Genomic DNA, 95237 nt, shown 5'->3' with positions numbered 1-95237 from the left:
TGGTCCAGGTGTAGCTCAGATCGAACCCGGCTTTGCGCAGCTCCTCGTGGAAGTGCTTCACCGTGAAATCGTGGTAGCGGGTCACGAACTGATCGATCACCCACTCCACCTTGTCCACAGGCGCCCGCCGACCCGAAACCCGGCCGCGCCGCCGGTCGACAAGCCCAGCTGCACCGTCCGCCTCATAGCGGTCCCGCAAGCGGCGAAAATGCCGCTCGCTCATCCCGAGGAGATCCGCCGCCTCCACACAACTCAGCCTGCCCGACCGATAACGACCGAGCACCTCGCCAATCCGCGCCATGCGTACCTCCGCCAGCATCCGACCTCTCCAGCCGCAACCGGACAGATCGTCTGCTACGAAACCCGGACATGTCGTGTGCTACCAACAGGGGAGAGGCAGCGGCATTGACGAATGCCAATGTTCGTGTTATGTTCCAGACGTCAGCATCAGACACGAACCCGCGGGCCATCGTGCCTGGAAGAGCGACTCCCCTTCCGGCGCGGCGTGAAGGCGCCTCATTGAAGGCAGGGGACCGGCACCCAACCACAGGTCCGATTGGCGCGGCTCGGCGCCCACCATTGGGATCTCCGGCCGGAACTCAAGCGACGCGCCGGACGCGGGAGCGAAGCCGCAACGGAAGCGGCCCTGTTTTCACCGGCGCCGAAGCGCACCGCGGCGAAGGCTCCGTGGGTAGCCGCTGGGCAGCGTCGCTGCACTGCACAAGAAAATGGCGGGTCCGACCGTAAACAACGGTCGATTTACGGTGGTGCACTGCGGCATCGGTGGCGCGGCGGCGCACCGTCGCCCTGCAAAGCCCCCCATTCCCGGCCGGCAGGGCGCCTCTCGATCTGGCCGACGCGGAATTCGCGCTGGGATGGAGCTTGATGACGGGAGATGGTTCCAACTGCGGTTGCGGGCAGAGAAGCCGGGATCTACCCTCGTCGAACGTCCCGGGCCGTCGGCATGCTCGATCCACCTCGCATCTTCGGCAGACGTCCCGGAATTGCGAACCACCCAGGGAGGTCGACATGGGCAAGGAGACCGACGCCACCAAGCTTCAGATGACGAACCACGCCGTGTCCCTCAACCAAAGCATGAACAGCTCGATGACCGCCGCGATCGCGCTGTTCGACGAGAAGCATAATCGATACAGCGAGTATCAGAAGAACTACAAGGAAGACGCCGTTCACGACCATGTCGAGGCCCGACTGTTCGAAGCCCTGCTCAAGGATTATGGCGGCGGCGCCAATCTTCCCAACAACTGCGTCATCGTCCTGACCTGCAACTGGAGCCCGTGCAAGCAGTGCACGACCAGCACCATCAAGGCCTTCATGGACACGGTCGCGGGCCTGCAGCGCGAGATCAGAGTGAAGATGCGCTACCGGATGGTGTGGTGCACGCAGAATACCCAGGGCAAGGGCGGTAATCTCTACGCATCCTCCAGCGAGGCAACCGACGCCTACCGGAACCTGTGCAGCCGGTACGGAGCCCGTGTCATCCAGAAGTGGGCCGAGGATTTCGATCACGAGACGAGCGCGACCTTCAAGACCACGCGGACGCTGCAGCAGAATTATCTCGTTATCGAAAATTTCCTGACGAACAAGACCAGCACCCTTCTCAACACCGAGACTGACTACGAGATGGTCTAGACGCGGCGACCAGCGAGTCGGCAGGCCTTCCCGGCCGTCGTGCAAGGCTTCCGGTACGACACCGTCGTCGGCCGACCCCGAACGTCAACCCGCGCACGCGGGGATCCAGAACGGCCTCGGGACGAACGACCGGGGCCGATCTGCATTCCTCGGGAACGACGGCAGGAGAGCCGAATGGGCCCCGCGCCTGTAATTTCCCTGTTCTTTGCAGGCCCCGCACCTCTGCCGCTTCGGGCAAGCGCGGCGATCAGGCCGGCCGCGCGACCTCGCCATCGGCGTCGCGAGCGAGCGGCGCGGCGGCGAGGACATGCTCCGGCCCGAGCGTGCCGTAAACGTGCGGGACCAGGGCGCCGCCTCGCGAGGGCTCCCAGCGCACCGCCTCGCCGAGTGCCGCGACGTGGATCGCGGCGACGACCAGGTCGCTGCGGCCGGCGAACCATTTGTCGACCGTCTCGGTGAGCTGGGCCGCGGCGGAGAGGTGGATGAAGCCGTCGGCGACGTCGAGCGCCGAACCGCGCCAGCCGCCGCGGTTCAGCGCGTCCAGCTCTTCGGCGGTGAGGACCTTGTAGGCGACGGAGTCAGCCATGGATCCGGCTCCGCGCTTCACGGCAGCACTCCGTGCTGCCGTTCGCGTGAGTTCGTTCGCTCGTCACTCCGTGCCGAGCGTCCAAACTCATTCCTCGCCCATCCTGAGCGCCGCGATGAAGGCCTCCTGGGGGATCGAGACGCTGCCGTACTCGCGCATCTTCTTCTTGCCCTCCTTCTGCTTCTCGAGGAGCTTGCGCTTGCGGCTGATGTCGCCGCCATAGCATTTCGCCGTCACGTCCTTCCTGAGCGCCGCGATCGTCTCGCGGGCGATGACCTTGCCGCCGATCGCCGCCTGGATCGGGATCTTGAACAGGTGGCGCGGGATCAGGTCCTTGAGGCGCTCGCACATGTGGCGGCCGCGGGCCTCGGCGGCGCCGCGGTGGACGATCATCGACAGCGCATCGACCGGCTCGTTGTTGACCAGGATGCTCATCTTGACGAGGTCGCCCTCGCGGTGGCCGATCTGGTGATAGTCGAAGCTCGCATAGCCGCGGCTGATCGACTTCAGCCGGTCGTAGAAATCGAACACCACCTCGTTGAGCGGCAGCTCGTAGGTGAGCTGGGCGCGCCCGGCGACGTAGGTGAGGTTCTTCTGGATGCCGCGCCGGTCCTGGCAGAGCTTGAGGATCGAGCCGAGATATTCGTCGGGCACGTAGATCGTCGCCTCGATCCACGGCTCCTCGATCGTGTCGATCCGGTTCGGATCGGGCATGTCGGCCGGATTGTGCAGCTCGATCGTCCGCGCCGCCGCCTCGCCCGCCGCCTTGGTGAGATGGATCCTGTAGACCACGCTCGGCGCGGTGGTGATCAGGTCGAGATCGTATTCGCGGGTCAGCCGCTCCTGGATGATCTCGAGGTGGAGCAGGCCGAGGAAGCCGCAGCGGAAGCCGAAGCCGAGCGCCGCCGAGGTCTCCATCTCGAAGCTGAAGCTGGCGTCGTTGAGCCTGAGCTTGGAGATCGATTCCCGCAATTTCTCGAACTCGGCGGCATCGACCGGGAACAGGCCGCAGAACACCACCGGCTGAACTTCCTTGAAGCCGGCCAGCGCCTCGGCGGCGGGGCGTCGGACGTCGGTGATCGTGTCGCCGACCCGCGTCTCGCTGATGTCCTTGATCTGCGCGGTGATGAAGCCGACCTCGCCCGGGCCGAGCTCCGGCAATTGCTCGATCTTCGGGCGGAAGGCGCCGACGCGGTCGACAAGATGGGTCGTGCCGCCGGCCATGAACTTGACGTTCTGGCCCTTCTTGATGACCCCGTCGATGACCCGGATCAGGATGACGACGCCGAGATAGGGATCGTACCAGCTGTCGACCAGCATCGCCTTCAGCGGCGCCTCGCGGTCGCCCTTGGGCGGCGGGATGCGGGTGACGATCGCCTCGAGCACCTCGTCGATGCCGATGCCGGTCTTGGCCGAGGTCAGCACGGCGTCGTCGGCGGGCAGGCCGACGATGTCCTCGATCTCCTTCTTCACCTTGTCGACGTCTGCCGACGGGAGATCGACCTTGTTGATCACCGGCACGATCTCGTGATCGTGCTCGATCGACTGGTAGACGTTGGCCAGGGTCTGCGCCTCGACGCCCTGGGCGGCGTCGACGACCAGAAGCGCGCCTTCGCAGGCGGCGAGGCTGCGGCTCACCTCATAAGCGAAGTCGACATGACCCGGCGTGTCCATCAGGTTGAGGACATAGGTCTCGCCGTCCTTCGCCTTGTAGTCGAGGCGCACGGTCTGCGCCTTGATCGTGATCCCCCGCTCCTTCTCGATGTCCATGTTGTCGAGCACCTGGCTCGACATCTCGCGCTCGGTGAGGCCGCCGGTGCGCTGGATCAGGCGATCGGCCAGGGTCGACTTGCCGTGGTCGATATGGGCGATGATGGAGAAGTTGCGGAGCTTGGAAAGGTCGGTCATCGGTCTTTTCGGGAAGAGTTTCGGCGCCACTAGCAGGGGAAGCCAAAGAATCCAAAGCCGGCGTGCGGCCGATCGGTCCGGCCCGGTGCGGACTTGCGCGCGGACTTGAGAAATGATGGCGCGCCGGCCGCCGCCGCGGGTGTAAGCTCTGCTTTCGACTCGAACTCTGTGGGGAGGTTGCGATGATCGTGGTGGACCTGGAGACGCTGCAGGCGGTGATGCCGAGGGTGGCCGGCGCCAAGGGACTGAAGCAGGCGAAGATCGTCGCCGGAATCGCCGGCTCGCTGCACGATACGCTGGGCCGCTACCAGATCACCACCCCGCTCAGGATCGCGCATTTCCTCGCCCAGATCGCCCATGAATCGGACGGCTTCTGCACCTGCGAGGAATATGCCTCGGGCGCCGCCTATGAGGGCCGCGCCGATCTCGGCAACGACCAGCCGGGCGACGGCGTGCGCTTCAAGGGCCGCGGCCTGATCCAGCTCACCGGCCGGCGCAACTACCGGGTCTACGGCCAGCGCATCGGAATCGACCTGGTCGCCGATCCGCCGCGCGCCGAGGAGGCGATGACGGCGCTGGTCCTCGCCTGCGAATATTGGACGCAGACCGCGGGCGGCCTCAACCGCTTCGCCGACCGGGACGACATCATCTCGATCACCCGCGCGATCAACGGCGGCCTGAACGGCCTTGACGATCGCCGGCGCTACCTCGCCCGCGCCAAGCAGGCGCTCGCCCGCACCCTCGCCGCCGGGATCGCGCTCGGCCAGCCGGACGGGGCGCTGCAGGTGCTCCGCCGCGGCATGTCCGCGCCCGGGGTCGAGGGGCTGCAGCGCGCCCTCGCCAAGGCTGGCTTCCCGGTCGCGATCGACGGCGAGTTCGGGCCCGGCACGGAGGCGATGGTCCGGGCCTTCCAGCGCGCCAGGGGGCTGGGCGACGACGGCGTCGTCGGTCCGGCGACCTGGGCCGCGCTCGGCGGCCCCGCCGCCGCGGAAGAGGTGATCACCCTGGTGCCGCAGGGCGGCTGAGGGGGGAGCGCAGCGCCTCGACTGACCTGCTCCCCCTCCCTGGAAGGGAGGGGCTAGGGGTGGGTGGCGGCTGAGCCCCCTCGATGGGGGCGAAGACGCTTCTGGCGTTGAAAACGAAACGGCGGACTTAGAGCCCGCCGTTTCGCACCCACCCCTCAATCCCCTCCCTTGCAGGGAGGGGAGGATCGCGCCGGTCAGACGTAATTCCCCGTGACGCAGGGGCTGGTGGCGCCCTTGCCGTCGGCGCCCCATTTGCGGAAGCCCTTCGAATCGACGTGGAAGCGCATGCCGGTGTAGAAGCCGAGGCCGACGTCGTACTGGCGGCCGCGGAATTCGTGGATCGCGCAGATGCTGCGGATCATGCCGGCGCGGCTGAGGTCCTCGTTGGCGGGGGTGAGGTCGAGCGCATAGAAATGCCGGTGGGCGCTCGCCTTGGCGCCGCCGGCGCAGCGGTTGAGCTCCTCGTTGCGGAAGCCCGAAAGCGCCTCGACCTTGCCGATCACCGGCTCGACGTGCGCCTTCACGAACTCGAGCGTCTCGGCAATGTGGGTCCACTCGGTCATCGGCGCGACCTCGAAGCGCGGCCCGGCGCATTCGCGCCAGTCGCTCGCGGTGCGGACCAGCTGCCAGGTCGGCACGACGTCCTCGACGCCGGCCGCCTCGAGATAGGATTTGAACGAGAGGACCTCGGCGCGCACGCCGGGATCGCGGGCCATCCAGGCCAGATAATCCGCCTTGCTCTGCCCCTCGGGCAGACCCGCGGCGAGCGAAGGGGTTGCGAAAAGCGCGGTGAGCGCCAGCGCGGCAAGCCGGATTAGTTTTTGCATATCAATAAGATAGGCCGTTTTTGCTGGATTTTCAAGGCGCCCCCGGCGCCGCTCGCGGCCCTTATAGCCGGACCGGCGGGGCAAATTCAAAGAAGGTTGCATCCGATTCGACCGGCCGTGCGTTGCGCGGGACGAGAGCGAGAAAGCGGGGAATGGACACACTCAAGAGGATCGCGCTGGTCGCGCACGACCGGCGCAAGGACGATCTGATCGACTGGGTGCGCGCCAACGCCCGGGCGCTCGCGGCGCATCGCCTGTGGTCGACCGGCACCACCGGCCGGCGGATCCTGGAGCAATGCCCCGGCCTCGCGCTGACCCCGGTGAAATCGGGCCCGCTCGGCGGAGACCAGCAGATCGGGGCGAAGATCGCCGAGGGCGAGATCGACATGCTGATCTTCTTCGTCGATCCGCTGTCGCCGCACCCGCACGAGGCCGACGTCCAGGCGCTCACCCGCCTCTCCGCCCTCTACAACGTCGCGCTGGCGCTGAACCGCACGACCGCCGATTTCCTGGTCAGCTCCCCCTTCTTCGCCGCCCGCTACGCGGCGCCGACCGGCGGCGGTGACGGCGAGCCGGGGGAGTGAACGACGGCCGTCGCCTGTCCCCGCGCGATCCCGGCCGTCCGGCGCCGGGACGGACGGCGGCCGCACGGCGCCGGGCACTGGCGCGCCGGCGCGAAGACGGTTAACAGCAGGCTCCTCCCGAAAACATGACAGCGCCGATGCCCGATACGACGGACACTCCATCCCGCCTGCTCGACCCTTCGCGTCAGCTCGATGCGATCATCGACAATACGCAGATGGCGCTGTTCGTCATGGACGCGCGGCAGCAATGCGTGTTCATGAACCGCGCCGCCGAGCTGCTCACCGGCTACGGCCTCGGCGAGATGGCCGGCCGGACGCTGCACGAGGTCATCCACCACACGCACCCCGACGGACGGCCCTATCCGCTCGAGGACTGTCCGATCGATCGCGCCTTCCCCGAACGCAACCGCGTGCAGGGCACCGAATGCTTCGTCCACAGGGACGGCCATTTCTATCCGGTCGCCTTCACAGCCTCGCCGATCCGGGACGCGGACGGGCAGCCCGTCGGCACGATCATCGAGGCGCGCGACATCTCCGCCGAGCGCGCCCGCGAGGCGGCGCTGCGCGAGGCGGAGGAGCGCTACCGGCTGGTCGCCCACGCGACCAACGACGCGATCTGGGACTGGGACCTGGAGGCCGATCGGATCCGCTGGAACGAGGCCGTCCAGACCCTGTTCGGCTATGCGCCCGAGGAGGTCGGCAGTGCGGGCGCATGGTGGAAGGCCTGCATCCATCCCGACGACCGCGACCGCATCGTCGGGGGGATCCACCAGGTGATCGACGGCGGCGCCGACAGTTGGAGCGGCGAATACAGGTTCCGGCGGGCCGATGGCAGCTACGCGACCGTGTTCGATCGCGGCGCGGTCCTGCGCGGGGAGGACGGCCGCGCCCGGCGCATGATCGGCGCGATGCTCGATCTCAGCGAGCGCCACGCGGCCGAGACCGCGCTGCGCGAGAGCCAGGCGCGGCTGCAGGCGATCGCCGATTCGATCGACCAGATGATCTGGTCGACCAGGCCGGACGGCTATCACGATTATTTCAACCGCCGCTGGTATGATTATACCGGCATGCCGGACGGCTCGACCGAGGGCGAGGCGTGGAACGATCTCTTCCACCCTGAGGACCGCGACCGGGCCTGGGAGATCTGGCGCCGCTCGCTCGAGACCGGCGAAACCTATCACATCGAATATCGGCTGCGGCACCATAGCGGCGTCTATCGCTGGGTGCTCGGCCGCGCCCAGCCGGTGCGCGACCAGAGCGGCACGATCCTGCGCTGGTACGGCACCTGCACCGACATTCACGACCTGCGCGAAGCCCAGGACGCGCTGCGGGCAATGGCCGCAACGCTCGAGGAAAGGGTGACGGAGCGGACCGCCGACCGCGACCGGATGTGGCGCCTGTCCACCGATCTGATGCTCGTGGCGCGCTTCGATGCGACGATCTCGGCGGTCAATCCGGCCTGGACGACCCTGCTCGGCTGGTCCGAAGCGGAGCTGATCGGCCGTCCGTTCCTCGACCTCGTCCATCCCGACGACCGCGCCGCGACCGAGGCGGAGGCCGGGCGTCTCTCCGACGGGCTGACCACCCTGCGCTTCGAGAATCGCTACCGCCGCAAGGACGGCTCTTATGCCTGGCTGTCCTGGACCGCGGTTCCGGACGACGATTTCATCCATGCGGTCGCGCGCGATATCGACGCGGAGAAGCTCGCGGCCGAGGAGCTCGCCCGCGCCCAGGAGGCGCTGCGCCAGAGCCAGAAGATGGAGAGCGTCGGCCAGCTCACCGGCGGCATCGCCCACGATTTCAACAATCTGCTCACCGTCGTCACCGGCAATATCGACATGGCGCGGCGCGCGCTCGAAGCGGCGGGAAGCAGCGATCCGCGGGCCCGCCGCGCGCTCGACAATGCGATGAAGGGCGCCGAGCGCGCCGCCGCCCTCACCCAGCGGCTGCTCGCCTTCTCGCGCCGCCAGCCGCTCGCGCCCAAGCCGCTCGACGTGGACAGGCTGGTCGTCGGCATGTCGGACCTGCTCAACCGCGCGCTCGGCGAGACGGTGCGGCTCGAGATCGTCACCTCGCCGGGCCTGTGGCGGGTCGAGGCCGATCCGAACCAGCTGGAGAGCGCGGTTCTCAATCTTGCGGTCAATGCTCGCGACGCGATGCCAGGCGGCGGCCAGCTCACCATCGAGACGACCAACACCCGGCTCGACGAGGAGTATAGCGCCCAGCATGCGGAGGTCGCGCCCGGCCAATATGTCGTGATCGCGGTCACCGACACCGGCGAGGGCATGTCGAAGGAGACGATCGCCCGCGTCTTCGAGCCGTTCTTCACCACCAAGGAGGTCGGCAAGGGCACCGGCCTCGGCCTCTCCATGGTCTACGGCTTCGTCAAGCAATCGGGCGGGCACGTGAAGATCTATTCGGAGATCGGCCACGGCACGACCGTGAAGATCTATCTGCCGCGGCTGATGAACGAGGCGGGCGGCGACGAGGAGACGCACCTGACCAGCGGCCTCGAGGTCAGCCGCGAGGCGGAGACGATCCTGGTCGTCGAGGATGACGACGACGTCCGCGCCTATACGGTCGAATGCCTGCGCGAGCTCGGCTACCGGGTGCTCGAGGCGCACGAGGGCCCGACCGCGCTGCGCCTGCTCGAGCGTCAGGAACGGCCGGTGCAATTGCTGTTCACCGACGTGGTGATGCCGGCGATGTCGGGCCGCGAGCTCGCCGAGCTCGCCCGCGAGCGCTGGCCCGATCTCAAGGTCCTCTACACCTCCGGCTATACGCGCGACGCCATCGTTCACGGCGGCCGGCTCGAGCCCGGCGTCGAGATGATCGCCAAGCCGTTCACCTATGCCGCGCTGTCGCAGAAGGTGCGCGACGTGCTCGACAAGGGGCGCACCGGCCGCGTCCTCGTCGTCGAGAGCGAGCCGACCGTGCGGGCGCTGGCGATGGAGGCGCTCGCCGCCTCCGGCTATGCGACCGAGGAAGCGGCCAACGCCGGCGAGGCGCTCGGCAAGGTCCGGTCGGCACAGGGGCGCTACGACGTCATCCTGATCGACGACGATCTCGGCGACCGCAGCGGCGGCGCCCTCGCCGCCGAGATCCGCGCCCTGCACCAGGACCTGCCGCTGTTGCTGACCAGCGCCGCCGACGAGGCCGGACTTTCCCAGCGTTTCGCCGGCGACCGCTGCACCGCCGTGATCGGCAAGCCCTACACCGTCGCCCGCCTGACCGAGGCGCTGCGGCGGGTGGGGGTGCGCTGCAAGGAAGGGTGAGCACAATCGGCCACCCACTTTCAGGTTTCCCCTCCCTGCAAGGGAGGGGCTAGGGGTGGGTGACGCCTGAGCCGGCTCGATGCCGGCGAAGGCGTTCTATCGCCGCAGCCCGGAAGCGCGTGCTCGGGCCCGCGCTTCCGGACCCACCCCCGTCCCCTCCCTTGCAGGGAGGGGTGGAAGGCTACCTTCTCCGCGCCACCCGCGCCTGGGGCTTCTCGTGTTCCGCCTCGGACGGCGCCGTCGTCCAGCCGAGCGCCGGGAGCGAGACCGAGCGCTTGCCCGAGAGATCGATGCGGGTGACGATGAAATTCTGCTCTTCCATGAAGGTCAGCACCCGCCGCAGCCGGCCGGTCGAGGTCGTGCCGTAGATGTGCGCCAGCTCCTCGTCGGTCGGGCAGGGCGCGCCTTCTCGGGCGGCGCGGGCGAGGCGGAGGAGGACGGGAAGCATGTCCTCGGGCACGCCGTCGCCGAGCGCGAGCGCCGGCTCCCAGACGTCCTCCAGCCCGATGCCGGCCTTGGCCATCGCCAGGCGGCGGCGGAAGCCGGGCAGGTCGAGCGGCTGGCCGGCGAGGCCGAGCATCCGGCAGCGCAGGCCGAAATCCTGGTAGAGCACGGGGAGCGGCTGGGCGCCGGCCTCGGCGACCACGCCGGCGAGCGCCGTCTCGACGATCCGGCCCCTGGTCTCCTCGTCCAGCTCCGGCAGGTCGACCCGCGCGGAATGGCTCGCCCGTGGCGCGTCGGCAGCCGCCTCGAGCGCGCGCAGCACGTCCTCGGCGGGGGTCGGCCGCGGCGCCGGCGGCGGCGGGGGCGGCGGCGGCGCGTCGGCGAGGCCGCTGAACAGGTCGCCGAAATCGGTGTCGGCGGACGGGAGCGGCACCAGCTTCGGGCTCGAGCTGCGCGCCGAGGTGCGCACCGAGCCGATGCGGACGTTCACCGGCCGCCGCGACAGCGCCGGTCCGAGCGCCAGGAACTCGCCGCGCTGGAGGTCGCGAATCGCCTCGGCCTGGCGGCGCTCCATTCCGAGCAGGTCGGCGGCGCGAGCCATGTCGATGTCGAGGAAGGTGCGGCCCATCAGGAAGTTCGAGGCTTCGGCGGCGACGTTCTTGGCGAGCTTGGCGAGGCGCTGGGTGGCGATGATCCCGGCGAGGCCGCGCTTGCGGCCGCGGCACATCAGATTGGTCATCGCGCCGAGCGACAGCCGCCGCGCCTCGTCGCTGACCTCGCCCGCCGCCGCCGGGGCGAAGACCTGCGCCTCGTCGACCACGACCAGCGCCGGATACCATTGGTCGCGCGGCGCATCGAACAGGGCATTGAGAAAGGTCGCGGCGCAGCGCATCTGCGCGTCCATTTCCAGCCCCTCGAGGCTGAGCACGCAGGAGGCGCGATGCTCGCGCACCCGCGCCGCCATCTTGGCGATCTCGTTGTGGCTGTAGTCGGCGGCGTCGATCGGCAAATGGCCGAACTCGTCCAGCGAGACGAAATCGCCTTCCGGATCGATGACGATCTGCTGGACGACTCCGGCGCTCTCCTCGAGCAGGCGGCGCAGCAGGTGCGACTTGCCCGAGCCGCTGTTGCCCTGGACGAGCAGGCGGGTGGCGAGCAGCTCCTCGAGGTCCATCGTCACCGCCGCCCCGCCGGCCCCCGCCCCCATTTCGATCATCACCGACATGGTGCGCTCTTGGACGAGCCGCGCGCGCCCGACAAGCTCGGGAGTCTGCTTGCACTTCAGTCGCTTGGCCGCTGATGCAGGCCGGCCACGGGAACCCGACGATTCGTCGCCGCGTTGCTTCTGCGTAACGACGTACCAGGAGTGACGACATGTCCGACGACAAGAACAATCGTGGCGGCCAGGACCGTGCCCGGGTTTCGGGCGGCGAGACCTACGAGGTCGATTATTTCGCCCGCAAGCATGGCCTCAGCCGCGAGCAGGCCGAGCAACTGATCCGGGAGCACGGCAACAGCCGCGAGGTGCTGGATCGCGAGGCGGAGAAGATGAAGACGAGCGCATGAGTCGGAGGCTCCCCTCTCCCCTTGAGGGGAGAGGGCTAGGAGAGGGGAAGTGCGGCGTAGGGCGCAGCCTCATCGCAAAGGCACTCCCTGCGACTCCCCCTCTCCCGGCCTCTCCCCTGAAGGGGAGAGGGGGCGTTGCCTATCCCGCCTGCCAGACCCGCACCGCATCGACCGGCGCGACCAGCATCAGCACGTTGAGCGTCAGATTGTCGCGCACCATCAGCAGCGCCAGCAGCTCGAACGCGAGGGCGAGGACGATCGTCGCCCAGACCGGCAGCCGCCGCGCCACCGCCCAGCCGAGGGTCATCCAGCCGATGTCGGCGACCGAGTTGAGCACGCTGTCGCCATTGTAGCCGAGCGCCATCGTCGCCTGGCGGTAGCGGTCGATGATCCACTGGCTGTTCTCGAGCAGCTCCCAGCCGGCCTCGATCGACACGGCGGCGAGCAGCCGGTCGCCGGGCGGGTTGCGGCGCAGGAAGGCCCAGCCGAGCGCGTAGAACAGGAAGCCGTGAATGATGTGGCTGAACGTATACCAGTCGGCGAGATGCTGGCTGTTGTCGGGACCCTGGACCGCGCCGACCCACATTTTCACCGTGCCGCAGGTACAGATCGGCGGCCGGCCCATCCACAGCAGGATCGCGGCGGTCGCCGCCACCATCGCCAGCGCGAGGAACCAGTAGCGACGCGGGACCACGGGGATCACGCGGCGAGCATCCCGCGCAGCGTCTCGACGGTGCGCCAGTTGCGCGCCGTCCAAACGCCCTTGGCGGGCGCGGCGCCGAGCTTCGAGCGGCCGGCGCCGCTGCCGAACCAGATCCACAATGCCTCGCCGCGCCGCTCGACCTTTTCGTCCGCCGCCGCCTTGGCGCGCAAGGCATCGACCGCGGCGTCGCTCGCCGGCTGCTTGCCGATCGTCATCATCACGAAGTTCGGAGTCTCCGCGCTTTCCTTCGGGAACGGATTGGCCGCGGCGAGCGCCGCCCAGTCCGCGGCGCTGCGCACGATCACGTCGACCGGAAAGCCGAACTCGGCCGCGATCGCCTCTTCGAGCCGCGCCTCGAGCGCCTCCGTCGTCGCGTCGGCGGAAAAGACCAGGTTGCCGCTGGCGACGTAGGTGGCCACGTCGGCGAGGCCGATCCGCGCCGCCACCGCCTTCAGCTGCGCCATCGGCAGCTTGCGATGGCCGCCGACATTGATCCCTCGAAGCAGCGCTACGTATTTTCTCATAGCCCATCGTGCTTGACGTATCCGCGTCTGCCAAGCCATTGGCGGCCATGGCGACGGTCAATCCCCTCAAGAGGCGCGGGCTCCTCTTCGTACTTTCCAGCCCGAGCGGTGCCGGCAAATCGACGATCGCGCGGATGATCCTCGAGAGCGACGACGGCATCGGCCTCTCGGTCTCGGCAACCACGCGGCCGATCCGGCCCGGCGAGGTGGACGGCGTCGACTATCATTTCGTCTCGAACGAAGAGTTCGACCAGCTTGTCGCCGATGGCCGCTTCCTCGAATGGGCGAACGTCTTCGGGCACCGCTACGGCACGCTGAAGAGCGAGGTGGTGAAGCAGATCGAGAACGGGCGCGACGTGCTGCTCGACATCGACTGGCAGGGCACCCAGCAATTGAAGCAGGTCGATCCCGATATCGTCCGCGTCTTCATCCTGCCGCCCTCCATGCAGGAGCTCGACCGGCGGCTGCGCACCCGCAACACCGACAGCGACGAGGTGATCGAGCGGCGCATGTCGCGCGCCGCGGTCGAGATCAGCCACTGGGCCGAATATGACTATGTCTTCATCAACGACGATGCCGAGCATTGCCGCAAGCTCGTCCACACCGTGCTGAAGGCCGAGCGGCTGAAGGCGACGCGCCGCATCTTCCTCCACGATTTCGTGCGCACGCTGATCGGCTGACGATCACGCGGACGGTACCCGCTCCGCTTCATCTGCGTTATCGTCCGCTCGACAGGGAGGACGAACCTCCCGGGACAGGGAGGACAACATGATCCGGGTGATCATCGGGGCGGTGCCGGCGGCGCTCGCCATGTTCGTGATCGGCTTCATCTTCTTCGCGAGCGGGCTGCAGAACATCGCCAGCCGCAACCTCGACGACATGCAGGCGGCGGCGGTCCAGCAATCGCTGGCGGCGAACCTGCACGGCACCGGCACCTATGTCATCCCCAATCCGGAAGGCTCGTCGGCCCAGACGGTGATGTACGGCAAGGGCCCGGTCGCCACCGTCCACTACAACAGCCACGGCTATCCGGCGATGGACGCCGGCGCGCTGCTCGGCGGACTGTTCCTCGACTTCATCGTCGCCCTGCTGATCGGCGCGGCGCTGATCGGCATCGACCGACGCGTCCCCGATTTCGGCTCGCGGGCGCGGGTGGTGGCGATCATCGCCGTCGCCGCCTCCGCCTTCATGCACCTCGGCGAGCCGATCTATTATCATCACGACTGGCCGCACTTCATCTATCTGTTCATCGCCGACGCAGCCGCGCTGATCGCCGCCGGGCTGATCATCGCCCGCTGGTTCCTGCCCACCCCGGCACGCGAGCACAGCGCCGCGCTGCATGCGGAGACGCGGGACGCGGCGTAAGGGAAGTAGTCCTCCCCCCAATCACAGAACCTCCCCTCCCCTTGGGGAGGGGCTAGGGGTGGGGCAGCACCGAGGCCCCCCTCGATGGGGGCCGAGGGGCTCATTGGCGTCTTCGCGGGCATCGAGCCCGCTCAGCCGCCACCCACCCCTCTATCCCCTCCCTCCAGGGAGGGGAGGCTTCTTGGAGCTCGTCCCTACAGCAGCGTCAAAAACCGGTACGCCGCCTCGAAGTCCTTGCGCCGCGCCTCGAGCGCCGCGGCGGCGAGCGCGTCCTCGCCCCATTGCTCGGCCTGCCAGGCCTCGTCGAGCGACGCGGCGGCCCAGGCCCGGTCGAGCCCGATCTCGCCTTCGGCCAAGGCAAGCGCGATCACCAGCGAGCCGGAGATGGTGACCAGCGGCGAGAGGGCGGCGAGGCGGAACGGGTCGCGCGAGGAGACGGCGTGGGCGAGGCGCTCGACCGTCTCGCTCGGCTGCGGCCGGTGGATGATCCCGGTCGCAACCTGGAAATCGACGTCGTATCGCCGCCGCGCCCAGCCGAGCAAAGGCTCCCATTGCTCCGCTTGGCGGGTGACCAGCGGCTGGGGCGTGTCGGCGCGGTAGCAGAGCAGGTCGGTCTCGCCATAAGCGGCGAGGCCGGCGGCAAAGGCGGCCGGATCGGGGGCGACGCGATCGATCGCGGCATTGGCGAGGCCGGTGAGCGGCATGGCTCGCGGATCGATCTCCTCGCCCTGCCCATTCCATTCGCCGGCGATCGCCTCGGCCAGCTCCTCGGTCGGCACCGCGAGCGGCGCCCGCGCCGGCGTCTTCACCGCGCGGCCGTCGAGCAGGATGGCGACCCCGCCGACGGCGGGGACGGCGGCGGCCTGCTTGTAGAAGCGCTTCATTGCTCGGGCGGCGTGCGCCAGCGGCGGGCGAGATATTTGGGCGCGAGGAAGCTCGCCACCACCCCGGCCAGCGCGATCGGCATGCCGATCGCGATCGAGCCGCCGTCCACCACCAGGTCCGAATAGGCGATCGCCAGGCCGAGCAGGGCGACGGCGGTTCCGGCGATGCCGGCAAGGTTGATCAGGATGAAGCGGTTGCGCCAGAGGGAGTCCGGATCTCGGGTGGTCATGCGTCTGCCTTCATCAGCGTGGCGATATCCGCGGGCGTGACGGCGATGAAATCCGCCCCGGCGGCGAGAAGTTCCTGCGGATCATGGTAGCCCCAGGCGACGCCGACCGCGGTGACTCCGGCCGCCTTGGCCATGATCATGTCGTAGGTCGTGTCGCCGATCATCATGCTCGCCGCGGCATCGGCGCCGGCGTCGCCGAGCGCGGCCTCGATCATCGACGGGTGCGGCTTGGACGGATGGCGATCGGCCGTCTGCAGGGTGCAGAAATGGGCGGACAGGCCGTGATGGGCGAGGCAGAGGCCGAGGCCGCGATCCGACTTGCCGGTGGCGACGCCGAGCAGCCAGCCGTCCGCCTCCAGCGTCCCGAGCAGCTCAGGGATGCCGTCGTAGAGCGGCTCCTCGACCAGGCCGCGGCCGCGAAGGCCGTGGAAAGCCTTTTTGTAGCGCTCGGCGAGGCTGCGATGGATCGCCTCCTCGGCTTCGGGGAGCAGGGTCGCCATCGCTTCCGCGAGGCTGAGCCCGACCACGCGCCGGGTCCGCTCGCGCGGCGGCGCGGCAAGGCCCGCCTCGACGAAGCATTGCTCCATGGCCAGGCAGATGCTGGCCTGCCCGTCGACCAAAGTGCCGTCGCAGTCGAAGATCGCGAGCCGGTTCACGCCGCCTGCCCGGGAGTCGCAGCGGCGACCTCGATCCCGCCCTGCCGCACCATCGCTGCGATCGCGTGCTCGCCGGCACCGGCGAGCGCATCGGCGAGGCGGGCGCGCACCTCGGCCGGCTTGTCCTGGTCGAGCTTGGCCGTACCGCGCCAGGCGGTCACGTCCATCTCGAAACCGGTGATGCCCTTCAACAGTCCCGCGATCAGCGCCGGCTCCGCCTGCGCCGTCGTCCAGGGCGCCTTGGGCGCGAGCCGCGCCTCGAACTCGGCGGAGAGATCGTCGAGCATGCGCACCAGCGCCTCGGTGTCGAGCGGCCGGACCGTCCCGTTTAGTTCGACCGCGACATAGGACCAGGTCGGTACCCGCCCGGCCAGGCCGTACCAGTCGGGGCTGACGTAGGCGTGCGGCCCCTCGATCACGACCAAGGCCTCGGTGCCGGCGAGAAGACTGTCGTGCACCGCATTGCCGCGCGAGACGTGGAAGCGCAGCCGCTCCCCCTCCAGCAGCAGCGGGACGTGGACGGCGCGCAGCCCCGCCTCGGTCTGCACGACGAGCGTGCCGAAGCCGATCTGCCGCACGAGCGCCGCCATCGCCGCACGATCGCCGATGTGGAACTTGCGGTTGGGGTGCATCAGCCGCGACCCCTGCCCCGGCCGCCGCCGGCGCGATCGCCGCCGCTCCCGCCGCCACGGCTGCGGCGTTCGCCCTTGCGCTCCTTGCGCCGCGACTTGGCGGCGGCGGTGGCCGCCTTGCGCTTGCCTTCCGCGGTGTCGGCGAACTTGATCTCGTCCAGAGGCAGATCGCCGTCGGCGGGATCGAAGCCGAGATAGGCCATGCTCTCGGCAAAATGCTCGGGCAGCTCGGCGGTGACGTCGATCTGGCCGCCGTCCGGATGATCGATCCGGAGCCGCCGGGCGTGAAGATGGAGCTTGCGGCTGATCGATCCGGTCAGGAAGGCGTCCTGCCCGCCATATTTGCCGTCGCCGACGATCGGATGGCCGATCGCCGCCATGTGGACGCGGAGCTGGTGGGTGCGGCCGGTCAGCGGCTGCAGCTCGACCCAGGCGGCGCTGTTGCCGGCCCGCTCGATCACCCGGTAACGGGTGCGGGCGGCGAGGCCTTCTTCCTCGTCGACATACATCTTCTCGCCGCCGGTGCCCGGCTGCTTGCCGATCGGCAGATCGATATAGCCGTCCTTGATGTCGGGCATGCCGACGACCAGCGCCCAATAGACCTTGCGCGCCGTGCGGCCGGAGAAGGACTTGGAGAAGAAGCCCGCCGCCCGGGCGGTCCGCGCCAGCAGCAGCACGCCCGACGTGTCCTTGTCGAGGCGATGGACCAGCTTCGGCCGGTTCCCCGCCTCGTCGGCGAGGCCGTCGAGCAGACCGTCGAGATGAATGTGGGTCTTGGTCCCCCCTTGAGTCGCGAGACCCGGGGGCTTGTTGACGACGAAGGCGGCGGGGTCGCGATGGATGACGATCTCGTTGACGAAGGCGATCTCGTCCTCGCTGAGCGCCGGACGGATGACCTTCGGCCTCGGCGCAGAGGCGGCGACCGGCGTCGCCTCGGGGGGCGGGACGCGGATCACCTGCCCGGCCTCGATCCGGTCCCCGGGGGTCGCGCGCTTGCCGTCGACGCGCAGCTGCCCGGTCCGGGCCCAGCGCGAGACGAGATTGAAGCTCGCGTCGGGCAGGTTGCGCTTGAACCAGCGATCGAGGCGGATGCCGTCGTCGTCGGGCGAGACGGTGAATTGGCGAATGGCCTTGTCGCTCATGCCGCGGCCCTCGTCAGCGCGAAGCCGCCGGCGGCGAGCGCCAGGCCGGCCAGGACGGACCCGGCGGCATAGGCAAATGCCGGGCCGACCAGCCCGCGCTCGAGCATCACCACCAGCTCGAGGCTGAAGGCGGAGAAGGTGGTGAAACCGCCGAGCCCGCCGACCGCGAGCAGAAGCCAGAGCGGCCGGTCGGCGCCGGCATGGGGCATTCCCTCGCGCAGCAGCAGGCCGGCGAGCAGGCCGATGGCGAGGCTGCCGACAAGGTTCACGATCAGCGTTCCCCAGGGAAAGCCGGGGCCGAACGCCTGCGCCGTCCAGCGTCCCACGCCGAAGCGCAGGCCGGCACCGGCCGCGCCGCCGATCATGACGAGAAAGAGATTGGGCATGGCGCGCGATGTAGCGATGGAGGGGCGCGAGCGCCAGTGCAGAGGCGGGAGACAAGGCAATGCACTCCCGGATATTGCCGGGGCTCGCAGGCCTGAAGCCCCTCCCCTCGATGGGGAGGGGTTGGGGAGGGGTGGCCTCTCCGCAGACGCACCGCAGTTCATCGACTCCACCCCCACCCCACCATCGGCCCGGATCCAAAGGACGATACGGGGCATCGTCCGCCGGGCCGATCCCATCCAGGGGGAGGGCTCTTGGCCGCGATCGCCAATGGCTCCGAGCGGCTTCACCCTGTGATCGGCCATCCGCCTTGCTCCTGCCGCATTCCGCCCGGACCTTCCCGCACGGGCAGAGGGAGACGCGTGGATGCAGGCAGCCTTGCTGATGATGCTTCAGGCGAGCGCGACCCCGCCCTTGCCGTCCGACTTCGATCTTGCGAGGCTGCCCGAGCCGCGCCCCGACCTCTCCGCCGCCTTGCGCTGCCCGCCCGACAGGGGAGACGAGATCGTCGTCTGCGGCCGCCGGCCGAAGGGCGAGGATTATCCGATCGATCGGAAAGCGGATTATGCCGCCAAGCCAATCCGCGCGGAGAAGGATCTCGGCGGCGGCGCGACCGGCGGCATCTATGTCGACTCCGTCGCCATGCCGGGCGGCCAGATCAGCAAGCGGATCACCGTGGGCGTGAAGGTGGCGTTCTGAGCCGCTTCCCGCGCAGCACGGCGTGGATTAACCTGCCGTCGAACCGGGGAGGACAGAGGATGAAATATGCAGCCGCAGCCCTGATGCTCGCGATCGCCGGCACGGCCCAAGCGGAGGTCGTCTCCTCGGCGCCGGGCGGCTTCGAGGTGCGCAGCGTCAAGGTGGTGAAGGGTACGCCCGAGCAGGTGTGGACCACGATCGCAAAGATCGGCGACTGGTGGGATCCGGCGCACAGCTATTCCGGCAAGGCCGCCAATCTGAGCCTGTCGCTCGAAACCGGCGCCTGCTTCTGCGAAGCCATTCCCGCCGGCACGCAGGCCGGCAATGGCGGCGCCACGGCGGCGGCCGGCATGGTGATCCACGGCCGCGTGCTGATGGCGATGCCCTATCAGACGGTCACGCTCGATTCCGCCCTCGGCCCGATCCTCGACGAAGGCGCGACCGGACGCCTGAAATGGACGCTGAAGCCGGTCGCCGGCGGCACCGAGGTCACCCAGAGCTATGTGGTCGGCGGCTACATCCGCGGCGGCGGCGATAAGCTCGCGCCGATCGTCGACATGGTGCTCGGGCAGGCGCTGACACGGCTGCAGGCCCATCTCGCTCGATGAGAGCGCTACCATAGCCCCTTGCGCCGAAGGGGCTGTTCCGCCCACCATCGCCGAAACCAGCAAGAGGGGAAGAATGGCTAGCACCGCCGCCGACGAGCACGACCTGCGCCAGAGCGAGAGACTGGTGATCACGGCCTCCTCGCTGGGGACCGTGTTCGAATGGTATGATTTCTACCTCTACGGCCTGCTCGCCACGATCATCTCCGCCCAGTTCTTCTCGGGCGTCAACGAGACCACCGCCTTCATCTTCGCTCTCGCCGCCTTCGCGGCGGGCTTCGCGGTGCGGCCGTTCGGCGCGATCCTGTTCGGCCGAATCGGCGACCTCGTCGGGCGCAAGAACACCTTCCTCGTCACCATGGGTATCATGGGCCTGTCGACCTTCGCGGTCGGCCTGCTTCCGAGCTACGCCTCGATCGGCGTCGCCGCGCCGGTCGCGCTCGTCCTGCTCCGCCTGCTCCAGGGCCTGGCGCTGGGCGGCGAATATGGCGGCGCGGCGACCTATGTCGCCGAGCACGCACCGGACGGGAAGCGCGGCCTCTACACCAGCTTCATCCAGACGACGGCGACGCTCGGCCTGTTCGCGGCCTTGCTCGTCGTGATCGGCTTCCGCTCGGCGCTGGGAGAGGCGGCGTTCGCCGACTGGGGCTGGCGCCTGCCGTTCATCGTCTCGATCGTGCTGCTCGGAGTCTCGATGTGGATCCGGATGAAGCTCAACGAGAGCCCGGTGTTCCGCAAGATGAAGGAGGAGGGTAAGACCTCGAAGGCGCCGCTGACCGAGGCGTTCGCGCGCTGGGGCAACCTCAAGATCGTGCTGATCGCCCTCTTCGGCGCCGTCGCCGGCCAGGCGGTGGTCTGGTACACCGGCCAGTTCTACGCCCTGTTCTTCCTCGAGAAGTCGCTGCGCGTCGACGGCGCCACCGCCAACATCATGATCGCGATTGCGCTCGCCATCGCCACCCCCGCCTTCGTCTTCTTCGGCTGGCTGTCCGACCGGATCGGCCGCAAGAAGATCATTCTCGTCGGCTGCGCGCTCGCCGCCCTCACCTATTTCCCTCTGTTTCAGGGCCTGTCGCGCGCGGCCAATCCGGCTCTCTATCAGGCGCAGGCGACCTCGCCGGTCACGGTGACGGCCGATCCGGACGAATGCTCGGTCCAGTTCGATCCGATCGGCCGCAACAAGTTCGATCGCACCGGCTGCGACATCGCCAAGTCGTTCCTGGCCAAGTCCGGCATCTCCTATACGAATGTCGAGGCGGCTGCGGGCGCACCCGCCGCGGTCCGGATCGGGGACATCCCCATTCCGCCGGTCGACGTGCGCAGTCTCGACGAGGCGGGTCGTGCCGCCGCGATCAAGACGTTCCAGGACCAGGCAAAGATCGCCCTCGCCGCCGCCGGCTATCCGGACAAGGCCGATCCGGCGGCGATCAACAAGCCGCTCGCCATCCTGATCCTCACCGTGCTCGTCCTCTACGTGACGATGGTCTACGGCCCGATCGCCGCTTTGCTCGTCGAGCTCTTCCCGACCCGGATCCGCTACACCTCGATGTCGCTGCCCTACCATATCGGCAACGGCTGGTTCGGCGGCTTCCTTCCGACCACCGCCTTCGCGATGGTCGCCGCCACCGGGGACATCTATTACGGTCTCTGGTACCCGATCGTCGTGGCCGCCCTCACCGTGGTGATCGGGCTGGTGCTGCTGCCGGAAACCTTCAGGAGAAGGCTGGAGGATTGAGACACCCCTCTCCTCCCCTGCGAGGGGAGGGACCGCGCGTAGCGCGGTGGTGGGGTGTCAGCGTCATCATCGAGGCCGCGTCCGTGGCGGCGCTGATACCCCTCCGTCAGGCTTCGCCTGCCACCTCCCCTTCCAGGGGAGGAGCTCTCACCGACCCCGGGGTGCGCCCTTGGGTTTGTACGGCTTGGCCTTGTGCCGCGCGGGCGGCGGGCCCTGGCGCTTGTTCTGGCGGGCCATGTCGCGCGGCGTGCCCTGCATCGGCTCGATCAGGATCGCGCCCTCGCCGTCCGGGTCGCCGCCCGCGGTGCGCTTGACCGCGGCCATGAAGCGGCCGGCGGCGGCGCGCGGGATCTCGAAGGCGGTCTCGTTCGGGGCGATGCGGATCGCACCGATCTCGTTGCGGGTGATGTGGCCGCGGCGGCAGAGCAGGGGCAGCAACCAGCGCGGATCGGCATTGTGGCGGCGGCCGACGTCCATGTGGAACCACACGGTGTCCTCGAAGCCCTGCCGGTGGCCTTGCTGCCGCTGGTCGCCTCCGTCCTGCTGGTCGGCGAGCTCCTCGGGCGCCGGCATGCGCGCGCGATGGGCGCGGACCAGAGCGACGGCGATGTCCTCGGCGCTCTTCTCGGCGAGCAATTTGCGCGCGACCTCGAGATCCTCCTCGTCGGCCTCGACCGGCTGCAGCAGGGCCTCGAGCAGGCGGGCGCGATCGTTCTTGCGGATGTCCTCCGGCGTCGGCGGCTGGATCCACTCGGCGGCGATCTTTGCCCCGCGCAGCATCATGTCGACCCGTTTGCGGCGCTGGTAGGGAACGAGCAGCACCGCCGTCCCCTTCTTGCCGGCGCGGCCGGTGCGACCCGAGCGGTGCTGGAGCGTCTCGGCGTCGCGCGGCAGCTCGACGTGGATGACCAGGCTCAGCGTCGGCAGATCGATGCCGCGGGCGGCGACGTCGGTCGCGACGCAGACGCGGGCGCGGCGGTCGCGCAGCGCCTGCAGCGCGTGGTTGCGCTCGCTCTGGCTGTGCTCGCCGGACAGAGCGACCGCATCGAAGCCGCGCTCGATCAGGCTGGCGTGGAGGCGGCGGACGTTGTCGCGGGTCGCGCAGAACAGCATCGCCGATTCCGCCTCGTGGAAGCGGAGCAGGTTGACGACGGCGTTCTCGATGTCGTTCGGCGCGACGGTCACCGCCTGATAGGCGATGTCGCCATGGCCGCGATCCTCGCCGACCGTGGAGATGCGCAGAGCATCCTTCTGGTAGCGCTTGGCCAGCGCGACGATCGGCTTGGGCATCGTCGCCGAGAACAGCAAGGTGCGCCGGCCTTCGGGAGTCGCGTCGAGGATCTCCTCGAGGTCCTCGCGGAAGCCCATGTCGAGCATCTCGTCCGCCTCGTCGAGGACGGCGACGCGAAGCTGGGAGAGATCGAGCGCGCCGCGCTCGAGATGGTCGCGCAGGCGCCCCGGCGTGCCGACGACGATGTGCGCGCCCTGCTGCAGGTTGCGGCGTTCCTTGGACGGATCCATGCCGCCGACGCAGGTCGCGATCCGCGCGCCGGCCTTGCCGTAGAGCCAGATCAGCTCGCGGCTGACCTGGAGGGCGAGCTCGCGGGTGGGCGCGATGACCAGGGCGAGCGGCTCCCGCAGGAAGGGGAGCGCGCCGCTCGCCTCGAGCAATTGAGTCGCCATGGCGAGGCCGAAGGCGACCGTCTTGCCGGAGCCGGTCTGGGCGGAGACGATGAGGTCGCGACCCTCAGCATCGGCTTCGAGGACGGCGGCCTGGACGGGCGTGGGGGCGGAATAACCGCGCGCGGAAAGGGCTTCCGCGAGAAGCGGGGGCAATTGGCTGAAGGGCATGGGAATCCAGATGGGGGGCCGGCCCGGTACGGGCAAGGCTTTGCCGGGCCCCTTAGCCGCTCGCGCGGCAGGCGTCCACCCAGCGCGCCGAGACGATCGCGGCGAGCCGCTCCGGAGACACTTCCACCGAGCTGTTGAGCGAGCCGGCGGCCGGATAGACGGTCTCGAAGTCTCGCAGCGAGACGTCGCAATAGATCGGCAGCGGCGTCGACAGGCCGAACGGACAGACGCCGCCCACCGGATGGCTGGTGAGGTCCAGCGTCTCCTCAGCGCCGAGCATCCGCGGACGCCCGCCGAAGGCCGCCTTCGCCTTCTGGTTGTCGAGCCGCGCATCGCCCCGCGCGACGAGAAGGAAGGTCTCGCCTCCGGCTCGGACCGCCAGGGTCTTGGCGATTCGCCCGGGCTCGACGCCGAGCGCATCGGCCGCCTCCAGCACGGTGGCGGTGCTCGCCTCGGTTTCGATGATCGGCAGATCGGGCGCGTAGGCGGAGAGCCACGCGCGAACGGATTCGAGGCTCAACTCAGTCCCCCAGAAGATGCAAGGCGATGGTCCGGCGGTGCGGCCGGCGGCGGTGCTCGAACAGATAGATGCCCTGCCAGGTGCCGAGCGCCAGCCGGCCGTCGATCAGCGGGATTGCGAGCTGAACGGCCGTCAGCGCGGCGCGAAGGTGCGCGGGCATGTCGTCCGGCCCTTCGTCGTCATGGGCATAGTCGCCGCCTTCGGGCGCGATCCGCGCGAAGTAACGCTCGAGATCGGCGCGCGCGTCGGGAGCCGCATTCTCCTGGACCAGCAGCGACGCCGAGGTGTGGCGGCAGAACAGGGTGAGGAGCCCCTCGCGCATCCCCTGCCCGCCTGCCCAGCCCGCCACCTCGCGGGTGATCTCCCGGAGGCCCTGGCGCTCGGTCGGGACCTCGAGAAGGGTGGTTGCCTGGCGCATCGCGCGGGCTTAGAGCGTCGCGTGCGAATGCGCCACCGCGAACCCACCTTTTCGCCTGTCACCAGCGTTGACAGAGGCGCGTGCGCATCCTATCTGCGGCCCATCCCGATAACCGGTCATCCGGCGGCGCTTCTGCGCGCGTCGGCTTTCCTCGTTTCGGGAGACGTAACGAAGCGCTGAGATGGGGCGGTCAGCCAGCCGCCCTGTGGAGCAGGAGAAACTATCACATGGCACGTATTGCGGGTGTCAACATCCCGACCAACAAGCGCGTCGAGATCGCGCTGACCTACATCCACGGCATTGGTCGCACCAAGGCCAAGGAGATCACCACCAAGCTCGGCATCGCGCCAGAGCGCCGCGTGCAGGACCTTTCCGACCAGGAAGTGCTCCAGATCCGCGAGACGATCGACGCCGACTTCACCGTCGAGGGCGATCTTCGCCGCGAGGTGGCGATGAACATCAAGCGGCTGATGGACCTCGCGTCCTATCGCGGCCTGCGCCATCGCAAGGGTCTGCCGGTCCGCGGCCAGCGCACGCACACCAATGCGCGCACCCGCAAGGGCAAGGCCAAGCCGATCGCCGGCAAGAAGAAGTAATTCGTCCGGGGGACGAATTGCTCCGCCGGAGGCACCTTCGGGGCCCGATCGGCGCAACAGATTTGGTAGGATAAAGAGATCATGGCACGCGAACCTCAGCGCCTTCGTCGGCGCGAGCGCAAGAACATCACCGCCGGCGTCGCCCACGTGAACGCCAGCTTCAACAACACGATGATCACGATCACCGATGCGCAGGGCAATGCGATTGCCTGGTCGTCGGCGGGCATGATGGGCTTCAAGGGCAGCCGCAAGTCGACCCCGTACGCCGCCCAGGTCGCCGCCGAGGACGCCGGCAAGAAGGCCGCCGAGCATGGCGTGCGCACCCTCGAAGTCGAGGTGAAGGGTCCGGGCTCGGGCCGCGAGAGCGCGCTGCGCGCGCTCCAGGCGGTCGGCTTCACCATCACCTCGATCCGTGACGTGACCCCGATCCCGCACAACGGCGTGCGCCCGTCCAAGCGCCGCCGCGTGTAACGATTTGAGTCGGGGCGCTTCCGGGCGCCCCGCCTTTTCTATCCCGGGCCCGTCCCCCACGGTCCCGTTGCATCCAAGGGAAGATCATGGCCGTCAACGCTAAGAACTGGCAGGAAATGAAGAAGCCCAACGCTCTCGAGAAGCGCGCCGCCGGCGACGCGCGCCGCAAGGCGACGTTCGTCGCCGAGCCGCTCGAGCGCGGTTTCGGCCTGACGCTCGGCAACTCGCTGCGCCGCGTCCTCCTCTCCTCGCTCCAGGGTGCGGCCGTCACCTCGATCCGCATCGAGGGCGTGCTGCATGAATTTTCGAGCCTCACCGGCGTGCGCGAGGACATCACCGACCTCGTGCTCAACGTGAAGCAGGTCGCGCTCCGCATGGAGGGCGATCAGCCGCGCCGCCTGCAGCTCTCCGCCACCGGCCCGGGCGAAGTCACCGCCGGCCAGATCGCGACCAGCGGCGACATCGAGGTGATGAACAAGGACCTCGTCCTCTGCCACCTCGACGAGGGCGCGACGCTCAACATGGAGCTGACCGCCGAAGCCGGAAAGGGCTATGTCCCGGCCGCGTCGAACCGCCCGGTCGACGCGCCGATCGGCCTGATCCCGATCGACGCGCTGTACAGCCCGGTCCGCCAGGTCAGCTACAAGGTCGAGAACACCCGCGTCGGGCAGGAGCTCGATTATGACAAGCTGACGATCACCGTCGAGACCGACGGCACGATCACCCCGGACGACGCGCTCGCCTACGCCGCGCGCATCCTCCAGGACCAGCTGCAGCTCTTCGTCCACTTCGACGAGGGCCTGACCATGACCAGCGTGCCGACCGGCGTCGCTGCCGTCGCGGCGGGCGAGAGCGAGGCGGACGCCAACCAGCTCAACCGCTACCTGCTCAAGAAGGTGGACGAGCTCGAGCTGTCGGTCCGTTCGGCCAACTGCCTGAAGAACGACAACATCATCTACATCGGCGACCTCGTCCAGAAGACCGAGGCCGAGATGCTCCGCACGCCGAATTTCGGCCGCAAGAGCCTCAACGAGATCAAGGAAGTCCTGTCTTCCATGGGTCTCCGCCTCGGCATGGACATCCCCGGCTGGCCGCCGGAGAACATCGAAGAGATGGCCAAGAAGCTGGAACAAGAGCTCATGGGTTGAGCCAGCGGCTCAAGCCATTCGATCTTCCGAAAGGGTCGCCGAAAGGCGGCCCTTTTTCTTGGCCATCCGAGAAGATCGAAGGCAGCCAGCCGGAGGCTGGACGTCGGAGAGCGAGCGTCCGCGCAGGCGTGCGGGGCACGGCTGCGCAGCGAGCCGCCGCAGGCGGGAAGAGATGGCCAAGAAGCTCTAGCAGGAGCTGATGGGCTGAACCCTCGGGTCGACGATCGATCTTTCCGGAAAGGCCGCCGCGAGGCGGCCCTTCTTTTTGGGCCCGACGCCGGGATGTCCGCGCGCCGGCGATGCTCTTCCCTTGACTCCAGCCTCGGTTTCGGGTTGAGGAGCGCACGACAGGCGGGGCCGTGGCTCCGCCTTTTCGCTTGCGCCGCAGGCCTTGCGACAAGGGGTCTGGGCAGTCCCCCATGCGACTGCCCGGCCGGGATTACCTGATACGGACCCCGGACGAACGAAGAAGGAAGTCACCATGCGCCATCGCGTTGCCGGACGTAAGCTCCAGCGCACCTCCAGCCACCGCGCCGCCCTGTTCCGGAACATGGCCGCCGCGCTGATCAAGCACGAGCAGATCACCACCACCGTCGCCAAGGCGAAGGAGCTTCGTCCCTATGTCGAGAAGCTGATCACGCTCGCCAAGAAGGGCGGCCTTTCCAACCGCCGCCTGGCTCATGCCCGCCTCCTCGACGACGCCCAGCTGGTCAAGCTGTTCGACACGCTCGCGCCGCGCTACGCCGAGCGCAACGGCGGCTACACCCGCGTGATCAAGGCCGGCATCCGCGCCTCCGACGCGGCGCCGATGGCGATCATCGAGCTGGTCGATCGCGACGTCTCGGCCAAGGGTCAGGATTCGGGCCCGGTCGCCGGCGCCGACGAGTTCGACGAAGCCGCCTGATCGATATCGGGCCGAGGCGACGCTTCGGCTGGCAGGTAGAAAGAAGGGGCTCCGCATCGCGGGGCCCCTTCTCTTTTGGGCAGAATGCAGCGCCCGAAGCGCTCAGCTGCCGCCGCCCAGGCGGCGGACCTGCTGGCGCAGATAGACTTCGTCGAAATTCGCGCCGGACGCACCGCGCAGCTCATCCATCATCTGCTGCTGCATCGGCATCAGATCGGGGGTCGGCGGGGTGCCGGCCGCGATCGCGGCGGCGGCGAGCTGCGCCGTCGTCTGCTGATGGTGCTGGACCAGCATCTGGGCGAACTGACGGACGTCCGCGCGCTGCGCCTGGCTTTGCGCGAGCTGCGAGGACTGGATCTCGAACAGGTCGCTCGCGGCAGCCATCTCGACATAGGCGCCGCGCTGGGTGGGAGTCATGTCACCCGAGGCCATTGCGGCGTCGGCTTGCATGTCGGCTTCCGTCGAGGCGCAGGCGGCCAGGGCGAGCGAGCCGGCGGCAGCGAGCAACAGGGTGCGGATCATAGAGTGGTCTCCTGGGGCAGTCATCTGGCGACGCATTGGCAACAGGGGCCGGCGGGCCGAGTTCCTTGGCCAGGCAAACCTTTGATCTACATCATGAAGATTCCGCCCGGAGGTGCAGGGGGACGGGAAACGTGAGGCAGCCGCCGGATCGATCGACGGGCCGAGAGTAGGGCAGGTGACATGTCACCGACGGGTGACAGAAGCTCGCCGGATGATCGGTGCCGCGACATCGGGCTCAGGCCCCGCCGATGCCCTCGATCACCTTGCCGGTGCCGTTGCACACCGGACACGGGGTGCCGTCATGCTCACCGGTTCCGTTGCAATGCCGGCAGAGATTCTCGCCTGTGCCGGGCGTTCCGGGCGCGGCTTCGTCGCCGGGTGCGGGTGGTTCGCTGCTCATGCGCGAGGACCGGTGCGAGTGCGGCGCGGTTCCGTCCCGGAACCGTCTCCGGCATGGACGGGTTACCGAGTGATGATCCGCATTCCGGCTGCCCTCGCGGCGCTTCCCCTCGCCTTCGCCGCCGCCCCTGCTTCCGCACAAGAGGTTTTCGGCGGCCTCTATGTTCACGATGTCGAGACTCCGTTGAACCTCAGCGGCAACGTCGAGCGCGGCGCCGATCTCGAGCTCGGCTGGCGCGGGAGGCGGATTCGCGCGCTGAGCGCGATCGGATCGCCGTCGCCGCACGCATTCGTATCGCTGAACAGCGCAGGCGATACGCATTTCGCTGCGGCCGGGATCAGCTGGAAGATCGGCCGAACGATCTATGTGCGCCCGGGCGTCGGCCTGGCCATCCATACCGGCCCCAGCCGAGTCGATCCGGGCGAGCGTCGGATCGACTTCGGGTCCAGGATCCTTTTCGAGCCTGAACTGGGCGTCGGCGCCGCTCTCTCCGATCGCCTGTCGCTGGAGGCGAGCTGGGTGCACCTCAGCCATGCCCGGCTGTTCGGCGCCCAGAACCCCGGGATCGACACGATCGGTCTGCGGCTCAACTATCGCTTTCGCTGACGCTGGACGGCGCTGCGGCGGTAGCGCTACCATGATCCCATGAGGGTCTTTCCCGCGGCCGCGGCCGCCAGCTTACTGCCGCTCCTCCTGCTCGCGGCGCCTGCGGAGGCACGGCCGGCGCGCTGCGCGGTGCAGGATGCGACGGGGCATGATTACCGCGGACCCTGCGACTTCCTGGTCGAGCGCGGCGGGTCGTTCACCGTCACGACGGTCAAGGGCCGCTTCCTCGTCCCCGGCGTGACCAGCCTCTCCCTCACCATCGTGAAGCCCGGCCTCGGCGAGGTGCGCGGCATGACGGCGCTCGGCGTCAACTCCCGCTGGGGTGAAGCCCGCCGCTCGCGCAAGGACCGCGCCTGCTGGGACGGGGCCGACTTCCGCCTCTGCGTCTATTGATCGAAAAGGAACTGACATGCTCGACCGTCGCACGGCCCTGATCTCCGGTGCCGCCCTCCTTGCCGGCTGCGCCGCCGGAACCGGGCCCGGACAGACCGGGCGCGCGGGAACTTCCCGCTTCGTTCGCACGGAAGGTACGCGCTTCCGGATCGACGACGAGACCTACCGCTACGCGGGAGCGAACATCTGGTATGCCGCCTATCTCGGCGCCGACGCGCCCTACGGCAATCGCGACCGGCTGCGCCGCGAGCTCGACGCGATGGCGGGGCTCGGCCTCGACAACCTGCGCATCCTCGGCTCGTCCGAGCTCTCGCCGCTCAAGAACTCGATCACCCCGGCGTTCCGCACCCAGGGACCGGACTATAACGAGACCCTGCTCGCCGGCCTCGACTACACGCTCGCCGAAATGGGCAAGAGGGACATGCGCGCCGTCATCTATCTGACCAACTTCTGGGAATGGTCCGGCGGCATGATGACCTATCTCTACTGGACCAACGGCGGCCGCTACATCAACATGAACGACCCGGCCCACCCGTGGCCCGAGTTCGCCGACTTCAACGCCCAATTCTACAACAGCCCCGAGGCGATGGGGCTCTACCACGATTATGTTCGTGCCGTCGTCGGACGCACCAACACGATCACCGGCGTCCGCTATGCCGATGATCCGACGATCATGGCGTGGCAGCTCGCCAACGAGCCGCGGCCGGCCGGAAGCGAGAAGATCGGCAAGCCGAACCTCCCGGCCTTCTATGTCTGGGTGGCCAAGACCGCGAACCTCATCAAGTCGCTCGACCCGAACCATCTCGTCTCCACCGGCAGCGAGGGCCTGCAGGGCTGCTTCAATGACGCGGCGTGCGTCGCCGCCGAGCATGAGATCCCGTCGATCGACTATCTCACCGCGCACATCTGGCCGCTCAACTGGAGCTGGGTGAACGCAGCCGACCTTCCCGGCACCTTTGAGGGCGGTGCGGCCAAGGTGCGCAAGTATATCGATGATCACGTGGCGATCGCGAACCGCATCGGCAAGCCGCTGGTCATCGAGGAGTTCGGCTTCCCGCGCGACAAGGGCCTGTACGATCCGAACGTGTCGACCGTTTACAAGGACCGCTTCTACGGCCTGATCTACGACGCGGTGCTCGCCGACGCGCGCCGCGGCGGACCGCTCGCGGGCTCGAACTTCTGGGCCTGGGGCGGAGAAGGCCGCGCCTCGAGCCCCGATCACCGCTTCCAACCGGGCGACACGTCCTATCTCGGCGACCCGCCGCATGAGCCGCAGGGCTGGTACAGCGTCTTTGCGGGCGACGAGAGCACGAAGGCGGTGATCCGCGCCCACGCCGCGGCGCTGAAGACGGCCCGCTGAGCCGGCAAGGGGAGAACAGCCATGATCCGACGCTTCGCTTTTCTCCTCCTGCTGCTCGCGTTCGGGGGATCGGCGCCGGCGCAGCTCCTTCCCGAGCGGGTGCTGGTCAATGCCGGAGCGCGCAGCGGCATCGATCTCTCCGGGCCGTGGAACTGGTCGGTCGATCCCTATCGCGACGGGCTTGCCGGCTTCCACGGCGAGGAGGCGGGGCTCACCCACCGTCGCTATGCCGACGTCGATGTCGACGCCGTGACGCGCAAGGACCCCTACGCCTTGTGGGAGCTCGACATGCAGCGCGCTCCGGTGACGACGCTCCCCTCGTCGTGGATCACCCACGATGCGACGATGCGCCATTATGACGGCCTCGTCTGGTACCAGCGTCGCTTCGAGGCGACGCCAAAGGCCGGCGAGCGCCAGTTCCTCCACTTCGGCGCCGTCGACTATCTGGCGCGAGTCTATCTCAACGGAAAGCTGGTCGGGACGCACGAGGGCGGCTTCACGCCCTTCGCCTTCGAAGTGACCGGCCTGCTGCGGCCTGGCGAGAACCAGATCACGATCGGGGTGGATTCCGAGCGATCGGCCGACACCGTCCCGCCGACGGTGACCGACTGGGAGACCTATGGCGGCATCATCCGCCCAATCCGCCTGGTGACGACGCCTGCCGTTTATATCGACGACGCCTGGATTCGGCTCACCGACGCCGGACGCATCCGCGCCAGCATGCGCCTGGACGGGCCGGCGGCCGCCGGCCGACCGGTGCGGGTGCGGATTCCTTCGCTCGGCGTCACTCTTTCCGGCACCGCCGGCGCCGACGGCCGCTGGACCGGCGAGGCGGCGGCGCCGCGCAGCCTCAAACGCTGGTCCCCGGAGAGCCCCACGCTCTACGACGTAGGCTTCGAGAGCGGCGACGATACGCTCGCGGACCGGGTCGGCTTCCGCACCTTGGCAGTCCGGGGCACCCAGATCCTGTTGAACGGACGCCCGATCTTTCTGCGCGGCATCTCGCTTCATGAGGAGGAACTCGGCAAGGAGCCGACCCGGGCGATGACGCCGGCGGCTGCGCGCGCCCTGCTGCTGGAGGTGAAGGACGGTCTCCACGGGAATTTCGTTCGGCTTGCCCATTATCCCCACAGCGACGTGATGACCCGCATGGCCGACGAGATCGGCCTGATCGTGTGGAGCGAGGTGCCGGTCTATTGGCGCGTCGCCTTCTCGCGACCGGAGACGCTGGCAGTTGCGCGCCGAATGCTGGCCGAGAACATCCTTCGCGATCGCAACCGTGCGTCGGTCGCCTTGTGGAGCGTCGCGAACGAGACCCCGGTCTCCGATGCGCGCAACGCGTTCCTCACCACCCTCGCCGGGGACGTTCGCGCGCTCGACGACAGCCGGCTGGTCACCGCGGCGCTGCTCACCCGCCGCGACGAGGTGAACGGGCGGCCCGAGATGGTGATCGACGACCCCCTGGTCGCTGCGCTCGATGTGATGGCGATCAACACCTACAACGGCTGGTATAGCGGCGACCGATTGGAGGACCTGCCGGCGATCGGCTGGCGCTCGGAGCATGGCAAGCCGCTGATCCTTTCGGAATTCGGCGCCGATGCGAAGCAGGGTTTCCTCGACCCGGGCCTCCGCCGCAAATTTTCCGAGGATTTCCAGGCCGAATATTACCGCCAGACCTTGGCGATGGCCGGAAAGATCCCGTTCCTGGCCGGGATGTCGCCCTGGATCCTGAAGGACTTTCGCTCCCCAAGACGCCAGCACCCCGTCTACCAGCAGGGCTAGAACAGGAAGGGCCTGATCTCCGAGACGGGCGCGCGCAAGGCAGCGTTCGACATTCTCGCCAATTGGTATGCGGAACGGGAGAGCGCCGAAGCCCGCTGAAGGCCTTAGAGTGGCAGGTGAAGCAGCTGGTTGAAGTCGGTCGGGACGTAGCCGCCGAACGCGTCGCCCTCCGCAAAGCCGCGCCTGCGGTACAGGGCCAGAGCCGGCTCGAAAGCGGCGCCGCTGCCCGTCTCGAGGCTGAGACGCCGATAGCCGCGTGCCCGTGCTTCCGCGACGATGTACTCGAGCAGCGCCGCGGCCACGCCGGTGCGGAGATGGTCCGGATGGGTCCGCATCGACTTCAGCTCGCCGGTGCCGTCGCCGAGCGCCTTCAGTGCGCCGATCCCCGCCAGCGCACCGCCCGCACGGGCCTGCCAGACGGTGACGTCGGGCGTCCGCAGGCCGGAGAGATCGAGCGCGAAGACGTGGCCGGGCGGCGAGCTGGCGTGCATGCCGGCGAGATGAAGGGCGAGGAGGGCGCGGACGTCGGCTGCGCCCAAATCCGCTTCGACGATCGCAAGCATGCGCCCGGCTAGCGCAGGACTGCCCGGCCGCGAAGGGGAAGAGTTCACATTCCTCCCCGAGCAGAGCCCCGGGGAGGAACAGGCCTCACCGGCCGAGCATCGTCTCCGGCTTCACGACGCGATCGAACGTGGCTTCGTCGACCAGGCCGAGGTCCAGGCCCGCTTCCTTGAGCGTGAGGCCCTTCTTGTGCGCGTGCTTCGCGATGTTGGCGGCATTATCGTAGCCGATCTCCGGGGCGAGCGCCGTGACCAGCATCAGCGAGCGGTTCATCAGATCGGAGATCCGGCGCTCGTCGGGCTCGAGGCCGTCGAGCGTCCGCTCGGTGAAGCTCTCCATGCCGGTCGCAAGCAGGTCGATGGAGCGAAGCACGTTCGCGCCGATCAGCGGCTTGAACACGTTCAGCTCCATATGGCCCTGCAGGCCGCCGATCGTCACCGCCGTGTGGTTGCCCATGACCTGGGCGGCGACCATCGTCAGCATCTCCGCCTGGGTCGGGTTAACCTTGCCCGGCATGATCGAGCTGCCCGGCTCGTTCTCCGGCAGCTTGAGCTCGCCGAGCCCGCAGCGCGGACCCGAACCGAGAAGACGAATGTCGTTGGCGATCTTCGTCAGCGAGACGGCGATCACGTTGAGCACGCCGGAGAGCTCGACCAGAGTGTCGTGGCTGGCCAGGGCCTCGAACTTGTTCGGCGCGCTGGTGAACGGCAGCTTGGTGAGGCGCGCGACCTCCTCGGCGAAGGCGTCCGCGAAGCCCTTCGGCGCGTTCAGGCCGGTGCCGACCGCGGTGCCGCCCTGGGCGAGCCGAAGCACTCGCGGGAGCACGCCGCGAACGCGTTCGATGGCATCCTCGATCTGGGCCGCATAACCGGAGAATTCCTGGCCCAGGGTCAGCGGCGTCGCATCCTGCAGGTGGGTGCGGCCGATCTTCACGATCCGGTCCCAGGCCTCAGCCTGGGCAGCGAGACGACGGTGCATCCGCTGCAGCGCCGGCAGCAGCCGCCCGTCGACGGCGCGTGCCGCAGCGACGTGCATCGCCGTCGGGAAGCTGTCGTTCGACGACTGCCCCTTGTTGACATGATCGTTGGGGTGGACCGGGCTCTTGCCGCCGCGGTTGCCGGTCAGGATCTCGTTGGCGCGGCCGGCGATGACCTCATTGGCATTCATGTTCGACTGGGTGCCCGAGCCGGTCTGCCAGATGACGAGCGGGAATTGATCGTCATGGGTGCCGGCGGCGACTTCGCCCGCGGCCTGCTGGATCGCCTCGGCCAGTTCGGCGTCGAGGCCGCCGATGCGCGCGTTCACCCGCGCCGCCGCCTGCTTCACGAAGCCAAGGGCGTGGACGATCTCGGCCGGCATCGTCTCGCGCGGCCCGAACGGGAAGTTCTGGATCGAGCGCTGCGTCTGCGCGCCCCAATAGCTGTCACCGGGAACGTCGATCGGGCCGAAGCTGTCAGTTTCGGTGCGGGAGGTGGTGAGCGAGGTCATGGGAACTCCATCAGGCGTTTGCCCGGCCCTTATGGCGTTCCGAAGCGCAAGAAAAGCGCCGTGCACACGCGCTCGTCACGCGCACGGTCACGTGCTGCTGCTCGAGCCTATTTTTTGCGGCTGAAGTCCACCGAGACGACATTGGAGCCGTCCTCGACCGGCTCGACCGGCGCCGGATGGTCGTTCTCCGCTTCCTCGTGCTCCTGGAGATCGGCCTCGTCGGCCTGGGCCTGGAACTGGAGGGCGAAATTCACGGCCGGATCGACGAAGCCGGTGATCGCCGAGAACGGGATCACCAATTTGGCCGGCATCTGGTTGAAGCTGAGCCCGACCTCGAACCCGTCCTCCGCGACCTTGAGGTCCCAGAAGCGGTTCTGGATGACGATCGTCATCTCGTCCGGGAAGCGTTCGGAAAGGTGGCGCGGGATGTCCACCCCGACGGCGTTGGTCTTGAAGGTGATGTAGAAATGGTGCTCGCCCGGGAGGCGGCCGCTCGATTCCACCTCGCCAAGCACGCGCCCGACGACCGCGCGCAGCGCCTCCTGCACGATCTCGTCATAGGGAATCAGGCTGTCGGGCATATCGTCCTGCATGAGGTCCGTGGTAGCGCAGACCGGGCCGGGGTCAAGCACTTGCGCGCGGACTGCGCGCGCCGTTTGATCCGGATCAATCCGATAGGAGGCTGCTTGTGCCGATCGACGCCACCCTTCCCTACGATTCCGACAACATCTTCGCCCGCATCCTGCGCGGCGAGATTCCGGCCAGGAAGGTCTATGAGGACGAGCACGCCCTCGCGTTTCACGACATCAATCCCGCGGCGCCGGTGCACATCCTGGTCATCCCCAAGGGCGCCTATGTCTCGTGGGACGATTTCTCGGCCCGCGCGACGGACGACGAGATCGCCGGGTTCATCCGCGCCGTCGGCCACATCGCCCGGGAGCATGATCTCGTCGCGCCCGGCTATCGCCTGCTCGCCAACGTCGGCGGACACGCCGGCCAGGAGGTCCCGCATCTCCATGTTCACCTGTTCGGCGGCCGCCCGCTCGGGCCGATGCTGGCCCGCTGAACCGGCCGCGCCCGTGCTTCTTTCCGTCTTTGCGGCTGCGAAATTAGCGACTAGGCTCCGCCGCAATCCATAAGGGCGCGCTCACGCGCCGCACACCTCAAGGGGACGGGTAATGATATTCGGGCGCGTAAAGCCTCTCGATGCCATTCTTGCCACCGCCGAGAAGAAATCGCTGCACCGCTCGCTGGGCGCGCTGCAGCTGACCCTCTTCGGCGTCGGCTGCATCATCGGAACGGGCATCTTCGTTTTGACCTCGGTCGGTGCGCAGAAGGCCGGCCCGGGCCTGCTGATCAGCTTCGTCATTGCCGGCGCCGTCTGCATCGTGGCGGCCCTGTGCTACGCCGAGATCGCCTCAATGGTCCCGGTCGCGGGCTCCGCCTACACCTATTCCTATGCCGTCCAGGGCGAATTCCTGGCCTGGACGGTCGGATGGGCCCTTCTGCTCGAATATGCGGTCGGCGCGTCCGCCGTGTCGGTCGGCTGGTCCAACTATTTCATAGGCACGGTGGTCGAGCGAAGCTGGGGTATAGACTTCCCCACCTGGCTGAGTGCCGGCCCCGTCTTTCTCGGCGGCCAGCCGGGCGGCTTCATCAACCTGCCCGCCCTGCTGATCGCGCTGCTGATGACCGGCCTGCTGGTCATCGGCACCTCGGAGAGCGCGAAGTTCAACGCCATCCTGGTGGCGGTGAAGGTGACCGCGCTGACCGCGTTCGTCGTGCTCACCCTGCCGGAGATGAAGACGGACAATTTCACGCCGTTCGCACCTGGCGGGCTGTTCGGCGGCTTCGGCTCGGGCGTCGGCATCGTCGGCGCGGCGGCGACGATGTTCTTCGCCTACGTCGGCTTCGACGCGGTCTCGACCGCGGCCGAGGAGACCAAGAACCCGCAGCGCAACGTGCCGATCGGGCTGATCGGCAGCCTGCTGATCTGCACCATTTTCTACATGCTGGTGACCGCCGGTGCGGTCGGATCGATCGGTGGCCAGCCGGTGATGGGCGCCGACGGCGTTCCGCTCCCGACCGGTGAGACGCTGGCGACGCAGTGCGCCACGGCGCAGTTCGCCGAAGCGCTGGTCTGCTCGCGCGAGCCGCTCGCGCATGTGCTGCACACCATCGGCTACGGCACGGTCGGCAATCTGATCGGCTACGCCGCGTTCATCGCTTTGCCCTCGGTCATCCTGATCCTGCTGTTCGGCCAGACCCGCATCTTCTTCGTGATGGCGCGCGACGGCCTGCTGCCGGAGGCCCTTTCCAGGGTGCACCCGCGCTGGAAGACGCCGCACGTCGTCACCATCATCACCGGCCTCATCGTCGCGGTGGCCGCAGCCTTCTTCCCGGTCGGCGCGCTCGCCGACATCGCCAATGCGGGCACGCTCTACGCCTTCCTGATGGTGGCGATCGCGGTGTGGCAGCTTCGCCGCATCGATCCGAACCGTCGCCGCGCCTTCCGCGTGCCGGCGGTCGGCCTGGTCGCGACCCTGACCGTGATCGGCTGCGTGTTCCTGTTCTTCAACCTGCCTCTCGAAGCGATGCTGGTCCTTCCCGCGTGGACGGCGATCGGCCTCGTCTTCTACGGCCTCTACGGTTATCGCCACAGCCACCTCGGCCGCGGCATCGTCGAGGTGCACGAGCCGGAGATCCACGAGCTGGCGCCGGAGATCCCGGGCGTCGACGAAGCCCGCTGAGGCGGGCCTCTCCAGGCAAAGAAAAAGGGAGGCGAAAGCCTCCCTTTTTTGTTGTGCGAAGCGGCCGCTGACCGGCTCGGGGCCGGCCTCCGCGACGAGGCTCAGCCGAGCGTCTGCGCCACCAGCGCCTTCAGATCGGCTTCCGGCCGCGCCCCGTAATGCGAGATCACCTCCGCAGCGGCGATGGCGCCCATCCGCAGGGCCTGATCGAGCGGGCGCTGCTGCGCCAGGCCGGCGAGGAAGCCCGCGGCGAACAGATCGCCCGCGCCGGTGGTGTCGACGACCTGCTCGACCGGCTCGGCGGCGACGTCGACCCGGCGGCCGTTCTCGACCGCAATCGCCCCCTTCTCGCTGCGGGTCACGACGAGCAGCGGCACGCGCTGCGCGGCCTCGGCGACCGCGGCGTCGAAATCGTCCTTCCCGGTCAGCGAGACGATCTCCGCTTCGTTGGCGAACAGGATGTCGACCTTCTTCTCGTCGAGCAGGCGGTTGAAGCCGTCGCGGTGGCGATCGACGCAGAAGCTGTCCGACAGGGTGAAGGCCACCCGCCGCCCCGCCTCGTGCGAGACGGCGATCGCACGCTCCATCGCCGCCCGCGGAGTCTCCGGATCCCACAGATAGCCTTCGAGGTAGAGAATCGCGGCGTCGCGAACCTGCTCCTCATCGAGCATGGACGTATCGAGATGCTGGGCCGCGCCGAGGAAGGTGTTCATCGTCCGCTGCGCGTCGGGTGTCACCAGGATCAGCGAGCGGGCGGTCGGCACGTCGCCGCCCTCCCGGAAGGGCGTGGTGAACTCGACCCCGGTCGAGCGGATGTCGTGGGCATAGACCTCGCCGAGCTGGTCGTCCGCGACCTGGCCGACGAAGCCGGCGCGCGCCCCAAGCATGGCCACGCCGGCAGCAGTGTTCCCGGCGGAGCCGCCGCTGATCTCCCGGCCCGGACCCATCTTGCCGTAGAGGCGGGTCGCCTCCGCCGCATCGATCAGCCGCATCGATCCCTTGTCGAGCCCTTCGGCGGCGAGGAAGCCGTCGTCGGCGGCGGCAATGACGTCGACGATGGCGTTGCCGATGCAAAGGACGTCGAGACGAGGTTCGGTCACGGGCAGATCTTTCGTTGCGGGAAAGCGCGGGCCCTAGCCCGCCCGCCGCGCCCGATCAACCGCTTGACCCTGCGGCGCCGACAGGGCCAGCAAGGCGCATGCTCAGGGCCTTCCTCCGCGCCGCCGGCCAGCTCGGCGACCGTGCCTTCCTGAAGGTGCTGGCGAAATCCATTCTCCTCACCCTGTTCCTGTTCGCCGCGGCGGCAGGCGCGATCGGCTGGCTGCTCTCCGGGACCGACCCGTGCAGCCTGGTCTCCGCCAGCTGCCCCCTCGGCGGTAGTGGTGGAACCGCCGTCGCGCTGCTCGCGGGGCTGCTTGGACTGTGGTTCCTCTTCCCGGCGATCGCGATCGCGGTGATCGGCCTGTTCAGCGACGAGATCGTCGACGCGGTGGAGGCGCTCCATTATCCGCGGGCGCGGAGCCGGCCGCTGCCCTTCGCCCGTTCCCTCAGCCTGTCCTTGCGATCAGCGGGACGCATCCTGTTATGGAACCTGCTCGCCGCGCCCTTCTACCTGCTGCTGCTGGTCACAGGAATCGGCCCGCTCCTTCTCTTCTCCGCGGTGAATGCTCTCGCGCTCGGCCGCGACCTCGGCGAGATGGTGGCGGCGCGACATCTCCAGGGAGCGGCGCTCGAGCGATGGCTCGCGGCGACACGGGTGCAGCGCGCGGCGCTTGGGCTCATTTCCACATGGCTATTTCTGATCCCCTTTGCCAATCTGCTGGCGCCGCTGGTCAGCGCTGCGGCCGCCACGCATTTGTTTCACCGGGACCAAAGATGACGCTCATGCCGCGCAGCCTTCCTCTCCTGCTCGCGGCCGCGGTGACGGCGACCGCCTGCGCGCCGCGAGCCGTCGATGCTCCGGCTCCGGCTGGTCAGCCGGTCCGGGTGCAGAGCTACAGCGTCGCCGGGCTGGAGAGCGTGATCGGGCGAACCGCGCGGGTGGTGGAAGGGCAATTCGGCCGCCCCGAGCTCGACCTTCGAGAGGGGGCCGCACGAAAGCTGCAATTCGCCGGCCCCGCCTGCGTTCTCGACGTCTATTTCTATCCCCCGCGCGGCGGCGGGGAGCCAATCGCCACCCATGTCGATGCGCGGCTTCCCGACGGCGGCGATTTCGACCGCGCGAGCTGCGTCGCCGCGCTCGGTCACAAGGCGCGCTAGACTTCGGCGCTTAGCAGGGGCTGCAGCCTGGCGAGCGCCCAGCGCGCCGCTTCCGCCACGACCGGATCCTCGTCGGCAGTCAGCCTCTCCAGCACCGGAGCCAGCTCCGCACGGCCGCTGTTGCCGGCCGCGATCGCCGCATTGCGAACCATTCGGTTGCGGCCGATCCGCTTGATCGGCGAGCCGGCGAAGACGCGCCGGAAGCCGGCATCGTCCAGAGCCAGGATGTCGGAAAGCTCGGGCGCGACCAGCTCTGCGCGCGGCAGGAAGGCGCGGTTGCGTCGCGCCGTATCGGCGAATCGATTCCATGGGCAGACCGAGAGGCAATCGTCACAACCGTAGATCCGGTTGCCGATCGCGCCGCGGAATTCCTCGGGAATAGGTCCCTTGTGCTCGATGGTGAGGTAGGAGATGCAACGTCGGGCATCGAGCCGGAACGGCGCCGGAAAGGCGCCGGTCGGACAGGCGTCGAGGCAGGCGGAGCAGCTACCGCAATGGACCCGGTGCGGGGCGGGCGCCGCGCCGAAATGCGGCTCGAGCTCGAGCGTCGTGTAGATCGCGCCCAGGAAGAGCCAGCTGCCGTCGGACCGGCTGACCAGATTGGTGTGCTTGCCCTGCCACCCAAGCCCGGCGGCTTCGGCCAGGGGCTTCTCCATCACCGGGGCGGTATCGACGAACACCTTCAGCTCGCAACCCGCCTCCTCGACCAGCCAGCGCGCGAGCGCCTTCAGCGCCTTCTTCACGACGTCGTGATAATCGCTGCCCTGGGCGTAGACCGATATCCGTCCGATCTCCGGCCGCGCGGCGAGGGCGAGCGGATCCACCGCCGGGGCGTAGCTCATGCCCAGCGAAATGACCGAGCGCACGTCCGGCCACAGGCCGGCGGGGGAGGCGCGATGCTCGGCCCGCTCCTCCATCCACATCATCTCGCCATGGGCGCCGCTCGCCAGCCATTCCCTCAGCCGCTCGCCGCTTTTCGGCGCGGCATCGGCCCGTGCGACGCCGAAGGCGGCGAAGCCGAGCTCCCTCGCCTTCGCCTCCAGCCTCTCGCGCAGCCCGGGCTTGCCTTGGTTCATCGCTCACCGCTACCACAGCATCAAGGGGAAGGGCACCGTGGTGAATGGCTTAGCTATTGAGGCGAAAGGCCTGTTCAAGGCTTTCGACGGGAAGACGGCGGTCGACGGCGTCGATATCGCGGTGCCGCAGGGCAGCATCTACGGCATTCTCGGACCGAACGGCGCCGGCAAGACGACGACCTTGCGGATGCTGCTCGGCATCATCGATCCGGACGCCGGGGAGCGCAGCCTGCTCGGCCATAGCGAACCGCTGGAGGCCGCCGGGCGGGTGGGCTATCTGCCCGAGGAACGCGGCCTCTACCCTTCGATGACGGCGCGGGAGTCGATCGCCTTCATGGGCGCGCTCCGCGGGCTCCCCCTTTCGATCGGCCGCACGCGGGGCGCCGGGCTGCTCCGCGACAACGGCCTGGGCGACTATGTCGACAAGCCGATCAAGTCGCTGTCCAAGGGCATGGCCCAGACCGTCCAGCTGTTCGGCACGATCGTGCACAAGCCGGGACTGATCGTCCTGGACGAGCCCTTCTCGGGCCTCGACGCGATCAACCAGGGGCGGCTTGAGACGCTGATCCGCGAGCAGGCGGCCAGCGGCACGACCGTGATCTTTTCCACCCACGTCATCGCGCATGCCGAGCGGCTGTGCGAGCGCGTCGCGATCATTGCCGGGGGTCGCATCCGTTTCGAGGGCACTGTCGCGGACGCGCGCGACCGGTTGCGCCCGCAGGTCCGTCTTCGCACCCGCGTCGCCGACGGCGGCTGGCGCACCGCCCTGCCCGCCGGGACGACGCGGGACGACGGAATCTGGCAGTTCGAGCTGCCTTCGTCGGGGATCGAGCCGCTGCTCAAGGCGCTGATCGACGGCGGCGCCGGCATCGAGGAGCTGTCGATCGAGCGGCCCGGCCTTCACGACGCTTTCGTCGCCATCGCCGGTGAGGCGGCGGCGCGCCAGATGCAGGAGCAGGCGACCCGATGAAACGCTTCGTTCAAGCCGCTTTCGTGGTCGGTCGCCGCGACTTCATGGCGACCGTCTGGTCCCGCACCTTCCTGTTCTTCCTGCTTGGGCCGCTGCTGATCATCGGAATCTCCGTGGCGATGGGGAACATGACCGAGAAGATGGCGCGCCAGGACGTGCAGGCCACGGTCGCGGTGATCGCCTCCCCCGCCGAGTTCGGGCCGATCGAGGCGGCCCGCCAGCGGCTCGAGCCGGCGTTCGAGGAACACGACCTTCCCGCCCTTTATCGTGCCGATCCCGATTACGACATAGCCGACCAGACGGAGCGCCTGCTGGGCGCCAAGGACAAGAAGATCGTCGCCGTGCTGACCGGGGGGCTCGACCGCCCGACCCTTACCGGCTCGATCAGCGAGGAGGGCCAGGTCCGCACCGAGATGTCGCTGATCCTGGATGAGGCGCGGCATGCCCGCGCCCTCGCACGCACGCCGGTGGCGCCTACCGAGATCCACGTCGTCCGGGTTGCGGAATCGGCCGGCAATGTCGCGACGATGCGCGCCGTCACCGCGCGGGCCGGGCAGCTGCTGCTGTTCATGCTGACGGTGCTGCTCGCCGGCATGCTGCTGTCGAACCTGCTCGAGGAGAAGAGCAACAAGATCATCGAAGTGCTCGCCGCGGCCGTGCCGATCGACGCCATCTTCGTCGGCAAGCTCGTCTCGATGCTCGCCATCTCGCTGGTCGGGGTCGCCGTCTGGGCGGCCGGCGCGATCGTCGCTGCGACGATCTGGGGCGGAGGGATCGGCGGCCTTCCGCAGCCGGCGGTCGGCTGGCCGCTCTTCCTGCTGCTCGGATTGCTTTATTACGCGGCCAATTACCTGCTGCTCGGCGCTCTGTTCCTCGGCATCGGAAGCCAGGCGAATTCGGTTCGCGAGGTGCAGACGCTGTCGATGCCGGTCACGGTCGGTCAGATCCTGCTCTTCCTCCTCGCCTCGATGGCCGTGGGCCAGCCGAACAGCCTGATCGGCCTCGGCGCGGCGATCTTCCCGCTGAGCTCACCGCTCGCGATGCTCGCACGGGGCGCGCAGCTGGAGGAGATCTGGCCGCATCTCGCCGCCCTCGCCTGGCAGGCCCTTTGGGTGTGGCTGATCATCCTGCTGGGCGCCTCGCTGTTCCGCCGCAACGTGCTGAAGTCCGGCGAAGGCGACGGCAGGCCGCGCAAGAGCTGGGGAAGACGCTCCGGCGGAGCCGCGGCGGAAGCCGCAGGCGAGGCCGTCGGCGGTGCCGGGGAGATGATTCGCTGACGGCCGGGCGGTGTCGACGAGGCCTCGGCGGCCTGCTGGCTGCGGCGATTCTGTCCAGCGTTGCCGGCACGGCGAACGCGCAGGTGGCCGACGAGGGGGGCGACGCCGATATGGCCCGCGTGCGCTTCCGCTACATGTGAGGCGCTGGCGCCGGTCGCCCGCCGGCGCTTGGGGTCACTCGGGCGCGGGACCGATCTGCTGCCACAGCTCGACCTTGATTTCGTCCGGATCGAGGATCCAGGCGAACTTGCCATAATCCTCGTCCTGACGGCCGAGGATTTCGATGCCCTTTGTCTCGAGATCGGCAAGGAAGGCCTCGAGATCATCGACCCGCAGGTTGATCATGAACGGCGCCTCGCTCGGCGCGAAATAGTCGCTCGTCGCCTTGAACGGCGAAAGAAGGCTGTAGCCGTCGTGCTGCCCGGCGAAGCGGAAGACCGGCCCCCATTCGCCGCCGACCCCGAGTATCTCCAGATACCAGCGGGCTGTCCGCTCCGGATCCTCGACCTTGTAGAAAAGCCCTCCGAGGCCGGTGACCTTTGCCATTAGCCTTCCCTCCGATGGGCAATCGCCGCCGCCTCGGCGAGACCCTGCATGGCGAGCCGCCACGGCGCGCCGGCATGGCTGATCCTTGCTGCGCCGAGGCTGGCAAGCCGGGCGAGCGAAGGGGTTCCGGGCGAGACCATGATGTTCACCGGCAGCGGACTCTCCTCGCAGATCTGCGCGATCAGTGCTGGATCGCGCAGCCCCGGCACGAACAGGCCGTCCGCCCCCGCCTCGGCGTAGGCGCGGGCACGATCGAGCGCGTCGGCGATCCTCGTCTCGTGCTCGACAGCGGCCACCGCGAGGAAGCAGTCGGTGCGGGCGTTGATGAAGAAGCCAACGGGCGTCGCCGCGCGGATGGCGGCGATCCGCTCGGACTGGCTCGCCGCCGCATGCAGGCCCTCCCCGCCGACCACGCGGTCCTCGAGGTTGCAGCCGACCGCGCCGGTCTCCGCAAGCGCCGCGACATTGGCGGCGGCCCGGCCCGGATCGGCGGACTAGGCCCCTTCGAAATCGACCGTGACCGGGAGCACGACCGCCTCGCAGATACGCCGGGCATTGGCGAGAACGAGATCGAGCGGGATCGCCTCGCCGTCGGGCGCGCCATGGGATGCCGCCACCGACCAGCTGCCGGTGGCGATCGCCTGCGCACCGGCCTCCGCCACCGTCGCCGCGCTGCCCGCATCCCAGACGTTGAACAGGATGAGCGGATCGCCGCGGCGATGCAGCGAGGCAAAATGGCGAGCCTTGTCCTCCCAGATGCCCATGGCGAGCCCTTCTCGAAGCGAGGCTACGCCCGGCGGGCGATCCTGTCTATTGCGTCACCCGCCGCGAAGAGACGATGCGGTTGGCGCTGTCGGTGACGACCTCGAGCAGCTGTCCGGCCCGGTCGCGGACCTGACGCACCGTCTGGCCGGAGGCGTTCACCGTCTGGGAAACCTGGGTCAGGCCGCTGGCGACGAGATTGAGCACCTGGCCGTTGCGCAGGGCCGTCCCGGCAATGCCGCCGACCGTGTTCACCGTGTTGTTGGCGACGCCGCCCACCGTGTTGACGGTGTTGTCGACCGTGGAGAGCAATTGGGTCACGATCTGCGGGTTGTTGTCGAGCGTCTGCAGGGTGCGCTCGATGATCGCTCGGACATTGTCGAGCCGCACGACGAGCGTGGCGGTGGCCTGCACGCCTTTGATCTGGATCTTCACCTGATCGATGCTCGCGTTGGCGCCCGCGGTGAGCTTCAGGAGATTGGCGAGCCGTGCGTCGAGCGCGATGTCGACATTGAGATTCTGCACGTCGACGGTGATCTCGTCGACCGAGATGTTTGGAATGTCGAGCAGTACGTCCGGCTGCTCGCCTCCGGAGGAGACCTGCTGCGCAAGCGCGGTCGACTGCGGCAGGTTTCGCGACTGCTCTCGGCGGTTCTGGGCGTCTGCGGGGGCTGCGGCCAAGGCGAAAGCGGCGGCAGCCGCCGCCAGCGGAACATAACGCATGCGATACTCTCCCTGTTGAATGGAGGCGTAACGTCAATCGGGCTCGCGGGTTTCCGGCCCCGTGCTCGGCGCAGGCTCGGCCTGCGCCGCCGCGTCCACGGACAGGCTCTCGCCGAGCCGCGCCGCGCCGCGCACGTCGACCGTGACATTGCGAAGCTGGGTGCGACCGTTCGCCTCCGGCGTGACGGTCGCCTCGACCGCGCTGCCGGCGTCGGGTTCGGCAGAGACGCGGAGCGTTGCCTGCCCCTTCTGCTGGATCTCGACCGATTTGGCCCGGGCGTGGATGTTGAGCTCGATGTCCGGCTTGATCTCGGCCGACGCGGCCTGGAGCAGGAAGAGGGTAATCAGCATCGTCTGCTCCTCAGTGAACGAACCGCGCGACGACGTCCCGATAGCTGCGGCTCACCTTCACCTGGCTGCCGCTCTCCAGAACCAGGAAGCATTCGCCATTGGTGTGCGGCTTCACCTGGCGGACCTGGTCGAGGTTGACGATGCAGCTGCGATGGACCCGCTGGAAGCGGCGCGGATCGAGGCGCTTCTCGAGATCCTTCATCGTCTCGCGCAGGATCAGCGTGTTGTCGCCGGTGTAGATGCACATGTAATCGCCCGCGGCGTCGATCTTCTCGATCGAGTCCACGTCGACCCGAAAGATCTGCCCGCGATCCTTGATGTTGATCAATTTCTCGTAGCGGTTGGAGTTGGGCGCTTCGTCGGCGGCGGTAACGGCGACCTGCTCGACCGCCTCGGGCGCAACCTCGGCAAGCACCTCCTTCAGCTTGCCCGCCTCCTCGGCGCCGCGCTTCTCGGCAAGGCGGTTGCGCACCCGATCGAGCGTATCGGCAAGACGGTCCTCCTCCACCGGCTTCATCAGATAGTCGACCGCCTGGGCCTCGAAGGCGCGGATCGCATGATCGGAATAAGCGGTGACGAAGACGAAGAGCGGCGGCTCGACTTCCATCAGGCCCTGGATGACCGAGAAGCCGTCGAAGCCGGGCATCTGGATGTCGAGGAAGACGAGATCGGGCTTGTGGGTCTTGATCGCCCGGATCGCCTCACGACCGTTCGAGCAGGTCTCGACGATCTCGACGTCCTCGTGTCTTTGCAGGCGAAGCTGCAGGCCCTGGATGGCCAGCGGCTCGTCGTCCACGAGAATCGTGCGAATGGTCATTTCGGCTCCTCGGCTGGTTCGATCTGGAATGGAATTTCGATAGTAACGCCGAAGCCCCCATTTCTGTTCGATTCCGTTTCGAATCTATGGTCCGGCCCATAAGCCTGGCCCAGCCGATCACGGATGTTCGCCAGCCCCACCCCCGTGGATTCCTGTGCCTTCACCCAATGGTCCTCCGCGCCCGGCCCAGTGTCCCGGACGGTGATCACCACCCGGTCGCCCACCCGCCGCGCCGCGATCTCGATGTCGGCGCCTTCCTCCTGCGGCGTCACCGCATATTTGATCGCATTCTCGACCAGCGGCTGGAGCAGCAGCGAGGGCAGGCGCGCGCGGCAGACGCTCTCTTCGAGGTCGAAGCGCGGCCTGAGGCGATCCTCGAAGCGCATCTTCTCGATCTCGAGATAGAGCTTCAGCGTCTCCACTTCCTGCGCGACCGTGACGGTGCCCGTCGGCTCGTTGACCAAGGTGTAGCGCAGGAAGGAGGAGAGGCGGGAGAGCATCGCGTTGGCGCGCTCGGTCTGCTTGAGCAGCACCAGAGTCGAGATCGAATTCAGCGTGTTGAACAGGAAGTGCGGGTTGAGCTGGTAGCGCAGCATGGCCAGCTGCGCCGCGCTCGCCTGACCCTCGATCCTGAGCAGCCGATCGCTCTGTTCCTCCAGCAGGAGGTAGTAATTGATCCCGTAATAGAGCGCGGACCAGGCGACCAGCAGGCTGACGGTGAGGATGATCGAGCCGAAGAACTGGAGCCCCTCCGGCCGCAGACCCGGCTTGATGAAGGTGGCATGGCTCCACACCTCGATCGCCGAAAATGCCGTCGAGGCGATCAGCACGAGCAGGATCGAGCTCACCCAGGTCATCACCGGCCGCATTTTGATCAGCCGCCGGAACATCGCCGCCATCAGCAGGGTCAGCGAATAACCCGTCGCGGTGAGCAGCGCGATGTGGATGATCAGGTTGAAGCCGAAATTATTGGCGATGCCGGAGAGGCTGCGGAGGAAGAAATACCCCCCCCAGCCGACCGACTGCAGGATCCAGAAGGCGCGGTTCTTGTCGTCGAAGAAGGGTTGCTGCTGAAGCCGAAAGGGCTTCCAGCTGCCGACTGCGTCGCGCCCGGCGGGTGCTGCTGACTGGACTGCGCTCGTGGACACCGCCGGCCCTCTTAAAGCCATTTCGCGCACAAGGGAATCGCTCAACGCGCCGATCCGGCCGGTGCCGCAGGTGCAGCCGCTGCACCCGCCGCTCTTGCGGGCAGGACGACGAGCGACCAGGCGCCCTCGTCCGCAACATATTTGCGGATCGCGGCACGCACCTCTTCGGGGGTCATCGCCTGCAGATCGGGCAGGAGCGTGCGGGTCTTGTCGACCAGCCTGCGGTCGGACGACCAGCCTTCCATCGCCGACATCCAATAGCCGTTGGTCTTCATCTGGCGGTCGACGCCGCTCAGCATCGGCTTGATCGCCTGGTCGAACTCGTCGGCGCCGACCGGGTTCGCTGCGAGATCGGCGACGATCTCGCCGGCCAGGCGGAAGAACAGGTCGACCCGTTCGGGACGGATTTCCGCTCCGGCTCCCAGCACACCCCAGTCGCGGAAGGTATCCGAGCTCGTGCCGAAGCCGGAGGGCGAGTAAGTGGCGCCTTCCGCCTCGCGGAGGCGATCGAACAGCCGCGTCTCGATGATGTTGCCGGCGACCGCCAGCGCGCGGCGCTCGCGCATCCGATCGGTGCCGCCGAAGGTCGACCAGCCGATCGCCGCGTACGCCTGCGCCGCATCGCCCTGATGGTCGAAGCGCGCTTTCTCCGCCGCGCGCGGCGGGCGGACCGCGAGCAGCGCCGGGGCGGGCTTCGCCTCCGGCCGCTTCGGCAGGGCCGCCACCGTCTTCAGCATCGCCGCAACGGTGGCATCGAGATCGACGTCGCCGACCACCACCGCCTCGATCGGACCGGCGGCAAGCAGCGGCGCGAACAGGCGGCGGAAATCCTCGTGCGTCGCGCGCGCGATCTCCTCGCGCTCCACCGGCCGCCAGCGCGCATCCCCGCTGTGATCGAAGCCCGCGAACTCCCGGCCCGCGCGGGCCGAAGCCGACGAGAAGCTGAGCTGATAGTTTTCCAGCGCGCTCGTCTTGTAGCGGTCGAACAGCGCCTGATCCCAGCGCGGGAAGGCGAGCTTGGTAGCGAGCAGCCGAAGCTGGTCGCCGAGATCGGCAGCATTGGTCGTGCCGCTCAGCTCGAACGCGTCTTCGCCCACGGCAAAGCCGATGGTCATGCGCCGTCCGGTGAGCAGCCGCTCGAGCGCGTCGAGATCGAGGTCGGCGACCCCCGTGGAGCCGATCAGTCCGCCCATCCAGGCCAGGGTCTTGCGATCGGAGGGCAGGCCGGAAAGGCCGGTGCCGAAGCGCAGGTTGACGCTCACCCGGCCTTTCTCGAAATCGGTCTTCTTGAAGACCAGGCTCGATCCGTTGGCGAAGCGGACGATCGTCACGCCAAGATCGGCGATCTGCTCGCGCGAGACCTCGCGGCCGGGCCTCCCGAGGGCGGGGAGATCCGCCATCGTCACCTTGCGCTCGCCCCGGCGTTCGGCGGGTGCAGCCTTCTCGGCCGCAGCGAGGGCGTCGGCGACACCGCTCGCGGGCTCCGGCGAGAGCAGGAGCATCCGCGGCCCGACGCCGGCGAAAAGGCCGTCGATCGCGGCGGCGATCCGCTCGGGAGTCATCGAGGGCGCAAGTTCCTCCAGCAGCGCATTGGTCGTCGGCGCGCTGGAGATGACGCTGTCTCCGTCGATCGCGGTGACGAGAGCCTGCGCCCATTGCTGGGAGCGGCGCGTCGGCTCGCCCTCGACGCTGGAGCGGCTGGCGCTTCGCAGATTCTCGAGCTCGCGTTCGATCTCGCTCCGGCTCGGCGGCGCGCGCCGTGCATCGGCGAGGATCGCCCAGGCCTCGGAGAGCGCCTCGCGCCAGCGGCCTTCCTTGGCCATTACGGAGAGCTGGGTGTAATCGGCGATGTCGGTCGAGCGATCGCCGCCGATCTGGGCGTTGAGGAAATCGGCGCCGTCGCGCGCCTTGCCTTCCAGGCGCCGGTTGACGATCCTTTTCGCCAGCGCTTCGGCCAGTTCGTCCTGCTCGCGCGCCTTTGTGTGGGGGAGTTGCCGATAGGGGCGCACCCAGCTCACCGTCGCGAAATAAGGCGAACCGGGATAGGCGAGCGCCGCCGTGCGCTCCGGGACTTCACGGATCATGCCGATGTCGGGCTCGGCCGGCGCGGGCCCAGTCCCCGTCCAGCCGCCGAAGTGGCGGGCGACCAGCGTCTCGAGCAGCTTCGGATCGGCGTCGCCGACGAGGATGAGCGTCGCACGCTCGGGCCGGTACCAGCGCTCGTAAAAGGCCTTGAGCCCGGCGGCGGTCGCCGCCTTGAGCGTCGACTCGGTGCCGATCGTATCGCGATCGGCGAATTTGAGGCCGCCGAAGAACAGCTGGCGCGTCTGCTCGCCGAGCTTCACGCTGATCTCCGGGCGGCGGCCATATTCGGAAAGCACGACGCCACGCTCGGGCTCGACCAGGGCGGGATCGAACAGGGCCTTGTCGGCCATCTCGGCGAGGACGCGCAGGCTGAGATCGAGCGACGCTTCGTCGTTCTTCGGCAGATCGAGCTGGTAGACGGTCTGGGTCGGCTGGGTGGTGGCGTTGGTGTCGCTGCCGAAATTGGCGCCGAGACGCTGCCACGTCTGGCGCGCCTCGCCGTCCTTGAAGCCGGCGGTGCCGCGAAACACCATGTGCTCGACGAAATGGGCCCAGCCGCGCTCCTGGTCGGTCTCGTGGAGCGAGCCTGCATCGATCCTGAGACGGATCGAGACCTGTCCCTGCGGCAGGGCATTGCGGCGGACGGCGTAGCGTACGCCGTTCGGAAGGGTGCCGAAGGTCCAGGCCGGATCGGGCGCGATGTCGCTGCCGCGGTAGAACCAGCCGGTATCGCCGGCGGCCGCGGCCGGCGCGGAGAGGAGGATCAGGAGAGCAAGCAGGAAACGGTGGATGAGCTTCAAGACGATCGGCCTCGTATCGCGCGCCCGGGATCGCACGGAAGATCTGGGAGGGAAGGCTCCCTTGTGGGGAGGATCCACGGCCGGTTCAACCGTGCGGGCACGTGGATCCTAGTATTTCCCTCGCTTGACTCCGGCTGAACAGCGGCGGAACATAAAGGGAACAAGTGAGTCTGAGTCGCCATGCCTCCACCAGGATCCGCCGCCGCATCCGAGCGCCTCGAAGCGCTGAGGGCCGAAGTGCGTGCGATCGAATCGACGGGTGCCGCCGCGGCCCGCGAATGCCTGCCTTTCGGGCTCGAGTCCATCGATCGCAGGCTCGCCGGCGGCGGCCTTGCCTGCGCGGCGCTGCACGAGGCGGCGCCGGACCGGCCGGGTCTTTCCGACGATGCCGCCGCGACCCTTTTTCTCGCCTCGGTCGCTGCGCGGCGCACCGGCGGCGCAAGCGCGACCGTACTCTGGGCCGTGGCCCGCCGAGACCTGTTCGCCCCCGGCCTCGCCCGGGCCGGCCTGGCGCCCGAGCACGTCCTCTACGCAGAATGCGGCCGCGACGAGGACGTGCTCGCGGTGATGGAGGAAGGGCTGCGCCACGGCGGCCTCGCCGCCGTCGTCGGCGAGGTGCGGCGGGTGCCGATGGCCGCGACCCGCCGGCTGCAGCTCGCCGCCGAGGAAGGCGGCACGATGGCGCTGATGCTGAAACGCTGGCGCAAGAGCGACGAAGACCCGCTCGCCGCGCCTTCGGCCGCCGTCACGCGCTGGCGGATCGGCTGCGCGCCGTCCGCGCCCCTGCCCGTTGCCGGAATCGGCCGGTCGCGCTGGCGCCTCGTCCTCGCCCGCCAGCGCGGCGGCGAGCCCCATCACTGGATCATGGAGGGCCCCGATGCGCAGGGTCGCCTCGCTCTACCTGCCGACGCTGAGCACCGATCGACTCCGGCAAGAGCGGCGGCCTGAGCGAGGGCCGGCGGCGGCAGCCCCGCGCGCACGGCCCCAGCCCGGATCGCCGCCCGTCGGGTCTGACGGAGTCCCGAAGGAGGGCGCGCGTCTCGGCGATTGCTCCTGTCCGCGCGGCGGCGGGTGGCGGCCCGGGGCGCGCTGGTCGCGGGACGCCGATCCGGCGATCGCGGCGCTTCCGCCCCACCAGCGGCCGACCGTCCGCGAGCTCGGGCGGCGGACCGAGGCTGCCGAAACTCCCTTCCGTGCCCGCAACGTCGAGGATGTGCAGCGGCGTGCGACGCAGCGCGACATCGCGCCGCCGGCACCGTCGTCCTCGCCTGCCGCGACGCCTGCGCCACCCGCCGAAGCCGCGCTGGTCACGGCGGCGCGGAGCGGCAACCGCATCCTCATCGCCGCCGTCTCCGCAGAGGCGCGCGCGCTCGGCCTTCAACCGGGGATGGCGGTCACCCAGGCCCGGGCGCTCGTCCCCGGTCTCGACGTGCGCGACGCCGATCCCGAAGGCGATCGCGCGCTCCTCGCCGCGCTCGCCGATCATGCCGCGCGCCGCTGGACTCCACGCGCCGCCGTCTCCGATGACGAGGGTCTCTTCCTCGACCTCACCGGCGTCGCCCATCTGTTCGGCGGCGAAGAGAAAATGGCGGCACGGATCCTGCGCTTCTGCGCCCGCGCCGGCTTCGCCGCCCGGATCGCGATCGCCGACACGCCGGGCGCCGCCCATGCCATCGCCCGCCACGGCGGCGTCCCGTTGCGCGTCTGCCCGCCCGGCGGCCACGCCGAAGCGCTCGCACCGCTGCCGGTCGCGGCGCTACGGCTGGAGGAGCCCGTCCTCGCCGCGGCCCGCCGCCTCGGCATCGAACGGATCGGCGAGCTCGTGGCGATGCCGCGGGCGCCGCTCCAGCGCCGCTTCGGCAAGACGATGCTCGCCCGGCTCGACCAGGCGCTGGGCCGCGCCTCCGAGCCGATCGATCCGGTCACTCCCCGGGACGCGCCTTTCGCCGAGCTCCGCTTCGCCGAGCCGATCGCGACGGCCGAAGCGATCGCCCAGGCCGTCGCCACGCTGATGACCCGGCTGGTCCGGACGCTTGCCGAAGCAGGGCTTGCCGCGCGGCTCGTCACCCTCGCCTGCTCACGCGTCGACGGCGCGGAGCAGGTGGTCACCATCGGCACCGCCCGCGCGACCCGCGACGGCGGTCATTTGCTGCGCCTCCTGGGCATGAGGATCGAGACGATCGAGCCGGGCTTCGGGCTCGACGCGCTGCGCCTCACCGCCGTGCGTGCCGAGCCGCTGGCGCCCGAGCAGTGGGCGGGCACGCTCGCCGGCGAGACGGCGCCGGATCTCGCGCCTCTGATCGACCGCCTTGCCGGCCGGCTCGGACCACGCCGCCTGTTCCGTCTCTCGGCGGTGGAGAGCGACGTGCCGGAGCGCAGCGTCCGCCGCGCCGCACCGCTCGGCGCGACGCACGCCTGGCCCGATCTGCCGCGGCCGGTGCGCCTGCTCTCGCCGCCCGAGCGGGTCGAGAACGTCATGGCGCTGCTGCCCGATCTGCCGCCGCGGCGCTTCACCTGGCGCGGCCGCGCCTATCGTATCGCCCGCGCCGACGGGCCCGAGCGGATCTTCGGCGAATGGTGGCGGCGGCCGAGCGAGGCCGAGGCGGTGCGCGACTATTTTCAGGTGGAGGACGAGAGCGGCGAGCGCTTCTGGCTCTATCGCCGCGGCGACGGCGTCGATCCGAAGACCGGCGGCCTCGACTGGTATCTGCACGGAGTGTTCGGATGATTGGAAGCACCAATCCTCCCTGCACGCATAGCGCGTGGGGAGGGGGACCAGGCGAAGCCTGGTGGAGGGGCCTTGCCGAGTTCGTGTTGCCCCTCCACCGCACTTCGTGCGGTCCCCCTCTCCATCGGCTGCGCAGACAGGGAGGATGAAAATGTATCACGAGCTGCAGGTCACCTCGCATTTCAGCTTCCTGCGCGGTGCGTCGGGGGCGGAGGAGCTGTTCGTCGCGGCCGCCGCGCTCGGCCTCCCTGCGCTCGGCATCGTCGATCGCAACTCGGTGGCCGGCATCGTCCGGGCCTGGCTGGCGGCGAAGGCGACGGGGGTGCGGCTGATCGCCGGCTGCCGGCTCGACCTTGCCGACGACACGAGCCTGCTCGTCTATCCGATCGACCGGCCGGCCTGGTCGCGGCTTACCCGCTTGCTCTCGATCGGCAAGGCCCGGGCCGGCAAGGGCGCCTGTGCGCTCCACTGGGGCGATGTCGAGGCGCACCAGGAGGGGCTGATCGCCATCCACCTGCCCGATGCCGCCGATGCGGCGAATGCGCTCCTGCTCCAGCGGCTTGTCCGAACGTTCGGTGACCGCGCCTATCAGGCGCTGTCGCTCCGCCGCCGCCCCGGCGATGCGCTGCGCCTCCATCGGCTCGATGCGCAGGCCGCGGCGGCGGGCGCGACGAGCGTCGCCTGCGGCGACATCCTCTACCATGTGCCCGAGCGCCGGATGCTGCAGGACGTGATGACGGCGATCCGCGAAAAATGCACGATCGACGAGCTGGGCTTCCGCCGCGAGCGTCACGCTGACCGGCACCTCAAGGATCCGGAGGAGATGGCGCGCCGCTTCGCGGCTTATCCGCACGCCGTCGCCGCGACGGCGGAGATCGCACGGCGCTGCACCTTCGATCTCGCCGAGCTTCGCTACCAATATCCCGAGGAGGCGGTGATCCCCGGCCTCAGCCCCCAGGAGGCGCTGGAGAAGCTGAGCTGGGACGCGGCGCGCGAGAAATATCCCGGCGGCATTCCCGAGGCGACCGAGCGCCAGCTCACGCATGAGCTCGGCATGATCAAGGAACTCGATTACGCGCCTTATTTCCTGACCGTCCATTCGATCGTCCGCTACGCCCGCTCGCAGAAGATCCTCTGCCAGGGACGTGGATCGGCGGCGAACAGCTGCGTCTGCTACCTGCTCGGCATCACCTCGATCGATCCGATCCAGCACGAATTGCTGTTCGAGCGCTTCGTCTCGCCCGAGCGGCCAGAGCCGCCCGACATCGACGTCGATTTCGAGCATGAGCGGCGCGAGGAGGTGATCCAGTGGATCTACGACACCTACGGCCATCATCGCGCCGCGCTGACCGCCGTCGTCACCCGCTATCGTGCCCGCGGCGCCGTCCGCGAGGTCGGCAAGGCGCTCGGCCTGCCCGAGGACATGACCGGCGCGCTCTCCGGCCAGGTCTGGGGCTGGTCGAACGAAGGGGTGGAGGATCGCCATGTCGAGGAACTGAACCTCGACAGCGCCGATCCGCGGCTCGCATTGACCCTCGAGCTGTCGCGGCAGCTGATCGGCACGCCGCGTCACCTCTCCCAGCATCCGGGCGGCTTCGTCCTCACCCGCGACAGGCTCGACGATCTCGTGCCGATCGAGCCGGCGGCGATGGAAAATCGCCGCGTCATCGAGTGGGACAAGGACGATATCGAGGCCCTTGGCTTCATGAAGGTCGACGTGCTCGGCCTCGGCATGCTCGGCTGCATGCGCCGCGCCTTCGATCTGCTGCGCGAGCACAAGAACGTCGACATCGGCCTTCCCGACCTTCAAAACGACGACGAGACCGTCTTCCGGATGATCCAGAAGGCCGACACGCTCGGCGTCTTCCAGATCGAGAGCCGCGCCCAGATGGCGATGCTGCCGCGGATGAAGCCGAGGCGCTTCTACGATCTCGTCATCCAGGTCGCGATCGTCCGGCCGGGGCCGATCCAGGGCGACATGGTCCACCCTTATCTCCGTCGCCGCGAAGGGCGGGAGAAGGCCGAATATCCGCGCCCGGAGCTGCGCGCCGTGCTCGAGAAAACCCTGGGCGTGCCGCTCTTCCAGGAGCAGGCGATGAAGGTCGCGATCGTCGGTGCCGGCTTCACCCCGGCCGAGGCCGACCAGCTCCGCCGGGCGATGGCGACGTTCAAATATACCGGCGGCGTCACCCACTTCCGCGACAAGTTGATCGAAGGAATGGTGGAGCGCGATTATCCGCGCGAGTTCGCCGAACGCACCTTCAAGCAGATCGAAGGCTTCGGCAGCTACGGCTTCCCGGAGAGTCATGCAGCGAGCTTCGCCAAGATCGCTTATGCGTCGAGCTGGATGAAATGCCATCATCCCGACGTCTTCTGCTGCGCCCTCCTCAACGCCCAGCCGATGGGCTTCTACGCGCCCGCCCAGATCGTCCACGACGCCCGCGAGCACGGGGTGGAGGTGCGTCCGATCTGCATCAACGAAAGCCGCTGGGACTGCACGCTGGAGGAACTTTCCCCACCGGCAAAGAGGCCCCTCCCCTTGATGGGGAGGGGTTGGGGAAGGGTGGTCCCTGAGACGGACTCCGAATCCGCGAAGAGTCCCCCCCCACCCAACCTCCTCCATCAAGGGCGAGGGGCTCTCTCAGCGAATGATCATCTTCCCTCCCGCGGCGGCTCCGCCGCCGGTGTCGGCTCTCGGCATGCTCCCGGCCTGCCGAAGCGCCTCCACCCCCTCCGCCTCGGCCTGCGCATGGTGCGGGGCCTCTCCAATCTCCACGCCGCGCAGATCCTCGCGGCGCGGGCGGAGCGGCCGTTCGCCTCGATCGAGGAGGTCTGGCGGCGCTCGGGCGTGCCGCTGGCGGCGCTGGAGAAGCTGGCCGACGCCGACGCCTTCGCCGGCTTCGGGGTCGATCGCCGCCAGGCGCTCTGGCAGGTGCGCGGGCTCGGCGAGACGCCGCTTCCCCTGTTCGCCGCGCTCGAGGATCGCGAGCCGGAGGTCGCGCTGACCCCGCTCACCGCCGGCCGCGAGGTGGTCGAGGATTATCGCGCGGTGCAACTGAGCCTGCGCGCCCACCCGGTCGCCTTTCTCCGCCCCGAGCTTGACCGCCGCAAGGTGACGCGCTGCGCCGACCTCGCACATACGAAGGACGGCCGGCCGATCGAAGTCGCCGGCATCATCCTGATCCGCCAGCGCCCGGGATCGGCCAAGGGCGTATTGTTCCTCACCATCGAGGACGAGACCGGCATCGCCAATGCGGTGCTCTGGCCCGACCGCTTCGAGGCGCAAAGGCGGATCGTGCTCTCCGCCTCGATGATCTCGATCCGCGGCGTCGTGCAGCGCGAGGGCGAGATCATCCACGTCATCACCGCCCGGATGGAGGACATGACCCCCCTCCTCCACTCGGTCGGCCAGATGGACTTCCCTCACCGCACCGGCCCCGCCGACGGCGCCAAGAACGGCGGCTACGATCCGCGCGAGCGCAAGCCGGCGCTTCCCGCGCCCGTGCTGTCGCTCCCCAATCCTTCTGCCGAGCCCGAGGAGCGGATCCGCGTAAAGTCGCGCAACTTCCACTGACCGGCGGAAGCCCCAAAGGAAAAGCCCTCCCGCGGCAGTGCCGCAGGAGGGCCGTCCACGCCCACGGACCAGGCGATCAGAATTTCTGCTGGCGCTCGTAAAGCGACTTGTAATGCTGGATGCGGGTGACGCGCAGGCCCGGCATGCCCGATCGATCGACCGCGCGTTGCCAGCTGGCGAATTCCTCGAGGGTCAGGCCGTAGCGATCGCAGGCCTCGTCGACCGAGAGCAGCCCGCCGTTGACGGCTGCGACGACCTCGGCCTTGCGGCGGACCACCCAGCGCGAGGTGCTGGCGGGCGGCAGCGAATCGAGCGTGAGCGGTTCCCCCAACGGGCCGATCACCTGTGCTGGCCGGATTTTCTGATTCTCGATCATTCCCACCTCAAACTCGCAACTCGTGGCACTGCATCTTCTCCCGCCACGCCCTTACCCCGGCGCCGTTGAAGGAAGACTGAAACCGCAAGGTAAACGGCGCGGTCATCTCAGTTACCGCCGATCCGGCCGGCCAGATCGGGGTTGAACGACCCCTTCTGCGCGGCCACGGCCCGCCGCCAGCCGGGGCCGGCGAGCAGGATCTCGGCGATCGGATCGCGCACTCGCGGCGCCTCGAGCAAAGCCTCGGCGCGCGCCGCGGCCGAGGCTGCCCGCTGCACCTCGCGCAGCGCGCTGACCACGTCCGGATCGGGCGTGATCGCGGTGCGGCGCGCGAAGCGCTGCTCTGCGCGGCGGAGAAAAGCGAGATCCATGGCCGAGGGGATACGCGAGAAGCCTGAAAAGCCGGTAAAGACCGCGGGGGTGGGCTTTGCGGGGTGCCGTCACTATGTAAGCGCGCGTCATGCAGGTGGATTTTCAGCTCGGAAGGCCCGCACAGGGCGCGCGCATCGTCGTCGCCATGTCCGGCGGGGTCGACAGCTCGGTCGTCGCCGCGCTCGCCGCGCGCAGCGGCGCCGAGGTGATCGGCGTGACCCTCCAGCTCTACGACCATGGTGAGGCGATCGGCCGCACCAAGACCTGCTGCGCCGGCCAGGACATATACGACGCCAAGACCGTCGCCGACCGGCTGGGCATCGCCCATTACGTCTTCGATTACGAGAGCGCCTTCCGCGGCAGCGTGATCGAGCGCTTCGCCGACGAATATATGAGAGGCCGCACGCCGATCCCCTGCGTGTCGTGCAACCAGGGCGTGAAGTTCACCGACCTGCTCGGCCTCGCCCGGGATCTCGGCGCAGATTGCCTCGCGACCGGCCATTACGTTCGCCGCGTCCTGGGCGCGAACGGGCCAGAGCTGCACCGCGCCGCCGATCCGGCCCGCGACCAGAGCTATTTCCTGTTCGCGACGACGCGGGCGCAGCTCGATTATCTGCGCTTCCCGCTGGGCGACCTGCCGAAGCCGCTGGTTCGCGAGCTCGCCCGCGATCTCGGCCTCGTCGTGGCCGACAAGCCGGACAGCCAGGACATCTGTTTCGTTCCCGGCGGTGACTATGCCGCGGTGGTCAAGAAGGTGCGCCCGGAGGCGGCCGAGGAAGGCGAGATCGTCGACCGTGACGGCCGGGTGCTCGGCCGCCATCGTGGCCTGATCCACTTCACCGTCGGTCAACGTCGCGGGCTGGAAATCGGCGGCCAGAAGGAGCCGCTCTACGTCGTCCGGATCGACGCTGAGGCGCGGCGCGTGGTCGTGGGACCGAAAAGCGCGCTGGCGGTGCGCACTGCCCGCCTCTCCGGCCTCAACTGGCTCGGCGAGGACCAGCGCGACGGTCTCTCGGCCAAGGTGCGCTCGATGGCGCGGCCGGCGCCGGCGCGGTTCGAGCCGGGCAGCGACGGCGGCAGCATCCATTTCGATACGCCCGAATATGGCGTCGCCCCCGGCCAGGCGGCGGTGCTTTACGAGGGCGAGCGGGTGCTCGGCGGCGGCTGGATCGAGGAAACGGCGGCGGCGGAGCTGGAGGCGGCGTGACGGCGCGCCGCACCGTCCGCCGTCTCCACGCGGCGTTTCGCGACGATATCGGCGATCTGGTGACCCGGCGGCCGCTTCCCGGCCCGGCCATAGCGGACCTCGACCCGTTCCTGTTCCTCAACCATCATGGGCCGCAGGTCTATCCGCCGAACAACGGAGGCCTGCCGTTCGGCCCCCATCCGCATCGCGGCTTCGAGACGGTGACCTTCATCCTCGAAGGCGAACTCTCGCACCTCGACAGCGGCGGACACGAGAGCGTCATCCATGCCGGCGGCGTGCAATGGATGACCGCCGGCCGTGGTCTCGTCCACGCCGAGCTCTCCCCGCAGAGCTTCAAGCGCGCCGGCGGCCCGCTCGAGATCCTGCAGCTCTGGGTGAACCTCCCGGCGCGGCTGAAGATGACCGCCCCGGCCTATATCGGCCTCGAAGCGGCGGACATTCCGTCGGTCGCGTTCGACGGCGGCTCGATCGCGCTGATTTCCGACAGCTGGGAGGGCGCGGCCGGGCCGATCAGCCCCATCGCCGACGTGCGAATGAGCCTGATCAGGCTGGACGCCGGCGGCGGCCTCGATTTTCCGGTGGCACCCGGGCGCACGATCTTCCTTTATCTGGTTTCCGGCGAAGCGAGCGTCGGCGGCACCAGGGTCCCGTGCCATCACCTCGCCGAGATCAACGACGACGGCGACAGCGTCTCGATGGTCGCGCCGCAGCCCGCGACGATCCTGTTCGGCCACGGCGCTCCATTCGGAGAACCGATCGTCTCCCACGGTCCGTTCGTGATGAACAGCCGCGAGGAGATCGTGCAGGCGATCCACGATTATCAGGCGGGCCGCTTCGGGGCGCTCTGACGCCGTCGTTGTATCGACCCGGTTGCGGGCAGGCCGTTACGCTCCCCAACGGCTACTTGCAGTTCTTCTTGCAGGCGCCGTTGCCGTTGTTGCCGTTGCCGGAACTGCTGGCATTACCGTTGCCATTCCCGTTACCGTTTCCGGGAGGCGTGGTCGTGCCTCCAGTCGAACTGGTCGTCGACGCGCTGGTCGTTCCCCCGGTGGAGCTCGTCGTCGAGGTCGTGGTCCCTCCGGTCGAGCTGGTCGTTGTCGTTGTGGTGCCGCCGGTCGAGCTCGTCGTCCCGCCTGTCGAGCTGGTGGTGGACGAGGAGGTCGACGTCGTCCCACCGGTGGAGCTGGTTGTGCCGCCGGCCGAACTTGTTGTGCTGGCACCTCCGGTCGAGCTGGACGTGCTCGTCGCCCCCGATCCGGAGCCGTCTGTCTGGAGATAGACTCGACGGGTGTAGTTCAGGGTAACCGGAGGAGTTTCGAAGAAGATGAAGTTCAGCGGCACGCGATAGCTGACGCCGATGTCGAGGACGGGAAGGCCGTTGTCAGATGTCTTCGAGATCGCGGGAGTGAGCACGCCCTTGGTGCCGATCGCCGCCTTGCGGAGCGTCGCGAGCACGGCGGCCTCCCGCTCGGCGTCGGTCTCCAGGCGGAAGATGGCGGCCCGGCGGGCGCCCTCGTCGACCGCGTGCTTGACGCCGGCATTGGCGAAATAGAGGACTCCGAGCTGCGACACGCCGATGATCATGCCGAGGAACACCGGTGCGGCGAGGGCGAACTCGACGGCGCCGGCGCCGCGCTCGTTGCGGAACGGGCGGCGCAGCCTCACTGGATCCTCACTGCGGCTTCAACATGGAGCGGATAGGCTCCGTTCGGACCCGGCGCAAAGATCGAGGTGAACATCGGCTTGAACGCCGAGTCGATGCTGACCTGGATGTAGCGCGCCGTGATCTGGAAGCAGTCGAGATTGTCCGGCGGAGTCTCGACTTCGCAGCCGGCCTTAGTCTTCTTGGGACACGTGCCTTCGAAATCGGATTGCTCGATCCCGTCGCATTCGCGCCAGGCCGAGACGCTGACCGCCTCCTCGGGCACCTTCGCCGCCGCCGCCGCGTCAGCGACAAAGGCGTCGTAATTGGGGCCGGTCGCATCGCCTGGAATGGCGAAATCGCCCGCCGAGATACGTTCGATCGTGCGGTCCACCGCCTCGGTAAGCTCAAGTCGGCGTGAATAGCCGGTGCTGAGATCGATGATGCCCATTGTGACCAGTGACAGAACCGGAGCGATGATCGCGAGCTCGATCACGCTGGTGCCGCGCTGATCGCCACGCAGGCGACGGAGGAATGATGCGTTCACTGGACGCTCCATCAGTCGACCAGCCGGACGACGGTCATTTGAAAGGCGCTGGCCCCGCTATTCGCCGGGCAATTGTTCTGGATGTTGCCACCGCCCTTGAACTCGAGCTTGCGTCCGACGAGCTGGATGCAATTGGAGCTGATGTCGGTGTTGCCGCCGATCCAGAAGTCGGTGCTCGGGCCATATACGGCGCCGGTGAGATTCAGGTCGGCGCCGCCGTTGAGCTTGATCTCCTTGCCGGCGGTATTTCCGGCATTGCGATCCCGGAACACGACAATGCCCTTGTAATCCCCGCTGTTGGGCGCTGTCAGGGTCAACTTGCCGCCACCGTTCTGGGTCCAGCCGCTCTCAGTTCCCATCAGCATCAGCGTCGTATTCTGGCCCGTCACGCTCCCCTTGATGTCGAGGGTCGCGTTATTGACGTAGAACTTGTCCGACTTGATGATCAGCGTGCCCTTGATGTCGGCACCGGCGAAGCAATTCTGCTCGCCCTGTTCGATCGTCTTCGTCACGCCGTTGGGCACCACGAGCGGGGCGGTGCTACAAGTCGACGGAACCGTTGGGTTCGGGACCTTGGCGAACGGATCCTTGACCGGTGAACCGTAGGGCTGAAGGGTCGTGTTGCCCTTGAACCAGCGGCCGCCGGTGATGCCGCCGACCGCCGCCACCGGGTTGGCCGTGACGGAAGCCGCACCCCCGACGTCCACGGCGTTAGTGCCGCGCGAGTTGGTGGCAATCCCGCAGCCGAGCGTGAGGTCCGGATTGCCGCGGGCGATGATTCCGGGATCGGTGCCATTGTAGAGGGAAACCATGCAGAACTGGCCGTTGCCGACGAGCGCCGCCGTCCCCTCGGCCCTGAGCGTCGAACTGCTCCGGGTGAACATGCTCATGAACGGCACCGTCCGCTCGCTGACCAGGGTGACGCGCGCCGCCTGCCAGCAATTGGGGACGCCGCGAGCACCGCATTTCAACGGGGAGAAGGTGTTGCCGGCGAAACTGCCGTCCTCGATCCGGTGGCTCTTGAGCACCGGCTTCTCGTTCAACTCGAGATCCAGCTGAAGATGCTCGTCAAGGTCGTTCGAAAGCGCCGTGTCGGCGGGAGCGTCCTGCGCAAGCGCATGAGCGCCCGCGATCGCACCGGAATCTGCCGCGCGCTGCAATTGCCTCTTCCAGAATGAGAGCTGGATCGAGTCGATCGCCAGTCCTGCCGAAGCCATCAGCAGCGGCATCGCAGCGGCGCCGATCAACAGCACGTTGCCGCGGTCGCTCCGAAGAAGGCTTCCAAGCCGTTCCCACGCCTTCATGAGCTCTGTCCTCACCGGGACGCTGCGCGCCCTTCCAACCCAAAGGCACTAGGCCCCGAAGATTGCGGTGAGGTTGAGCCTCATGGTTAGCGCCGCCTTAAGCGCGATGCGGGGATTTACCGTAACCGCGTGAAAACATGGCCCCGCACAGGAGGTCGGCGGCGGCACGGGGCCGCCGCCTCGCTCAGAAGCGGACCGACATGCGGCCGTAGACGAAGCGGCCATTGAAGCCGAACGGCGAGAAGCTCGAATAGGGAATGAAATAGGGGTTGGTGCCGAACACCCCGCCGACCGAGGCGCGGCTGGGATAGACGTCGAAGACGTTGTTGGCGCCGATCGCGAACTGCACCCCCTCGCCGCCCTCGAGCCGCAGCTCGGCATCGGTGACCCACCGCGCCTCCAGCGTCTCGTCACCGGCCGCGGTGGCCGCCGGGACCAGAACGTCGCCATAGCGGTTGGTGCGGACGGTGGCGCCGAAGATGCCGCTGTCCCAGTCGAGCCCGAGGTTGATCTTGTCGCGGGGCTGGCCCTGCTCGATGCGCAGGGACTCGACCCGGCCGAACAGCGTCAGGCCGGGAAGGGTCGGCAGCACGGCACGATCGGTGATCCGCGTCTTGTTGCGGTTGTAGCCGGCGGTCAGCGTGAAGTTGCCGAAGCCGGTATCGCGGATCCGATAGGTGCCGACGATGTCGAGGCCGCGCGTCCGGGTGTCGATGCCGTTGATGAAGAAGCGGGCCGAGGTGATGCTGTTGAAGCCGGCGCCCTGAAGCAGGGCGACCACGGCGGCGCCCTGCAGATTCTCGGTGACGACGATGCGATCGTCGATGCTCACCTGGTACCAGTCCGCCGTGATGTTCAGGCCCTCGCCGGGCGTGAGGGTGAGGCCGACGCTGTAGTTCTTCGATTCCTCCGGCTGCAACGGCTGGGAGCCGAGCGCGACCGCGACCGGGCTCGAAACCGGAAAGGTGCCGATCTCGAGCAGCACGCCGTTGACGTTGTTGGTCGAGGTCGTCGAATAGAATTGCTGGTGGAGCGACGGCGCACGGAAGCCCGTGGAGGCCGATCCGCGCAGCGCGAACCATTCCACCGGGGCGAAGCGAGCGGCGATCTTGCCGTTCAGGGTGCTTCCGAAATCGGAATAATCCTCGTAGCGACCGGCGACCTGCACCGTCAGATTTTCGGTGATGTCGGCATCGAGCTCGGCATAGCCCGCCCATGAATGCCGCTTGGCATCGACCTCGTTGGCCGGACGGAAGCCGGGGAAGACCTGGGCGCCGGCCGGCGCGTTGAACGGCGCGGCGGCGAACGGCCCGCCGGCATAGCTCTGCACGTCGCCGGCGACGATGTCGAAATTCTCATGCCGATGCTCGGCGCCGAGAGCGATCGAGACCTCGTGAAGCCCCCCTACGTCGAACTCGCGCTGGACGTCGAGATTGGTGACGTGCTGCCCGAAGCGCAGCCCGCCGGCATCGAACCGGGTCTGGCTCGCCGCTCCGAACGAGGTGTTGAAGCTGTTCGCGACGCCGAAATCGAATCCGTTGTGGCCGTAGACGTGGCTGAAATCCCAGTTCCAGCCCGAGACGGTGCCGCGCACGCCGGCGGCCAGCGAATAATCCTCGATGTCGCTGGTGATCAGCGGCAGGAAGCCCGTCGGGTAGAAGGGCACGAAGGTCGTGGTCGAGGCCGAGAAGTTGCGGTTCCGCGCGTCATTGGCGCGGCGGAAGAAGCCGGCGCTCTCGCCCTCGCGGGTGCTGTAGCTGCCAAACGTGTAGAATTCGATCGCCGCGCCGAGCTCGGTGCCGGCATTGAAGAACAGGTTGAGGTCGTGGGTCTCCGCATCGCCATAGCGATGGTTCAGCCGGTCGAAGGTGAATTCGCGCGGATCGGAGAGGCCTCCGACGGTCGGGAACTGCCGCCGCGGATCGTAGCCGCTCCGGTTGGTCGCCTCGCGGTTACGATATTCGGCGGTGAGGTTGAGATAGCCGGTCTTGCCGACCGCGAAGCCGTAATGGAGCGCGGAGGTGATCGTGTCGCCGTCACGCGCCCGCCGGTCCTCGCCATTGTCGATCAGGACGAAATTGCCGTCGGCGTCGATCACCGGCTGGCCATTGGCGCCGAGCTGGACGCCGGTGACGGTCGGAACGTCCTTCAGCGAGGTGTGATAGCGGCCGTAGGTCGCCTGGAACTGGCCGCCCGGCCGGCGGCGCAGCTGGACGTTGATCACGCCGGCGATCGCGTCGGAGCCGTATTGCGACGAGGCGCCGTCGCGCAGCACCTCGATCCGGTCGATCGCCAGCGGAGGAATGGTGTTGAGATCGACGGCCGCCGAGCCGCGGCCGACCGAGCCGTTGATGTTGAGCAGCGCCGACGGGTGACGGCGCTTGCCGTTGACCAGCACCAAGGTCTGATCGGGCGAGAGGCCGCGCAGCGTTGCCGGGCGCAGCACGTCGGTGCCGTCGGTGATCGACGGCTGCGGGAAATTGAACGAAGGCACGACCTGGTTGAGGATCCGGTTGACCTCGGTGAAGCCGGTCTCGGTCAGTGCCTCGCCTCCAATGACGTCGATCGGCACCGGGCTCTCGGCGAGGGTGCGGTCGGTGCGGCGGGTGCCGGTGACGATGATCGCATCTCCGGACGCGACGTCCGCCTGCGTCGTCTCGGCCTGCTCGGCAGGAGGATCCTGGTTCTGAGCCGCGGCGGGCGCGGCAAGCAGGGCTAAGGTCGAGAGCGAGGAGAAGAGCGAAGCGCGCGAGACGAGAGTCATAAGCGGTCCCCTTGTTGCATCCGTCGTGCGGACCGGGGGAGGCTGTCTCAAATCCTTGATCTTGCAAAACGCTTTCGTGCTGCACCGCGGAATTGTTGCGCGACTGTGCTCCACGCACCACATCGGCTCGGCCGCTCCGCTCGCAGGGCGGCAGGATCAAGAGGAACAGCCATGGGAAGTCCGATCTCCGTCGATCTGCCGCACAAGCTCGGCGCGGCCGAAGCGCGCCGCCGCATTCAGAACGGGATCGGCGGCCTCGACCGTCACCTGCCTGCCGGCGCGCGGGCCGAGCATCATTGGTCGGGCGAGCGGATGAACCTCAAGGTCGTGGCGCTCGGCCAGGAGGTCAGCGCCACGATCGACGTCGAGGAAACGTACGTGCGCGTGCAGGTGCAGCTGCCGCCGTTCCTGTCCTTCTTCGGCAGCACGATCGAAGGCCTGCTTCGCCGCCACGGCACGGAATTGCTGGAGGACCGGAGCGGCGGCCGCCGCTCCGGCTGAACTCAGCCTTGGCGGGCGGGCCGCTTCTCGGGGGCGGCGCTGCGGATCAGGGACAGCACCGGACAGCGATTCCCCTCCACGATCAGGCTGCCGAACCGGTCGAGGCCGTTCCCGCCTCTCGTGTCCACACCGATGGCGTGCGCGAACGGGAGGCCGTAGCACGGACCGGCGAGCTCGGCGCGATACCAGTTGCGGGCGCGGTCCTGCAGGTAGACGGCATCTCGCCCTTCGGCGCGGAAATCGCGGATGCCGCGAAGATTGACGAAAGGAATGCTCGCCTGGCGAACCTCGGACGGATGTCCGGAAGCCCCCGGCGCGGCGAGCGACGGCGCCGCCACGACAAGGGCGGCGAGGGCAAGAACGATCTTCTTCATGCGCTTCGAATAGCATGCCGGCCCTGAACCGGGCATGACGGCGCTTGCCTCCCGCCCCGCCGACGTTAGCATCCGCCCACCACGGCCGGGGAGAGCGGAGGATGCGGCATGTAGCGATCATCGGGTCCGGACCGGCCGGCTTCTACAGCGCGGAAGGCCTGCAGAAGCAGTTCGGTGACGGGGTGCGCATCGACCTCATAGACCGCCTGCCGGTTCCCTATGGCCTGATCCGCTCCGGCGTCGCGCCCGACCATCAGTCGATCAAGGCGGTTTCCAAGCGATACGAGAAGGTCGCGCTCAGTGACCGGGTACGCTTCGTCGGGAACATCGTCGTCGGAAAGGAGATTTCGCTCGACGAGCTCGCGTCGATGTACGACGCGGTGATCCTCGCCACCGGCGCCCCGGTCGACCGCCCGCTCGGCATTCCCGGTAGCGACCTGCCGGGCGTGATCGGCTCCGCGGCCTTCGTCGGCTGGTACAACGGCCATCCCGATTTCGCGGATCTCGACCCGCCGCTGGACGGCGAGACCGCGGTGGTGATCGGGGCCGGCAACGTCGCGCTCGACGTCGCCCGCATCCTCTCCAAGACGGCCGGCGAGTTCGAGGGATCGGACATCGCCGGCCACGCCCTCGAGGCGCTGGACCAGTCCTCGATCCGCCGCATCCGCATTCTAGGCCGCCGCGGGCCGCACCAGATCGCGATGACTCCCAAGGAGCTGGGCGAACTCGGCCATCTCGAAGCGGCTTCCCCGCGCGTCGATCCAGACGATTTGCCTCCGGACATCGACGACGCCGCGCTCGAGCCGGGTCTCAGGAAATCGATGGCCCACCTTCGGGAGTTCGCGGCGGGCACGGCGGAGAAGGACAAGACGATCACGTTCGATTTCTTCGCCATGCCGGTCGCCGTCCAAGGCGAGGGACGAGTCGAGCGGATCGTCGTCGAGCGCACCCGGCTCGCCGAGGATCTGCGTGCGGTCCCAACCGGCGAACGGACCGCCATTCCCTGCGGGCTGGTGGTCAGCTGCATCGGCTACCGCACCCCGCCGATCGACGGCGTTCCCTATGACGAGGCCGGCGGGCGCTTCGCCAATCGGGACGGGATGATTGCCGACGGCCTCTATTGCGTGGGCTGGGCGCGTCGGGGGCCGACCGGCACCATCGGCACCAATCGCCCCGACGGCTTCGAGGTGGCCGAGACGATCTTCGCGACGCTCGGCCAGGGCGACAGCGGCAAGGGCGGCGGTGCTGCGCTCGACCGCCTGCTCGCGGAGCGGGACGCGAGGCCCGTCGCCTTTTGCGACTGGCAGAAGATCGAGGCGGCGGAGACGGCACGGGCGCGCAGCGGCAGCCCGCGGGAGAAGTTCACCAGCATCGCCGAGATGCTCGGAACGCTTGGCGGATGAGGCGGATCGGATCCGGCGAACGAGGCGCTTGCGCTCGGCAAAAGCGGCCCCTATAGGCTCGCCACCTGCCTTCCGGTCGGCGCAAGCCGAAACCCGGTCGGGGAGTAGCTCAGCCTGGTAGAGCACTGTCTTCGGGAGGCAGGGGCCGGAGGTTCGAATCCTCTCTCCCCGACCATTTTTCTGTACCAGTCCTTCACAGCTCCCAAGCGCATGCGGATGGGGGCTCGACCGCCCGCCCCGCCCGTGCCACCTTCCTTGCGTCGGCGCTGCAGGGGGAGCGGAGAGCATGGCACAGGGTGTTTCACGACGACCGCCGAGCCGTTTCCTCCTTCTCGTTCTCGCCGCGGCGCTGCCCCTCCTCCTGGCGGTCGTTCTCCTGCAGCTCATCGCGCCGGCGGCGCCGCAGGTGGGGCCCGCCGATCTCGCCGCGCTGGCGCCGGTGAAGGTCCGCCCCTACCTCCCCGGCGCGCTCGCCTACGCAGCGCTGATCCTGGTGCATCTGCTCGCTTGCGCCACCGCGATCACGCTGGCCGCGCTGACCCTGCGGGTCGGCCCCCGCGGCCGCGCCTTCGCGCTGACGGGCCTTCTCATGACGCTCGGCCTGGCGATTGCGATCCTGCTGCTGCGCGCCACCTCCGACAGCGGATTCGCCGCGCTTCGAGTCAGTTACGGCGGCATCCGCGACCTGCTTGCCGCGAGCGGCGCGGCCGGCGAGCTGGTCCTGCCCATGGCCGGACCACTGACTCCGCTGGCACTGTCGGCCTATGCCGCCACCGTGGCGGGGATCGCCGCGGTGTCGCTCACCGCCGCGGCGGCAGCCTCGCAGGTGTGGAACCTCTACGGGCCGCAGCGCCTCAGCGAGGAAGACGCGGAAGCTCGCCTTTGCCTCGTCAACGCGCGGATCCGGCGATGCGCCTACGCGCTCTCGCTGGTACTGGTGACCAGCACGGTTTCGGCGTCGCATTTCTTCGGCCTGCCGGCGAGAGCGCTCGCCAGGGTCAATCTGGACAAGCCCCTAATCCCGCCTGCGAGCCCGGCCTTGCTCGAGGCGACCCAGGCGCGCCTTGCCGAGATGGCGAGCGAGCTCACCTTCTTCTGGGCCGCGGTCTATACGCTGACCCTGATCGCCGCGGTCGGCATACCTTTGCTGCTCGTCCAGAAGCAGGCGCACGAATTCCTCGAGGCGCTGAGGCCCCCCGAGCGGGCGCTGGAGACGCGGCGGCGCCTCAGCGAGGCGGGGGCGCTCAGCGGCGGCGGCGAGCAGGCCAAGATGCTGCTCGCCTTCGTCGCCCCGCTCCTCTCCGCGCCCGTCACAAACCTGCTCCAGGCGGCAACGGGCTGAAGGGCGGATGCCCGCGTCGAATCCGAGCGCGCTCCCCGCCGAGGCCAGGATGCTGGTGACTCGCGTGCTCGCCTGCTCGGCGGAGGTCGCGGAGCAGGTGCTTCGCCGCGGGCGGCTGCGGAGATTTCCCAATCGAGCGACCATCCTCCGCCAGGGGGACTGGCTCAGCCTCGCCTTCCTGCTCGTTCTCGGGCGGGCCCATGCCTTGCTCTACAGCGCCGACGGGCAGGTCATCCTCCTCCACGAATACCGTGCCGGCGACCTGTTCGGGGCGCTCGGCGAGCTCGAGCCTGTTCGCCAGGAATGCGACGTGCTCGCCGTCGAGGAAGCGCGGGCGCTCGTCCTCGAAGCGGCCGAGCTGGCGCTGCTGGCCCAGCAGCATTCCTGCATCGGCCTCGCCTTGTCGCGAATGCTGATCCGGCGTCTAAGGCAGACGACGGAGCGGATGTACGAGCGCGCCGCGCTGTCGGCGGTCGGGCGCGTCCATGCCGAGCTGCTGCGCCAGGCGCGCGAGGCCGCAGACCTCACCATCCGACCGGCACCGATCCTGTCCGAGCTGGCCCTTCGGGTGGCGACGACGCGCGAAACCGCTTCCCGCGCGGTGAACGCCCTCGAACGGCGCGGCATCATCCGCCGCGACGCGGACGCGCTGATCGTCGTCGCCCCCCGACGGCTGGAGGAGATGGTCTTCTAGGGCCCCGGCCGCGACTTCAGCGCGAACAGGCCGACCGGCGGGCCGCCGTCCGGCGGGTCGAGCTCGCCGACATATTCGGAGGCAGGCGCGGCATCGCCGGCGACCGCCAGGGCACCCGCGAAATCCTCGGTGACGCAGGCGGAGCCCTGGGGCGTGGACGCCGAGGCGGCCGCGGCCGCCGCCGTTGCGGCCAGCGGCAGGCGCTCGGCGGCGGCGAAGGGGTCGGTGAACGTCGCGGCGACCAGATAATGGCCGCCGACGCGCTGCCCCGCGGCGGCGAGCGCAAGCGCGGCAGCACCGGCATCGTTGACATTGTCATAGCCGAGGACCACCTGCGCCTCGCTCCAATAGGGGCCGAGGCTGGGTGCCGGGCCTGCGCCGATCGTCTCGCCGACGGCAGCAAGCCTGACCTCCAGCGCGCTCCCCGTCTCCTCCGCGTCGACGCGGACCGAAAGCACCGCAAGCGGGCGCCGCGTCGCCTGCGCGTCCTCCCTGCCGCCGAGCGCAGGCCGGACCGCCTCGCGGGGCGCCGGGATCAGGCGCTGGCGCCATCCCGCTTCAGCCCAGCGCGCGAGCGCGCGTCCGGTCGCGCTGACGTCTTTGGTCTGGACAGCTTCGGGATCGACGACCAGCAACTGGACGGCCTCGCTCTCCAGCCGCCGCGCGTTGATCAGCGCAGCGCCCATCGCCACCTCGTCGGCCAGGGCGATGGTCAGCGCATCGGGCGCCTCGCCGATCGGGCGGATCGGCCGCACCGTCTCGGCCTGCGCCAGCACCGCCTCGAACCGCTTGCGCCACTCGGCGCCGAACGGATCGACCGACCGCGCGGCGAACGCCTCGGCGCCGCCCGGCAGGATCAGGTGCAAAGTGCCGACCCGCGCCAGCAGAGCCTCGGCGACCAGGATGTCGGCCCCCGCCGCCAACGCGCCGAAGCCGAAGCCGACATTCTCCTCCGCCAGCGCCGCGGCGATCGTTTCATCGAGATGCGCCCGCTGCTCAACGGCCGGATCGAACGACATGTGCCCCCCGAAATGGAGCGAGCGCGGCGGGCGATGAGCATCGAGCCAGGACGCATCGCCTCCCTGCTCCGCAAGGATCAGGGCGAACTGGCGCAAGGTGGAGGCGTGATCCTCCCAGGCGCGCGGAGCGAGGGCAATCGCTTCGGCGAAGGCGGTTCGCGCCTCGGGCTCGCGATCAAGCAGCAGCAGAGCCTCGGCACGTGTGGCCTCTCGATAATAAGGCGTTTCGGGCTCGTCAGCCTCCTCATGGATTCGCCGAAGAACATGCTCTGCGAGAAGATGCGACCCTTCGTCGTCGCCGCTAAGCAACGACAAAGTGGCCGCGTTAATCAGGGGGTAAGTGGCCTCTTCATTCGCGCCCGCCCGCGCGTAGGCTTGGGCGGCCTCATAGTAGAGCGCCCGCTGGGTCTCCCCTACCGCCCGAACCGCCTGCTCCTTGAGCAGGCGGCCTTTGACGCAAAGGACAGCAGCATCGTCCGCGGCTTGATCAAACCCGCCGCGGACGAAGTCGGCCCATGCCCGACCCAGGGCGCCGGCTCTCGCAAGAGCGACGATACTTGGCAAGTATTTTGCTTCGTGCATGCATCCGCCTCTGATTCCTATCTAATAGGGATGCTCACGCCACCCGCAGATACGACAGGACAATATTTCTGGGTCAGCCAGATCCGCCGGGGAAGCGAATGTCTGGATCAACGATAATAGGCGTGTACGTCGCGTTTTGGTTGTGATCACTATATATCAGATCGAGATGCAAATTAAAGTCATGCACGTAGTCGGGCGGATTGCCGGACACCGCCCTATCACCCAATGCAATAAAATACGCGACTTTGCATCCGTACTTCTTTATTGCGGGGTCATCACCATCGTCGACCGCGCCTGCGCTATCGACACGCCTTGCGTCAAAATAGCAATCGGACTTATAGGCCTCGACGCCTATGGAGAACGGTTGCGCATTATGCGCGAACTGCCAGTTTTTTCCCGTGAGTTTGAAGATGACATAGACGTTCTTATTATTTTTCAAGGATAAAGGACACTTGAAGGGCGCAGAAGGTCCTCCTGACGTATCGTCTGGATAAGGGAGCGTGTCTCGCCTCACGCGATCGACGACTTCAGCAATTCCACCCGGATAGTCCGTGGTGTCCACTACAAAGTTACCGCGCGAGAACTTCGCGTCTATCTTGTTGCCGTTAGTCTTTATGTCTATTTCCCGGATGGTAGCAAGGCGAGGCTTTGGAACGCCTTGCTCGACCTCATCAAATTTTGGCAATTTGATTGCCGGGTGAGTTAGAATGCGTGCAAGCATGGACAAAGCTTCGTTAGTTAGCTGATTTGCCATGATACCCTCCTTCTATTAAGCGGGTTTTTATCCTGTTGTTCCATTGTTTCCATTCTCTATTTTCGGGGTCACGCCTCATAAGCGAAGAAACGGCCCCAGCAGCATCAGACAGCCGCTGCACACCCTCCGCATGTTCGCCATGCTCTATCAGCATGTCGCCAATCCCGTACTGCGCCCGCATCCAGATGTCTTGGTAGTCAGAGTTCCCTCTATCAGAAGACATAAGTGTACGCATGAGCTTGTCTTGCTGCTTTTTGTGGTATAACGCTTTGCTCCACATTCCAGATGAACTATACGCTTTCATTAACCAAAGATGCCGATTAAGAAGATCGATTGTTGATGCAGGCTCATCGCGTGTGAGATCTCTCGCAGCTTTCGTTCGCTTAAGCGCGAGCTGGCAGAACTCTACTGCCTTCGGAGCGTCCACAGGTTTTTCCAAGGCCAGAGAACAGAGATTGCCGGAAGCGTACCCCGCCTCTTTCAGCCACTTAGGATCCGCTGGATTGATCGACACCAGCTTCTCCGCAAGCGTCAAATACCGCTCGAATGGCCGTCTCGCTGCAGAAGTTCTCCCCTGCGCGTAATCGATATAGCCAACCCAGAACTCACTCTGGGCATGAGCGTAAATCCGCTGAGGATTTTCAGGATCGTCCGCTAGAAGCGCCGTGGTGGTTCGAGCAGCTTCGCGGAACTGCGCGAGGGCGCGCCTAAAATCGCTGCGCTTCATGTCGTCTTCGCCCATGGCGGTAAGAATTCGGGCCCGACGCTCCAGCGAGTCGGCCGAAAGTCCCTCAAGACCGCCGTTCTGATAGTACTTCAGCGCGCGCTCGTTGACGGAGGTGAGCGCATCCAGCCGCCCCACGCCCTTCAACTTGTCGCGCAAATCGGTCAGCATGAATTCCACCAGTCCTTCCGCCTCGGCGCGCTGGCGTTCGGCCTCGGCGCGGGCCGTGAAGGCGACGATCGCCAATACGCTGGTGATTAGCAGGCCGAGCAGCGCGCCGACCGTGACGGCCGTCACGCGGCGCAGGCGCCGCTGGGCGTCGCGCTGGACGAGGGCGTCGAGATCGACGCCGGCAAGTCCGGCGACGAGCTTGAGCACGCCCAGGCGGCGGCCGTCGCCCTCGGCGCGCAGATCCGCCGCGAGCGGCTCGGCGCCGCCCTCGGCCAACCCGCACGGGAAGCATTCGGCCGGCTCCCCGTCGACGATCGCGGCGAGGATCGGCCGGTCCGGCTGGAGGCTGCGAAAGGTGGCGATCTCCTTCGCCACCCAGGGCGATCCCGCCGAATGCGGCGAGCAGAGGATGACGAGGGCCTCGGAGGCGGCGAGCGCCGCGCGCACCTTTTCGGAGAGATCGCCGGCCGCCGGCAGCTCCTCGCGATCGCGGAAGATCGGCGCGATCCGCGCCGGCACGAGCCCGCGCTCTCCTTCGCTGCCGACCAGCCGCCGCGGCAGCCGATAGGCCTCGAGCCGGCGGTGGAGCCATCGTGCGTGGCGCGCGTCCTTGTGACTATAGCTCAGGAACGCCTTGAATCGCGCCTCGCCGGCCATGTCTTGCCCCACCGACATGGAAGTTGCGCAGAAGATGACACACTCCGCCCCGACCAACAAGACGCGCGCGGGATCCGAACAGGCGAGACCCGCCGATGAAATCGGTCAGTAATTGCTACCCAGAGCCTTGCGCAGGAAGTGGCCCGCGGAGACGCCGCGAAGCAGCGCGAGGCGATAACGATCGACCTGCTCCTGCGGCAGCCAGCCGCCGCTTGGCCAATCCTGCGGCCAGTCGCTCGCCAATTGCTGCAACCGCGCAACGTCGAGATCGGCGTCGACCCCCGGCAGTTCCGCGATCCGGGCAAGCTCCTCGGCAAGATCGGCGCGGCCGGCGCCCAGCGCTTCGTGCCAATCGGCCGCCTGATAGCCCTTGCGACGCTCGCCCACCACCTCGCGCGGCAGCCGATCGGCGAACGCACGGCGGGCGAGCGAGCGCGGCACGCCCCCGGCGAGATACTCCTCCGCGGGCACCGAAAGGCAGAATTCCATCAGCCGGCGATCGGCGGTCGGATCGCGCACGTCGACCCCCCATCCGCCAATCATGCCCTTGTTGTAATTGCCCGGATCGACGCGGGAGACCACCCAGAGCCGAGCTTCCAGGCCGTTGCGGCGCGGGCGGTAGCTCGGGTCCAGCGCCCTGGCGGCGGCGCGGGCGGCAAGCTGCGGATCTTCGGCGCGCGCCGGGGCGATCGCGCTATAGTCGGAGAGGCTGCGGCCGCGGCCGCGGCGGCGCGCGATCCACTGCCATAGCGGCACCGGAACGTAGGGCCCGGCCGCGGCGGCGGCGATGGTCCCCCAGCGTGTCCCCCAGCGGCGCAGCTGCCAGGCGAGCTTCGCGACGCGGAACAGATGGCCGCCTCCGAGGCTCTCGGCGAGATAGGGCATGCCGTCGTAGCTGATCGTCATGTTCCCCTGCTGCCCGGTGAGCAGCACGCCGAGGCGCCGCCGTTTCGCATCGTCCAGGATGGCGTGCAGCCAGACGCCGTTGCAGAGATTGAGCAGCGGCCGCTCGTAGAGGAAGAAGTTGCGGTCCAGCCGCTCGACCGGCGACGCGCCGCTCGCCGGCAGCCGCACGTGCTCGATATTGGGATAGAGACCTGCCACCCGGGCGGCGAGCGGACCTTCGTCGGCGAAGCTGTCGTAGCTCGCGGCGGCTTCGTAGCCGGGCCGCGGCACCGCGGTGTAGGCGATGACCGATCCTTGCCCGGAGCCGAGCAGACGCGCGGCGGTGCTCGTGGTCGCGGCGCTGTCGAGGCCGCCGCTGAGATGCGAGGCGACCCGTCCCTCGGCGCCGCGCAGCCGCGCCGCCACCGCCCGGTCGAGCTGCTCGCGCAGGGCCTCGGCATAATCCTCCGATCGCGCGAGCCGGAGCGTCGCGGGCGAGGGCCGCCACCAGGCCCTGCTCGAGACCCCCTCCGGCGAGACGCTGAGCAGATGGCCCGCCCGCACCTTCTCCACACCCTCGAAGAAGGTGCCGGTCCCCTCCGGCAGGAGGGCGAGGAAATCGACCAGCGTCTCGCGGTTCGGTGCGACCGGCACCTGCTCGAGCGCGTGCAGCCCCTTGGCCATGCTGGCGAAGGCAAAGAAGCCGCGGCCGCAGTGATAGTGAAGGGGCCGCTGCCCGGCGTGGTCGCGGGCGAGGAGGAGCCTGCCGCGCTTCGGGTCCCAGAGGGCGAAGGCGAAATCCCCGACCAGCCGGTCGAGCGCACCCTCGTCCCAGCGGTCAAGCGTGCGCATCAGCAAGCCGGCGTCCGAAAGGGTTGCCGCCTCGCCCGCAGTAAGGCCGAGCGCAGCCTCGAGCTCGTCCCGATTGTCGATGCGGACGTCGGCGACCAGGCTCCTGCCGCTCTCTCCCGCGACAGGGCCGCGATCGAAACGATCCTCCGGCAGCGCCGCGTGCAGCCGGCGGCCGATCGCCATCGCTCCTTCCGCCCGGAAGATCGCCGGCGCCGGCGCATAAACCTGCTGCGCCGCCAGCATCCGTTCGCAGGCACGTTCGGAGTCGCCGGACGAATCGTAGCTCCAGAATCCGGCGAGCGCTGTCACGCGTCGGGCGCAGCCTCGACAGAGACGAGACCGTCCTGCTCCAGCTCCCCGAGCAGCTCCATCAACTGGGCTCGGCACGTCTCCGGATCGACATCATATTCATCGAGCAGGACCGTCTGGAGCTCGGACACGCGCTTCGGCTGCTCGATCAGCGCCCAGATGCGCGTAGCCGTGCCGTTGAAGCCGTAGCAGGTGCCGCGATCGACATGGAGGCCGACGAGCTCGCCGTCCACTTCCGCTTCGAGCAGGCTGGCCCGGCGGCTCACGATTGGATCTTCAGCCACGCACCGTCTCCCCACGCGAAGTGCACGTCTGCAGGCTAGCCATGGACGTCCCCAGGCGCAACGGCAGAACTGGCGCCGACGTTGACAATCATTTTGCCTTGCCACACACTCTTCCCACAGGCGCGATAACAGGCGAAGGATCGAGATGACTGATCGTCCCGCATCGACCCGAGGCGCCGAAGCGCCGCAAGCGCCTCGCACGTGGGATCAGCCGCAGGTGCGGCGGCTGCAGGCCGGCAATGCGGAAGACGCGAAGGGCTCCCTCGCCGACGCGCTCAACCCATCCTGAACCTTCCGGACGGGCCTGGCGGCCGCTGGGGTCAGCCATTGGCGGCATCCTAGGTTCAGACGCGCAGCCGCAACGGCAACCGCCGTCGAAATCGCACGACCGACTACGCCCGGCCGCGGTGGCTGTTGACGTGAAATACCTGCGATGACCGATCCCTCATCCTCCTTGTGCACGCAATGCGGTCTCTGCTGCAGCGGCGCCCTCTTCGGCGAAGTGCCGATCTCCCCGGAAGATGCGCCGGCCCTGGAGCAGCTCGGTCTCGAGCTGAAGCAGGGCCACCGGGCCTTCTCGCTGCCGTGCGCACGGCTCGAAGGATCCCGATGCTCGATCTACGCGGCCCGCCCCACAATCTGCAGGACGTATCGATGCGGCGTTCTCCAGGCGGCCGAAGCCGGGGAGATCAGGCTGGACGAAGCTCGCGCGAAGATCGCCAAGGCACGCAGCCTCACGCAGGCCGTAAGAGCCCTGCTCCCGCACGGAATCTCGCTGACGCAAGCGAGGCGTGAATGGCTGGCACGGATGGCAGAGCCCGCGACGGAGTCCGGCGAGAGTAGAGCCGCCCATGCGCCTCTGGATCTCGCGCTCACCGTCCTCAATCTCTACCTCGACCGCCATTTCCGGGACGAGAGGCGACCCGCGCTCACCCTTCAGGAGCTGGGACGAGACACCTGAACGAGCCGTCACGGCCTGCGCGAGCTCAGAAGACGAAGTCGCCGGCCGTGAGCGCCTGGAGCGGATCGACAACGACGCTGATCAGCAAGTCGGCGAGGCCGTCGCCGCTGACGTCCGCCTGCACCTGCCAAGTGTTGGTCGGAACATCAACCTGGATGGCCCTCACCTCGCCGCCAGCGCCGGAAAAAGCCGCCGCGCCGATGAAGGTGAAGGTATCATGCGCTGCGGTCGCGCTCTTCGCGTCGATGAAATGCACGTCGATTTTGTCGGTCGTGTGGGTAAAATCGAGGATCTGGTCGAAATTACCGGCCCCGGGCCGCGACTCCATCACGTCGTCGTAGCGGAAGACGTCCGCTCCGCCGTTGCCGCGCAGCGTATCGCCCCCTCCCCCGCCGTAGATCAGATCCGCGCCACTTCCGCCCGTCAGCGTATCGGCAGCTGCGCCCGCGAACAGGCGGAAGCGGCCGCCGCTTTCGCTCGCGCCGTCGAATGCCATCGTCTCGGTGGCAAGCAGCAGCCCGCCGTTGATGGTGATCGTGGCGCCGGTGGCGAGCAGGGAGTCCCGCCAGATCAGGGAATAGTCGAATTCGCCATCGCCGCCCCGCTGGTGACGCTCGTCAGATGCGGACGACAGCGTGATGTTCTCGATGCTGGTGAATGCGGTGAGGAAGCCCGGCGCGTTGAAATCGATCGAATAATCACCACGCAGGAACAACCCGTCATAGCCATCGCCGCCGTTGACCGTGTCGCCCGCGCCCAGGCTGTTCGAATCGCCGAAGAAGAAGATGTCGGTGGCATGGCCGCCGGTGAAGGTATCGACTCCGAGGCCGCCGTAGATGACGAAGCCGGTTTCCTGCTCGGCCGAAGCGTTGAACGTGAAGTCCTCGCCGGCGAGCAGGTTGCCGCCATTCACGCGCACGACTCCCCCCGCGAAGGCGCTGTCGAGGATGTTGATGACATAGTCGAACCGGTTGGTTCCCGGCTCGCCGAAGCGCGTGTTGCTCCCCGAGAGCAAGGATATCGTGTCCACGTTGTCGAGGTTGCCGCCGATGCTGACACCGCCGGAATAATCGCCTTGCAGAGCCAGGGTATCGATGCCGTCGTGGCCGTCGATAAGGTCGTTCGCCGTATAGGCACCGCCCATGTAGAAGATATCCGCCCCGCCGAAGCCGCCAACGTCGTCGTCGCCGCCCTGCTCCAGCCGGAAGAAATCTGCACCTGAGGTCCCATCGAGATGATCGATGCCGCTCGTGCCGTTGATGAAGCCATCGTCAGCAAGGGTGATCGAGATGTTGCGAGAGGCGGTCTGCGTTCCGGGCGTACCGGTCGCGCCCTTGTCGTTGACGCTGATCGAGAGCGTGTCGCTACCCTCGAAGTTGAGCGCTCCGCGATAGGCCAGGCCGTCCAGCGCGGTATTGATAGCCGAAGCGCTCCCTTCGAAGGTCATGACCCCGCTGCCGTTTCCGCCGGGGCCCGAGAAGAACAGGCCGGCCGTCCCGGCGAGCGTCATCGTGCCGTGGAGCACGCTCAGCGTCACCTGCAGGTTGGTGGCGTCGACATCGGCGACGCTGATCGCATTCACGCCGGAGAAGACGAGATTGGCATCTTCGCTCCCGGCGCGCGTCAGCGGCGCGGCGATGGTCGGGGCGTCGTTGACCGCGACGACATTCAGCGTCTGGGTGACGTCGTCGGTCAAAGCGCCGCCGCCGGTGTTGCCGCCGTCGTCGAAGGTAAGGGTGACGGTGCGGCTGCCTGCGGCCGGATTTTCGCCGACGATGACGTAGACGAAGTCGTCGACCAGGTCGTTCAGCCGCGCGAGCGTGGCGTCGCTGGTCAGGCCGCTGATCGCCATCGACGGCGTGCCGTAGCCAGTGATCGAGCCGATCGTGAACGGCGTCGCGGCCGGCTGGTAGACGATGTTGAACAGACCGCCGCCGAGATCGACGAGGTGGAAGTTGCTGCCGGACCGCAGGTTGATGCCGCCGCTGCCCGCGCCGCCGGTCACCGACAGCGACAGGCTGCCGCCGGTGAAGCTGGCGGGCAGATCGACGTCGTTCAGCGTGACGCCCTGGAGCAGCGCGACCGATGTATCGCCTTCGGTGAAGGTGATGGTGGCGCTCGTCGGGGCGGAGAGGACAGGCGCGTCATTGACCGCCGCAATCGTGATCGTCCTGGTGTCGACATCCTCCTCGGTGAAGGGGCCGACGTCCGGATCGACCAGCGGATCGAGGACCGACGCGGGATTGGGATCCGCTCCGGTCTGGCCGCCGTCATTGACGTAGACGTCGAGGAAATCGGTGCCGTTGTAATGGGCCGCGGGGTTGTAGAGCAGCGCGTTGGCTGCCGCGAGCGTGGTGTTGATCTCGGCGATCGTGGCCGTGATCACCAGCGAGCTGGTGCCGTTGCCGACGCCCGGCCCGCTCTGGATGTCGCTCGCCTGGATGCCGCCCGCCACATCGGTCCGGATCGTCAGGGTGCCGTGCTGGACGAGCAGATTGTAGCTGATGTCGCCGGTCGCCTCGACGTCGCTGACCGACATCGGGCTGACGTTGTCCGACAGGACGACGCTGACCGCATCCTCGTTGATCGAGATCGGCCCGCCGACGGTGTTCACCGGCGCATCGTTGACTGCCGTGACCTGCTGGCTGAGCAGGACGGTTCCGGTCGAATAGGCCGTCGTCGTGCCTGTCGCGCCCGGCCCGGAGATGTCGACGACCTGCCCGAAGCTGATACCGAAGCCGAGGCTGTTGTCGATCAGGTGCACGGTCAGCGTCGGGGCGCTGCCGTTGAAGTTCGCCGCCGGGTTGAACCGGACGAACGTACCGGAGCCGATCAGCAGGGCGGACGCGGCCGAGCGTGCACCGACGTCCACCCAGGTGGAGGTACTCGAGTTGAGATATTGCCATTGGCCGGTCGCACCGCTCGATCCGTTCGCGACGACCGCGACGCCGGCGAACGAGCCCGGCGACGAGCCACCGGGATTGCCGGCGCCGAACTGGGCGTCGGCCGAATCGGAATATTGGGCGGAGAACAGCGTGCTGATCGTATCGGCGGCCGTGGTGTCTTCCGCGAACGTCGCTGCGTCTACCGTGCCGTCGCCGATCACCACCGGCGCATCGTTGATCGCGGTGACGTGCACCGCGATCGTATCGGAATCCTCCTCGCTGCCGAGGTCGCCGGGGCCGCCCGGATCGGCGCCGGTGCTGCCCTGATCGTTGGTCACGATCGTGATCGTGCGGTTGCCGTTGTAATTGGCGCCCGGATTGTAGACGAGCCCATTGAGCGCCGCGTTGATCGCCCCCTGGGTGCCCAGCAGGGTCACCGCGCTGCTCACGTCGCCGGAGAAGCTGGACAGGCCCGATTTGTCGGAGAGCGTCAGCGTCCCCGTCTGCACGGAGAGCGAGACGGAAAGCTCTCCCCCGCCGAGATCCACGTCGCTCACCGCGATCAAATTGCCGTTCGCCGTGTTGAAGGTGAGCGTCGTGTCCTCGTTGAACGTCTGGGTCGCACTCGGCACCGCGTTGACCGGGGCATCGTTCACCGCCGTCACGTCGAACGAGAAGGTGTCCGCATTCGGATCCTGGTTGACGCTGGGGGGCGTGTTGTCCCCGTCGTCGCGCACCTTGAAGGTGAAGCTCGCATAGCCGACGCCGAATTCGTTCGCGGACGGATGGAAGACGAGCTTGCCGTCGGCGATGTCCTGCGCCGCGACGAAGACGTTGCTCCCCGACAGGGTCACGCCGTCGAGCCGGAGCTCGCCGTCGGTCGGCATGGTGACGATCGTCACGCCCGCGAAGCTGTTGCCGTCGGTGTCCGAGAAGCCGAAATCGTTGGCGCCGCCCGGCACGTAGACGAAGGCATAGGGCGTGTCCTCGGCGATCGTCTTCGAATTGTCGGCGCCCGCGGGCGCGGAGTTGATCGGGACGACGTTCACCGTCGAGGTGACCGTGGCATCATCGTCGCCGCTGTTCGCGCGCCCGCCGCCGTCGACCAGGGTCGTCGAGATGGTGCGGGCCCCGCCCGCCGGAGCGTTGCCGCCGGAATTGTAGAAGGTGAGCGCGCGGATCAGCGTCTGCACGCGCACGTCGTCGGCATTGACCGAGTTGAACGTGACGACGAGATCGCCGCCGCCGGCGCCGCCGCCGGTCACCGTCCCAAAATTGACACCCCCGATCGAGACGATCCCCGCCGTGATGTCGATGCTGCCGCTGTCATCGATGCCGAGCTCATCCTGACCGGCATTCTTACCGGCGCTGATCGAGACGGTGAGGCTGCCGCCGTTGTAGTTGCTGCTGTCGACGTCGCTGACCGTCGCATCGCTCAGCGCGTCGATCTTTACCGCCGAATCGCCCTCGGTAAACGTGACGCTGTTGCCCTGGACATTGGCTATGACGGGCGGCTGGTTCGGGATGTCGAAGCCGATGTCCAGCGTGTCGTTGGTGTCGAGATCCGGGCCGGTCGGACCCGCTACGACCTCGCCGTTATAGCTCAGGGTAATCGCGCGGGTTGCGACATAGCCGGCGAAGGCCTGTCCATTGTTGTCGTTGTCGACATCGTCGTCCGGATCGTTGGCTGTGGTCAGTACCACCCGGTTGGCGAGAACGGTCGCGAAATTCGCGGCGTCGACGCGGACGATGTAATCGCCCGGCGCCAGACCGGCGAAGCTGTAGAAGCCGCTCGCGTCGGTGGTGGCGGTAAGCTGGCGGATCGTGCCGCCGTTCGGACCGGTGCCGCTCGAGCCGGCGGCAAGCGGCGTGTCCACGCCGGGATCGTAGACATTGTTGTTGTTGACGTCCTCGTAGACGATCGCGAGGTCCGTCCCCGCCTCGTAGAGATCGCTGTTGTTGGTGTCCGCGAAGAGGCTCAAGGTCACGCCCGCGATGCCGCTGTCGCCGCCGTCGAAGATGCCGCTCTTGTTCGTGTCGACGAACACACGATTGCCGAGGGTCAGCGAATCGACGGCCAGGGTCTCCGCCGAGCTGGCGCTGACGGTGTCGCTGGTCACCAGGGACTCGCCCTTGAGATGGAACGCCAGCTTGTCCTCGAGCACCGAGTTGACCGTGCTGCGGAACTCGATCGTCACCGACATGCCGGGGTTGAGTGTGCCGAGGTTGATCGGTGAAACGGCAAAGGCGCCCGTCACGGGGGCCCCGCCGGCCGCACCCACGTCCTCCGAACCGGGAAGACGGCGCTCGCCCGCGCGGACCGTGCCAAACATCAGCGCGTCGCGATCCCCCGGCGCATAGCTGTCGTAAAGACCGATCTGGTGGCCGAGCTCGTGCATCACCACGGTGAGCAGATCGACGCGCGTGCCCGCCGCGTCATAGACGCTCGTGGCGAAGCGCTGGGAGCCGCTGCCGCGATACTCGGCATCGTCGCCGGGCGTCGCATCGATGAACCATCGCCAGCCGGCGGCATTGTCATCGAGCGTGATCGCACCCGCCCCGCTCTCGCCGAGCAGCAGGCCGCCGAGGTTGGCGACCGAGACATTGGTGGCGCGCATCGCCGCGAGCTGCGCGGGCGTCGCGCCCGCCGCTTCCCAACGGTCGATTGCCGCCGCGACGATGAGGTCGAGCTCCCCGCGGCTCAACACGCCGTCGTCGATGACGACCGGTACCGGCGGCAGTGAAGGGGCGGGCGGCGTCGGGACGCTGTCATCCCCACCGCGCGTGCCTTCCGAGCCGCTGGCCTGGTCCGATCCGGAAAGCGGGGCCGGCAGATCGCCGCCGTCGTTCGCGTCCTCCCGCGTCTCGCCGCCCTGGCTGCTGGTCTGGTCGACACCCTCGTAGGGCTGCAGCGGAATCGGCGCAAACTCGGCCGCGATCAACGGCTGCGGCGGCGTCCCGCCGGTGCCCCACGTATTCGGGGAGGTGCGGGCCACCGATACGACGCCGCCATTCAGCGTGTTCCGACCAGCGAGGTAGGCGATGACCGCGGCATCATCGGTAGGGCTGCCGGCGTAGTTGGTCAGGTTGAAATGATGGAAGACGTTGGTGTTGTCGGTGATGTCATGGAGGAGACGGATTTCGCTCGAATTGACGACGGGGATGGAACCCCAGTCGCCGTTGAAGATGTTCTGGCGCCCGCCGGTGCCGCCGATGTCGGCGAGGACGTCGACCCGCTCGTTATTGGCCGCACCGGCTTCGATCCGAATAGCGTTGCTCTGCGCTTCGGGCGAGTTCTGGAACGTGTTGCCGATGATCGTCAGGTTGAGCCTGATCGGATCGCCGGAGGTGCCGCCGTTACGGCCTAGCGAGAAGATTCCACGACCGTCGACATGGTTGAGCTGATTGCCCTGCACGAGGGCATTCAGCGTGCCGCCGTTGGTCCCCGCGCCGTCGCCGTTGGCGATCAGGCGGATCGCGTCCTTGTTGCCGTTGGTGCCCGAATCGATCTGGGCGGCGTTGCCGATGATGTTGTTGAGGATCGTCGCGCCGAACGTGCCCGTTCCGCCGACGTTGACGTTGATCGGCGTGTCCTTGGCGAAGGTGATGGTGTTGTTGGCGATGATCGCGCTGCCGGTGCCGCTCCAGCCGAGCCCGGTTTGGATGGCGATTCCCTCACCCAGTCCCCCGACGAAAGTGCCCGTCAGCGTGTTCGCACCACCGTTGCCAAACTGCACCGCGAGGTTCCCGGTGCCGTCGGCCGACGCGTTGAAGTGATCGCCCTTGTTATTGCTGAAGATCGAGTTGTTGACCGCGATGTTGAGCGTGCCGCCGCTCTTCACACCGGCGAAGATGCCGTCGTTGTTGAGGGTACCAGTCACGGTGAGCCCGCTCATCCCGACATTGGCGGTGCCGCTGTTGTTGAAGATTCCGAGGCCGTATTCGAAGCCATTGGCGATCGTCGTGTTGTTGATCGTGACGGTGCCGGTGAGGCCGTTGGTCGAGTTCAGCGTGCCGAAAACGATGCTGCCTTCGTTCGGAGCGGCGCTGCTGCCGTTGGTGCCGCCGCCGCCGATGTTCGAGTCGGTGAGCTGGAAGCCGTTTACGTTGAGGCCGCGAATGCCGAAATTCGAATTGGTGTGCACGTTCATGCTGGCGAGCTGAACGTCGGCGGTGCTGTTGAGATAGATGCCGGTGCCGACCGTCGAATCGCTGCCATCCGCGCCGGTCTTGCCGGAGATGGTGCCGCCCGTGCCTGCAGTGCCGGTGCCGGTGACGTGCAGACCGCCGGCGTTTCCGGTGTTGTTGAGGATGATCCCGTTGGCGCTGCCGCCGCTCGACTCGATTTTCTCGAAGGTGAGATCCGCCGCGCCGATGTTGACGTTGGTGACGTTGAGCGCGGTTCCGCTGGTGGTCGCCAGCTTGTTGTTGCCCGCGCCGGCCGGATCGGTGATCTCGATCGTGCTGCCGAGTGACGAATTGGTCACGGTGAGCGCATTGCTGGCGCCGGTCGAGAGCAGCAGCCCGCCGTCGAAGCGGGTGGTGCCCCCCGTGTTGTTGGTGATCGAGATCCCGCCGCCGTCGCCGTCGAAGCCGTCGGTGATAGCGCCGTTGAAATCGATCGTGCCGCCGGTGCGCCCGGTGATCGCGACGAGAGTGCCCTGATCGTCGTTGATCGTGCCGTTGACGGTGATGTTCCCGCCGCCGCCGTTGACGTTGAAATTGGTTCCGGTTGCGGTCCCCAGGGTCACGCCCGAAGCGAAAGTGAAGGTGCCGTCGGATCCACCGACGATGTCGATCCCGGCGTCGCCGCCGTTGAGGCTGGTGGTGCCGTTGACCGTGTTGAAATTGTAGGTGCCGTCGGCGTTGTTGAACTGCAGACCGGTGCCGCCGGTTGCGTTGAGAGTCCCTTGCTGGAAGCTCAAGGTGGCGCCGCTGTGGGCGTTCACGTTCACCATCGCGGCGTTGTTCGCCTGCGTGATGTTGCCGTTGAAGGTCACCGCGGCGGTGCTGTTGTCGATGTTGAAGGCAGCGCCGGTCGGGCTGGTGATCGCCGTGTTGCTGAGGAAACTGAACGTGCCCGAAGAGCCGGTATCGATGTCGATTCCGGCATCGCCGCCATGCAGCGTGTTGGCGCTGTTCATGTTGTAGCTGCCGTCGGCATTGCTGAACTGCATGCCGGTGCCGCTGCTCGCGTCGAAGCTGGCGGTGGTCTGGAAGGTGAGCGTGCCGCCGGAATGATTGGTGACGTCGAGGATCGCGAAGCTGCCGGTGGTCTGCTTGACGTCCGCGTCGAGATTGACCGCTGCCGTGCTGTCGGCGAGCGAGACGGCGATGCCGCCGATGTCCGTCGTCTGGCCGATATTCATCGTGCCGGCGAAGCTGAAGGTTCCGCCGGAGCCGTTCGCGATGGCGATGCCGGCGGTGCCGCCGTTGATCGTCGTCGTGCCGCTGACCGTGTAGGTCCCATCGGCGTTGTTGAACTGCAGGCCGGTTCCGTCGGTCGACGTCTTGGCGCCGCTGAAGGTGAGGGTGCCCGTGGAATGGCCGCCGCTGACGTTGATCAGCGCGCTGCCGGCGGCGCTGTGCGAGATGCTGCCGCTGTAGGTGGCGTTGAGCGTGCCGCCGCTGATCGCGACCGAATCCGCGCTCGATCCCGACATCGTGCCGCTGCCGAGCGCGACCGTGCCGGTGATGTTGGTCAGCGACACATTGTTGACGCCGCCGGCCGATGTGGTGCTGGAGAAGCCGTTGCCGGCGATAGCTCCGTCAGAGAGGTTCAGCGCCGCGCCGCTCGCGGTGATCGTCGACTGGTAGGCGGGAGTCGCGGCGTTGAGCGCGGCGGGGTTGAGGCTGAGCGTGCCGAAGCTGGCGACCTGGTTGTCGGTGATTCCGCCGGTGTTGGTGCCGTTGCCGACGATGTTGAGGCCCGCGATCGTGTTGTTCTGCGCGACGGTGACGACGTAGCTGTTGTTCAGGCTCGAGGTGATCGAGCTGTTGGCGCCCGCCGTGGCGAGACTGTGGCCGGCGACGTTGAGATCGGCACCCTGGCCGATCAGCAGCTGCCCGTTGTCGAGGACGATGCCCCCTGTCGCATTGCCCTTGACGTAGATCGTGTCCCCGACACCGTCCTTGTTGGCGGTATTCAGTTCCGTGATCGATTGAAACGGCTTGTCCGACGTACCGGTGCCGACTCCCGCCGCAGCGGCCGCATCGACGTACCATACCTCGCCGGTAAGCGTGATGGACACGGTGGCGGTGCTGACGAGGTCGTCGGCCGTCCCCACGGTAGCGTCATAGCCGGCGTCGCGGATCTGGTAGGTGAAGCTGTCGGTGCCGGTGTCGCCGGCCTCGTTGACGTAGTTGAAGCTGCCGTCCGCGAAGATCGTGAACGAGCCGCCCTGTGCGCTGACTCCGCTGGTCGCCACGATCTGGAAACCGGGGATATCGTCTCCCGTGATCGCGCCCAGGCCAAGGGTCGCCGATCCGACGTCGTTGGCAAGCAGGTTGCCCGACGCGATGTAGGACGGACCGGTGCCGATCGCGCCGCCGGGGCCGACCGCCGCCTGCCCTGCCTCGCCGACGCGGAGAACCGTGTTGCCGACGGCGGTGAAGGAATCGTTGAAGGCGATCGGCGACACGTTGACCAATCCAGACACCAGCGCGGTATTGGCGAAGCTGTCCTGGAAGGTGACGTTGGTAAGAACGGTGTCCCCGCTGTTGAGGATCGTGACCCGTGTGTAAAGCCCGTCGCCGGGATCAATGACACCGGCCTCTCCGGAGTCGAAGCTGGTTTCGCCGGCATCCTGGATGCCGTTGCCGTTGCGATCGTGAAACAATTTCGTGACACGGGTGACGGTGAGTCCTGCAGGCATCTTCTTTCCCCCAGAGCAGAGATCATCTGCGGGCATGCGCAAGCCTGCGCACGGGTCCCCCTCGCCTCTCCGGAATGACACAGAAACCGAGTCCCGGCGAGTCGAAATCAACAATTTGTTAACTACTTGGCGGGCCGCCCTTGACCTGGATCAGGACAAGGACGGACAAAGCCACCGCGCGCCGCGCGACGGCAATAAATAGTTTTTAAGTAAAACCTGCACAGCGCCCCGGGCCGGAACATCGGTCCGGCTCCTGTGATCTTGCCGCAACCGCAGCGCGATTCAGGCCGATCGTCAGTTGCGGGGCGGGAATACGCCTTGCAGTGCGATGCAGAAGTTGAGCGTGAGATAGGGCTGCATGTTGTTGTGCGGCAGGCTGCCGCCCGCGGGTGCAAGCGCCTCTGGCGCCATGGTGACGAGATTATTTGGGGGCCCGTAAGCCTGACCGTTACCGGACTTTGCGAGCACGCGAAGATTGTCACCGACCTGCTGGTTGCCGTCATCCTCCTGGTTGGCGGCCAGCAGCGTGTGCGTGTGAAGCGGCATTTCACTGACCAGCAGGGTCACCGTCTCGCTGCCGCCGGTCTCGCCGAGGTCGCGCAGGGAAAGTCCCTGCCCCTGCCCCGGGTGCATGGCAGCGCTGCCCTGGAGATTGGGCAAGGCGAAGGTCGACTTGCCGTCACCGCCGTACGTGGTGCCGAGCAGCGAGAAGAGCGCCGTGTTCTGCGAGATCGGCAGTATCTGCCCATCGCAGAACGCCCAGGCCTTGGGCGCAAAGGTGAACGGGAAGACCCGGATTTCGGCGACGAATGGATCGGCCACGAGGCGCTCCTCAGGTTTGGCTCGGGAAAATGCCGAACAGTGAGATGATGTAGTTCACGCAAAGGAAGGGCTGACAGTTCTCGTGCGGCTGACTGCCGCCCACCGGCGTGATCGCCTGCGGACTCATTGCCGTCACCGGCGCCCCCTGGCGGTAAAGGTCGACCGAGATGGAATTGCCGGGGAGGCTCCCGTCGGGCGAGAGCTCGCCAGCGGAATCGGTCGAGACGAGCAGGGCGTGGTTGTGAACCGGAATCTGCTGCGCGGTGAGGGTCACCGATTCCGTGCCTGCCTGCTGGCTGATCGGATAGGCAACGCCGTCGGGTCCGGTTCCCATGTGCAGCGGCACGCGGCTCTGCAGGTTCGGCAGCGCGAAGGTTGCCTGGCCGTCGCCGCCATAGGTCGTCCCGATCAGCTGGAACAGGGTCTCGTTCTCGGAGATCGGGATGAGTTGCCCGTCGCACTTCATCCAGCCGACCGGGGCGAAATTGCCCGCGAACATGCGGATCTCACCGACATAAGGTTGCGCCATCCGCTTGGCTCCTCAGTTTTGCGAGGGGAAGATGCCCTGGAGCGCGATGCACCAGTTGAGGACCAGATAGGGCATCATGTTGTTGTGGGGCTGGCTGCCGCCGAAATTGCCGACCGATCCGGGCAGCAGCGGCGTGAGGGCAGCCGCACCCGTATAGGTGTTGTTGCTCGCCGCCAGAACGTTGTTGCCGGGCAGCGGTGTGCTGCCGTTGTCGCTTGATGCCTGCTCGAAATGCAGGTGCTCCGGCATCTGCTGCTGGGTGAGCGTGACGGAAGAGGAGCCCGCCGCCTCTCCCAGCGTGTGCCCGTCCCCTTCGTGGATCGGCACCCGGCCCTGAAGATTGGGCAGAGCGAAAGTGGTCTGGCCGTTGCCGCCGTAGGTCGTGCCGAGGAGCGCGAAGAGCGCCTGGTTCTGGTTGATCGGCAGGAACTGGCCGTTGCAGAACGCCCAGCCCTTGGGTGGGAAATTGAAGGAAAACAACCTCAATTCCGACAGAAATGGCTCGGCCATGCTGTGATACCCCCATGCTGCCAAAAAACGTATCAGATATGAGCGTAGAAGCAAGTCCCTTTCAAAGTTACGTTGAGGCACAATTTGCTTGAAAGAGGCTGCCGGGCCAGCCCTCCGTCAAATCCCGGTAAAGATTGTATTTATTCCCTTCAACATGTAACTTGTAAGGCGATATGTTATTATTGTGAGACACGCACAACAAAGGCTCCGGCAGAGCCGGATCGGGCCATGGGACCCGCCCCGCAAATTTGCGGGCGGACGGCGCCCTGAGGAGCGCGGCGTCCGCCCGATCGGCGTTCCTCGCCGGACCGCGCGTCAGCCCAGCGGCGCGTCCGGAGCCGTCGGCAGAGGCACTGGAACACTCCCCGGCGTGTCGAGGAAGAACGATCCCGGATCGAGGGACCAGACGACCGAGACGTCGCCGCCATCCGGATTCTTGCCCGTCAGGAATGCGTCGACAGCGACGGTGTCGCTGGCACCACCCGAATAGCCGGGCATCAGGATGTCCGATGCGCCAAACGTCCGGACGCGGATGTCCGCAGGCAAAGCAGTGTCGGTGTCGTTGCCATTGAGCTCGAGCCAGACCTGAGCCGTGTCGGCCGAGCCCGCGCCTGAATCGACACGGATCGAGCTGGTGGCGAACGTGCCTGGCTGGCGGACGAAATTCTCCGCCACCGTCGCGTTGATCGTCGTGCTGTCGCGGGCGAGAACGCTGATGCCGAGCGAGCTGAACTCGAAGATGTCGTTGTCCTCGATCTGCACCGTCATCGCACCGGCGCCTGCGGTCGAGACGTTGATCCCGCTTCCCGTCTGCGAGCCCGAGCCCACGACGCCCGAGGTGCCGATGGTATTGCCGACGATCGCGCCGTGAACCTCCCCGGCGGCCGTCGAGGAGAGCATTCCGGTGGTTATCGCGCTGCTGCGCGCGCCCTGGATGCTGTTGTTCCCGATCTCGTAGAACAGATCGGCGCCGCCCGCGCTGGCAATGGCGATGCCGCCGCCGGCAACGGCAGCGCTGGTCGTCGTCAGACTGTTGTCGTTGAACGTGATGTGGCTGGTCGAGGTCGCGGCCGAGCTCGTCGCCAGCTGGAAATGGTCGCCCCGGTTGTTGACGAAGGTCGATCCGGTGACGCTGGCGCGGACCAGGGACGTGCCGTTCGCATCGATGTGGAAGCCGTCGTTGGCGGTCGATCCCAAGGCGTTGCCGACGGTCGAGCCAGTCATCGTCAGGTCGAGCGTGCCCGACGTGTTGGTGACGATGATCTGATCCGCAGCATTGCCCGTGAAGGTCGATGCTGTGATCCCGACGATGCCGGTAAGCCCGATCAGATCCAGGCCGCGTTCGCCGGAGGCATTGCCGTTGTTGGTCACCGAGGTGCGCAGCAGCGTGAGGCCGTTCACATTGTTGCCGCGAAGCCCGTCGTCGCCGCCGCCGGAGATCGCAAAGTCGGTAAAGCTGATCGCGCTCACGTTCGTGAGGCTGACACCCACGCCGGTGCTGCCGCTGATCGCGCCGCCCGAGCCCGCGGCGCCGGTGCCGGTGACGGCGAAGCCGCCGGTGCCGGTGTTGGCGAGGACGATGCCGTTCGCCGCTCCGGTCGTCGAGACGCTCTCCAGCGTGACCCCGGCCGCGCCGATGGTCGTACCGCTGATTGCCACCGCGGTGCCGGTGGTCGAGACGATATTGCTGCCGGCGCCTGTGACCGTCAGGCTGCCGCCGCCGCTCGCGTTGAGCCCGGCGCCGCTGGTCGTCATGATGTCAAGGCCGCCGGCCAGAGCGAGCGAGCCGCTGTTGCCGACGAAATTCACCGCCGTACTGCTGCCGCTGGCGATGCTGCTCCCGCCGGCGAGCGAGACGGCCAGCGAGGATCCGGTGACGTCGATGCCGCCGCCTGCGGCCCCGGCGATCGTCGTCGCTCCCGAGACGGTGAAGCTGCCGCCCACGCCGTTGAGGTCGATGGCGCCGCCGCTCGAGGCGAGCGATTGCGCGCTGTTCAGCGTGACGTTGAGCGTACCGCCCTGATCGACGTCGATGATCTGCCCGGTGCCGGAGCTGCCGACGTCGGAGATGGTGAGGGTCCCGACCGTTCCGCCGCTGTCCGCAATGTCGGCCCCGCTGGTATTGCCGATGTCCAGGCCGGAGATGTTGTTGCCCTGCGCGACGTTGATGCCGTCGCCCGCCGTCGTTTCGATCGTCGGCCGAACCGCGCCATTGGCGACTCCGACCAGGATCTGGTTGTTGAGCAGGTTGATGCCGTCGCTCTCGGCGTAGATGCCGGTGCCGCTGCCCGCGAGCAGGTAGACGGTATGCCCGGCCTGGGGTCCGCCAACGCTGCCCTGCGCGGCGTTGAACGCTGCGATCGAGGTGAACGGATTCGCCTCGGTGCCGACGTTGGTGCTTCCGACGGCGCTGTTGTCGATATACCAGACGCTCTGCGGACCGGCGCCCACCCCTGCGCCGGTGATCGTGATGGTGACGTTCTGGGTCGCGGTGCCACCGTGGCCGTCATTGACTTGGACGGAATAGGTCTGGATGCGAAGCTCGCCCTCGCTGAGCCCTTCGAGCGCAGCGTCGGAGACGCTGAAGTTCCAGCCGACGCTGTCGCCAGGCTGATCCACCGGATCGAGAGAGAAGGTGCCGAGGTAGAAGGCGCCCTGCGGCGTGAAGCTGGCGCTGTGGGTGTCGCTCAGATCCGGGTCGTCGAAAGCCACCGCACCGCTGTCGCTGTGGACGATGACATTCTCGCCCGGATCGCCGTCGGGGAGCTCGGTCACGGCGCCGCTGTCGTCGGTACCGGCCGCGTCGATCGTCGGGGCGTCGTTGGTGCCGTTGATGGTGACCGTGAGGCTGGCGCTGTCCGAGGCGGTGCCGTCGGACACCGTGTAGGTGAACACGTCCTGCGCGGTCTCGCCGGCGGCGAGCGCGTTTGCCGCGGCGTTGGGGACGAACGTGAAATTGCCGTTGGCGGCGAGCGTCAGCGTCCCGTGGGTGCCGGTGTAGCTCCCGGGGTTGGTGACGGTGAGCGGGTCGTTCTCGGCGTCGGTATCGTTCGCCAGCACGTTGCCCGACACGCTGGCATCCTCGTTCGTCGCGGCGGTGTCGTCCGTGGCGTTCGGAGCGCCGCTGAGTCCGTTGACCGTGATCGTCAGCGTCGCGCTGTCGGTGACTGTGCCGTCCGAGACGGTGTAGGCGAACACGTCGTCCGCCGACTGGCCGGCGTTGAGCAGCGCGGCGGCGCCGCCCGGCGTGTAGGTGTAGCTGCCGTCGGCCGCGAGGACGAGCGTCCCATAGGCGCCGACGTAGGTGGCCGGGTTGGTGACCGTCAGGGTTTCGCCGTCGACGTCGGTGTCGTTGGCGAGCACGTTGCCAGACACGCTGGTGTTCTCGTCGGTAGACGCGGCGTCGTCGTTCGCGACGGGCGCGTCGTTGAGACCCGCGACGGTCACGGTGAGCGTCGCGCTGTCCGAGGCGGTCCCATCCGAAGCGCTGTAGATGAAGACGTCTTGCGCGATCTCGCCGACGTCGAGCCCCTGGGCCGCCGCCCCCGGCGTGTAGATGTAGCTCCCGTCCGCAGCCAGATCGAGGGTGCCGTAGGTGCTGACGTAGGTGCCCGGCGTGGCGACGGTCAGCGCCTCGCCGTCGATGTCGGTGTCGTTGGTAAGCAAATTGCCCGAGACGCCGGTATCCTCGCTGGTCGAGGCCGTGTCGTCGTTCGCCACCGGCGCGTCATTGACCCCGGCCAGGGTCACGGTGAGGGTTGCCGCGTCCGAAGCCGTGCCGTCCGATACCAAATAGGTGAAGACATCCGCCGCGACCTCGCCGTCGTCGAGCGCCTGGGCCGCTGCGTTGGGCGTGTAGGTGTAGCTGCCGTCGGCTGCCAGCACGAGCGTCCCGTTGCTGCCGACATAGGTGCCCGCATTCGCCACCGTCAGGGGCTCGCCGTCGACGTCCGTGTCGTTGGACAGGACGTTCCCGGAGACGGCCGTGTTCTCGTCTGTGGCGGCGACATCGTCATTGGCGACGGGCGCGTCGTTGAGCCCGGTGACGGTGACGGTGAGCGTCGCCGTGTCGGTATCGGCGCCGTCCGATGCGACGTAGGTGAACACGTCGTTCGCCGTCTCGCCGTCGTCGAGCCCCTGGGCGGCCGCGCCAGGCGCGTAGGTAAAGCTGCCGTCGGCGGCCAGGGTCAGCGTGCCGTAGGCGCCGACATAGGTGCCCGGGTTCGCCACCACGATGGTCTCGCCCTCGACGTCGCTGTCGTTGCCGAGCACGTTGCCGGAGACGCTGGCGTCTTCCGTCGTCGTGGCGGCGTCGTCGGTCGCGACCGGCGCATCGTTGGTGCCGGTCACGGTGATCGCGATCGAGGACGAGGAGGTCGCGCCATGCTCGTCCTGGATGGTGTAGCTCACCGTCACGATCGTCGTGGCCCCGGCGACGAGATAGTCGAAGTCGCTTCCGGGATCGAACTGCACCTGGTTGCCGACCACCGAGGCGGTGCCCTGCCCTGCCGGGACCGAGGCGGAGGTGACCGTCAGCACCGCGCCATTGTCGACATCGTCGTCATTGGCGAGCACGTTGATCGTCAGCACCTGGTTTTCGGTGCCCGCCGCATTGTCCGGATCGGCGTTCGGCGCATCGTTGACGCCCGCAATGTGGAAGACGAGGGTGCCCGTGTCGCTCTTGGTGCCGGCGGTGACCGTGTAGTTGAAGCTGTCCTGGACGTTCTGCCCCTGCGCAAGCGCCTGGGCGGATGCGAACAGCGTGTAGCTATAGGTGCCGTTCGCGTTGAGCGTCAGCGTGCCGTAGGTGCCGGTGAAGACACCGGGCGTGACGGTGAGCGGCTGGCCTTCGAAATCGAAGTCGTTGTCCTTCACGCTCGCGGAGCCGCTGCTGTAGGTGCCGGCATCCTCGGTGATGGAGACGTGATCGTCGACCGCCACGGGCGCATTGTCGTTGCCGCCGCCGAGATTGACGATCCTGTCGCCGAACACGAGCCGCTCGACGCGGATCACGCGATCGTGGCCGTTCTGTCCCGCGCCGCCGAGATGCATGATGTGGAGATAGCCGGCCGCGTAAGCGAAGGTATATTCCGAGATCGAGCCCGAATAATAAGCGGTGTCGAAGCCGTTGTTGCCGTCGATGAGGTCGTCGCCGGCGCCTCCGGTCAACGAATCGTCACCGTTCTCGCCCAGCAGGGTGTCGTTGCCGCCTCCGCCGCGAAGGACGTCCTTGCCGTTGCCGCCGTAGAGGACGTCGTCGCCCTCGCCGCCGTCGATCGTGTCCTCCCCATTGCCGCCGTCGATCGTGTCGTCGCCGTCGCCCCCGTCGACCGTGTCGTTGCCGTTGCCGCCGTCGATCTCGTCGTCGCCATCGCCTCCGGCGATGGTGTCATTCCCGTTGCCGCCGTCGATCGTGTCGTTGCCGTCGCCGCCGCTGATCGTATCGCTGCCGTTGGAGCCGTTGATCGTGTCGTCCCCAATCGTCCCGGGAATGTTGGCCACGTCCTTCTCCTCGAATCTGGTCTGCTGAATGCCGACAGTCAGTAAGTGGACAAGAGGACGGACGGCCTTGCGCGTCGATCGATCACTTCACAGGGAAGTGCTTCGTCTGCCGATTTCCATGCCCCCCGGCCGATCCATCGAATAGGTTTTCGAACGAAATCATGTCGCGCCCGACTCGCCTTCGAGTCAGAACTTACCGCGCGAAGGTGACTCTCCGCGCGACGCAAGTCCATACGGAACGAACTTCAATCAACCGGACCCACCCGGACTTTACCGGACGGTCCCGCCGGATCACGGGTGTCGAGGAATTCGTGCTCGGACGGGCAGCCAGCGCCGGGCGATCGGTCAGCCCTGCGGCCGGTTCTTCCGGACGATCGCGGCAATGATCAGGGCGAAGGCCAGAAGACGGATCAGATAGATCCAGCTGCGCTCCTCCACCGGCACGTTGGCGAGGGCGAGCAGGGCCTGGCCGAGGCCGAGGAGGCCGAAGGCGGCGGCGAAGGAGCGAAACAGCGGGTCCCCGGTGCGCCGCCAGAAGCGCGCGAAATAGAGCGCTGCAAGGAGGAAGCCGAAGGTGATCGCCCCGGCCAGGAAATTGAGCAGGGTCATTCTTCCTCCAGATCCCAGATGAATCCGAACAGGAGCGTAGCAACCCCGGCGAAGGCGAGTCCGTGACGGACCAGACGCAGGTCGAGGTCCGGGATGACCAGCAGATCGAGGACGACCACCAGATTGTTCGCCGCCAGGAACGTGAAGCAGAGCGCGCTCCACAGCAGCAGGCGGGCGCCGCTGCGATGGTAGCTGCGGCCCAGCAGCCACGCGCAGGCGGCGCTCGTCGCGAAGCAGAGAAGATAGACCGTGGCTGGAAAGATGTCCGGCATCGTCAGTCCTTCCTGATCCGGAATGCGTCCGCGAAGGCGGCAAGGCCACTCGCGGAGGCGGCGACGATCATGCGGCGCACCTGATCCGGGCGGGAGGCATAGAAACGCTCGGCCTCGTCGACCAGCTCGGCCTCCCTCTCGCTGACCGGGGTGTATGAGACCGCACCGCTCTCATCCACGTCCACCAACCCGGCGGCGGTGAGATTCTCTACGCTCTGCGTGACCACCAGATCGCTGCCGCGCAGTCCCGCGACGATCTCGGCATGGCTCCAGCGCCGATGGTCGGCCTTCAGCAGGAGGAGCAGCTCGAACGACCAGACCGAGCGAAAGCTCGACCGGATGAACCTTGAAACGTCCTCCCTTGTCGCCATGTTGCCGGGATTCGTCCTCGCCGCCGCACAGGCGGGCCGCTTAGTCGGCTTTTACGTCCTGTGGCAATCCCCGCTTAAGGTTCGGCGGCGCAACACGAATTTTTGAGCAGCCAAAGCCACATCCTCTGCTATGTACGGCGCCGAAACCGATTGCCGGTCGGGGGGCCGGTGCAACACGAGCGGGGGGAGAAGACGCGCCAAGGAGTTTTCAGTGAACGCCGAACCCACTCGCGAATCCCTCGATCGTCGTCAGATCGTTTCCGCGCTGAGGAATCTCAGGCGTGGCGATTTCTCCGTGCGCCTGCCGGAGGACGCGACCGGGCTCGACGGCGAGATCGCCCGCCTTTTCAATGAGGTGGTGACGATCAACCAGGAGATGACCTGCGAATTCGAGCGCCTCTCCCAAGTGGTCGGCAAGGAAGGCAAGATCACCCAGCGCGGCAAGGTCCGCACCGCGACCGGCGGCTGGGAAACGGCGATCCGATCGGTCAACGAGCTGATCGAGGACATGGTGCAGCCTACCGCCGAAGTGGCCCGCGTCATCGGCGCGGTGGCGAAGGGCGACCTCTCCCAGTCGATGACCGTCGAAATCGACGGCCGCCCCTTGCGCGGCGAATTCCTGCGCATCGGCAAGATCGTGAACACCATGGTGGAGCAGCTCGCCTCGTTCGCCTCCGAGGTGACCCGCGTGGCGCGCGAGGTCGGCACCGAGGGCAAGCTGGGCGGCCAGGCGCAGGTGCCGGGCGTGGCCGGCACCTGGAAGGACCTCACCGACAACGTGAACGCGATGGCGACCAACCTCACCGGTCAGGTCCGCAACATCGCCGA

The 95237-nt window shown here is 67.8% G+C and carries 84 protein-coding genes, 1 tRNA gene and 2 pseudogenes; 36 read left to right on the top strand and 51 right to left on the bottom strand.

The window, feature by feature from the left end:
• A partial coding sequence (locus E2493_RS10485) for a helix-turn-helix domain-containing protein (RefSeq protein WP_135086479.1) occupies positions 1-319 on the bottom strand: 319 nt, incomplete at its 3' end.
• 710 nt (positions 320-1029) lie between these two features.
• On the opposite strand from E2493_RS10485, the gene E2493_RS10480 reads away from it, so the two are divergent.
• Entirely contained in the window at positions 1030-1650 is a 621-nt protein-coding gene (locus tag E2493_RS10480; RefSeq protein ID WP_167737481.1) for a hypothetical protein, read from the top strand.
• A gap of 247 nt (positions 1651-1897) precedes the next feature.
• Here E2493_RS10480 and E2493_RS10475 read toward each other — a convergent pair whose 3' ends face one another.
• Positions 1898-2236 carry a DUF952 domain-containing protein gene (locus E2493_RS10475; protein ID WP_135086474.1) on the bottom strand — a complete coding sequence of 113 codons (339 nt, stop codon included), beginning with the start codon at positions 2234-2236 and terminating at the stop codon, positions 1898-1900.
• Positions 2237-2323: 87 nt separating this feature from the next.
• A complete protein-coding gene (gene lepA / locus E2493_RS10470; protein WP_135086472.1) occupies positions 2324-4144 on the bottom strand; it encodes a translation elongation factor 4 in 1821 nt (606 codons plus the stop codon).
• Between the two features lie 182 nt (positions 4145-4326).
• Between lepA and E2493_RS10465 the strand changes: the two genes are divergently transcribed.
• Entirely contained in the window at positions 4327-5169 is an 843-nt protein-coding gene (locus tag E2493_RS10465; RefSeq protein WP_135086470.1) for a peptidoglycan-binding protein, read from the top strand.
• A 194-nt stretch (positions 5170-5363) separates the two neighbouring features.
• Here the strand turns inward: E2493_RS10465 and E2493_RS10460 are convergent, their stop codons facing one another.
• Positions 5364-5996 carry a D-Ala-D-Ala carboxypeptidase family metallohydrolase gene (locus tag E2493_RS10460; RefSeq protein WP_167737480.1) on the bottom strand — a complete coding sequence of 211 codons (633 nt, stop codon included), beginning with the start codon at positions 5994-5996 and terminating at the stop codon, positions 5364-5366.
• Positions 5997-6148: 152 nt separating this feature from the next.
• On the opposite strand from E2493_RS10460, the gene E2493_RS10455 reads away from it, so the two are divergent.
• Together E2493_RS10455 and E2493_RS10450 are read left to right on the top strand one after the other, a co-directional pair.
• Complete coding sequence (locus tag E2493_RS10455; RefSeq protein WP_135086466.1) at positions 6149-6580, top strand: methylglyoxal synthase; 432 nt, start codon at positions 6149-6151, stop codon at positions 6578-6580.
• Between the two features lie 137 nt (positions 6581-6717).
• On the top strand, positions 6718-9855 hold the full coding sequence (locus E2493_RS10450) for a hybrid sensor histidine kinase/response regulator (RefSeq protein ID WP_167737479.1): 3138 nt from the start codon (positions 6718-6720) through the stop codon (positions 9853-9855).
• 181 nt (positions 9856-10036) lie between these two features.
• Here E2493_RS10450 and E2493_RS10445 read toward each other — a convergent pair whose 3' ends face one another.
• On the bottom strand, positions 10037-11524 hold the full coding sequence (locus tag E2493_RS10445; RefSeq protein WP_135086462.1) for an ATP-binding protein: 1488 nt from the start codon (positions 11522-11524) through the stop codon (positions 10037-10039).
• 149 nt (positions 11525-11673) lie between these two features.
• On the opposite strand from E2493_RS10445, the gene E2493_RS10440 reads away from it, so the two are divergent.
• Entirely contained in the window at positions 11674-11865 is a 192-nt protein-coding gene (locus tag E2493_RS10440; protein ID WP_135086460.1) for a DUF3606 domain-containing protein, read from the top strand.
• Positions 11866-12004: 139 nt separating this feature from the next.
• On the opposite strand, the gene E2493_RS10435 is transcribed toward E2493_RS10440, so the two are convergent.
• Together E2493_RS10435 and E2493_RS10430 are read right to left on the bottom strand one after the other, a co-directional pair.
• The gene (locus tag E2493_RS10435) at positions 12005-12559 is read right to left on the bottom strand and encodes a DUF2585 family protein (RefSeq protein WP_263854078.1); all 555 of its coding nucleotides are present in this window, start codon (positions 12557-12559) and stop codon (positions 12005-12007) included.
• A 5-nt stretch (positions 12560-12564) separates the two neighbouring features.
• Complete coding sequence (locus E2493_RS10430; protein WP_167737478.1) at positions 12565-13092, bottom strand: DUF1697 domain-containing protein; 528 nt, start codon at positions 13090-13092, stop codon at positions 12565-12567.
• Between the two features lie 47 nt (positions 13093-13139).
• On the opposite strand from E2493_RS10430, the gene gmk reads away from it, so the two are divergent.
• Together gmk and E2493_RS10420 are read left to right on the top strand one after the other, a co-directional pair.
• Positions 13140-13772 carry a guanylate kinase gene (gene gmk / locus E2493_RS10425; protein WP_135086456.1) on the top strand — a complete coding sequence of 211 codons (633 nt, stop codon included), beginning with the start codon at positions 13140-13142 and terminating at the stop codon, positions 13770-13772.
• Between the two features lie 88 nt (positions 13773-13860).
• Positions 13861-14457 (top strand): hypothetical protein, encoded by a 597-nt coding sequence (locus E2493_RS10420; protein WP_135086454.1) that lies wholly within the window; start codon positions 13861-13863, stop codon positions 14455-14457.
• A 194-nt stretch (positions 14458-14651) separates the two neighbouring features.
• Here the strand turns inward: E2493_RS10420 and E2493_RS10415 are convergent, their stop codons facing one another.
• The 6 genes from E2493_RS10415 to E2493_RS10390 are packed head-to-tail and all read right to left on the bottom strand — an operon-like array spanning position 14652 to position 18387.
• Positions 14652-15341, bottom strand: coding sequence for an ATP12 family chaperone protein (locus tag E2493_RS10415; protein WP_135086452.1), 690 nt, complete (start codon positions 15339-15341; stop codon positions 14652-14654).
• Positions 15338-15571: a hypothetical protein gene (locus E2493_RS10410; protein WP_135086450.1), complete on the bottom strand. Its 234-nt coding sequence runs from the start codon at positions 15569-15571 to the stop codon at positions 15338-15340. Before E2493_RS10410 ends, E2493_RS10415 begins: the two co-directional genes overlap by 4 nt.
• Positions 15568-16227, bottom strand: coding sequence for an HAD-IA family hydrolase (locus E2493_RS10405; protein ID WP_135086448.1), 660 nt, complete (start codon positions 16225-16227; stop codon positions 15568-15570). Before E2493_RS10405 ends, E2493_RS10410 begins: the two co-directional genes overlap by 4 nt.
• On the bottom strand, positions 16224-16859 hold the full coding sequence (locus E2493_RS10400; protein ID WP_135086446.1) for an FMN-binding negative transcriptional regulator: 636 nt from the start codon (positions 16857-16859) through the stop codon (positions 16224-16226). Before E2493_RS10400 ends, E2493_RS10405 begins: the two co-directional genes overlap by 4 nt.
• A complete protein-coding gene (locus E2493_RS10395; RefSeq protein WP_135086444.1) occupies positions 16859-18001 on the bottom strand; it encodes an RluA family pseudouridine synthase in 1143 nt (380 codons plus the stop codon). Before E2493_RS10395 ends, E2493_RS10400 begins: the two co-directional genes overlap by 1 nt.
• Positions 17998-18387 (bottom strand): fluoride efflux transporter FluC, encoded by a 390-nt coding sequence (locus E2493_RS10390; RefSeq protein ID WP_135086442.1) that lies wholly within the window; start codon positions 18385-18387, stop codon positions 17998-18000. Before E2493_RS10390 ends, E2493_RS10395 begins: the two co-directional genes overlap by 4 nt.
• 364 nt (positions 18388-18751) lie before the next feature.
• Here E2493_RS10390 and E2493_RS10385 point away from each other — a divergent pair, with 364 nt between their 5' ends.
• From E2493_RS10385 to E2493_RS10375, 3 genes are all read left to right on the top strand, one after another.
• Positions 18752-19084, top strand: coding sequence for a hypothetical protein (locus tag E2493_RS10385; RefSeq protein WP_135086440.1), 333 nt, complete (start codon positions 18752-18754; stop codon positions 19082-19084).
• Positions 19085-19143: 59 nt separating this feature from the next.
• Entirely contained in the window at positions 19144-19692 is a 549-nt protein-coding gene (locus E2493_RS10380; RefSeq protein WP_135086438.1) for an SRPBCC family protein, read from the top strand.
• A 73-nt stretch (positions 19693-19765) separates the two neighbouring features.
• On the top strand, positions 19766-21424 hold the full coding sequence (locus E2493_RS10375; RefSeq protein WP_135086436.1) for an MFS transporter: 1659 nt from the start codon (positions 19766-19768) through the stop codon (positions 21422-21424).
• A 147-nt stretch (positions 21425-21571) separates the two neighbouring features.
• On the opposite strand, the gene E2493_RS10370 is transcribed toward E2493_RS10375, so the two are convergent.
• The 3 genes from E2493_RS10370 to E2493_RS10360 are packed head-to-tail and all read right to left on the bottom strand — an operon-like array spanning position 21572 to position 24213.
• A complete protein-coding gene (locus E2493_RS10370; protein WP_135086434.1) occupies positions 21572-23275 on the bottom strand; it encodes a DEAD/DEAH box helicase in 1704 nt (567 codons plus the stop codon).
• A gap of 52 nt (positions 23276-23327) precedes the next feature.
• On the bottom strand, positions 23328-23795 hold the full coding sequence (locus E2493_RS10365; protein WP_135086432.1) for a YbaK/EbsC family protein: 468 nt from the start codon (positions 23793-23795) through the stop codon (positions 23328-23330).
• A 1-nt stretch (position 23796) separates the two neighbouring features.
• A complete protein-coding gene (locus E2493_RS10360) occupies positions 23797-24213 on the bottom strand; it encodes a secondary thiamine-phosphate synthase enzyme YjbQ (RefSeq protein WP_135086430.1) in 417 nt (138 codons plus the stop codon).
• Positions 24214-24440: 227 nt separating this feature from the next.
• Between E2493_RS10360 and rpsM the strand changes: the two genes are divergently transcribed.
• The 4 genes from rpsM to rplQ all read left to right on the top strand — a co-directional run bounded on the left by rpsM (position 24441) and on the right by rplQ (position 27332).
• A complete protein-coding gene (rpsM, locus tag E2493_RS10355; protein WP_135086428.1) occupies positions 24441-24809 on the top strand; it encodes a 30S ribosomal protein S13 in 369 nt (122 codons plus the stop codon).
• An 81-nt stretch (positions 24810-24890) separates the two neighbouring features.
• Positions 24891-25280, top strand: coding sequence for a 30S ribosomal protein S11 (rpsK, locus tag E2493_RS10350; protein ID WP_135086426.1), 390 nt, complete (start codon positions 24891-24893; stop codon positions 25278-25280).
• An 86-nt stretch (positions 25281-25366) separates the two neighbouring features.
• A complete protein-coding gene (locus E2493_RS10345; protein ID WP_135086424.1) occupies positions 25367-26428 on the top strand; it encodes a DNA-directed RNA polymerase subunit alpha in 1062 nt (353 codons plus the stop codon).
• Positions 26429-26909: 481 nt separating this feature from the next.
• The gene (rplQ, locus tag E2493_RS10340; RefSeq protein ID WP_135086422.1) at positions 26910-27332 is read left to right on the top strand and encodes a 50S ribosomal protein L17; all 423 of its coding nucleotides are present in this window, start codon (positions 26910-26912) and stop codon (positions 27330-27332) included.
• 102 nt (positions 27333-27434) lie between these two features.
• On the opposite strand, the gene E2493_RS10335 is transcribed toward rplQ, so the two are convergent.
• Both E2493_RS10335 and E2493_RS21205 read right to left on the bottom strand, forming a co-directional pair.
• The gene (locus E2493_RS10335; RefSeq protein WP_135086420.1) at positions 27435-27854 is read right to left on the bottom strand and encodes a DUF4142 domain-containing protein; all 420 of its coding nucleotides are present in this window, start codon (positions 27852-27854) and stop codon (positions 27435-27437) included.
• A 235-nt stretch (positions 27855-28089) separates the two neighbouring features.
• Positions 28090-28254 carry a hypothetical protein gene (locus E2493_RS21205; protein ID WP_167737477.1) on the bottom strand — a complete coding sequence of 55 codons (165 nt, stop codon included), beginning with the start codon at positions 28252-28254 and terminating at the stop codon, positions 28090-28092.
• Between the two features lie 72 nt (positions 28255-28326).
• Between E2493_RS21205 and E2493_RS10330 the strand changes: the two genes are divergently transcribed.
• From E2493_RS10330 to E2493_RS10315, 4 genes are read left to right on the top strand one after another with little or no spacing between them, the layout of a single operon-like run.
• Positions 28327-28860 (top strand): acyloxyacyl hydrolase, encoded by a 534-nt coding sequence (locus E2493_RS10330; RefSeq protein WP_167737476.1) that lies wholly within the window; start codon positions 28327-28329, stop codon positions 28858-28860.
• 39 nt (positions 28861-28899) lie between these two features.
• On the top strand, positions 28900-29253 hold the full coding sequence (locus E2493_RS10325; RefSeq protein WP_135086416.1) for a hypothetical protein: 354 nt from the start codon (positions 28900-28902) through the stop codon (positions 29251-29253).
• Between the two features lie 16 nt (positions 29254-29269).
• Complete coding sequence (locus tag E2493_RS10320; RefSeq protein ID WP_135086414.1) at positions 29270-30613, top strand: glycoside hydrolase 5 family protein; 1344 nt, start codon at positions 29270-29272, stop codon at positions 30611-30613.
• Positions 30614-30634: 21 nt separating this feature from the next.
• Entirely contained in the window at positions 30635-32395 is a 1761-nt protein-coding gene (locus E2493_RS10315; RefSeq protein WP_225421357.1) for a glycoside hydrolase family 2 protein, read from the top strand.
• Positions 32396-32499: 104 nt separating this feature from the next.
• Here E2493_RS10315 and E2493_RS10310 read toward each other — a convergent pair whose 3' ends face one another.
• From E2493_RS10310 to E2493_RS10300, 3 genes are all read right to left on the bottom strand, one after another.
• On the bottom strand, positions 32500-32958 hold the full coding sequence (locus E2493_RS10310) for a GNAT family N-acetyltransferase (RefSeq protein WP_135086412.1): 459 nt from the start codon (positions 32956-32958) through the stop codon (positions 32500-32502).
• Positions 32959-33043: 85 nt separating this feature from the next.
• Positions 33044-34444, bottom strand: a complete 1401-nt coding sequence (fumC, locus tag E2493_RS10305) for a class II fumarate hydratase (RefSeq protein ID WP_135086410.1) — start codon at positions 34442-34444, stop codon at positions 33044-33046.
• Between the two features lie 107 nt (positions 34445-34551).
• On the bottom strand, positions 34552-35037 hold the full coding sequence (locus tag E2493_RS10300) for an SspB family protein (RefSeq protein ID WP_135086408.1): 486 nt from the start codon (positions 35035-35037) through the stop codon (positions 34552-34554).
• Between the two features lie 95 nt (positions 35038-35132).
• Here E2493_RS10300 and E2493_RS10295 point away from each other — a divergent pair, with 95 nt between their 5' ends.
• Both E2493_RS10295 and E2493_RS10290 read left to right on the top strand, forming a co-directional pair.
• Positions 35133-35510, top strand: coding sequence for a histidine triad nucleotide-binding protein (locus E2493_RS10295; protein WP_135086406.1), 378 nt, complete (start codon positions 35133-35135; stop codon positions 35508-35510).
• A gap of 112 nt (positions 35511-35622) precedes the next feature.
• Complete coding sequence (locus tag E2493_RS10290; protein WP_135086404.1) at positions 35623-37194, top strand: amino acid permease; 1572 nt, start codon at positions 35623-35625, stop codon at positions 37192-37194.
• Between the two features lie 101 nt (positions 37195-37295).
• Here the strand turns inward: E2493_RS10290 and E2493_RS10285 are convergent, their stop codons facing one another.
• Positions 37296-38294, bottom strand: coding sequence for an adenosine kinase (locus E2493_RS10285; protein ID WP_135086402.1), 999 nt, complete (start codon positions 38292-38294; stop codon positions 37296-37298).
• Between the two features lie 98 nt (positions 38295-38392).
• On the opposite strand from E2493_RS10285, the gene E2493_RS10280 reads away from it, so the two are divergent.
• Both E2493_RS10280 and E2493_RS10275 read left to right on the top strand, forming a co-directional pair.
• Positions 38393-39073: an EI24 domain-containing protein gene (locus E2493_RS10280; protein ID WP_135086400.1), complete on the top strand. Its 681-nt coding sequence runs from the start codon at positions 38393-38395 to the stop codon at positions 39071-39073.
• Positions 39070-39453 carry a hypothetical protein gene (locus E2493_RS10275; protein ID WP_225421355.1) on the top strand — a complete coding sequence of 128 codons (384 nt, stop codon included), beginning with the start codon at positions 39070-39072 and terminating at the stop codon, positions 39451-39453. The genes E2493_RS10280 and E2493_RS10275 overlap by 4 nt, the downstream gene beginning before the upstream one ends.
• On the opposite strand, the gene queG is transcribed toward E2493_RS10275, so the two are convergent.
• Entirely contained in the window at positions 39450-40529 is a 1080-nt protein-coding gene (gene queG / locus E2493_RS10270) for a tRNA epoxyqueuosine(34) reductase QueG (protein ID WP_135086398.1), read from the bottom strand. The two genes, E2493_RS10275 and queG, sit on opposite strands and share 4 nt — an antisense overlap.
• Before the next feature lie 40 nt (positions 40530-40569).
• Between queG and E2493_RS10265 the strand changes: the two genes are divergently transcribed.
• Positions 40570-41499 (top strand): ABC transporter ATP-binding protein, encoded by a 930-nt coding sequence (locus E2493_RS10265; RefSeq protein ID WP_135086481.1) that lies wholly within the window; start codon positions 40570-40572, stop codon positions 41497-41499.
• Positions 41496-42776 carry an ABC transporter permease gene (locus E2493_RS10260; protein ID WP_135086396.1) on the top strand — a complete coding sequence of 427 codons (1281 nt, stop codon included), beginning with the start codon at positions 41496-41498 and terminating at the stop codon, positions 42774-42776. The genes E2493_RS10265 and E2493_RS10260 overlap by 4 nt, the downstream gene beginning before the upstream one ends.
• A gap of 174 nt (positions 42777-42950) precedes the next feature.
• Here E2493_RS10260 and E2493_RS10255 read toward each other — a convergent pair whose 3' ends face one another.
• The 7 genes and pseudogenes from E2493_RS10255 to E2493_RS10225 all read right to left on the bottom strand — a co-directional run bounded on the left by E2493_RS10255 (position 42951) and on the right by E2493_RS10225 (position 50008).
• Positions 42951-43322: a VOC family protein gene (locus tag E2493_RS10255; protein WP_135086394.1), complete on the bottom strand. Its 372-nt coding sequence runs from the start codon at positions 43320-43322 to the stop codon at positions 42951-42953.
• A pseudogene (locus E2493_RS10250) lies at positions 43322-44086 on the bottom strand (isocitrate lyase/PEP mutase family protein). Before E2493_RS10250 ends, E2493_RS10255 begins: the two are co-directional and overlap by 1 nt.
• 46 nt (positions 44087-44132) lie before the next feature.
• Entirely contained in the window at positions 44133-44807 is a 675-nt protein-coding gene (locus E2493_RS10245; protein ID WP_135086392.1) for a hypothetical protein, read from the bottom strand.
• Between the two features lie 33 nt (positions 44808-44840).
• A complete protein-coding gene (locus E2493_RS10240; RefSeq protein ID WP_135086390.1) occupies positions 44841-45158 on the bottom strand; it encodes a hypothetical protein in 318 nt (105 codons plus the stop codon).
• 10 nt (positions 45159-45168) lie between these two features.
• A complete protein-coding gene (locus tag E2493_RS10235) occupies positions 45169-45975 on the bottom strand; it encodes a LytR/AlgR family response regulator transcription factor (protein WP_135086388.1) in 807 nt (268 codons plus the stop codon).
• The gene (locus E2493_RS10230) at positions 45972-47123 is read right to left on the bottom strand and encodes a sensor histidine kinase (RefSeq protein WP_404828312.1); all 1152 of its coding nucleotides are present in this window, start codon (positions 47121-47123) and stop codon (positions 45972-45974) included. Before E2493_RS10230 ends, E2493_RS10235 begins: the two co-directional genes overlap by 4 nt.
• Positions 47124-47164: 41 nt before the next feature.
• Entirely contained in the window at positions 47165-50008 is a 2844-nt protein-coding gene (locus E2493_RS10225) for a M16 family metallopeptidase (RefSeq protein ID WP_167737475.1), read from the bottom strand.
• A gap of 237 nt (positions 50009-50245) precedes the next feature.
• Between E2493_RS10225 and E2493_RS10220 the strand changes: the two genes are divergently transcribed.
• The 3 genes from E2493_RS10220 to E2493_RS10210 all read left to right on the top strand — a co-directional run bounded on the left by E2493_RS10220 (position 50246) and on the right by E2493_RS10210 (position 56310).
• Entirely contained in the window at positions 50246-50956 is a 711-nt protein-coding gene (locus E2493_RS10220) for an ImuA family protein (RefSeq protein WP_225421353.1), read from the top strand.
• Positions 50886-52736, top strand: coding sequence for a DUF6504 family protein (locus tag E2493_RS10215; protein WP_135086380.1), 1851 nt, complete (start codon positions 50886-50888; stop codon positions 52734-52736). Before E2493_RS10220 ends, E2493_RS10215 begins: the two co-directional genes overlap by 71 nt.
• Before the next feature lie 145 nt (positions 52737-52881).
• On the top strand, positions 52882-56310 hold the full coding sequence (locus E2493_RS10210; RefSeq protein ID WP_135086378.1) for an error-prone DNA polymerase: 3429 nt from the start codon (positions 52882-52884) through the stop codon (positions 56308-56310).
• A 76-nt stretch (positions 56311-56386) separates the two neighbouring features.
• On the opposite strand, the gene sciP is transcribed toward E2493_RS10210, so the two are convergent.
• Both sciP and E2493_RS10200 read right to left on the bottom strand, forming a co-directional pair.
• On the bottom strand, positions 56387-56686 hold the full coding sequence (gene sciP, locus E2493_RS10205) for a CtrA inhibitor SciP (RefSeq protein WP_135086376.1): 300 nt from the start codon (positions 56684-56686) through the stop codon (positions 56387-56389).
• 107 nt (positions 56687-56793) lie between these two features.
• Entirely contained in the window at positions 56794-57057 is a 264-nt protein-coding gene (locus tag E2493_RS10200) for a hypothetical protein (protein ID WP_135086374.1), read from the bottom strand.
• Between the two features lie 89 nt (positions 57058-57146).
• Here E2493_RS10200 and mnmA point away from each other — a divergent pair, with 89 nt between their 5' ends.
• On the top strand, positions 57147-58265 hold the full coding sequence (gene mnmA / locus E2493_RS10195) for a tRNA 2-thiouridine(34) synthase MnmA (protein WP_135086372.1): 1119 nt from the start codon (positions 57147-57149) through the stop codon (positions 58263-58265).
• Entirely contained in the window at positions 58262-59113 is an 852-nt protein-coding gene (locus E2493_RS10190; protein ID WP_135086370.1) for a pirin family protein, read from the top strand. Before mnmA ends, E2493_RS10190 begins: the two co-directional genes overlap by 4 nt.
• 52 nt (positions 59114-59165) lie before the next feature.
• Here E2493_RS10190 and E2493_RS10185 read toward each other — a convergent pair whose 3' ends face one another.
• The 4 genes from E2493_RS10185 to E2493_RS10170 form a co-directional block, all read right to left on the bottom strand.
• Positions 59166-59930 (bottom strand): TadE/TadG family type IV pilus assembly protein, encoded by a 765-nt coding sequence (locus E2493_RS10185; RefSeq protein ID WP_135086368.1) that lies wholly within the window; start codon positions 59928-59930, stop codon positions 59166-59168.
• A complete protein-coding gene (locus E2493_RS10180) occupies positions 59927-60454 on the bottom strand; it encodes a TadE/TadG family type IV pilus assembly protein (RefSeq protein WP_167737474.1) in 528 nt (175 codons plus the stop codon). The genes E2493_RS10185 and E2493_RS10180 overlap by 4 nt, the downstream gene beginning before the upstream one ends.
• An 11-nt stretch (positions 60455-60465) precedes the next feature.
• Positions 60466-61758, bottom strand: coding sequence for a pilus assembly protein TadG-related protein (locus E2493_RS10175; protein WP_135086364.1), 1293 nt, complete (start codon positions 61756-61758; stop codon positions 60466-60468).
• A 184-nt stretch (positions 61759-61942) separates the two neighbouring features.
• Positions 61943-64522: a TonB-dependent receptor plug domain-containing protein gene (locus E2493_RS10170; RefSeq protein WP_135086362.1), complete on the bottom strand. Its 2580-nt coding sequence runs from the start codon at positions 64520-64522 to the stop codon at positions 61943-61945.
• A 171-nt stretch (positions 64523-64693) separates the two neighbouring features.
• Between E2493_RS10170 and E2493_RS10165 the strand changes: the two genes are divergently transcribed.
• Positions 64694-65023, top strand: a complete 330-nt coding sequence (locus E2493_RS10165) for a polyhydroxyalkanoic acid system family protein (RefSeq protein ID WP_135086360.1) — start codon at positions 64694-64696, stop codon at positions 65021-65023.
• Between the two features lie 2 nt (positions 65024-65025).
• On the opposite strand, the gene E2493_RS10160 is transcribed toward E2493_RS10165, so the two are convergent.
• On the bottom strand, positions 65026-65397 hold the full coding sequence (locus tag E2493_RS10160; protein ID WP_135086358.1) for a DUF6491 family protein: 372 nt from the start codon (positions 65395-65397) through the stop codon (positions 65026-65028).
• Positions 65398-65498: 101 nt separating this feature from the next.
• Between E2493_RS10160 and E2493_RS10155 the strand changes: the two genes are divergently transcribed.
• The 4 genes from E2493_RS10155 (at position 65499) to E2493_RS10140 (ending at position 68836) form a co-directional block, all read left to right on the top strand.
• Positions 65499-66800, top strand: a complete 1302-nt coding sequence (locus tag E2493_RS10155; protein WP_135086356.1) for an FAD-dependent oxidoreductase — start codon at positions 65499-65501, stop codon at positions 66798-66800.
• A 98-nt stretch (positions 66801-66898) separates the two neighbouring features.
• Positions 66899-66975, top strand: a tRNA-Pro gene (locus E2493_RS10150).
• Positions 66976-67086: 111 nt separating this feature from the next.
• Positions 67087-68142 (top strand): hypothetical protein, encoded by a 1056-nt coding sequence (locus E2493_RS10145; protein WP_135086354.1) that lies wholly within the window; start codon positions 67087-67089, stop codon positions 68140-68142.
• A 49-nt stretch (positions 68143-68191) separates the two neighbouring features.
• The gene (locus tag E2493_RS10140; RefSeq protein WP_225421351.1) at positions 68192-68836 is read left to right on the top strand and encodes a Crp/Fnr family transcriptional regulator; all 645 of its coding nucleotides are present in this window, start codon (positions 68192-68194) and stop codon (positions 68834-68836) included.
• On the opposite strand, the gene E2493_RS10135 is transcribed toward E2493_RS10140, so the two are convergent.
• The 6 genes and pseudogenes from E2493_RS10135 to E2493_RS21200 form a co-directional block, all read right to left on the bottom strand.
• Complete coding sequence (locus E2493_RS10135; protein WP_135086350.1) at positions 68833-69855, bottom strand: hypothetical protein; 1023 nt, start codon at positions 69853-69855, stop codon at positions 68833-68835. The two genes, E2493_RS10140 and E2493_RS10135, sit on opposite strands and share 4 nt — an antisense overlap.
• 369 nt (positions 69856-70224) lie before the next feature.
• A pseudogene (locus E2493_RS22245) lies at positions 70225-70437 on the bottom strand (hypothetical protein); the annotation flags it as partial.
• A 73-nt stretch (positions 70438-70510) separates the two neighbouring features.
• Entirely contained in the window at positions 70511-71191 is a 681-nt protein-coding gene (locus E2493_RS10125; RefSeq protein WP_135086346.1) for a hypothetical protein, read from the bottom strand.
• A complete protein-coding gene (locus E2493_RS10120; RefSeq protein ID WP_225421349.1) occupies positions 71172-72743 on the bottom strand; it encodes a toll/interleukin-1 receptor domain-containing protein in 1572 nt (523 codons plus the stop codon). Before E2493_RS10120 ends, E2493_RS10125 begins: the two co-directional genes overlap by 20 nt.
• A gap of 105 nt (positions 72744-72848) precedes the next feature.
• Positions 72849-74789, bottom strand: a complete 1941-nt coding sequence (locus E2493_RS10115) for an asparagine synthetase B family protein (RefSeq protein WP_135086342.1) — start codon at positions 74787-74789, stop codon at positions 72849-72851.
• Positions 74786-75073: a PqqD family protein gene (locus E2493_RS21200; RefSeq protein WP_167737471.1), complete on the bottom strand. Its 288-nt coding sequence runs from the start codon at positions 75071-75073 to the stop codon at positions 74786-74788. Before E2493_RS21200 ends, E2493_RS10115 begins: the two co-directional genes overlap by 4 nt.
• A gap of 433 nt (positions 75074-75506) precedes the next feature.
• Here E2493_RS21200 and E2493_RS10105 point away from each other — a divergent pair, with 433 nt between their 5' ends.
• Complete coding sequence (locus E2493_RS10105) at positions 75507-76034, top strand: YkgJ family cysteine cluster protein (protein WP_135086338.1); 528 nt, start codon at positions 75507-75509, stop codon at positions 76032-76034.
• A gap of 25 nt (positions 76035-76059) precedes the next feature.
• On the opposite strand, the gene E2493_RS10100 is transcribed toward E2493_RS10105, so the two are convergent.
• From E2493_RS10100 to E2493_RS10065, 8 genes are all read right to left on the bottom strand, one after another.
• Entirely contained in the window at positions 76060-85794 is a 9735-nt protein-coding gene (locus tag E2493_RS10100) for an Ig-like domain-containing protein (RefSeq protein WP_135086336.1), read from the bottom strand.
• Positions 85795-86088: 294 nt separating this feature from the next.
• Complete coding sequence (locus E2493_RS10095; RefSeq protein ID WP_135086334.1) at positions 86089-86616, bottom strand: phage tail protein; 528 nt, start codon at positions 86614-86616, stop codon at positions 86089-86091.
• A 10-nt stretch (positions 86617-86626) separates the two neighbouring features.
• Positions 86627-87145: a phage tail protein gene (locus tag E2493_RS10090; protein ID WP_135086332.1), complete on the bottom strand. Its 519-nt coding sequence runs from the start codon at positions 87143-87145 to the stop codon at positions 86627-86629.
• A 12-nt stretch (positions 87146-87157) separates the two neighbouring features.
• Entirely contained in the window at positions 87158-87655 is a 498-nt protein-coding gene (locus tag E2493_RS10085) for a phage tail protein (protein ID WP_135086330.1), read from the bottom strand.
• Positions 87656-87970: 315 nt separating this feature from the next.
• Entirely contained in the window at positions 87971-93157 is a 5187-nt protein-coding gene (locus E2493_RS10080; RefSeq protein ID WP_135086328.1) for a beta strand repeat-containing protein, read from the bottom strand.
• Between the two features lie 345 nt (positions 93158-93502).
• A complete protein-coding gene (locus E2493_RS10075; RefSeq protein WP_135086326.1) occupies positions 93503-93766 on the bottom strand; it encodes a DUF5985 family protein in 264 nt (87 codons plus the stop codon).
• Positions 93763-94038: a DUF5985 family protein gene (locus tag E2493_RS10070; protein WP_135086324.1), complete on the bottom strand. Its 276-nt coding sequence runs from the start codon at positions 94036-94038 to the stop codon at positions 93763-93765. The genes E2493_RS10075 and E2493_RS10070 overlap by 4 nt, the downstream gene beginning before the upstream one ends.
• Positions 94039-94040: 2 nt before the next feature.
• Positions 94041-94409: a hypothetical protein gene (locus tag E2493_RS10065; RefSeq protein WP_135086322.1), complete on the bottom strand. Its 369-nt coding sequence runs from the start codon at positions 94407-94409 to the stop codon at positions 94041-94043.
• A gap of 211 nt (positions 94410-94620) precedes the next feature.
• On the opposite strand from E2493_RS10065, the gene E2493_RS10060 reads away from it, so the two are divergent.
• The coding region (locus E2493_RS10060; protein ID WP_225421347.1) for a HAMP domain-containing protein at positions 94621-95237 on the top strand (617 nt) is incomplete at its 3' end.

It is taken from the genome of Sphingomonas parva (ex Maeng et al. 2020) (assembly GCF_004564275.1).
Classification (GTDB): domain Bacteria; phylum Pseudomonadota; class Alphaproteobacteria; order Sphingomonadales; family Sphingomonadaceae; genus Allosphingosinicella; species Allosphingosinicella parva.
This window is presented reverse-complemented; position numbering and strand designations above follow the sequence as displayed.

Coding starts and splice junctions, on each gene's coding strand:
- E2493_RS10480 (WP_167737481.1), top strand. CDS start 1,030: ATGGGCAAGGAGACCGACGCCACCAAGCTTCAGATGACGAACCACGCC.
- E2493_RS10475 (WP_135086474.1), bottom strand. CDS start 2,236: ATGGCTGACTCCGTCGCCTACAAGGTCCTCACCGCCGAAGAGCTGGAC.
- lepA (WP_135086472.1), bottom strand. CDS start 4,144: ATGACCGACCTTTCCAAGCTCCGCAACTTCTCCATCATCGCCCATATC.
- E2493_RS10465 (WP_135086470.1), top strand. CDS start 4,327: ATGATCGTGGTGGACCTGGAGACGCTGCAGGCGGTGATGCCGAGGGTG.
- E2493_RS10460 (WP_167737480.1), bottom strand. CDS start 5,996: ATGCAAAAACTAATCCGGCTTGCCGCGCTGGCGCTCACCGCGCTTTTC.
- E2493_RS10455 (WP_135086466.1), top strand. CDS start 6,149: ATGGACACACTCAAGAGGATCGCGCTGGTCGCGCACGACCGGCGCAAG.
- E2493_RS10450 (WP_167737479.1), top strand. CDS start 6,718: ATGCCCGATACGACGGACACTCCATCCCGCCTGCTCGACCCTTCGCGT.
- E2493_RS10445 (WP_135086462.1), bottom strand. CDS start 11,524: ATGTCGGTGATGATCGAAATGGGGGCGGGGGCCGGCGGGGCGGCGGTG.
- E2493_RS10440 (WP_135086460.1), top strand. CDS start 11,674: ATGTCCGACGACAAGAACAATCGTGGCGGCCAGGACCGTGCCCGGGTT.
- E2493_RS10430 (WP_167737478.1), bottom strand. CDS start 13,092: ATGAGAAAATACGTAGCGCTGCTTCGAGGGATCAATGTCGGCGGCCAT.
- gmk (WP_135086456.1), top strand. CDS start 13,140: ATGGCGACGGTCAATCCCCTCAAGAGGCGCGGGCTCCTCTTCGTACTT.
- E2493_RS10420 (WP_135086454.1), top strand. CDS start 13,861: ATGATCCGGGTGATCATCGGGGCGGTGCCGGCGGCGCTCGCCATGTTC.
- E2493_RS10415 (WP_135086452.1), bottom strand. CDS start 15,341: ATGAAGCGCTTCTACAAGCAGGCCGCCGCCGTCCCCGCCGTCGGCGGG.
- E2493_RS10410 (WP_135086450.1), bottom strand. CDS start 15,571: ATGACCACCCGAGATCCGGACTCCCTCTGGCGCAACCGCTTCATCCTG.
- E2493_RS10400 (WP_135086446.1), bottom strand. CDS start 16,859: ATGCACCCCAACCGCAAGTTCCACATCGGCGATCGTGCGGCGATGGCG.
- E2493_RS10395 (WP_135086444.1), bottom strand. CDS start 18,001: ATGAGCGACAAGGCCATTCGCCAATTCACCGTCTCGCCCGACGACGAC.
- E2493_RS10390 (WP_135086442.1), bottom strand. CDS start 18,387: ATGCCCAATCTCTTTCTCGTCATGATCGGCGGCGCGGCCGGTGCCGGC.
- E2493_RS10385 (WP_135086440.1), top strand. CDS start 18,752: ATGCAGGCAGCCTTGCTGATGATGCTTCAGGCGAGCGCGACCCCGCCC.
- E2493_RS10380 (WP_135086438.1), top strand. CDS start 19,144: ATGAAATATGCAGCCGCAGCCCTGATGCTCGCGATCGCCGGCACGGCC.
- E2493_RS10375 (WP_135086436.1), top strand. CDS start 19,766: ATGGCTAGCACCGCCGCCGACGAGCACGACCTGCGCCAGAGCGAGAGA.
- E2493_RS10370 (WP_135086434.1), bottom strand. CDS start 23,275: ATGCCCTTCAGCCAATTGCCCCCGCTTCTCGCGGAAGCCCTTTCCGCG.
- E2493_RS10360 (WP_135086430.1), bottom strand. CDS start 24,213: ATGCGCCAGGCAACCACCCTTCTCGAGGTCCCGACCGAGCGCCAGGGC.
- rpsM (WP_135086428.1), top strand. CDS start 24,441: ATGGCACGTATTGCGGGTGTCAACATCCCGACCAACAAGCGCGTCGAG.
- rpsK (WP_135086426.1), top strand. CDS start 24,891: ATGGCACGCGAACCTCAGCGCCTTCGTCGGCGCGAGCGCAAGAACATC.
- E2493_RS10345 (WP_135086424.1), top strand. CDS start 25,367: ATGGCCGTCAACGCTAAGAACTGGCAGGAAATGAAGAAGCCCAACGCT.
- rplQ (WP_135086422.1), top strand. CDS start 26,910: ATGCGCCATCGCGTTGCCGGACGTAAGCTCCAGCGCACCTCCAGCCAC.
- E2493_RS10335 (WP_135086420.1), bottom strand. CDS start 27,854: ATGATCCGCACCCTGTTGCTCGCTGCCGCCGGCTCGCTCGCCCTGGCC.
- E2493_RS21205 (WP_167737477.1), bottom strand. CDS start 28,254: ATGAGCAGCGAACCACCCGCACCCGGCGACGAAGCCGCGCCCGGAACG.
- E2493_RS10330 (WP_167737476.1), top strand. CDS start 28,327: ATGATCCGCATTCCGGCTGCCCTCGCGGCGCTTCCCCTCGCCTTCGCC.
- E2493_RS10325 (WP_135086416.1), top strand. CDS start 28,900: ATGAGGGTCTTTCCCGCGGCCGCGGCCGCCAGCTTACTGCCGCTCCTC.
- E2493_RS10320 (WP_135086414.1), top strand. CDS start 29,270: ATGCTCGACCGTCGCACGGCCCTGATCTCCGGTGCCGCCCTCCTTGCC.
- E2493_RS10315 (WP_225421357.1), top strand. CDS start 30,635: ATGATCCGACGCTTCGCTTTTCTCCTCCTGCTGCTCGCGTTCGGGGGA.
- E2493_RS10310 (WP_135086412.1), bottom strand. CDS start 32,958: ATGCTTGCGATCGTCGAAGCGGATTTGGGCGCAGCCGACGTCCGCGCC.
- fumC (WP_135086410.1), bottom strand. CDS start 34,444: ATGACCTCGCTCACCACCTCCCGCACCGAAACTGACAGCTTCGGCCCG.
- E2493_RS10300 (WP_135086408.1), bottom strand. CDS start 35,037: ATGCAGGACGATATGCCCGACAGCCTGATTCCCTATGACGAGATCGTG.
- E2493_RS10290 (WP_135086404.1), top strand. CDS start 35,623: ATGATATTCGGGCGCGTAAAGCCTCTCGATGCCATTCTTGCCACCGCC.
- E2493_RS10280 (WP_135086400.1), top strand. CDS start 38,393: ATGCTCAGGGCCTTCCTCCGCGCCGCCGGCCAGCTCGGCGACCGTGCC.
- E2493_RS10275 (WP_225421355.1), top strand. CDS start 39,070: ATGACGCTCATGCCGCGCAGCCTTCCTCTCCTGCTCGCGGCCGCGGTG.
- queG (WP_135086398.1), bottom strand. CDS start 40,529: ATGAACCAAGGCAAGCCCGGGCTGCGCGAGAGGCTGGAGGCGAAGGCG.
- E2493_RS10260 (WP_135086396.1), top strand. CDS start 41,496: ATGAAACGCTTCGTTCAAGCCGCTTTCGTGGTCGGTCGCCGCGACTTC.
- E2493_RS10255 (WP_135086394.1), bottom strand. CDS start 43,322: ATGGCAAAGGTCACCGGCCTCGGAGGGCTTTTCTACAAGGTCGAGGAT.
- E2493_RS10245 (WP_135086392.1), bottom strand. CDS start 44,807: ATGCGTTATGTTCCGCTGGCGGCGGCTGCCGCCGCTTTCGCCTTGGCC.
- E2493_RS10240 (WP_135086390.1), bottom strand. CDS start 45,158: ATGCTGATTACCCTCTTCCTGCTCCAGGCCGCGTCGGCCGAGATCAAG.
- E2493_RS10235 (WP_135086388.1), bottom strand. CDS start 45,975: ATGACCATTCGCACGATTCTCGTGGACGACGAGCCGCTGGCCATCCAG.
- E2493_RS10215 (WP_135086380.1), top strand. CDS start 50,886: ATGCGCAGGGTCGCCTCGCTCTACCTGCCGACGCTGAGCACCGATCGA.
- E2493_RS10210 (WP_135086378.1), top strand. CDS start 52,882: ATGAAAATGTATCACGAGCTGCAGGTCACCTCGCATTTCAGCTTCCTG.
- sciP (WP_135086376.1), bottom strand. CDS start 56,686: ATGATCGAGAATCAGAAAATCCGGCCAGCACAGGTGATCGGCCCGTTG.
- E2493_RS10200 (WP_135086374.1), bottom strand. CDS start 57,057: ATGGATCTCGCTTTTCTCCGCCGCGCAGAGCAGCGCTTCGCGCGCCGC.
- mnmA (WP_135086372.1), top strand. CDS start 57,147: ATGCAGGTGGATTTTCAGCTCGGAAGGCCCGCACAGGGCGCGCGCATC.
- E2493_RS10175 (WP_135086364.1), bottom strand. CDS start 61,758: ATGAAGGCGTGGGAACGGCTTGGAAGCCTTCTTCGGAGCGACCGCGGC.
- E2493_RS10170 (WP_135086362.1), bottom strand. CDS start 64,522: ATGACTCTCGTCTCGCGCGCTTCGCTCTTCTCCTCGCTCTCGACCTTA.
- E2493_RS10165 (WP_135086360.1), top strand. CDS start 64,694: ATGGGAAGTCCGATCTCCGTCGATCTGCCGCACAAGCTCGGCGCGGCC.
- E2493_RS10160 (WP_135086358.1), bottom strand. CDS start 65,397: ATGAAGAAGATCGTTCTTGCCCTCGCCGCCCTTGTCGTGGCGGCGCCG.
- E2493_RS10155 (WP_135086356.1), top strand. CDS start 65,499: ATGCGGCATGTAGCGATCATCGGGTCCGGACCGGCCGGCTTCTACAGC.
- E2493_RS10145 (WP_135086354.1), top strand. CDS start 67,087: ATGGCACAGGGTGTTTCACGACGACCGCCGAGCCGTTTCCTCCTTCTC.
- E2493_RS10140 (WP_225421351.1), top strand. CDS start 68,192: ATGCTGGTGACTCGCGTGCTCGCCTGCTCGGCGGAGGTCGCGGAGCAG.
- E2493_RS10135 (WP_135086350.1), bottom strand. CDS start 69,855: ATGTCGTTCGATCCGGCCGTTGAGCAGCGGGCGCATCTCGATGAAACG.
- E2493_RS10125 (WP_135086346.1), bottom strand. CDS start 71,191: ATGGCAAATCAGCTAACTAACGAAGCTTTGTCCATGCTTGCACGCATT.
- E2493_RS10120 (WP_225421349.1), bottom strand. CDS start 72,743: ATGGCCGGCGAGGCGCGATTCAAGGCGTTCCTGAGCTATAGTCACAAG.
- E2493_RS10105 (WP_135086338.1), top strand. CDS start 75,507: ATGACCGATCCCTCATCCTCCTTGTGCACGCAATGCGGTCTCTGCTGC.
- E2493_RS10100 (WP_135086336.1), bottom strand. CDS start 85,794: ATGCCTGCAGGACTCACCGTCACCCGTGTCACGAAATTGTTTCACGAT.
- E2493_RS10090 (WP_135086332.1), bottom strand. CDS start 87,145: ATGGCGCAACCTTATGTCGGTGAGATCCGCATGTTCGCGGGCAATTTC.
- E2493_RS10085 (WP_135086330.1), bottom strand. CDS start 87,655: ATGGCCGAGCCATTTCTGTCGGAATTGAGGTTGTTTTCCTTCAATTTC.
- E2493_RS10075 (WP_135086326.1), bottom strand. CDS start 93,766: ATGACCCTGCTCAATTTCCTGGCCGGGGCGATCACCTTCGGCTTCCTC.
- E2493_RS10070 (WP_135086324.1), bottom strand. CDS start 94,038: ATGCCGGACATCTTTCCAGCCACGGTCTATCTTCTCTGCTTCGCGACG.
- E2493_RS10065 (WP_135086322.1), bottom strand. CDS start 94,409: ATGGCGACAAGGGAGGACGTTTCAAGGTTCATCCGGTCGAGCTTTCGC.